The following is a 115,343-nucleotide window of genomic DNA, read 5'->3' on the forward strand; positions in this document are numbered from 1 at the left end:
ATGTTGGGCAGTGCTTCTCGGCGCGCCTCCTCAGCGAGCACTCGCAGGCCGGCGTCCGGACCGACGACGGCACCCTGCAGTTCCTGGGTGACGATTGCGGTATGGCCGGGTGCGACCAGGTCGGCCAGGTCGATCCTCATCTCGCGGACACGCTTTCGTCGGTCGGCGGCACGTCGTAGAACTGGGTCGCCCATTCGCGCATCGCCATATACGGTTTCGCATCGACCCGGGACAGTGGCGGACGTTCGACGTATTCCTGATAGCGCCAGATGTCGAGGTCTTCGAACACGGTGACGAGGAACTGTCGCTCGACCTTCTCGCGAATGTCCTCGGGCGGGATCTCGGACTCGTCGCCGGGGTTTCGTGGCCACCAGATCGAATAGAACAGATCGGAGTAGCCGTCCTCCACGGGGGTGCACGCGAATATCAGCCGATAGTTGGTGGAACCTTCGAATGCGCTGATCGCGAAACCGAGCCCGGAGAAGTGGCTGTGGATGAACAAGGCCATCTTGTCGGGATCATCGCTGCGGACGTCCGGCCAGCCGGTGAGGAATCGCCATTCGTTGTCGACCATCTCCCAGTTCAGGCTCACCGGTGTCACCGTCGCGTTGTGGACGTAGCGGAAATGCGCACTGTCCGGGCCATTCTCGGCCACGATCTGCGGGTGGACCGGTTCATGCTCGGACTTACGGGAGAACTCGGGATACGGGCGGTAGTAGGCGTCGCGGTCGGTCGGGAACTGGGGGAACTTCTCGAATAGGTCGGGCAGCTCCCAGCTCGGCGCTTTGCCTTCCGGGTGGTGCCACATGAATACCAGGCCGTATTGCTCCTGCACCGGGAAGACCCGCAGTTTGAGCAACTTGTTCGGGCGGTCGGGCTCGTCGGGGCGGTACTTGTTGACACCGTCGGGTCCCCATTGCCATCCATGGAACGGGCACTCGACACAATCGCCGACGACTTTGCCGCCGTGACCGATGTGGGCGCCGAGGTGGCGACAGCGCGCGGAGGTCACGTGCATGTCACCGGATTCGCCGCGATAGGCGACTAGGTCTTCGCCGAAGTACTTCAGCGGGCGGACGTCGCCGATCTCGAACTCCTGCGACCAGCCGATCACGAACCAGCCGGTGACCTTCCAAGTGAACGGAACTTTCATGGTGTGCCTTCACATCTCGTAACTGTTGCCAGGTGTTTGCTGGATTGTCTTTGGTGAAAATCGTTGTGCGGTGGCGTGGCTGGTCAGACGCCGATGACTGCTTCGCCGAATACCTTGATGAAGTTCGTCGCCGCCTGTGGACTCGATCCGTCGACGTGGACGACGGCGGATGTCGCGCCCCGACGTTCCATGTCGGCGAGGAACGTCTGCGCCTCCGACAGTGAGGCGCGGTCGTCGAGGTCGATGTGCGGGCAGACGACCTGAACGTCGATCGACAAGGGATCTCGCCCGACAGCGAGCAACCGGCTCCGCAGCCGGCCGAGTGCGGCCTCGAACTGATCGGCATCCTCGATGGCGACGGTGCGAATGGCCGAGGCCAACCCGGCCGAGGCGATGAGCGGCATCCAGCCGCTGCCGTACTGGACCACGCGGCGCATCGCGGCATTGCCGTTGCCACCGATCCAGATCGGCGGGTGTGGCTGCTGGGTCGGGCTCTGCAACCAGAGTGGACCCTGCGCTTCGAAGTCCTTGCCGGCGACCGGGACCTGAGGTTTTGTCCAGATGGACTGCAGCGCATCGAGGGCTTCATCGAGCAGTTCAGCCCGACGGTCGAAATCGACGCCGACTGCGGCGAACTCCGATCGCAGGTAGCCCGCACCGACACCGGCGATCAACCGGCCGCCCGAGATGATGTCGACACTCGCGAGGGCTTTCGCCGACAGGTACGGGTTGCGGAACGGCAACACGTAGAGATTCGTCATCAGCGCGATGCTGTCGGTCATGGCCGCCATGAAGCTCAGTGCGGCAATCGGATCGAGGGTGTTGTGGCCGCCATTGTGACGCCACTTCATCGACGGGGCCGGGTGCTCACTGAGAGCCAGCGCCGAAAAGCCTGATGCCTCGGCCGCAGCGGAGACTTCACGGATGACTTCTGGCTGGAGGAAGTCGTCTGGTGCGCTGGGCAGCTCGCTGGGGTATTCGAGGGTGTACTTCATCGTCGGGACTCCCGGGTCTGTTCTCGCCTTTACTGTAATGCTTACCGTATCATCGCCGAGGTTCTTTGGCCCAGTTTTTGTCTGTCGCTACCGAAGTGCCTACTGTAACGTCCGATCCATGCTCACGGATTCAACTGGCCACATGCTGATATTCACTTCCGGCGGATCGATTCGAGGGGCTGCGCAATGAGCACCCTGTCGAACGGGAGTCTCAAGATCGACGGGGGTATACCGGCCGACCTCGCCAAAGTCCCGGAGGTCGCGGCCAGGCTGGAACGCCAGGGGTTCGACGGGTGCTGGTCCGGTGAGGTCGCCCACGACCCGTTCTTCCCGTTGGTTCTTGCGGCGGAACATACTTCGCGTCTCGAACTCGGCACCAGCATCGCGGTGGCCTTCGCGCGGAATCCGATGACCGTGGCGAATCTTGGCTGGGACCTGCAGGACTACTCGCAGGGGCGGTTCACCCTCGGCCTGGGCACTCAGATCCAACCGCACATCGAAAAACGATTCGGGATGCCGTGGAGCCATCCGGTCCGGCGGATGCAAGAGTTCATTGCTGCGCTGGAGGCGATCTGGGAGGCCTGGCACGAACAAGGCGAGCTTCGGTTCGAGGGGGAGTTCTACACCCACAAGCTCATGACCCCGATGTTTCGGCCCGAACCGTCGGTCCATCCGGCGCCGAAGGTATTCGTCGCGGCGGTCGGGGAGCGGATGACCGAGATGTGCGGCGAAAGCGCAGACGGAATCATCGGCCATGCGTTCACGACCCGGCTGTACTACGACGAGGTCACGTCGCCGGCGATAGCTCGCGGACTGCAGCGCTCGGGTCGCGATCGCAGCGACTTCGAGGTGACATCCCCCGTCTTCCTCGTGACCGGGGAGAACCCGGCCGAGACAGCCGCCGCCTCGGAGGCGGTCAGGCGCCAGATCGCGTTCTACGGTTCAACTCCCGCGTACGGCAAGGTTCTCGAGCTGCACGGTTGGGGCGACCTGCACACCAGGCTTCACCGGCTGTCCCGGGAAGGCGAGTGGGCACAGATGGGATCCCTCATCGACGACGAGGTCCTCGACGCGTTCGCTGTCGTCGCACCGCCCGACGGGGTGGCAGCCGCCCTGTGGGACAGGTGCGGGGGTTCGATCGACCGTGCGATGCCCATGTTTCCGAAGACCATCTCGGCGGAGACGGTCTCGGCGGTTCTCGACGACCTCCACGCTCGTTAGCCGTCACGTCGATTCGGAACTTCGTCCGGCGCAATTGGTGACGTTACTGGAAGCATTACGGTAAACTCGACCCAATCTCCGGGTTGCCCGACTGTGAGCGTAGTGCGGGCCGGTCGGGCCACTCACTCATCGAAAAGAGGCGCCATGCCGAAGGTCGACATATCCAAGGTCGGCATCATCCCCTACGTTTCGTTGGCGGACGCATCCGTGCAAGACCATTCGACCGGCGACACCCAGTTTCCCGGGGTCTACAACGACGCGCTGTTCCTGTGGGCGATGGTCGATACCGAAGACGGCAAACGCTATGAACTCATCCGTGAACTCTCGGCGAGCGCCGCCTTCGACTACAACCTCCACGAATGCTCGACAGATCTGTGGGAGCATCCGCGAAACGTCCGGTTCCCCAGTGAGAGTGACCTGTACGCCGGGCTGATCATGTGGTTCGAACGTGACGGGAAGCAGATCGTCTATCCGGCGCACGCCCAGATGCGCGCGAAGCATCGCTTGCGGATCTCACTCGGACCGGACGAATACGTGTGGAAAGAGGACGAGAACTGCATCGACGTGGTCCTGTCCCCGCTTCCGATGAACGTGACGGCGATCTACGTCCCGGGTCTCCCCGACGATGTGGGATATACGAGTTCGGGCTGCACGGTGGAGGGGACCATCGAGGGCTCGAAGATCATCGGGGGATATGGCGGCCTCGACCGCATGTACTGCCTTCCGGGTCGTAGCGCGCACGACTCCAAGATCGCTGAGCTCGAGCACTATTGGTTCGTCTGGGGTTCGATCTCGGCCGACGGAACCTGGGAGACCGGAAACGCGATGCTGGGTACCGGCAACTACGCAACGGCAACGTTCCATCGCCAGGGTGAACCGCCGATCATTGCGACGAACGACGACGTCGACTCCAAGGTTGTCTGGGAAACGCAGGGTAACCGCAGCCAACCACGTTACGCCACACTGTCTTTCGGTGGACGCACCTTCAACTTCGAGGCGACCCACAACGCAGCGGCCGCCGGGATATCGCTCGGCATCGCGTGGATGCACGGGACCATGCACGAAGAAGGCGCCCCGACTCCGGTCAAGAGCTGGTCGACGATGGAGGTCATCAAATCGCGTGCGACACCTCGCGACCAGCAGAAAGCGACCTGACCAGGCAATCGAAAGACGGCCACTCGTACAGCCAACCCCCCACGACGCGGGTGAATTCTCGCGGGCAAACGATCGAACGGAGACCGGCCAGTGGCCCTCAAGGTAATACATTGCGGCACCGGAAACATGGGCCGGATCGGGCTCCAACGCATCATCGCCGATCCCGACCTCGAACTCGTCGGGCACTACGTGTGGTCGGAACACAAGGTTGGAGTCGACTCGGGAACTCTGTGCCGCCAACCGCCGACCGGCGTCATCACGACGAACAACTGGGATGAGTTGCTCGCGCTCGACGCCGACTGCCTGGCATACTTCGGCGACGCCATCGGTCACGAGGAAGAATCGATTCGCGAATTGATCCCGTTTCTGCAGCGCGGCACCAACGTGGTGTCGTTGTCCGCGTTCGCACTGGCTCATCCGTCGTCGGCACCGGCAGAACTGCGCGAACCGATCGAGGCCGCCTGCGCCGCCGGCAACTCGACGATGTACTTCACCGGTATCGATCCGGGTTGGGCAACAACGGATCTGGCAGTCGCCGCGTTGGCGCCTGCTGGACGAGTGGATTGCGTTCGAGTACTCGAACTCGGTTGGTGGGGCGACTACACCGCAGAGTTCGTCTGCCGCGAATACTTTGGATTCGGCAAACCCCCGGGCTTCTCACCGATCCTGGTGACCGGCGGCTTCATCGAAAAGATGTGGAAGCCGACGCTGGAGCAGATCGCGGAGGCGCTGGGTGTCGAGATCGAGGACTGGGAGGTCTCGTACGAGACGGACTCGCTCGATCACGACACCGAAACCGGTTTCGGGACAGTGGAAGCCGGAACAGCGTCGGTGGTTCGCTTCGAGCTGCGCGCGATGGCGGGTGGGCAGCCGATCGCGGTTGTCGAGCACGTCGATGCCGTCGCGCGTGGCGCCGGAACGCAGTGGAAAGCACCATACGGACCGTACGAGCTGTCCCATCGCGTCGAGATCGAAGGTGATCCGAGCTTCTCTGTGGAGATCGGCTATCCGGGGTGGTCCGCCGGACCGGCGACCGTGCTGCCGGTGGTCAACAGTATCCACGCCGTGTGCGCAGCACCCGCCGGACTTCTCGGCCCGCTGGACCTGCCGCGGTATTGGAGCCGAAATGTCAGGCCGAGCGCCAAGCGGATCAGCTCGGGCGTGCGATAGCGCGCCCGAGCCGGGAGAAGTCTCTCGATCAGCCTGGAAAGTGGATGACTCCGCGGATGTTTCGGCCTTCGCGCATGTCGTCGAACCCCTCGTTGATCTGATCGAGCGAATAGGTCCGGGTCACCAACTCGTCCAGCTTGAGCTTCTTCACGCGGTACATCTCCAAGAGCATCGGAGTGGCCTCGCGGGGAGACTTCATTCCGTACAGGGCGCCCTGGATCCGTTTCTGGAACATGGCCAGTCCGAACGCGTTGAGACCGGGAATCGGTCCCTCTTCGTCCATCGCGGACATGCCGGTGACAACGAGGGTGCCGGCCTTGCGGATCGCTTGATATCCCGCACCGAGCAGCTCGTTGTGGACCAGACCGGCGGTGAGGATCGCGACGTCGGCGCCCTGGCCGTTGGTCAGGTGCCGCACCCGGTCCATCGCGGCCTCGATCGATTCGTACGATTCGGTGGCTCCGAAGTCGAGCGCCCACTTGCGTTTGTCCTCAACGGGATCCACGGCGATCACATGCGCCGCGCCACTTTCGCGCGCGCCCTGCAACGCGTTCATTCCGACACCGCCGACTCCGGCGACGATGACGACGTCACCGGGTTGCACGTTGCCGGCGGTGGTCGCCGAACCGAAACCGGTCTGCACTCCGCAGGCGACGAGACACGCCAACTCGAGCGGGATGTCTTTGGCGATCTTGACGACCGACAGCTGGTCGTAGACCTGCCACTCGGCAAAGCATCCGAGCATCCCCATCGTGGCGATGTCCGCGCCATCGGCACCGTGCATGCGGAAGGTGCCGTCGAACTGGTCGCCGAGCATCAGCTTGATCCCGTTGTCGCACAGGTTCTGCATTCCCATCGCGCACCACCGGCACGTGCCGCATCCCGGGATGAACGAGGTGACGATGTGGTCGCCGACCTCGAGTCCGGTTACCCCTGGCCCGACCTTGCGGACCACACCGGCTCCTTCGTGACCGCCGGCCATCGGGAGGTGGAAGACGGGGATGTCTCCGGCAGCCATGTGGTCGTCGCTGTGGCACAGGCCGGTGGCGACCATCTGCACGAGAACTTCGCCAACCTGGGGGTCGTCGAGTTCGACCTCTTCGACCGACCAGCGACCGGGTGCCTCACGCAGTACTGCTGCTCGTGTCTTCATATGATCTCGCTTTCATTCCGGCCGCCCCGACGCGAGTGTATAGTACTACTGTAAGACTTGCGGTTGAGCAATCAATAGCGGCTGATCGGCCGAGATGCAGGACGACCATCTGGACGGGAACGCCGAGCGTTCCTTCTTCAACGGAGGTGAATGACATGACGATCGAGTCGGAAAAACGTCAGAGCGAGAAGGTTGAATACACGCTGCCGGTCGACTGCGACAACCACTACTACGAAAAGATCGATGCCTTCACCCGGTACCTCGATCCGGAGTTCCGGTCGCGCGGGATCGAGGTCATCAAACGCGGGACGCACACCGAATTGCTCGCTGGCGGAGTGCTTTTCGAGTTCGTGCCGAACCCGACCTTCGATCCGGTGATCGTCCCCGGCTCGCTGGATGCATTGTTTCGCGGACAGATCCCCGAGGGGGTTGACCCGCGGTCGCTGGCGAAGGTCGCGCCGCTCAACCCGGCCTATCAGGATCACGACATCCGGCTGGAGATGATCGCGGAGCAGGAGATGTCCGCCGCTATCCTTCTCCCCACCCTTGCCTGTGGTGTGGAGGAAGCGCTCAAGGACGACATCCCGGCGACGATGGCCAGCGTGACCGCGTTCAACAAATGGCTGGACGAGGACTGGGGCTTTTCGTACAAGGACCGCATCTTTGCCGCCCCGATGCTCTCGTTCGCCGACCCGGACGAGGCCGTCCGCGAGATCGATCGCCTGATCGAGCGGAATGTCCGCATCGTCTCCGTTCGACCGGCTCCGGTGCCGGCCCCGTACGGGAGGTCGAACTCGTTCGGCAACCCGATTTACGACAAGGTCTGGGCGAAACTCGAAGCCGAAGACATTCCGGTCGCATTCCACCTCAGCGACAGCGGGTACAACCGATACCTGGCCTCGGCCTGGGGCGCTCCGGATCGGTTCGTCCCGTTCAAGACCAAGAACACTCTGGCCTCTTTGGTCGTTGCCGACCGGGCGATCCACGACACCTACGCCAGCCTGATCGTCGACGGCGTCTTCACCCGTTTCCCGAAACTGCGCACGGCGAGCATCGAAAACGGGTCGGATTGGGTGGCCCTGCTCCTCAAGCGTCTCCGGAAACAGGCAAACCAGACACCATGGGTGTTCGCCGAAGATCCGGCCGACACGATCCGCCGGCACCTGTGGGTATCCCCGTACTACGAGGAAGACGTCCGCAAACTGGCCGACACCGTCGGGTCCGACAAGGTGTTGTTCGGATCGGACTGGCCTCACGGTGAGGGCCTCGAGAAGCCGACCGATTTCATCAACGAACTCGATGACTTCACCGCCGCCGAACGAGATCAAATCATGCGAACCAACACTCTCGATCTGCTCGGCATCCGATACTGAGCTGCCAGATCCGCCTCCGCCGCACGCGGTCACCTACCACGCCTATCTGCACAGAATCGAGCTCAGATTGTCTCTCACGGTAACCAGGGATCAACAGGACCTGGCGGCGTCAATTGGATCCTGGGGCGACCGCTGCGGGCTTCGCCCGGCGGCGCGGGCGGAGGTCAACACACCACCCGGTGATCGTTCGACGACGCGTCCGCCCTGGTGGACCGAGGCAATCGAGCTGGGCCTTCCGGCGCTGGCGATACCGGAATCGGCCGGCGGAGTGGGAGCAACGGTCGAGGAGTCCTCGATTGCGATCGCCGAACTGGGGTTTCGGATCGCCACCGGACCGCTGGCACCGGGCACCGTCGGTGCGCTGGTACTGGCCACGCAGAAGGCCGACACCGGTCCGCACGCGGAGGTACTCCGCGGGGTGGCCGACGGATCGGAGATCGTGGTTGTCGCCCTGGATGGTGACGCCGAAGCGACCCGAACACCGGATGGCTGGTTGGTCTCCGGCGACGTCGGTTACGTCATCGGTGCACAGCAGGCGACGCGGATCGTGGTGTCGGTCCGGACCGCGGACGGCATCCGCTGGCTCGTTGTTCCGACGGGTGAGGCGGTCACGGTGACGCCCATCGACAGCGTCGATGTCACCCGCCCGTCGGCGCGGGTCAGGATCTCTGATGCGCTGGTGTCCGACGACGGTGTTCTCGCCGGCGTCGACTCGGAACTCGTACGTGACCTCTGGGTCACCACCGCAGGCGCGGAAGCGGCCGGGATCGCCCGGTGGGCACAGGAAACCGCAACGGAGTACGCCAAGGTGCGTGTCCAGTTCGGGCGTGCCATCGGTTCGTTCCAGTCGATCAAACACCTCTGCGCGGACATGCTGGCGCGGTCGGAGATGGCCGGCGCGGCGGCGTGGGATGCCGCCGGGGCCGCGACGGCGTATCTGCGTCTCGGAGACAGCGAATCACGCCAACAGCTCGCGGTAGCGGCGGGTGCCGCAGGAGTGGTGGCCCTGGAGAACGCGGTCCTCAACTCCAAGGACTGCATCCAGGTGCTGGGCGGTATCGGGATGACGTGGGAACACGACGCGCACCTGTCCTTGCGTCGGGCGCTCACACTCAAAGAGATCTCCGGCGGCTCCGATCACTGGCGTGCCCGCATGACCGCGGTCGTCCGGACGGGGGCGCGCCGGCAATGGGCGGTGTCGTTCGGAGCAGAGACAGACCGACTCCACGACGAGATCAGACAACTGATCGCCGGGCTGCCGGCCGAGGAATCCAAACTCCGGATCGCACTTGCCGACGAGGGTCTGATCGCGCCGCACTGGCCGCAGCCGTACGGGCGGGCGGCGACGGCGATCGAGCAGATCCTGATCGCGGAGGAGCTCGACCGGGCCGGGATTCGTGTTCCCGACATCGTGGTGGGTAACTGGGCGCTGCCCACCATCATCGAATTCGGTACGGACGAACAGCGAGAGCAGTTCGTCTCACCGACGTTGCGTGGTGAGATCACTTGGTGCCAGATGTTTTCCGAGCCTGGGGCCGGTTCGGATCTCGCGTCTCTGCGGACGAAGGCAGAGCGCGTCGATGGCGGCTGGGTCCTGAATGGTCAGAAGGTATGGACATCGAATGCGATGCAGGCGGACTGGGCCATCTGTCTGGCCCGCACGGATCCGGATTCGAAGAACCACCGGGGGATCACCTACTTCATCGTGGATGTGAAGGGCTCCGGTGTCGAGGTCAGGCCGCTGCGGGAGATCACGGGTGACGCCGTGTTCAACGAGGTCTTCCTCGATGACGTCTTCGTTCCGGACGACCTGGTGGTCGGACAGATCAATGACGGATGGAAGCTGGCGCGGGCCACGCTCGCGAGCGAAAGGGTTGCCATCGCAGCCAATTCCACACTCGGACACGGCCTTGACGAACTGGTCTCCGAGACCCCGGGCAGCCCGCTGTTCGACGATCGCCTCGGCGAGCTGCTGGCGACCGGCCAGGTCGTCAAAGCCGTGGGGCAGCAGATCGCGCTCCGGCAGATCGAGGGTCTCGATCCCGGCCCGTCGGCCAGCATCCGGAAGCTCGTGTCGGCTCACTTCTCACAAGCTGTCAGTGAACTCGCGATCAGTGTCCTCGGCCCCGCGGGACTCGATATGACGGACAAGCAAGCAGCACAACGGGTATCGCTCTTCATGCTGACGCGGTCCGGCACGATCGCGGGTGGCAGCAGTCAGATCATGCGCAACATCATCGCCGAACGTCTTCTCGGACTACCTCGCGACTGACGATCATCACCAATGTGCGACAACATACTTCAAGGAGCCAATCGTGACGCTCGGCCCAGCTACTGATCGCCTGACCTTCTCCAGTGACTACGCCACCGATCCACGGCTGGCGGGTATGTTCGGCCCAGATGGTCCCTTCGCGGTCGAAGAGGTTCTCATCGACGGAGTCCGAGTGCGTTCGTTCGTGAGTATCCCGGGATCGCTGGTGGATGTCTTCGCGATGTCGCAGGCGCATCAGGATCTCGTTCACCTGGTTTTCGAGAACGACCGTCTGACCTTTGGCGACATCCGGGCGCAGGCGCTCAGCTTGGCGCTGCGCTTGAGGTCCGATTTCGGTGTGGAACAGGGTGATCGGGTTGCCATCGCAATGCGGAACTACCCCGAATTCGTCCCCGCGTTCTGGGCCGCGGTGATCCTCGGGGCGATCGTGGTCCCGCTGAACTCGTGGTGGCAGGGTGCGGAGTTGCACAATGCCCTCGAAGAGTCGGGCGCCAAGGTGGTGTTCGCCGATGCCGAGCGAATCGAACGGCTCGCGAGCGTCGAGGGTGGGCAGTCGGCGCTGACCATCGTCGGGGTACGTACGGCCGGAAGCAGTCACGTCGGGGACGCGGCCTACGACGACCTGGCATTCGGTCCGGGACTCGACGTGACCGAATTGGCAACAGCCGCAGCCGATGACGTGGTCGCGATCTCGTACACGTCCGGAACCACCGGCCGGCCCAAAGGGGTGGTCATCACCCATCGGGGCATCCTCTGCAGTGTCATGAACATGGGTTTTGCGACCATCCGCGACGTCATGATCAGTGGGAATCAGCCGTCGGGCCAACCGGTTCAGTCGAGCGGCATCCAGGCCGCTCCGCTCTTTCACATCGGTGGCATCAACGGGATCACCGGCGCCGCGATGGGCGGCGCGAAGATCACGCTGTTGCGTAAGTGGGACATCGACGAGGCGATGAAACTCGCTGAACAGGAGAGTGTCACGAGCCTGGGAGGTCCCCCCACGATCGCCCGGGAGATGCTCGAACACCCTGACATCGTCAAGTTCCGCCCGCAGGTCACCGGTTTCTCGATGGGTGCGGCCAGCGTGCCACCGGATCTGGTGGGTCTGACCGGAGAGGTCTTCGGGGATTCGGTCCGCGTGTACAACGGCTACGGACTCACCGAGACGACGTCGGCGGTGGTCAACAACATCGGGGTCGAATACTTCGAGCACCCGGACAGCGTCGGCAGGCTCAACATCACTGCCGACCTGTTGGTCGAAGGCCCGTCAGGCGAGTCGCTGGGCCCAGGGGAGATCGGCCAGCTGTGCTTTCGCTCACCGCAGAATGCCAAGGGGTACTGGAACAATCAGGCCGCCACTGACGAATCCTTCGTCGACGGCTGGTTCCGCAGCGGGGACCTCGGGTATATCGACGACGAGGGTTACATCTACGTGGTGGACCGGCTCAAGGACGTCGTCATCCGCGGCGGCGAGAACATCTACTGCGCCGAGGTCGAGGCCGTTCTCTTCGAGCACCCCGATGTCCAGGACGTGGTGTTGATCGGACTGCCGGAACGCATCATGGGGGAACGGGCCTGCGCGGTCATCGTGGCGCGTCCCGGCACCCAGCCGACACCGGCGGACCTCCGGGAGTTCGCGGGACGACGCCTGGCCGCATTCAAGTGCCCGGAAGCGTTCTACATGACCGACGAGATCCCCAAGACCGCAACCGGCAAAACCGTCAAGAAGGCCGTGCGTCAACACGTCCTCGACGACGATCAGCGCATCCTCGCCACATGGTGACGCCGGTGGTGAGAACTTCGATCGGTGCGAAACTCGATCACCTGGCCATCGGCGTCGTTCAGTGGGCGGATTCGTATCCACGGTTCGTGTCCGAACTCGGTGGCAAGTGGGGCTATGGCGGACCCAACGGCGACTTCGCGCCGTACCAGCTCGATTTCGGCGAAGGGCTGCGCCTGGAGTTCATCGCACCTCATACGCCCGGTGGATTCATGGAGCGATTCATCGAGCGGCGTGGGCCTTCTCCGCACCACTTCACATTCAAAGTGCCCTCTCTCGACGACACCATCGCAGACCTCACCCGGCTCGGATTTGAGATCGGCGGTGAGAGCCGTGAACAGCCGGTGTGGCTGGAGGCCTTCATCCATCCCAAGGAGACGGGTGTGGGTACCCTGGTCCAGATCGTCGAGTCGGACGATCAGTTCATTGACAGCCAAGCCTCTAAGATGCCTGCACCGCAAGACTTTCCGGAGCCGAGTGGTCACGCGCAAGGCATCGCACTGGTCGGTGTGACCACGTCGGATCTGGGCCGGGCCCACGATCTTCTTGTCAGGGCGCTGCTCGGCGATGTTCTGGACAACGGTGATGGCTGGTTCCTCGTCAGCTGGGGTGATCATCGCTCGTTACTCGTCCGGGATCACACGGTTTCCCCCTGGGCCCCGCCACTCTGGGACACGGCAACCGGCGACGGTGTTGCGTTTGTACTCTTCGGTTCCGAGAATCAGACGGCAGCGTCGCTGCACGAGTCCACGCAGCTGCTGACCAGGCTCCCGCATGAGGCTGCGACCGGAATCCCGGTGTGGCTGCTGGAACCGAACCGAACCAATTCGAAATCCATGCCGATATCCTTACCGTAGCGATGCGGAAGGTATCTCCTCACGCCACTCACCGAAGGAATCCCGATGAAATCTGCTGTGAAGTACCGATATTTGACCCGTTTCCCGCTGACGCAGTCGGTGGCACGGTGAGTACGGCGTTGTCGATTCCGCGGCATCCGTCCGACGTCACCAGCGCGTGGCTGTCGTCGGTGCTCAGCGCGAAAGGCGCCGGCGTCGATGTCGCGGACGTGGATGTCAGTCCGATCGGAACCGGTCAGACCGGCGCCACCTATCGGATCCGGGTGGACTACGCCACGCCCCGGCCGGAGCTACCGGCCACGTACGTGTTGAAGCTGCCCGCGCAAGACGACTCCACCCGTGACCGCGTCATCCTCGGCTACCGGAGTGAGTGTGCCTTCTACGAGACGGTGGCGGACAAGGTTCAGATACCGAAGCCGGACTGCTATCACTCCGACATCGACGACAACACAGGGGATTTCGCTCTGTTGCTCGCCGATCAGGCCACCGCGGTGCAGGGCGATCAGATCGGTGGTTGTGGCGCCGACCAGGCGGCGGCGGCGTCCCGCGCCCTGGCTGGGCTGCACGGCCCGACGTGGTGCGATCCTGTCTGGCACGACTTCCATGCGTTGTCGATGACGATGAAGGACGACGCATCGATGAAGATGCTCGGCGATGTCGCGGTCATGAGTGCCGGCATGGTGATCGAGAAGATCGGTTCGCGGTTGAGTGAGGAGGATCGCGAGACACTCACCGCTGCAATGGGTCTCGTCGAGCCGTGGCTACGGGATTCGCCAGAGCGATTTGCACTGATGCACGGGGACTACCGGCTCGACAACATGCTCTTCGACACCGAGAGCGACCGGCTCACGGTAGTCGATTGGCAGACCTTGGGTGTCGGCCTGCCGGCCCGCGACCTGGCCTACTTCATCGGCACCAGTCTGGTTCCGGAACTGCGCGCCGAGCTCGAAGGACAACTCGTCGACGAGTATCACGAGGAACTCCTGAAGTATGGGATCACCGACTATTCCCGTGAAACCTGTTGGCGCGATTACCGGATCGGGATGTTGCAGGCGTTGCTGATCCCGTCGCTGGGTTGTGCATTCGCTAGTGACACCGCGCGCGGAGACGACATGTTCATCGTGATGCTGCAACGTGGATGCCGGGCCATCCGGGAACTGAACAGCCTCGAACTCATCGAAGTGCCCGCAACAGATTCGTGAATCGCAGGGAGGTACCACCCGGCTTGATCGAGAACGGCCGGGTGGCTGCAGGCGGTGTCGCCTGCGTGATCAGAACTGGGTCGAACCCTGATCGACCGAGATCTGGGCGGCGGTGACCATGCGAGACTCGTTGCTCGCCAACCACAGCACGGCGTCGGCGATGTCGCTGGGCTCGGCGATGTAGTCGGGCAAGAACGGCGTCAGCATGTTGTTCAGGTTCGGATTGGTCTCGGCGGCCCTCATCAGGTTGTTCACCATCTCTCCGGTTCCCATGTCGGTGTTGACAGGTCCGGGGTGCACGCTGTTCACCCTGATCGAGTGCTTGCCGAGCTCAGCGGCGAAGGCGCGGGCCAATCCGGTCACCGCGTGTTTGCTGGCGGTGTAATGAACCATGAAGGGCTGCATCTTGACTCCGGCAGCAGAGCTGATCAGGATGATCGAGCCACCGTTGCCACCGTCGATGATCTTCTGGGCGCCCGCCATCACCGTGTTCCAGGTTCCGGTGGCGTTGATGTCCATGACATCGCGAAAGGATTCGGGCGTGATCTCGTTCCAGGCCTCCGGCACGGAGATGCCCGCATTGGCGACGATGATGTCGAGTCGCCCCAGCGCCGCGACACCGTTTTCGACCGCCTTGCCGAGTCCTTCGAAATCGCGGACGTCGACGACGGAGGCCTCGATGCGCTGCCCGGTCGCTTCGACCAGGCGGACCGTTTCCTTGAGGTCTGCCTCACTTGCGGAGTTGTACGGCACGCAGCGGGGGAGTTCCGCGGCGATGTCGACGGCGATGATGTCGGCGCCCTCAGTGGCCATGCGAACTGCGTGCGCACGTCCCTGACCGCGAGCCGCGCCCGTGATGAAAGCTACTTTGCCACTGAGCCGATCGCCCATGTCCTTGTCTCCGTCGTGGTCTGTCGCGATGTCCGGTTGCCATTGTCGTAATACTCACTGTAATACTTACCATAGTGACTCCGGCCAGTTCAGGGCCGATCGGCGCAAGAGCAGAGCCGTCCGCTGGTGCAGTATGGAGTCGAAGCATGTGCATCGGCGATGGCCCAGGGCCTGGCCGCGGTGTTCGAACGAATCGGCTCGTGAGCCGGACCTGGAAAGGCAACGCATGACACGACTGGCGCAGACCATCGGTCTCACCGAGTTCCAGACCGAGATCGTCGAAGCTGTCCGAGGGTTCGTCGACAAGGAGATCATCCCCAACGCAACCGAACTCGAGCGCAACGACACCTACCCACAGGCGATCGTCGACCAGATGCGGAGCATGGGTCTGTTCGGCCTGATGATCCCGGAAGAGTACGGCGGGCTCGGGGAGTCACTGCTGACGTATGCGCTGTGCGTGGAGGAACTGGCGCGGGGGTGGATGAGCGTTTCGGGGGTCATCAACACCCATTTCATCGTCGCCTACATGGTGCGCCAGCACGGAACACCTGCACAGAAGCAGAACCTGTTGCCCCGCATGGCAACCGGTGAGGTTCGGGGCGCCTTTTCGATGTCGGAGCCGGATCTCGGGTCCGATGTCGCGGCGATTCGGACCAAGGCGGTGCGTAATCCCGACGAGACATACACGATCGACGGCCAGAAGATGTGGCTGACGAACGGCGGTAGTTCGACGCTGGTCGCCGCATTGGTCCGAACGGACGAAGGCGCGGATAAGCCACACCGCAATCTGACCACGTTCCTGATCGAGAAGCCGGCCGGATTCGGTGAGGTCAAACCGGGCTTGGTGATACCAGGCAAGCTGGACAAGCTGGGCTACAAGGGAATTGACACCACGGAGCTGCTCTTCGACGGGTATGTGGCATCCGCGGACGACATCCTGGGCGGAGTACCGGGGCAGGGCTTCTTCCACATGATGGACGGAGTCGAGGTCGGTCGTGTCAACGTGTCGGCGCGGGCCTGCGGAGTGGGGATCCGCGCATTCGAACTAGCGATCCGGTATGCCCAACAGCGCCGGACGTTCGGCAAGCCGATCGCCGAGCATCAGGCGATCGCCTTCCAGCTCGCGGAGATGGCAACGAAAGTCGAGTCGGCACACCTGATGATGGTCAACGCGGCCCGTCTGAAGGACTCCGGCGAACGCAACGATTTCGCCGCCGGGATGGCCAAGTACCTGACGAGCGAGCTGTGCAACGAGGTCACCACACAGAGTTTCAGAATCCACGGCGGCTACGGATACTCGAAAGAATACGAGATCGAGCGGCTCATGCGTGACGCACCATTTCTGCTCATCGGCGAGGGAACCAGCGAGATCCAGAAACAGATCATCAGCAGGCGCCTTCTCGACGAGTATCAGCTCTGAATCTTGCCGGCCGAGAATTCGCTCCGCAGGTGGAGCGAATTCGGCCGTTGGTGTGTGCGTGACAGGATTGCCATCAGTATTATTGCGGCGCACAGGAATAGACCGACGAAGCCGACGATGCCGGCCCACCCGGCGACGGTGAACGCGATCCCACCGAACGCACCGACGAACGCGCTGCCCAGGTAGTAGCAGAGCATGTACAGCGATGACGCGCCGGCGCGATTGTGGGTTGCACGGGCTCCGACCCAACCACTGGACACCGAGTGGGCCGCGAAAAAGCCTGCGGTGAAAAGAAGTATTCCGATGAGCACGGTCGGGAGCCAGTCGGGCAGACTCAGGACGAGTCCGACGATCATCACGGCGAGCGCGGCCACCAGCACCCGGTCGCGACCCCACGCATCCGACATGCGGCCCGCGGCGGCCGACGAGATGGTGCCGGCGAGGTACAGCGTGAACACCAGGCCGGCCAACGTGACCGGGAGATCGAACGGGGCGTTGATCAATCGGTAGCCGAGGAAGTTGTAGACGGTGACGAATCCGCCCATCAGCACAAATGCCAGACCGAAGAGGCACAGCAGGGGGACGTCGCGTAGATGGCCGGCGAGGTTGCGGAGCGTAACACCGGCCGTCATGCGCGCAGGCGTGAAGTTGTTGGAGGGTGGGATCATCCGGACGAACAGGATCGCGAAGCCGAGCGCAACCAGCGAGGCCAGTTCGAGTGCCCACTGCCATGCGATGAGATCGACTGCGAGGGTCGGGATCATCCGTCCGACGAGCCCGCCGATCGTCGTGCCGGCAACGTAGGTGCCCATGGCGGTCCCGAGTGACCGGCCGTCGATCTCCTCGGCGAGGTACGCCATGGCGACCGCGGGCACTCCGGCGCACAGCAGACCCTGCAGGGCGCGTCCGGCGAGCAGCACCTCGAAGGTCGGACTCCATGGCAGCACCAAGCCCAGCACGGATGCCGATACCGCGGCGACGCACATCACCCGGACCCGGCCGAAGCGTTCGGACAGCAGACTGGCGGGCACGATCGCGAACGCGAGCAGTCCGGTGGCAACCGATACCGCCAGTGCCGCCATGGCGGGGGACACCCCGTAGTGGTCGGAGAAGATCGGCAGCAGGCCCTGCACGCAATACAGCGTCATGAAGGTGCCCATGCCGGCGGCGAACAGCGTCAGGGTCGTGCGCCGGTAGCCTGGACCGCCGACTCGACGGCCCGACGGACGCGGGGCTGTCTCGGTGTTAACAGTGAGGGTCTGCATCGATGTCCAGGGTTGCAGCCGATCCGGCACGAGGGAAATGATTGATTTCGCGGTTCCTTATACGCTCAGGACATAAGGAGGTGCAGATGAACCACGAATGGTTTGTCACGCTGGCGGAGGTGGAGAACGTGTCCACGGCGGCCGAGAGGTTGCATGTGACCCAACCCACGCTGTCGCGTCAATTGGCGCGTCTCGAACGTGATCTCGGGGTCCTGCTGTTCGACCGGAGGGGAAAGCGGTTGAACCTGAACGCAGCCGGACAGATCTACCTGCGCCACGCACGGCGGGCGGTCGCCGAGATCGAGACAGCCAAGTACGAGCTCGCGGAGCTGGTGAACCCTGTCGAGGGCAGGATCGAGCTGGGCTTCCTGCATTCGTTCGGGATCTGGTTGGTGCCCACACTGATTCGCGAGTTTCGCGGTCAGTCTTCGCACGTCGCATTCGGTTTGGCGCAGGGTGCTGCCGAGGACATGCTCGGGCTGGTGCTCTCCGGTGATACGGATCTGGCGATTGTGTCGCCGCGGCCGAAGAGCATCGAGGTCGGATGGACGCCGATCATGCGTCAGCACCTCGGCGTGGCCGTCGCCGACACGCATCCGCTCGCGCAGCGGGATCAGGTGACGATCAACGATGTGCGTGACGAGAGTTTTGTCGCTATGGAGACCGGGTTCGGCATGCGGCGGATTCTGGAAGAGCTGTGCGCCGCAGCGGATTTCCGTCCGAATATCACCTTCGAATCCGCCGAGTTGGCAACGGTGGGTGGTTTGGTGGCCGCCGGACTCGGGGTCGCGTTGCTCCCGGTGGAGCACGATTCCCAGCTTCCGCCAGGGATTTCCCTGGTGACACTCGGTGGTTCGCAGAACACTCGTGAGGTCGGGCTCATCTGGAAACGTGAGACCGCGATGAATCCGGCGGCCGCACGATTTCGCGAGTTCGTCACGGGCTGGTCGAGCGAGCGGTCAGGTCGCCGAGCCCTCTGACCTGTCGACGATCGCCTGCACAGTGTGTGCGAACCACGTGCCGACGTTCTGCACGCTGGTGTCTCCGTCCGGCATCAGGGGGAGCTGCCTGGAACAGAGAACCAAACCCATGCCCATCATGACGATCTCAAATGCGCGCTGCGGTCCGTCCGGTTGACCGAGCCAGTCTGCGAGTGGTTCCAGGACATGGACTTTCGACGACTGCGCCGCGATGTCACGGGCATCGGTGTGACCGATTGCCAATGCCACGATCGACGGCCCCAGCAGGTTGGAGTCGGGGTCCAGGAGGACTGACGCGAGGAGTTCGCCGAAAGTGTCCCGGGGGGCGTCGAAGAGACCTCCGATGTCGATCGTCTCGGCCAGCGCGGCTTCGAAAAGACTCGCCTTCGTACCGAAGTACCTGTGCAGCATCGGTGACGTCACGTCGGCCCTCGCGGCGATCTCACGAATGCCCGTCTCCGCATAGCCCTCTTCGGCAAAGGCCTGCTGGGCGGCGGCGAGAATCTGCGCCTTGGTGCGTGGCGCGTTACGTCGCTTCGGGGTCTGCGCGGTCATTCACGCACTCTAATGCGGAGAAAACGCTGCGGTGGCGGCTTCGAGTCGTTAAGTTATCAACTGATTACTTAAAGTCCGGCGTGATACCGGGCTACTGAACAGGGTCGGAGAACTCCTATGGCTACGTTTGTCCTGGTACATGGCGGCGGACACGGTGGTTGGTGTTACCAATCGGTCGCACGCCAACTTCGGTCGGCCGGCCACGACGTCTACACGCCGACACTGACCGGCCTGGGCGAGCGGTCGCATCTGGTGTCGAAAGACGTGAACCTCGACGTCCAGATCACCGACGTCGTCAACGTGTTGGAGTTCGAAGATCTCCACGACGTGGTCCTGGTGGGCCACAGCTACGGCGGAATGGTCATCACCGGAGTAGCGGATCGGGCCACCGACCGGATCGGGCACCTCGTCTTCCTCGATGCCGCCAACCCGGAGGACGGTCAGTCGCTGGTCGATGTCGCGGGGCCGATGATGGAAGCTGCCCGGTCGGCGAGTCGGGTCGTCGACGGAGTGGAACTCGTGCTGTTCCCGGGCAATGACCCGATGGGGTTCTACGGCGTCACCGACCCCGACCAGATCGCCTGGATGAAGCCCAAGCTGACCCCACACCCGTGGGCTTGCTTCGAGCAGAAGCTGGTGCTGCACAACGAGTCCGAGATGCGTAAGCTCCCGCAGTCGCACATCGTATGTTCCGAGACTCTGCCATTCCGTGACGTGGAGAAGCTCACGGCAGAATCCGACGGCCGCGTCTGGGACATCGACACCGGTCACGACCTGATGATCTCCGAACCCATGGCGGTCACCGAGTTGCTCCTGCGGGTGGTTTAGTCCCCAACTTCATCCCCTGGAGCGGGGTCGGAGGGAAATATGCCCTCCGAGACCCGCTCCGGGGATGAACTTGGTGCGATGTGCGGACGCCCGTCGCGCTGCGCGTCAACTGCTGTGGTCGCCACCTATACTCGATCCGAATCGCGTGGGCTGGGGGGTCTGGCCTGCAGAGGGGGGATTGACATGGGCACGTTTCAGACGGATGTCGACGAGTTGGAAAGGCTCGGCGGGGTCCTGCACGGATTGGCAGCGGAAGCCGGTGCGCTGCGGGTCGGCCCGGCTGCCGGTCCGTTCTTGTCGGTTCAAGGGGGAATCTTGGCGTCCGTCGCCGAAGCTTCCTCAATTTCGGGGGACCTTGTCGATGAAGCGCTGGTGCCTGCTCTCGACGAGCGCTTGGGTGAAACCGGCGACGTGATGATCAACGTCGCCAAAGAGTTTCGGACCTCGGACGAACAGTCGGCAGCCGATCTGGCGGCAACGTTCACAGCGGCTACCGGCGATTGGAATCCGGAAGAACCCGTCTGATGGTGACCAGAACGCAATTGGTGGCGTTCAACCCGGCAACGCTGACCAGTATCGCTGATGCCTGGACCGCGCTGGGTGCCAGCGCTGAAGGCCTGTTCGACAGGTATCAATCCAGCGTCACCAGAGCCGGCGAAATCTACTGGGAAGGTACGACTGCCGACGCCGTTCAGGCTCGCGCGACTGCCGACAAGGCGGCCGTCGGCACGGTCGTAGACGCCCTCGATGCGGTGGCGACAACGGCTAGGCAGGGCTTTTATGAAATCGATGCGCCGCTTCAGCGCGCCAAGGCTGCCATTGTGGCCGCTGAGTCCGATGGTTTCACTGTCTCCGAGTCCTTGGTGATCACCGACAGCGATTCCGATCCTGATGATGCGAGAGTTGCCCTGCTCGCTGAGCGGGTACGTGAGTTGGACGATGCGGTCACCGCGACAATCGCCGCCGACGAGTTGGTCAAGGGGCAACTGGCCGCTGCACGGGTGGGCCTGACGGCCACGTTCACCTCGGCCGCTACTTCGGGAGGGGACCAGGGCCGAACCGATGGAGCGGCACTGGCCAAAGACCCGTCCTCGCTGACACCCGAGCAGATACGTCGTATTCAAGAGAGTGCCCACCTGACGGACGCACAGCTCGACGCACTTGCTCGCGGGGAAACTGCTGCCATCCCGGCGTCGCAGATGGAGTACCTCAATCAGTTGAGTACGGCGTTGGACGGAAAGTCGCCGCAGGAAATAGCGGCCCTGCTGTCCAATCTCTCGCCGGATAACCAAGCAGCAGTGGCGAATTCGTTGCAGATTCTATCGAACGAAAAGGTCACCGCCTCTGTACGTGGCGATGCCGAGATTCCGACCAATGGCGGACTCGACTGGCTGCCGACCGGGATGAAAGAATCCTTGACCCGGGACGATCTGACGGTCATCGGCTACGAACAAGCCGGCAATACGATGCTGCCCAGCATTGCGCTCAACGGTGTTGCGGACAACAAGGCCATCGCAAGCATTGTTTCCAAGGGCGACGACCGATACCAGAACGGCACTGCGCTGGACAGTGCATTGCTGGACGTTGGGCGCCAGTACCTCGACGCGCAGGTTGCGCACGAACAGAATCCGGACAGCAAGTTCGAGTTCTTCACCGTGGATGGCCGAGGAACGCAGGACATGGCGATCACCGAGGACATCTTCAGCGCGGTCGGTGTGGACAAGATCGCCGTCGAAGCGGCGGTCGACGATCCGGATCACGGCGATGATTTTGTGAAAGACGTGCTTGCACACAACTGGACTGACGACGGCAAGGCTGCGTCGACCCTCTTCCAGTTCGCCGACGGTGATGCCACGATCTCGGACCCGAACAACGCGAATGATGTTGCGACAGCGACTCGTACGGGAAACATCATGGAATCCGTGGCACGCGCGGCCAGTACCGACGACGCCTGGGAATACCTACGGAATATCCCTGGGACAGACGAACAGTCCGTCGGGCAGCTCAATCCGGAACTGCTGCGGACAGTTTCAAGCAGCATGAGTCCATACGTGGGGATCCTCGCGGGTGGTGGCAGCGACGACGTTGCCGGCTTCGGGATCGGAGACTGGGCAGACCCGGCAGATAACCTGAACTACGCTGGTTCATCCAACATATTTGCATTGATGAATACGGATGATGCTGCGGGAACTACCTTCACCCAGGCCGCAATCGCCGAGGAGCTGGCACTGGAGGGACGATTCGTCGCCAATCCGTCTGCGCCCTTTGCTGAAAGCAACCTGCTTACCACAGGCGCTCTACTCGGCCTGACAGACAAAGGCATGACCATGGCGCTGCAAGATCAATACGATGACGAAGCAGCGCACGCGCAGGATGTGTATGCGCGAAAAGAAGCTGCGTACACCGCATTGACTACCCTGGGCTCCTTCGGCATTGACCAACTGAAGGGTGGCGAATACATCAACCTGATGATCGATGCGTCGGGTGACTCATTGCAGGAGTCGATGATAGGGGAGGAACCCGGTGAGGCAAAGAATGCAGCCGTCGATGCTCCCAACTTTTACTTACCTGCTTACAACATTCTTAGCATGTCCGAGTTGCCTCCCGAGTTCGAAGTCGATTACAAGGTCGTTTTTGACCAACAGGGAAACTTGATGGACTGGGATGCAGCGAAGGACGCAGGTGTGTCGCAATCTGACATCGCGGCGGCTTATAGCGGGATGCTGAAGCAGTTGGCTGGCAGTGAGGATGACGCACAACTGGTCAGAAACGGCTACGACGATGCGATGCGCGATCACTCAGAAGGTGATGATGAAGGGTAGTGCGCAATCATTAAGTCCCAGATTACGTCTCTGCATCGTCGGCGCGTGCGCCTCTTTGGTCGCGGCATGTGGTGGGGCGGGTGCAGAACAAGAATCCGGCGCGAATGAGGAGTTTACAAACTTCACTCCTCACGTTTGGTCGGCGGAACCCGGCGTCGATTTGTTTGACCGTGGTTCCGAATTGATTCGTGCGGCGAGTGAGGCAGGATTCTACTGGCCTGCAATTGAAGAGATTGACGACTACTTCCCAGGTTTCACCGATGCTTTGTCGCCTTCCGAGCGTGACGGGTTTGTGCGGACCCGGTGGGGGAACGATCGGGCGGACTATCTCAAGCCGGTTGAGGAGACCATGTTTATGCATATTGCCGACTACTCGGAATCTCCGACAATGATCGCGGCGACGGTATGCAACTACAAGCTGTTTTCAGTCGAGGGTTTCAATCCGGCGAACCCGCCGGGTGGTACATACCGGATCGTGTTGGAGAACACCGGCCAGGGCAAAGGTGTGGCGGGCATCGCTGATGGTGACCCTCAGCACGGTACTGATGAACAGCGAACACCGTCGTGGAATGTGTTCGGGTCGTGGAAGATCAAGCTGGGGAAGACGTTTTTCGGAGGGACGGAGAAGTCGCCGAGAGACGATGGCTATTTCGTCCCGCAGGAGTGCCGGGATTGGTGGCTGCAGCAGTTTCCTGGGTTGATGCAGCCGGATCCTGATTCGCCTTATCAACAACAGCCGCCTGGGTTCGTGGCGCCGGTGATCCCGGTGGGGGTTCAGTTTCCGGGCTGGATTGGGCCTTCGAACGTGGCGTAGGGGCCGACGTACCCATCTTCGTCCCCTGGAGCGGGGTCGGAGGGGAATATGCCCTCGGACGGTGCTGTCGGGGGTGAAGTTGGGGCAAATGTGTGGCCAGACGGTGAGTTGCGCCGGTGGAAGGTGCGAAGAGCGAGGGGTGAGTCCGGTGGTGGGGAGTCGTGCCTTGCGGTTCGTGAGTTTCGTTGCGTGTGTGGTCGTAGGTCTGGTGGCATGTGCTGGTGGAACCGACTCAGCCCCAGCGTCATCGACACCCGAGGTGTTCACCAACTTCACTCCGCATGTGTGGTCGGCGGAATCTGGTGTCGATTTGTTTGGTCGTGGATCAGAGTTGGTGCGGGTTGCCAGTGAAGCTGGGTTCTACTCGCCGGCGATCGAGGAGATCGATAACTATTTCCCAGGTTTCACGACGGCTCTCGGGACCGGGCATGAGCCCTTTGCGGTAGCCCGCTGGAACCATCGATCGGAGTATCTCGAACCCCTGACCGAGACGGTGTTTCTTCACATCGCCGACTATTCGGAAACAGACTCTGCGATATCGGCGTCGGTGTGTAGTTACATGCTGCATGCGGAACCGGGTGTTGATGATGCAAATCCGCCGACCAGTGTGTATCGGATTGTGTTGGAGAAGGAAGGTGGTCCGGTAGGTGTGCCTGGTGTGGTCGATCGTGATCCCGAGCATGGCTCGCCAGAGCATCGGTCGCCGTCGTGGAACGTATTTGGTTCGTGGAAGATTCGAACTGGCCGGTATATCTTCGGTGGCACTGAGAAGTCGCCGAGAGACGATGGCTATTTCGTGCCACAGGAGTGCCGGGATTGGTGGTTGCAGCAGTTTCCTGGTTTGATGCAGCCGGATCCTGATTCGCCGTATCAACAACAGCCGCCTGGTTTCGTTGCTCCGGTGATGCCGGTGGGGGTTCAGTTTCCGGGCTGGATCGGTCCTTCGAACGTGGCGTAGGGCCGGACCTCCCCAACTTCGTCCCCTGGAGCGGGGTCGGAGGGAAATATGCCCTCGGAGGGTGCTGTCGGGGATGAAGTTGGGGCAAATGTGTGGCCAGACGGTGAGTTGCGCCGGTGGAAGGTGCGAAGAGCGAGGGGGACGGCGGTGGTGGTTGGTCGTGCTTTGCGGTTCGTGAGTTTCGTTGCGTGTGTGGTCGTAGACCTGACTGCATGCGGTGGCGGAGGTTAGGAAGTGTCGAACCACCTTCCGAAGGTCTCGAAACACTGACCGATTTTGCGCCTCATATTTGGTCGGCCGAGTCCGGTGTCGACCGGTTCGGTCGCGGACCGGAATTGTTACGTGCTGCGAGTGAGGGTGGGTTCTACTGGCCGACGATCGTAGATGTCGACGAGTACTTCCCCGGCTTCACAGACTCATTGGCGACTCGGGGAGAACCCTTCGGTGACTATCAATTTTCGAGCCGAGCCGAATATCTGGAACCCGTCGACGCGACGTTCTTCTCGCATATCGCGGACTACTCCGAAACAGATACGACAGTGTCAGGAACGATTTGTGGCTTCGCCCTGGCATCTGTGGCAGGGCCCAACGGAAGCGTCGATCCTCCGACGAGTGTGTATCGGATTGTGTTGGAGAACAGGGGCGGACCGAAAGGTATGCCCGGTGTGATCGATCGTGATCCTGGGCACGGCACCGATGATCAGCGGACACCGTCATGGGATGTGTTCGGCTCGTGGGAGATTCGATCGGGCACGATCATCAGGGGTGGCTCGGGCAACTACGCGAGGGAGGAAGGCGCCGTCCCACAGGAGTGCCGGGATTGGTGGCTGGAGAACTTCCCTGGCCTGACGCATCCCGACCCGGATCGGCCGTTCCAGACACAGCCGCCCGGGTTCGTGGCCCCAGTGATCCCGGTGGGGGTTCAGTTTCCGGGCTGGATTGGGCCTTCGAACGTGGCGTAGGGGCCGACGTACCCATCTTCGTCCCCTGGAGCGGGGTCGGAGGGAGATATGCCCTCGGACGGTGCTGTCGGGGATGAAGTTGGGACAAATGTGTGGCCAGACGGTGAGTTGCGCCGGTGGAAGGTGCGAAGAGCGAGGGGGAGTCCGGTGGTGGGGAGTCGTGCTGTGCGGTACGCGAGCCTGGTTGTGTTTGTGGGCGTAAGTCTGACGGCGTGTGGTGGTGGGGCTGACTCCGCACCGACGTCATCAGGGCCGGAGGTGTTCACGAGCTTCACTCCGCATGTGTGGTCGGCGGAGGAAGGCGTTGACTTGTTCGGACGTGGCCCGGAGTTGGTACGGGCGACGACCGAGGCAGGGTTCTACTGGCCCGCAGTCGCGGAAATCGACGACTACTTCCCCGGTTTCACCGCCGCGCTGGAGACGGAACATGAGCCTTTCGCGCTCGCACGTTGGGATCACCGGGCAGAGTATCTCCGGCCGCTGAACGAGACGTTCTTCTTACATATTGCCGACTACTCCGAAGCTGGATCGGTGGTATCGGCAACGGTATGCAGCTACATGCTGCATTCAACTCCGGGACTTGATGATGCAGATCCTCCGGCGAGCGTCGATCGAATTGTGCTGGAGAATGCAGGCGAGACCGCGGGTCTGCCCGGTGTGGTCGATCGCGACCCCGATCATGGGTCGGAAGTGCACCGGTCACCATCGTGGAATGTGTTCGGGTCGTGGAAGATACGGCTTGGCAGGAGTGTCTTCGGCGGCACTGAGAGGTCCCCGCGTGAGGATGGTCTTTTCGTCCCGCAGGAGTGCCGGGATTGGTGGTTGCAGCAGTTTCCTGGGTTGATGCAGCCGGATCCTGATTCGCCGTATCAACAACAGCCGCCAGGGTTCGTGGCTCCGGTGATGCCGGTGGGGGTTCAGTATCCGGGCTGGATCGGTCCTTCGAACGTGGCGTAGGGCCGGACCTCCCCAACTTCGTCCCCTGGAGCGGGGTCGGAGGGAGATATGCCCTCGGCGGGTGCTGTCGGGGATGAAGTTGGGCAGGTGTCTGGCCAGGATGAAGTCGGGTTGGCAGCAGAAGCGACCGGTTCGGTACTCGGCGACCGTCCCCAGTGGGTAGGTTCGATCGAGTAGAAATATCGTCCCCATGAGACCGGAGATCCGAAGATGTCATTGACCGCACTTCTCGAGCTGAAGTTCAAAGAAGAATCCCTCGACGATGCGAAGACCGTGATGCAGCGTGTGCTGGCAGAGACCCGGGCTTTTGACGGATGCGACGGCGTCGAGGTGCTCATCGATAAGGCGGACCCGACGAGGTTCCTCGCCGTCGAGCGTTGGGCCTCTGCAGAGGCTGACGCGAAGTACCGCGAATGGCGCGCCGGCGATGGTGCGATCCAGGACCTGGGCCCGTTGCTGGCCGGCCGGCCGAGCCTGACCGTCTATGACGTCGCGGCAGACATCTGACGACCATCAGCTGAACGAAAACTCGCGCCCGGGGTCCTGACCCCGGGCGCGAGTTTTTGCTATCGACACATCGAAGATCTCTAGTCGAGTGCCCCGATCCGGCATGCACGGACTTGTGATCTAGGCAATAGTGGGGGCATCCGGAGCAGCGAGAATCGTCCGGGGGGACATGACGGGGTGGCTTTTTACCGGGCGCGATTTCAATCCGGCGTGGGTGCCGTGAGAAAATAGCTCGATGTTTGTTGGCGGGGAGATCCTCCGTGCAATGATCAGCGATCATCTGTGGTCAGCAACGGCGCTGGCTGGAAGTATGGGGGACTGGTCCGCGAGGCACGTAAGTGCAGGTGGAAGTAGTCTTTAGGTTTACCTTATCTGGTTGGCCGTGTCCCCGTGTACGTAACCACTGCTGAACCTGTGCGCTCGATGCGAGCGCGGTGTTAAGGGCGAAAAGTATGAAGCACGCTCCCGGCCCGATTGGGCTCTACGACCCGCAGAACGAGCACGACTCTTGCGGTGTCGCTTTTGTTGTCGACATGCATGGCCGTCGTAGCCGCGACATCGTCGACAAGGCGATTTCGGCTCTGGTGAACCTCGAGCACCGCGGTGCTGCCGGTGCCGAGCCGAACACCGGCGACGGTGCCGGAATCATGATTCAGGTTCCCGACCGCTTCTTCCGCGGCATCGTCGACTTCGAACTGCCTGCCGAGGGTTCGTATGCCACCGGCATCGCCTTCCTGCCGCAGGGTTCAGCAGACGCCAAGACCGCATGCGACGGTGTCGAGAAGATCGTCCAGTCCGAGGGCCTGACCGTCCTGGGCTGGCGCGACGTCCCCATCGAAGAGGCTTCGCTGGGCGCACTGGCGCGCGATGCCATGCCGACCTTCCGCCAGATCTTCATCGCGGGAGAAAGCGGCGACAACCTGGAACGACGCGCCTACGTGGTTCGCAAGCGGGTTGAGACCGAACTCGGCAGCAAGGGCGCCGGCCAGGACGGCCCCGGCCGCGAGACCGTCTACTTCCCGAGCCTTTCCGGTCGCACCTTTGTCTACAAGGGCATGCTGACGACCCCGCAGTTGCGTGGTTTCTACATCGACCTGCAGGACGATCGCGTCGAGAGCGCACTGGGCCTGGTCCACTCGCGCTTCTCCACCAACACGTTCCCGAGCTGGCCGCTGGCCCACCCGTTCCGTCGCATTGCCCACAACGGTGAGATCAACACCGCAACGGGTAACGAGAACTGGATGCGGGCCCGCGAGGCGCTCATCGACACCAGTGTCTTCGGCGAAGGCACTGCAGAGAAGATCTTCCCCGTGGTCACCGAGGGTGCTTCCGACACCGCACGCTTCGACGAGGTGCTCGAGCTCCTGCATCTCGGTGGGCGCAGCCTGCCGCATGCGGTCCTGATGATGATCCCGGAAGCCTGGGAGCGTCACGAGTCGATGAAGCCTGAGCACCGGGCTTTCTACGAGTACCACTCCACCCTGATGGAGGCCTGGGACGGACCGGCATCGGTCTGCTTCACCGACGGCACCCTGATCGGTGCGGTCCTCGACCGCAACGGCCTGCGCCCGAGCCGCATCTGGGTCACCAAGGACGGCCTGGTCGTGATGGCTTCCGAGGTCGGTGTCCTCGACATCGATCACGGCGACGTGGTCCAGAAGCTGCGCCTGCAGCCCGGCCGCATGTTCCTGGTGGACACCGCCGCCGGCCGGATCGTTGACGACGCCGAGATCAAGGACGAACTCGCCGCCGCACATCCGTACCAGCAGTGGCTCGACGAGGGCATGAAGCACCTCGACGACCTGCCCGGTGAACCGCACACCCACATGCCCCACGACCGGGTGAAGCTGCGTCAGCAGGTTTTCGGATACACCACCGAAGACATCAGCGTGCTCGTCGAGCCGATGGCCCGTACCGGCGCCGAGGCGATCGGATCGATGGGCACCGACACGCCCATCGCCGTGCTGTCGAAGCGTTCACGGATGCTGTTCGACTACTTCCAGCAGATGTTCGCGCAGGTCACGAACCCGCCGCTGGACGCGATCCGCGAAGAGGTCGTCACCAGCATCGGCGTCACGATCGGCCGTGAGGCCGACCTGCTGAACCCGGGTCCCGAATCCTGCAAGCAGATCGTGCTGCCGCAGCCGATCCTCGACAACGACAACCTGGCCAAGCTGGTGCGTCTTGGTGAGGACGAGCGTTTCGCCGACTACCGCAGCGTTCAGATCCGTGGTCTGTACCCGGTCGCCGAAGGTGGCGCCGGACTGCGAAAGGCCATCGACGACGTTCGCAACCAGGTCTCCGAGGCCATCGCCGACGGAGCCCGCCTGGTCGTTCTCTCGGACCGTGAGTCCGACGAGAACCTGGCGCCGATCCCGTCGCTGCTGCTGACCTCCGCCGTGCACCACCACCTGGTCCGGGAGAAGACCCGTACCCAGGTCGGTCTGCTGGTCGAGGCCGGTGACGCCCGCGAGGTGCACCACATGGCCGCACTGGTCGGCTTCGGTGCTGCCGCGATCAACCCGTACATGGCGCTGGAGACGATCGAGGACCTCGCCCTGCGCGGCGTGCTGGGTGGTCTGGACTACAAGAAGGCCCAGCAGAACTACATCAAGGCCGCCGGCAAGGGCGTCCTCAAGGTGATGTCGAAGATGGGCATCTCCACGTTGGCGTCGTACACCGGAGCCCAGCTGTTCCAGGTCATCGGCATCAACCAGGAAACCGTCGACGAGTACTTCACCGGCCTGCGGTCCCACCTCGGTGGCATCGGGCTCGATGAGATCGCCGCCGAGGTCGCCGCCCGCCACGCTGTGGCCTTCACCGACCGTCCCGAGGAGCGCGCACACCGCGAGCTCGAGGTCGGCGGCGAATACCAGTGGCGCCGCGAGGGTGAGTACCACCTGTTCAACCCGGACACGGTGTTCAAGCTGCAGCACGCCACCCGCACCGGCCAGTACTCGGTGTTCAAGGAGTACACGAAGCTCGTCGACGATCAGTCCAGGCAGATCGCGTCGCTGCGTGGCCTCTTCGACTTCAACTTCGGTGACCGTGATCCGATCCCGATCGATCGGGTCGAGCCGGCCAGCGAGATCGTCAAGCGTTTCTCGACCGGTGCGATGAGCTTCGGCTCCATCTCGGCCGAGGCACACGAGACCCTCGCCATCGCGATGAACCGTCTCGGCGGTCGCTCGAACTCCGGTGAGGGCGGCGAGAACGTCAATCGTTTCGATCGCGACGCGAACGGCGACTGGCGTCGCAGTGCCATCAAGCAGGTCGCGTCGGGGCGTTTCGGCGTCAACTCGCACTACCTGACCAACTGCACCGACATCCAGATCAAGATGGCTCAGGGCGCCAAGCCCGGCGAGGGCGGACAGCTCCCGCCGCACAAGGTGTACCCGTGGGTCGCCGAGGTCCGTGGTTCGACGCCAGGCGTCGGCCTGATCTCGCCGCCTCCGCACCACGACATCTACTCGATCGAGGATCTCGCTCAGCTGATCCACGACCTGAAGAACGCGAACCCGGAAGCCCGGATTCACGTGAAACTCGTGTCCGAGGTGGGTGTCGGAACGGTTGCCGCGGGTGTGTCGAAGGCACACGCCGACGTGGTGCTGATCTCCGGCCACGACGGCGGTACCGGTGCCACGCCGCTGACGTCCGAGAAGCATGCCGGCGGACCCTGGGAGCTCGGCCTCGCCGAGACCCAGCAGACGTTGCTGCTCAACGGACTTCGCGATCGCATCGTGGTGCAGGTCGACGGCCAGCTCAAGACGGGCCGCGATGTTGTTGTCGCAGCGCTGCTCGGTGGCGAGGAGTTCGGTTTCGCCACAGCACCTTTGGTGGTCGCGGGCTGCGTGATGATGCGTGTCTGCCACCTCGATACCTGCCCCGTGGGTGTTGCGACGCAGAACCCGTTGCTGCGTGAGCGGTTCACCGGCAAGCCCGAGTTCGTCGAGAACTTCTTCATGTACATCGCCGAAGAGGTCCGGGAACTGCTGGCACGCTTGGGCTTCCGCACCTTGCAGGACGCTGTCGGCCAGGTACAGATGCTCGACACCGCCAAGGCACTGAGCCACTGGAAGTCGGAGAAGGCGGGCAAGCTCGACCTGTCGGCAATCCTGGTGCAGCCGGATTCACCGTTCATGAACCAGGACCTGTACTGCTCCGGCAGCCAGGACCACGCACTGGACAAGGCCCTCGATCAGCAGCTGATCGCCCAGGCCCGTCCCGCGATCGAGAAGGGCGAGCGGGTGGCCTTCACGTCGAAGATCGCCAACGTCAACCGCACGGTCGGCACGATGCTCGGTCACGAGATCACCAAGAACTACGGTGCCAACGGGCTGCCCGACGGCACCGTGATCATCGACTTCGCGGGTTCTGCCGGTAACAGCTTCGGCGCGTTTGTGCCCAAGGGTGTGACGCTGCGGCTCAAGGGTGACGCGAACGACTTCGTCGGCAAGGGTCTGTCGGGTGGCCGCATCGTGGTCGCGCCCGCAGACAATGCCCCCGAAGGCTTTGTGGCCGAAGAGAACATCATCGCCGGCAACGTGATCGGATTCGGCGCCACCGGCGGCGAGATCCTGCTCCGCGGTGTGGTGGGCGAACGCTTCTGCGTACGTAACTCCGGCGTCACCGCGGTGGTCGAGGGTGTCGGCGACCACGGTTGTGAGTACATGACCGGTGGACGTGTGGTGGTCCTCGGATCGACCGGACGTAACTTCGCGGCCGGTATGTCCGGTGGCATCGCGTATGTCTACGACCCGGCGGGCGAGCTGGACGCGAACCTGAACACCGAGTTGGTTCAGCCCGAACCGCTCGAAGCTGATGACCTCGAGTTCCTCGAAGGCATCGTGAACAAGCATCGCAACGAGACCGGTTCGCCGGTGGCGCGGGCGATCCTGGACGACTGGGCGAACACCGCACAGAACTTCGTCAAGGTGATGCCGCGTGATTACAAGCGCGTACTGCTGGCCATCGCGTCGGCAGAGAAGGACGGACGCAACGTGGACGAGGCAGTTATGGAGGCCGCACGTGGCTGATCAGCGAGGTTTCATCAAGCACACCGAACGCGAACTGCCGCAGCGTCGTCCGGTGCCGCTGCGCCTGATGGACTGGAAAGAGGTCTACGAGGACTTCGACAAGTCCACGCTCAAGACCCAGGCCAGCCGTTGCATGGACTGCGGTATCCCGTTCTGCCACAACGGTTGCCCGCTGGGCAACCTCATTCCCGAGTGGAATGACCTGGTGTACAAGGATCGTTGGGCCGACGGCATCGACCGTCTGCACGCCACCAACAACTTCCCGGAGTTCACCGGTCGGCTGTGCCCGGCGCCCTGCGAGGCGTCGTGCGTATTGGGGATCAACCAGCCCGCGGTGACCATCAAGCAGGTCGAGGTCGAGCTGATCAACAATGCCTTCGACGAAGGCTGGGTCACCCCGGTGCTGCCCACCGTCAAGACCGGTAAGTCGGTTGCTGTGGTCGGATCGGGTCCGGCCGGACTCGCTGCTGCCCAGCAGCTGACCCGCGCGGGCCATGACGTCACCGTCTTCGAGCGGGCCGACCGCATCGGTGGACTGCTGCGTTACGGCATCCCCGAGTTCAAGATGGAGAAGTGGCACATCGACCGCCGTCTCGAGCAGATGGAGGCCGAAGGGACCATCTTCCGGGCCGGCGTCAACGTCGGTGTCGACCTGACCGTCGATCAGCTGCGCGCCGACTTCGACTCGGTGATCCTCTGCAACGGTTCCACATTGGGCCGTGACCTGCCGATCCCCGGGCGCGAGCTCGACGGCATCCATCAGGCGATGGAGTTCCTGCCCTGGGCCAACAAGGTGCAGCAGGGCGACGACGTCCTCGACGCCGACGGCCAGCCGCCGATCACGGCCAAGGGCAAGAAGGTCATCATCATCGGTGGCGGCGACACCGGTGCCGACTGCCTCGGCACCTCGCTCCGGCAGGGCGCCGAGATCGTGCATCAGTTCGAGATCATGCCGCGGCCTCCGGAGGAGCGCGCAGAGTCGACTCCGTGGCCGACCTACCCGCTGATGTTCCGCGTCTCGTCGGCACATGAAGAGGGTGGCGAGCGTGTCTTCTCCGTGAACACCGAGGAATTCGTCGGTGAAGACGGACGGGTCACCGGGTTGCGGGCTCATGAGGTCGTCATGAACGCCGGACGTTTCGACAAGGTCGAAGGCAGCGAGTTCGAACTCGAGGCCGACCTGGTGCTGCTGGCGATGGGCTTTGTCGGCCCCGAGCGCGAAGACTTCCTCGACAAGCTTGGCGTTGCTTACAACGAGCGTGGAAACGTCAAGCGTGGGAACAACTTCGAGTCGACCGTGCCAGGCGTGTTCGTGGCCGGAGATGCCGGTCGTGGCCAGTCGCTGATCGTCTGGGCGATCGCTGAAGGCCGTTCCGCAGCAGCTGCAGCGGACGCGTACCTGACCGGTTCGTCGTTGCTCCCGACACCCATCGAACCCACGCAGGCACCTCAGCGGTAGAGCATGCCGATTCCTCTCGGACCTGAGAGGATGTGCACGGGGGTAGGCGCGAGATCTTATCGTTACTATTGCCTGGGCATCGGATCGGTGGAGGGAAGCGGCATGCGGTTGCGGCGATGGGTCAGTGCGTTGGCAGCGGGGGTCGTGGCGGCGGGGACGCTGACTGCCCTCACGTCTCCTGTTGCCGGAGCTGATCCGCAGGACTGCCCCGAGCTCTATGTTCTGGCGATCCCCGGCACCTGGGAGAAGTCCGCTGACGCCCAGATCCGGGGGATGCTCGCCTATCCGACCACGGGTCTCGGTTCGGAAACGCAGACCCAACTGGTCGGCTACAACGCCACCGCCTTCCCCTGGGAAGACGGCGGCAGTATCTACGGAGAGTCCAAGGCGCAGGCCGTTGCCAACACCGAGGGCCTGGCGATCGCGATGACCAAGCGCTGCCCGGGCACCAAGATCGCGCTCATCGGCTACAGCCAGGGCGCGGACGCAGCGGGTGACGTCGCCGCCGACATCGGTACCGGACACGGCGCGATCGCCCCGGCCAAGTTCGCCGGCGCCGTCCTGATCTCCGACCCCCGTCGGTCGAAGAGTGACGCGCTGATCGGCCCGAGCCTCAGTGGTGAGGGCAACGGCGGTCCGCGGCAGGGTGGATTCGGCTGGGTGAAGAACCGCACCTTCACCATCTGCGAGCCCGATGATCAGTACTGCAATGTGCCCCGCGACTACTACGTCTCCAGGATCGCCGGATATCTGGCGGAAACCAGTGACCCGAACCCGGACCAGGTGGCCCAGTACCAGCTCGAAGCCGTGGCGATCGTCGGCGAATTGATCACCCAGGGTGGTCCGGGCGCACTCGTGGATGAGCTGAGCAACGAAAAGGCGCGGGCGCAGATCGTCGCCTTCAACAGGTTCCTGCAGTCGGGCTCGCACGGTAGCTACGCCGACTTCGAGGTTCAGCCCGGCGTGACCGCGCTGCAGTGGGCGCAGAACTATCTCGCCGGTCTTGCCTAACCTCGATTCCGCCGTTCGTCGGTGTCTCGCTGAGCGCGGCGATGTGACTGCTGGGACAGTTGTGACTTACCCGCGTGTTCTCCCAGGGATCGGAAGTTTGCCGGCGTAATGTGATCAACGCAACATCGCGAGCACTCACCACGGTGCTGACCTGCGGAGAGTAACAACGCATTTGGTCAACACGACACACTGCACAGGTATCCGAAGACGAATCCGATGACCGCCGGCCACCGGGCTCGTTTACAGTATTAAAAGTACTATCCGCTGTAGCAAACAGGATGTGATCAGTCGTGAAACTGGCGAACTCCCGCACCCGCCGCCGGACTCAACTGCTTGGAATGACGCCGCACATCTTCGGGTCGAACGGACTGATTGCCCATCGTCGCCTCGCTCGTATGCTCCCCGAGGACGGCGAGCGCCTGGCGACGACAGCAGACCTGCGCCAGTTCAACCTCTGATCGCGCGATCGGCGAACTCGTCGATCAGCATTGCGGTGACGTCCGGTTGCTGAACCACGAAATAGTGTCGCGCCGGCCTCAGCGCCCGGTAATCGGCACCCAGAAGCGCCGCATATCGGCGTTGCTTCCAGTCCCAGAACCTCCCGAACGGGGTACGACGCCCCGAGAGCGCAGACACGACCAGCGTCGGAGTCGGAAGCGCAGCGGTCCGTCGCAATCCGACCAGTTCCGCATTCAGGACCGCGAACGCGGTTTGCTCCACGAGGAGTGCGCGCGGGTAGGTCGCTGAGTTGAAGACCTCGGCGATCCACTCTTTCTGGACGTTGTCGAAACCGGCCGGTGCGCCGGGATACGTGGCGGCCCGGTGGGCGAAGACGCCGGCAGCGCGGGGCAACGGCAACTTGTTGATGGCCGTGGCCGCTACATGCGCGAACCGGTTACTCCAGCTCGGCGGCACCAATTGCAGTGGCATCGTCACGTACGAGCCGTCGAGCATGATCAGTCCGGCAACACGCTCGGGCCGGCTCCGGGCATACGCTTCGGCGTAGAGCGAGGCGAGCGAATGCCCGACCACGACCACCGGCTCGACGATGCCGAGGGCGTCGAGGATGTGATCGATGCGGTCGACTTCGGTGAAGATCGACGGAATCTCACCGGCCTGCAGCGGATCGGAGAATCCGTATCCGGGTCGGTCATATCGGATGATCGTCCATCGATCTTCGAGCAGCGCGGTTGCCTGATCGAAGTCGAACCAACTGCCGCCCAGAGCTGCCAGGTACAGAAGCGGCGGTCCCTGGCCATCGACCACCACATGCGTGTGCAGGCCTTTGATGATCGGTAAGAGTCCGGGTGGCTGCACCCCGGCCAGTCTAGGCCGCGACGGCCTCGTGGATCGGTGGCATCGGTGCGAGCTTGGTCGACTCCGGGTCCATCGCCAGCGAGACGAGCGCGGCGCTCAGGTCATTCCCGATCGAGGTCAGGACACCAGCGAGTGCCGAGTTCGGCGGTGCCGATGGAGTCGAAGATCTGGCCGTCGCTCGCGGTCACCGGGCTGATGCCCGACGAGGAACTGGTCGTCGTGCTGGACAGGAAACCGAAGAGCAGCTGTGCCTCCTGCAGCGGCGTCCGAGCCGATTCGACACTCTCCGAGTCGGGTTCGGTTGGCCCGGTGTTCAATTCCGGGGTGTACGTGATCGCGAACAACAAGGTGCCGACGCATATGCCGCTCAGAATGACGGTCATGAACAGAGGCGCTGATCCGAAAAACCTGGTGCTCCAGCGCGATCCGATTCGCCACAGTGGGACAAGGGAGTGAGAGAGTTTCAACTGTCATCCTCGCCGTCGGCCTGGTGGAAGCGACACTGATCGTTTCGCGGTACAGGGCAGCACACCATGCCAACCTCGTCGTCACCCACCGCCGAACCTGACGATCAGCTGACGGTTTCCCTCTCGGCCGGGAGAACGACTGTCACTACGGTGCCCACCCCTCGCTCGGATGTGACCGTGGTCTGTCCGCCATGCGCTTCGACGATGGCGTTGACAATCGCCAAACCCAGGCCGGAGTGTCGTTGGGTCCGGGATCCGCCGGGTTCTGCGCGCCAGAATCGGTCGAACAAGTGCACCAGCTGCTCGGGAGGTATCCCATCTCCGTGGTCGCGTATCTCTACTCGAATATCGGCCCCTGCCGATACGCGGACATCGATCGGCCGGCCGGCCGGGGTGTGCTCCTGGGCGTTGCCGACGATGTTGCCGAATACCTGGCGAAGTCGATGCGGATCACCCAGAACCCGGGCCGGACCGCAGCAGTGGAACGAAATCTCTCGTTCCGGCGTGACCACGCGGGCGTCGGACACCACTTCGTCGACCAGGTCGCCCACGTCCATCCCGGCCAGCTCGAACGGCACCCCGGCGTCGGTTCGGGCCAAGAGAGTCATCTCGTCGAGCAGATGCCGCATCTGCCCGGTCTCCGCCTCGAGGCGGGCGACCATCCGATCGATATCGTCCGTACTTGTGAGTGCGCCCTGGAGGTAGTGATCGATCCACGAACTCATCGTGGTGACCGGCGCCCGGAGTTCATGGGATGCGTCCGCGACGAAGTTGCGCATGCGTGTTTCCGCGTCCTGGCGGGCCGCGAATGCAGACTCGAATGCTGCTGCCAGAGCGATGATCTCGGCGCCGGAGTGGGAGTGTGCCACCTGGGAGACCACAGTCAGCAGGTCGTCGCCGGTCTCGGTGGTTGTCGCGCCTGCCATCAGCTCCAACGGCCGCAGACCGCGCCGCAACAGGTACGCGCCGACACCGCCCACCACGATCATCGACGCGCAGGCGCCCGCAACGGTGTACCAGAGCAGGCGCTGCACAAGCAGGTCGTTGTCGCTCTGATCGAGCCCGATGATCAGATCGGTGACCTCCACGGTCGACTCGCTGTCGACGATGACGATCCCGGGAGCAGGGATACGGGTGACCGCGTAGTGCGCCGAACCCACGGAAATGCGGTCGGCCTGACCGGGGCTGAGGCCCTCCGTCTCGCGGACAAAGGTCGCGAGCTGGTCTGGCGTCAGATCACTGCCGGCAGATCCGATCATGTGTCCCTGTCCGGCGGAATCGACTACGACAAACACCGCCAGCGACGGGAGTAGGGCTGTGACCTGCTGTGCCGGAACCTGAAAGGGTCCCACCGCGGACAGGGCGGCCTCGATCCGATCTGAGGTGCTGATCAGTTGCTCGGCGGCGCGATCCTCGAGGTGATCGCGGACCAGGAGCACACTGAGCAGCGGTGCGACGAGCGTGACGACGACAGTCAGCAATCCCAGGGTCACGCCGAGGCGGAAGCGGAGCGTGCGGGGTGATCGACGACTTCTCACCGCGATGCGTCCATCGTGTAACCGAATCCGCGAACCGTGTGCAGGAGTCGCGGCTGCCCGGTGGTGTCGACCTTGCGCCTGATGCTGGAGACGAAGCGTTCGACGACGTTCCCGTCTCCACCGAAGTCGTAACCCCACACCTGATCCATGATCTGGGATTTGGACATCACATGTCCCGCATTGACCATCAGATACTCCACCAGGCGGAACTCAGTGGGCGACAGCGAAATCGGATCTTCACCACGAGTGAGCCGTCGGGCGCTCCGGTCCAGTCGGAGATCGCCCACCTGCACCACGTCTTGCGGTGGACCGCCTGAACCGGCACGGCGGATCAGAGCGTCTATCCGCGCCAGCAGTTCGGCCATGCTGAACGGCTTCGTCAGATAGTCGTCACCGCCGAGTCGAAGGCCGCGGACCCGGTCCTCGACTGCGTTCCGGGCGGTCAGGAACAACACCGGCGTGTGTTCGTCGCGGCTGCGGATCAGCTGCACAACTTCGAAACCGTCCAGTCCGGGCAGCATGACGTCGAGGATCACCGCATCAAATGACTCCGCCAGTACCTTCATCGCGTCGGTTCCGGTCGGTGCCGACGTCACCTGGTAACCGCTGAATTCGAGCGATGCGGTGACGATCTCGGTGAGCTCCGGGTCGTCATCGATCATCAAGACCCGAGGTGAGGGCTTGCGATCGTCATGTGTCGCTTCGGTGTGGACCATCGAATCGGAAGCCTACTCGCGTCGGTTGTCCGGACCGGGCATGCTTCGCGCCGGCTGACCGTTACTTCGGCTTCGCCAGCGGGAATGCGAGTGTTTCGCGGATCGATTGCCCGGTGAGGAGCATGACGATCCGGTCGACACCGATGCCGAGTCCCCCGGTGGGCAACATCCCGTGTTCGAGGGCCTGCAAGAAGTCCTCGTCGAGTTCCATCGCCTCCGGATCGCCGCCGGCCGCGAGCAGCGACTGCTCGGTGAGTCGTTTGCGCTGCTCCACCGGATCGGTGAGTTCGGTGTAGGCCGTGCCCAATTCGACGCCCCAGGCCACCAGGTCCCAGCGTTCGGCGACGCCCGGGATGGTTCGGTGCTGCCGGGTCAGAGGCGACACCGACGTCGGGAAGTCCTTGTAGAACGTCGGGAACGTCGTCTGGTCCTCCACGAGGTGCTCGTACATCTCGAGCGCGACCTGGCCGGCGTCCCAGTCGTTGCGGTAAGGGATCTCGCGGCGGTCACACAACTCCATGAGGTAGTCGACCTCTGAGTACGGGGTGATCTCTTCGCCGATGGCCTCGGACACCGCGCCGTGCAGCGTCTTCACCGGCCATTCCCCGGAGATGTCGACCCTTTCGACCTGCCCGTCCTTGCCTTCGATGTAGACCACCTGCTCGCCGTGGGCGGCGACCGCGGCGTTCTGGATCATCTCCCGGGTCAGATGCAGCATCCGGTCGTAATCACTGTGCGCCTCATAGGCTTCCAGGCTCGTGAACTCCGGGTTGTGCTTGAAGTCGACACCCTCGTTGCGGAAGTTGCGGCCAATCTCGAACACCCGCTCCATACCGCCGACACACAACCGCTTGAGGTAGAGCTCCGGTGCGATACGCAAGTAGAGATCGAGGTCGTAGGCGTTGATGTGGGTGCGGAACGGTGCCGCGTTGGCGCCGCCGTGGATCTGCTGGAGAATCGGCGTCTCGACCTCCAGGTAGTCGCGGCCGGCGAGGAAGTCGCGCATCGACTTCACGATCGCACTGTGGACGCGCATCAACTCACGGGCGCGAGGGTTGACGGTGAGGTCCACATACCGTTGGCGGACACGGGCTTCGGGATCGGTGAGCCCACTCCACTTGTCCGGCAACGGGTGCAGGCACTTGCCGAGCATCCGCCAATCCTTGGCCAGCAGCGACAGCTCACCTTTGCGGCTGCGTCCCACGGTGCCGCTCACCTCGATCAGATCGCCGAGATCGACAATCGAGGCGAGGTCCATCGCGGTGGGTTTGAGTGCACTCGAATCCACGAGCACCTGCATGTCGCCACTCCAGTCGCGCACATCGCAGAACACGACCTTGCCGAAGTCGCGCATCCGGATCACTCGTCCGGCGATGCGACCGGTCGTGCCCTCGGGAGCGGACACGGCCTGGGCGACGGTGTGGGTGGGGGGATATGCCGGCGGATACGGATCGACACCGGCGGCGGCGAGCTGTTCCAGCTTGGCCAATCGCACCCGGACCTGCTCGGGGCGCCGCGGACCGAGATGCTCCTTCTCGCCTTCGGACTCGATCTGTGCGGCGATCTGGTCGACGTCGACGCCCGGTGGGATCGACGACGAGTCACCCGTGAAGTCGCGGCCTTTGCCGAACTTGGGCAGCTTCACAAAACCCTCGTTGACCACCGCCGCCAGACCGACACGCGGCACCATGCGTGCTTCTTCGAAGCAGAGGAAACGGGCCACCCATTCGGGCTGATACTTGGCGTTCGACTTGTACAGCGACTCCATCTGCACGTATCTCGAGGCGAAGGTCAGTGCGCCGTACATCGCCCTCATGACCGGGCCGGCCCCGATCGTGTCGCCTTCTTCGAAGACCGAACGGAAGGCCGCGAAGTTCATCGAGATGTAGAGGATCCCGAATGCTTCTGCGTTCTCGGCGAACTCGGTCACCATCGTCTCGGTGAGGCCGTTGATCGAATCGTGGTCGCGGCGCATCACGTCGAGCGATGCACCTGTGGTTCCCCACGGTACGAACGACAACATGCCGACGACCTTCTCGTCGTCGGTTCCGCCATCCTGGACGGCCTCGACCAGTATCGAACGCCCATCCTTGGGGTCGCCGAGGCGGCCGAGCGCCATCGAGAAGCCGCGCTCGTCTTCGGTGTCCCGCCAGGCGTCGGCTCGAGCGATCATGGCGGACATCTGTTCTGGCGAAAGGTCCTCGTGCCGGGTGATCCGGACGGTGATCCCGGCGCGCTTGGTGCGTGCCACCGACTGCCGGACCGCCTTCATGTCGGGCCCGTTGAGGTTGTAGCCGCGGGTGTGGACGATCGCCTCGTCACCGATGTTCAAGGTCTTGAGCCCGGCGGCATCCCAGTACTCGGCGCCGGTGACACTGACGCCGATCGCGCCGGCATGCCAGCCGTAGCGGTCGCAGGTCTTCAGGAACTCGGCGATCGCGTCCGGCCAGTACTTCTTGTCGCCGACCGGATCTCCACCGGCCATCGCGGTACCGACCTCGACGCGATAGGTGATGGCCGCCAAACCGTTGGGGGCGAACACCACTGCCTTGTCGTGGCGGGTCGAGAAGAAGGCCAGGGAATCGTCGCCGCTGTACCCGTCGATCAGCAGGCGGATCAACCGTTCGTCGTCGGGCGTCATCGAATTGTTGGAGCGCTGCGAGCGGAACAGGATCAGCGCCGCTGCCAGAAGTGCGAGCGCTCCGAGAACACCGAGCAGAGAATCGACAGCCTCATACGAGTGGTACTGGTCGTAGTCGGTGGAGACGTCGACAGACCCAAATGTCACAACATGATTGATCGCGTACGGCAGTCGATGGGACTGCGGGAGTGTGTTCGGCCAGATCTCGACAAGGGCCCAGCCGATCAGCGATGCGGCAACCAAACCGGCGACGAGAACACCGAGAGCGCGCCAGATCGCGCCTCTGCGGACCTTTGTATAGAACTGCCGGTAGCTGCCGACGAGATATGCCAGTGCCAGCAACTGGATCGCGAGGCCGATGAAGATATTGACCCGGACCACCGTGTCGACACCGTTCTCGGACGCCAACGGTTCGAACAGGTAGATGACGTTCGCCGTTCCGAACAACAGAATGTAGCCAACGGTCAGCCACCACGCGATCCGTTTGCGGGCTGCGAGCGCAAAAGCCAAGAGCCCCAGCACAAGTGCCCACGCCAAGCTGGTGTCGGGAGCTGAGATTATGTAGTTGTCGATGTAATCGCGCGGCACCTCGGTGATACGCCGGAACTGATAGGAAAGGCAGGTGAGCAGCGAGATCCCGGCCAGGACGCCGACCACCCAGCTGGTGTGGCGGGGCGCATTCCTGAACCATCCTGCAGGAGGGGGCATTCGGGACGGTCGTGGTGTGGGTGAGGTTGCCTCGGAGGTGGTTTCGGGGGAGTCGACGCTCACAGTCGGGTGCCTTTCCGCAGCGGGTCCCCAACCACGTTAACGTGCGGATGAGAGGATTGGACCGTGAGCCGACAAACAGTTCCGATCCGCGATGACTCGATCCGTCTGGGCCAATTCCTGAAACTGGCCAATCTCATCGAATCCGGTGCCGAGGCGAAAGAGGTGATCGCCGACGGCCTGGTGAGTGTCAATGGTGAGGTCGATACGCGGCGCGGGCGGCAGCTCGTTGTCGGCGACGTGGTGGAGATCGGTGGCTTCGAAGCCGTCGTGGGTCCGCCGGAATGACCGCACCTTTATTACCCGCCAGTAGGCTATGTCGTTAGGCTGAAGGCCATGAGCGAAACGACCTTTGTAGCAACCGCTGACCTCGTCGACGAGATCGGCCCGGATGTCCGCAGCTGTGATGTCCAGTTCACCCAATTCGGTGGCACCCGCGAGTTCGTCGGACCGGTCACCACGGTCAAGTGCTTCCAGGACAACGCACTCCTGAAGTCGATCCTCTCCGAGCCCGGCAACGGTGGCGTCCTGGTGATCGACGGGGCCGCCTCGCTGCACACCGCGCTGGTCGGCGACCTGATCGCCGAGCTCGGTCGCAGCAACGGATGGTCGGGAATCATCATCAACGGGGCCATCCGCGATTCGAAGATGATCGGTGACATGGCCATCGGCGTCAAGGCGCTCGGAACCAATCCGCGTAAGTCGACCAAGAGCGGCGTCGGCGAGCGTGACATCCCGATCGAGCTCGGTGGCGTCACATTCAATCCAGGCGACCTCGCCTACAGCGATGACGACGGCATCGTCCTCGTCGCGCCGGCGGAGTAAAGGGCGGACACCATGGCAAAACCCGATCAGGCAACTTTCGACCGGCTCCGTGGGCTGATCGCGATCGACGATGTCGACGCGCGATCGACCCGTCCGGTACTCGAGGCGTTCAGCGGCAGCGAGATGACCACGGTCCCGGTGGGTACGGCCGACGATGTGACCGCCGCTTTCGGTAAGGCGCGGGCCGCTCAGACGGCCTGGTCGAAGCTCTGGCCGCGCGAGCGCGCCCAGGTCCTGACCGACTTCGCCGCCCTGGTGCTGAAGAATCGCGACGCCTTGGCCGACATGGCGCAGGCCGAGACCGGCAAGGCCCGCGGCTACGCCCAGGAAGAAGTGCTGGACGTGGCGATGACCGCCCGGCACTACGCCAAGACCGGGCCCAAGCTGCTGGCTGCGGGCAGGGTCAAGGGCATGCTCCCGGTCGCCACCGATACCCGCGTTCGGTATCAGGCAAAAGGTGTGGTCGGGGTGATCTCGCCGTGGAACTATCCGATGACACTGGCGGTGTCCGACGGACTCGCGGCGCTGATGGCCGGCAACGGCGTGGTCCTCAAGCCCGACAGCCAGACGCCCTACTGCGCGCTCGCCGTGGTCGAACTGCTGTATCGGGCCGGTCTCCCGCGTGAGCTGTTCGCTGTGGTGCCCGGACCGGGTTCGGTGGTCGGTCAGGCGATCGTGGCTCAGGCCGACTACCTGATGTTCACCGGATCCTCGGCCACCGGAGCCCGGCTCGCCGAACAGGCCGGCCGCCGGCTGATCGGATTCTCGGCCGAACTCGGTGGCAAGAACCCGATGATCATCACCAAATCCGCCGATGTCGACAAAGCGGTCGAGGGTGCGGTGCGCGCGTCGTACTCCAATTCGGGGCAGCTCTGCATCTCGATCGAACGCATCTATGTCGAGAATCCGGTGGCCGCCGACTTCTCCGCGAAGTTCGCAAAACGGGTTGCGGCGATGACCCTCGGCGGCGCGTACGACTTCTCCACCGAGATGGGATCGCTGGCCTCGGCCGCCCAGGTCGACGCCATCGAGGCGCACGTCGAAGACGCGAAGGCCAAGGGGGCCGTCGTCCTGGCCGGCGGCAAGCGGCGAGGAGACCTAGGTCCGTTTTTCTACGAGCCGACGGTTCTCGCGGGTGTCGAAGACGGTATGGACTGCTATGCCGCCGAGACATTCGGTCCGTTGGTGTCGATCTACCCCGTCGACTCGGTGGACGAGGCGATCAAACGCGCAAATGACACCGAATACGGTTTGAACGCAAGCGTTTTTGCGGGATCGTCGGAGGAGGCTCGAAAGATTGCCTCCGAACTTCGCGCCGGAACCGTCAACATCAACGAGGGTTACGCAGCTGCGTGGGGATCGACGGCCGCGCCGATGGGTGGCATGGGGATGTCCGGGGTCGGACGCCGCCACGGTGTCGAGGGGCTCCTCAAATACACCGAACCGCAGACGGTTGCCGAGCAACGCATCATCGGCCTCGGTGGCATCAAGGGCGTGCCGCGTTCGGTGTTCATGCGGATCGTCCCGATGTTCATCAAGTCACTGAAGTTCCTGCCCGGCCGCTGACCAACCACCGTCGACCGTGCCGAACCGGCCGTTGACCGTGCCGAACCGGCCGTTGACCGTGCCGAACCGGCCGTTGACCGTGCCGAACCGGCCGTTGACCGTGCCGAACCGGCCGTTGACCGTGCCGAACCGGCCGTTGACCGTGCGAACCGGCCGTCGACCGTGCCGAACCGGCCGTTGACCGTGCCGAACCGGCCGTCGACCGTGCCGAACCAGCCGTTGATGACCGGGCCGTTATGACCGTCGACCGGGCCGAAACATGGACGAGTCCCGATCGACGCGTGCATCTTTGGCCCGGTCGGCGGTAACGAGGGCCCGCTCGGCGGTGATTGAGGCCCGCTGGGCGGTCGGTTTGGCACGGTCGGCGGTAACGAAGGCACGCTCGGCGGTGATTGAGGCACGCTGGGCGGTCGGTTCGGCCCGCTCGGCGGTGCTGGGCGGTCGGTTTGGCACGGTCGGCGGTCAGGAGTTGCCGCGGCGGCGACGGATCACGACGACAACTGCCAAGACGGCGGCGACCAACCACACCAGCCACTTGCCCGGCGACGAGCGGTTGGCAGCCGGAAGTGGGGTCGGTTCGGTCTGTTTGAGTGCGGTGAACCGCGATGGTTGATCCGCCGGAACAGTGACCGGAGTCGTCACCGGGGTCTCGGTCTGCGGGACTGTTGCGGGGGGTTCGGCCGGCCCGTTGGCGGCCACGGCCTGGGCCGGGGTCGACTTCGGTGGGGCAGTGTTGCGGGGCTTGTCGGGGCCGCGCCTGACGGGAGGCTTCTGGGGCGCGGCCTTCTGGGATGAAGCCTTTTTTGCTGCCACCTTCTTGGCCGGAACCTTTTTCGCCGGAGCTTTCTTGGCGGCGGCTTTCTTCGCCGGCGCCTTCCGCGGAGCAGCCTTTTTGGCGGGAGTCTTCTTGGCTTCCGGCGGGGTCTCCGGCGGACCGTTCGGTGACTCGGGGACACCGCCCGGCTGCTGCTCGGATGCGGGCTGTGGATCCGGGTCGGCCATGCGGCGTCGCTCCTTCGCAGGATCAGGCGGACGGGGGGTTTCAGCGGTGGCTGGGGCCTCCGCGCCGTCGGCGGGTGCGTGCCGACAATCATGCCTGTCCGGCGCACGCTCGGCTCAGTTGGGTGCGGTGGCACCCAGTCCGGAGGCCAGTCCGATCACCACGGCCATGAGTAGCACCTCCGCGACAGCGAAACGGAGAGAAGAGGTTTCAGGGAACCGGTGGCTCGTGGCGACCGGCAGCCAACGTCGACGGAGATAGATGGCCGAGGTCAGCAGGATCACCAATCCGATCGATTTCGCGACCAGGATTCGTCCGTAGCCGGTTGTCCAGAGTGCGGAGAACGGATCGAGCTCCAGGACCGCGGCCACCACACCGCTGAGCAACAGGGCGAGCACACACCACTGCGCCTGACGAGAGAACCTGGGTAGACCGAGCGCCCAGGCCTTCCGGCCACGGGCGGTCAGTGCCAGCGCGATCAGGGCACCACACCACCACGCTGCGGCCAGCACATGGATGGCCACCGCGACCACCCCGCCGTTCTGTTGTCGGAGGTGTCCGGTGATCGGCTCGATGACCAGACCGAGGGCGGCCACTGCCGCCGCGGCCTCGGGTGCGACGAGTTGCGGCCGTCGGATCCAGATGAGCGCCGCAACACAGATTCCGAGCCCGCAGCCGACGCCGATGATCGCCGGAGCGGTGCCGCCGGCCCGAACAAAATCGTCGACCCCGATGGTCGTCGCGGACTGCCCCACGCGCTCGGCGGCGGCCAGCCACGACGAGATCAGCGACGTGATGGTCCACACCCCGGCCGCGATGGCCATGAGTCGCAGCACGCCGGGATCGGCGGGATCCGCGCCGAGCAGACGAAGCCCGGCCAGTCCGAGGACGGTCATCGCGGACAGCAGTGCGACGGCGTGCGTGAACGCGCCCGGGCCCGGTCCGGCCGGGTGGGCCAACACCCACGTGATCAGCACCCCGATGCAGGCTGCGGGTACGGCGCCGAGCAACCACTCGCGTCGCGCCGTACCCGCAGTCACATTTCCTACTTCTTGCGCAGCGGCCGAAGCGCGAACGCCAGACCGCCGATGAACAGGACCACCGCGCCGACGATGAACGGCCACACGGGGAGCCCCGAGGATGACGAATCGTTGTCGTCGACCGCGGCGCCGGGCGTGCCCTGACCCTCGGCGGTCAGGGTGAAGGTCAGCCGACCCTCCACCGGATGGCCGTCAGCCGACGTCACGCGGTAGTTGATCGCGTATTCGCCGACGGGCCCGAGTTCCGAAACCGGTGCACTCATCGTGCGTCCGGTGACCGTGGGTGCCCCGGACTGCCAGTAGTGACCGTCCGGACCCACCACGGTCAACGCGGGGAAGCTCTCCTGCATCGGTTCGTTGAAGGTGAGGGTCACCGCCACCGGTCCGACCGCCAGCGATGCACCGTCGGCGGGATCCGAGCTGACCAAGCTGGCGTGCGCCGATGCGACCGGTGCGGTGGCGAAACCGGCCAGCACCGCGAGGAGCAGTGCACTGAGGGCGAGTGCGATCCGCCTCATCGTCGCGCGCGCAGTAATGCGCCGGTGCCGATGCCGACACCCAACGCGCCCAATGCGACTCCGATGCCACCGAGCCACAGTGCGGTGTTGTCGTCGTCGGAATCGTCGGATTGCGCGCTGCCGTCCTCGGCAGCGGTCGAACCGTCGTGTCCATGGCCGTCGGCGGATTCGGCGCCGAGGGTCACCGTCGGTGCCGGCTTGTCGGGCTCGGGTTCACCTTCGACGGTGGCCTGATCCCAGGCCGCGACCTCGCCATCCGAATAGGTTTGGATGGTGGGGAATTCGACGGTTTCCTGCTCGGGAAGCGGACCCACCGACAATGGGAACTGGACGAATTCGCCGGGCTTGATGCCCGGATTGCCGTCCGCTGCCCGCCAGGTCACCGACGTGGCCTCTTCGGTGGTGGCGTCCTTGGTGATCTCGGCGGTCCATCCCGGAATCGGCTCGGTGCGGGCAGATTTCAGGTTGGGCAGGGTCACGCTCACCGAGACGGTGTTGGCGGTGTCGGATTCGTTCGGGACCCGGAACGTGACGACGCCGTAGCCGCCCTGGGTCAGGTCGGGGCCGACCGCGGTCACGTGGGCCGACGCGGATCCGACGCCGAGCAGAGTGCCGGTGCCGACGAGAGCTGTTGCAGCGATACCGGTACCGATGAGACGGGCGCGCCGGGAAAATGAAGACATGCGTGATTCCTTCGAAAGAAAATGAGGTGTGACCACCCGACTCGGGCGACGGGTGGTGAAACGGCGAATGGAATCAGTTCGCCGGTGGACCTCGAACCCCGGTACCGCCGAGGGCGATCAGGGTGATCAGTGGTTCAGGAGCCGGAGTGTGTTGTGTGCCGGGCCGATTGCGGTCCGTGACCGGTGCACCGATCAGGACCTGCAGTGCCCGCAGCACCGAAGTGATCACCTCGTAGAGGCGGCCGGCACCGGATATCAGCAAGGCGCACAACGGTATTGCAATGAGGTGCGTGATGAGCATGATGCTGGTGTTGCTCTGATGTGGCATCGCCATCGGCGCTGCGGTCACGGTCAGCGACACGTGTGCGACGACCTGCGTGCCGGTGAGCAACGTCAGGAACCCGGCTGCAGTGGTCAGTTGCCTGCCCAAGGCGCCGGCGGCGACGCCGAGCAGCATCAGCAGAAGCAGTCCGGTGGTGTCCGGGAGATGGCCCGACGCCACACCGTGGGCGGCAACCGCCAACGCCGGTGCGGTGAGAGCGACTGCCAGACCGGTCAGGGGCGTACTCCGAGTCGTGCCAGTAGATCGGCGTCGATCGCCTCGAGTTCACGAGAGATGGCCGTGTGCGCCCGACGCCGGCGTGAGGCGGGCATGGTCTCGGCAGCGGAGACGGCGGTCGAGAGGTCGGACAGACGCTGGTTCATGATCGTCGTGAATGTCTTGGTTTCGGCGTCCGCGGGGTGCTTGGCGGTCAGCGTCTGCAGCGATTCGTTGGCACCGGCGATCCGGGCCGACAGTGCCGCGCCATGGCCGCTGTACTTGTTGAGTTCGGTGACCGGTACCCCGAAACGGTCTGCCTGGATGCGGTTGATCTGTTCTCGGGCCGCAGTGCTCGCCCGGTAGGCCAACGGCACGAGGACGGGCGACAGGATCTTGGCGACCGACAGGTAGCGCTTGACTCGCACAGGCGACAGCAGTTTGCCGTCGGCTACTGCCTTTGCGTTCGCCTTGGCGATCTTCAGGTTGGTCGAATTGGTCTCTTTGGCCAGCTTGGCCGCGTTCTTCTCAGACTTCGACCGGGACTTCAGTGATTTCTCGGCGAGCTTGCGCTGTTGCTTGAGCTCGTCCTTGACGAACTTCCGTCCGGACTTGTCCTCGAGGCGCGCTTCGAGTTTGGCTTTCGCCTTGAGGGCCTTGGCCTGAGCTTTGCGCTGTGCCCGACTGGTGCGTCCGGACTTGAACAGACCCATACGGTGAGACCCTCTCGTAGTGACCACCCGCCTCGTCGCCATCGAAGCGGCCTGCACAATTGTCGTGCAGGTGCGGTACAAGCATTACATAGCGTGGGTCCGGCGGACACACGGCTGACGCGCACGGGAGGATGATGTGGATGGCAATTCGTTCATCGGTGCCATCTGGCCCGAAAAGACCCCCGCTGCTCAGTCCCCGCGATCTGAGTGGGTGCGAGCATCGGCTCGCCCGCGATTCCCTTTATCCGAAGGTGGCGCCGGTCCCTGACGACCCGTCGGTCGCTCTGCGTAAAGAAGCGGCCAACGACCATCGAGAACGCGTCCGGGACATGTTGCACGGCCTCCACTCTGATGAGCTGAATCGCTGGGCCGATGTCAGTCAAGGCCGGACGACGCGTGCGCGGGCGAAGGCCACTGTCTCTGCGATGAATGCGGGCGCCAAGTGGATCTGGGGCGCCACCCTGCCCGACGACCCCGAAGCGGGCCGCCGCGGCTGGGCAGAGCTGCTGATCAAGCTGGATTCGGGCTTTGTGCCGGTCATCGTGGTCAATCACAAATCGTTCGATCCGGGTTCGGGTGCAGTGACCAGCCCGGTCTGGACCTGGCAGCCGTCACTGGACGAGACCCGCAAGGTGCGCAGCAATGCGCGGGACACCACCCGCCTGGCGCACCTGTACCGGATGTTGCAGACCCTCGGCGCGGCGGCGGCCACACCGGCCGGTGGTGTGATCGGCCTCGACCCGACCGCGATGGTTGTGCACGATCTCACCGACGCGCTCGTCCGCTACGACGACCTGCTGACCCGCCGGCTGGGAATCGCCCGCGGCCGGGTGCCCACCGCGCCGTCGAGGATCGGGGAGTGCCGAGGCTGCTCGTGGTGGAGCGCCTGCGGCCCCGAGCTCGAGCAGGCCCACGACGTGAGTCTGGTGGTCAACGGGAATCTCACACAGATGCTCGCGACGGTCGGGGTGCGGACCATCGACGAACTCGCGGGATACGACGGTCCGTTGCCCGAGGGGTTGTCGAATCTGGACGATCCCATCCTCCTGGCCCGGGCGTACCTCGCGAACGTGAAGCTGATTCGCCGGGTGCGTGATGTCGAGGTGGCGCGGGCCGATGTCGAGGTCGACATCGACATGGAGAGCTATCAGGACGACGGTGCGTACCTGTGGGGCACGCTCCTCACCGACAACACCGATCCACAACGCCCGGTGCGCTACATCCCGTTCGTCACCTGGACGCCGTTGCCGACGGAGGACGAGGCGCGATCCTTCGCGGAGTTCTGGGGCTGGCTGATGTCGGAAAAGAATTCGGCTATTGCCGATGGTAAAACATTCGCTGCATATTGTTATTCGCAACAAGCGGAAAACAGATGGCTCCTGGGCTCTGCCGACCGGTTCGCCGGATATCCGGGCATACCCACCGGCGACGAGGTGAACGAGTTCATCAATTCCGGGCATTGGGTGGATATCTACGAGGCGGTCAGCCGGAATTTCCTCAGTCCTGAGGGAAAAGGCCTCAAAAAGGTCGCACCGCACGCGGGCTTCGGGTGGCGCGATGACGAAGCCGGCGGTGAGGCGTCGATGCAGTGGTATCGGCGGGCGGTCGGGCTCGACGGCGACGACATCGATCACACCCAGCGCGTGCGGTTGCTGGAATACAACGAGGACGACGTGCGTGCCACCAAGGCGCTGCGTGAGTGGATGGACGGAGGGGCTCAGCACATTCCGCTGGGCTCGGACCTCCCGGTGCCGTTGCATCAGACCGGCAGCTGACCCTGACCCGCCGGCTCACCCGTAAGCGGCCGGTCAGCTCCGTAGCGAACCGCGCAGTGATTCGAGGAACGAGCCACTTCCCAGGAGGGCCAACGCACCGAGGACGAGCAGTCCGCCCGGCGCGAGATCCCGGGCGGTATCAGCACCGAAGCATCCACCGGTATCGCCGGAGCCCAGGAGGCATTGCGAGGGGTTCGACACCGGATCGATGGCGATGACTGCGGGTGCGATGTTTACTACGGGCGGCTGCTGATTCTGACGGGCCTCCGCGGCAGGCGCAGGGTTGCTCGTCGCCGGCTCGACCGTCGGCACCGATTCGACCGCAGCGCCGCCGCCTCCGGTGGAACCGCCGCCTGTCCCGCTGTCTGACGGCGGGAGGACCGGAGCGAGTCCCGCATCGTCGGGAGTGTCCGACGTGGTCGGTGTCTTCTGCGTCGGGAGATCGCCCGGTGGCCGGGTCGCGGTTTTCGGCGAGCTCTCACCGGATGACGTGCCTCCGGTGCCGCCGGCGGGTGCCGGGTTGTAGGTGGGAGCCGGGACCCTCGTCCGCGTTGTCGTCGACGGGGTTGTCGGGGTCTCGGGATCTTCGGTGTCGTCCGGGTCCCCGTAGTCGTACTGCCCGGTTTTGGTGGTCTGGGTCGGTGAGCTGTGATGCCCGCACTGCACCGACGCCGAAGAACAGTGCGCCGAAGCCGATGTGTTGGTCAGCAACAGTGCAATTCCGCCGATTGTCAGAACAATTGCGCCGACAAACGCCGACCACCGCGGGGTCCTCACGCGGGGCGCGCGGTGCTTCGACATCAATCCTCCGGGTAGGCAACAACAGAACAGCTATTGAATTTTTCTTCTGTTCACGGTTTATTCAGGTGGGCAAGTCAACGGCGACTCCGCCCACCGGGAAAAATTATGCGCCACCCGGAGCGCCTGAACGTGATCGGTAGCAATTTTGCAGTAAGCTACCATATGGCAAACAGGCCGTACGGCGTAGTGAATTTCCCCGTCTGCTAGCCGTTCGTGCTGCGCGACCGGCCTCACTGAGAGACACCTTTGATGCGTGTGGAGCATGGAATGACTGACAACTTGGAACCGATTGATCCCGAGACGACGTTCGATCCGGGACTGTTCGCTCGGCGCCTCGAAGAGCTGTTCCGGACGGTGCCTGGTCCCAACGGTCGCGCGTACAGCGCCAAGGCCATCGCGAATCGATCCACTGAACTCGGATTCCGCCTGGGCGAGTCGTACTTGAGCCAGCTGCGGTCGGGCAAGGCCAAGTCGCCGTCTTTCCGCACGGTCGAGGGCATCTCGGCAGCATTTGGCGTGGACGTCCACTACTTCCTCGAAGACCGTGCCGCACAGCGCACCCGCGACCAGATCGACCTCATGCGCCTGCAGGCCGACACCAACGTGCAGCTGGCGGCCTTCCGTCTCGCCGGGTTGTCGAGCGACTCGGTCACCGTGGTCAACGAGCTGATCAAGGTGCTGCGTGTTCAGCAGGGCCTGCCCGCCGATCCCCCGGATCTCCTCAAGTCCTCGGAACCTGAACTCGGACACGGGCATTCCGGACTTCGTGTGGTCGAGAGGCACGAAGCCGCCGACTAGTTCCGGGCGGTAGCGTCACTGCGCATGCAGTCCGAAAGAGCCCTGCGGGCGTTGTGTCGTCGCGAACTCGCTGATCTCGACCTTGACCTGCCCCTTGATGCAGAACAGCTGTGCCGGCTGTACGGCGAGAAGCGCGGACGCGCGATCAAGATCATCGCGCACCCGCTGCCGGCCGGTATGCCCAACGGGGTCTGGCTGATGGCGGAGGACGCCGACTACTTCTTCTATCAGGCCAGTACCACCAGGCTCCACCGCGACCAGATCGTCATCCACGAGTTCGGTCATCTGATCGCCGGTCACCAGATCCTGGGTTCCGATCCCTCGATGCTGGCCGGTGGGCCGACCGACGGCGACGAGCAACCCATGCAAGAAGCACTGAGTCGAACCTGCTACTCGGATGACCGTGAGTGGGAAGCAGAGATGTTGGCCACGATCATCAGGGAATGGGCGGCCAAAGCTGTGCAGGGTGTTGGACGATCGGCTGAACATGGTGGGTTGCGAGGTATTCAGAGCGTGCTCGGAGGGCATTCGGGATGGTTGTAGGTGTGGTCAACGCCGCTGCGATGGTGTTCTTTGCCGTTGCACTGTGCTGGCGTGTCGATCGCATCCGACGTGAGCGTGCCGGTCTGCAACCACTTGCGATGACCGTGGCCGTCGCCACCATGACCCTCGCGTTCGTCGTCACCAATCCGCATGTCCGCGAGCGGCTCGACACGACCCTCTTCACCGGCGCCGGCCGAGTGTTCTTCTACTGCCTGCTGGCGATCGGCGTCGCCGCCCTGGTCGTCGTCTTTTTCTTCGGATCCGCTGAGGAAGGCCGTCAGCGCCGGGCCGGGATGGAAGCGATACCGCTGGTGATCGCGATGATCGGGCTCAATGTGGCCATGTTGGCGACCCCGACTCCGCTGCGGACCAGGAGTGTGTCGGAGTGGACCGTCCAGCACGTCGGTTTCGCATTGTTCTTTGTCATCGCCGGCACCTATCTCATCTACGCGCTGGGTGCCTGCGTCCTGTCGATCGGCCGCTACGTCGGTCTGGCCGACGGCTATCTGCGGCACTCGCTGATCACCTTGCAGGCCGGGCTGGCGATGGTGGGCATCGGCTCACTCATCCAGACGCTATTCGTGGTGTCTGCCGGGCTGAATCTGTTCAGCCTTCCGATCTTGCTGAAGATCGCCACCGTCGTCTCGTCGATCGGCGCTGTGCTCTTCCTGTTGGGGATCTCCTACCCGATGCTGCGGGCCCGCTGGCGAAAGCTCCGCCACGACATCCGCCATCGTCGCCACTATCGGGAACTGGAACCACTGTGGGAGCTGACCACCTCGGCGCTTCCCGAGGTTGTTCTGCCCCCACGCAGCGGTGACAGCGTGGAGGGGTCGGTCAATCTCATGTATCAGCGCCGTGTCATCGAGGTCCGGGACGCCGTTCTGCAGCTGAGTCCGTATCTGCCGGACGACTTCGACAGCCGGCCTCTCGCCGAACAGGCCGGCCTCATGCGCGAGGCCGTCGACACCTACCGGGAGACCGGTGGTTCGTCCGGTGCCGTCCGGGCGGTGCTCAGCGGTGTCGCCGACGACCTCGACGCGGACGCCGAGCCGCTCCTCCGCCTCTCGCGGGAATTGGGCCGCGGACTGCCCGTCCCGTCCACGCTGCGGCGCAGCGCGGCCTCGAGCCGAGAAAGCCGGGCCCTCTGAAGGACCCGGCTTTCTGGTTGGTGCGGAAATACTGGTTGGTGCGGGGGATACTCGCTAGCGCGGAGCCATCCGCAGCGCGCCGTCCATCCGGATGGTCTCGCCGTTGAGGTAATCGTGGTCGACGATGAACGCCGCGAGCTTGGCGTAGTCCTGCGGGTCGCCGAGACGCTTCGGGAACGGGATCCCGGCTTCCAGCGTCTTCTTGAACTCCGGCGTGATGCCGTCGAGCATCGGGGTGTTGATGGTGCCGGGGGCAATGGTGCACACACGCACGCCGACCTGGGCGAGGTCACGTGCTGCGGTGATGGTCATCGCGTGCACGCCACCCTTGGAAGCGGTGTAGGCGATCTGTCCGATCTGACCTTCGAAGGCAGCCACGGACGCGGTGTTGATGATGACGCCGCGCTGATCGTTCTCGTCGACCGCGTCCTGGGACTGCATGCGGTTGGCGGCCAGGCGCATCACGTTGAACGTGCCGACCAGGTTGATCTCGATGACCTTGCGGAAGAGATCGAGCTCGTGTGCACCCTTCTTGGTCAGGATGCGGCTGGCCCAGCCGACTCCGGCGCAGTTCACGGCAACGCGCAGCGGGGCACCGGACTCCTTGATGGTGTCGAGAGCGGCTTCGACATCGGCCTCGCTGGTCACATCGGCGGCCAGGAGGGTGACACCCTCGACCGGCTCGGCCTTGTCAATCGACGGCTGCAGATCCAGCCCGAAGACGACTGCGCCCGCATCGGCGAAATACTTGGCGGTGGCCGCACCCAGACCTGAGGCTCCACCGGTGACCAATACTGCTGATCCTGAGATCTCCACGACTTGATGCCGTCCCTTCTTAAAGTGTCCGCGGGGAACGTCAGAGACCCCGCACGGGCTACACCCTAGTCAGCGACTTTCGCGATAGTTAAATCGGCTACATCCTCGGCCTCGAGGGCCATTGCCCGGGCCTCCTCGCGGCGGGCCCTGATCAACCAGGTCCCGACCACGGTGATGACAGCGACAACACTGATCGTTGCGACGGTGGTGACGAGGTCATCGGCGGCGACCAGGCCATCGATGGTCAGCCAGGCGGCGAAGAAGAAGAACAGACCGGCTGCGCCGTAGGCGATGGTTTTCTCCGGCAGTCGCTTGCCCAGCATTGCACCCACGCCGATGGCGAGGGCGTCGGCGGCGACCATACCGATTGTCGAACCGATCCACACAGCGAGCCAGTTGTTGTCGGTCGCGAGGGTGATGGTCGCGAGCATCGTCTTGTCGCCGAGTTCGGCGAGGAAGAACGACGCGATGACCGCGAACAACACCGATTTGTTGACGCGGTCTGCCTTGGACGACTCATCGTCGTCGAGACTGTCGCCGCGGATGGTCCAGAATCCGAAGACCAGCATCGCGAGGCCGCCCACGATCGTGAGAAGGTCGGACGGGATGGACAGGCCGAGGAAATGGCCGACTGCCACGGACACGGCATGCACCAGGGTCGTCGCGATGGTGATACCGAGCAGAACGGTCCACCAGCGGTACTTGAGTGCGTAGGTCATCGCCATCAGTTGTGACTTGTCGCCGAGTTCGGCCACGAAGATCACGCCGAAGCTGACCAGGAATGCGGTTATCACTTAGCCAAGGTAAACGACATTCCAACTTTAATGCAACTGATTGCATCGCCGTATTTGTGCAGGTAGGGGACCCTTTTTTAAAAGTTAGGTCACCCGAATCTTAGGTTTCCCTAACCCGTCGTCCCGGGTGTCGGCGATCCTCGGGCGCCTGACGTGCACGGACCCGGTGATCGGGCCCGGTTCAGGCCGCCAGCAACATCGCCAGAACCGCCGTGTCGGGGTCGGTGCCGAGGTCCACGCCGATCTGATTTCGCATCGTCACCACGGTCCCGTCGGCCTCCGCCTCGGCCCAGCCGGCGCGATGTTCGAGGCCGAGTTCGGGGAGTCCGGGCAAGAGGACACAACCCGACGCGACGTCCGAGCATTCCGGCAGCGACGGGGTGGTCTCCGACGGGGGATGCAGCATGAACAGCGCCGGCGGCGGTGTCGTGAAATGCCGGGTTTCGGCGAAGTTGTTGTCGAACACACTGCCCACCGCGAGCATCAAACCGACGGTGTCGGGATCGCAGGCTTCGGGCCGGTCCTCGATCACGCTGAAAACGGTTGTCGTCCGCAGAAATCCGGGCCGGCACGCGATACGGACCGACGCGACCAGGGTCTGGGTCCATTCCAGGGTGGTGTCGGGCCAGCGCCCGGAGATCAGGATGCCGCGCAGTTCCCCGTCGTGGTGAAAGGGTGTGAGCCCTATCGGTTTCAGTCCGGACCGCGGTGAATCGTGGCCGGTGGCGTCCTCGTTCATTGGTGACCTCCTGTTGCCGGAAGTGACTGTCACTGTGGTTGGGTCGCCGATGACCGGACCGTGTCGCCGACCCCGAACTGGGGGCGGCGTGGCGGGCTTTTTCCACTGTCATCGCAGCATGCCTGGTAAACGGTTGGCACACAAGCCGACTCGAGTGCTAAACGCAAGGGTTAACACGAAGTTTCGGGTCATGGGTGCACAAACGGCGACCATCCCCTGGGTGAGGAGGCCGCCGTTCGGATAGGACTGGCCGGCAGGTACTGCCGGATCGTTGGGTTAAGCCGTCGCCTTGGCGAAACGCTCAGCGGCGTCTGCCCAGTTGACGATGTTCCACCAGGCCTTGACGTAATCGGGCTTGACGTTCTGGTAGTCGAGGTAGAAGGCGTGCTCCCACATGTCGAGCAGCACGATCGGGACCTGTGACGGTGGGATGTTCCCGCTCTGGTCCGTGAGCTGCAGGATCACGAGCTGGCCGATGACCGCGTCGTACGCCAGGATGGCCCACCCACTGCCCTGAAGTGTGACGGCGGCAGCACTGAAATGAGCGTGGAACTTGTCGAAGCTGCCGAACTGGTCGTCGATGGCTGCCGCCAGCTCACCTTCGGGCTTGTCGCCACCGTTGGGCGACAGGTTCTTCCAGAAGATGGAGTGGTTGGTGTGGCCACCGAGGTGGAAAGCCAGCGTCTTCGACAGGCCGGCGACCTTGTCTGCGATGGTGCCGTCTTCGCGGGCCTCGGCCAGCTTCTCGAGGGTGGTGTTGAGTCCCTTTACGTAGGTCGCATGGTGCTTGCTGTGATGCAGCTCCATGATCCTGCCGGAGATGTGCGGCTCGAGAGCCGCGTAGTCGTAGTCCAGTTCCGGCAAGGTGTATTCAGACACGATGTTCCTCTCACTATGTGGGGACCGATCGCCCCCGCTATTTGTCCTTGTGCGCTGGGCATTTTGGGGATTACCCAAATGGGCGCCCTTCTACCCTTACGTAGGCGGTGGGGATGTGCAATACCGCACCCCGAATGCACCTCAAGCCGAGTTGAGGTTCGAGGCGTTCGATTCGGGTGCTGTGCGGGCTCTCGACCGGCAGCTAGGCGAAAAAGATCACGACGAGCAAAATTGCCAGAAGTGCGACGATGCTGATGCTGGTGGTGATGCATCTCGTCGCGACATTGATGGGTTCCGATCCCGGCCATGACTTGCGGCGGCGCTCGAAGATCCTGGCGTCGCTGCCTGTTCTGGTCGAGGATGCCACCCAGACTCCTGCCTTGAACGATCTGCGAATACACCCGGCGTGACTGCGATCACAGGGTGCTTGTGTCGTCAGCCAACCACGTCTGACCCCGCGACTCAACCCCAACCGGGAATTCGCCATCCATGTTGTTATCCGGGGATGCCCGGAGCGTGGGTGGTTAGGATTGCCCGATGATCAGCTCCATCGCGTTGCCGCGAGAGATCCGTATCGGGGCCGGGGCGATCGATCAACTGCCCGATGTGGTCATCGGGCTCGGGTCTGCCCGGCCTCTGCTCATCACGGACGGTTTCCTGGCTTCGGGGGGTGCGCCCGAACGGTTGGTGCAGTCGCTGGCGGCGGCCGGCCTCGACGCCGATTACTTCGACGGGACCGTTCCCGATCCGACCACCGCATCGCTCGAGTCGGGTTTGCGGGCGGTCCGTGACCACGGTGCCGACCTGCTGATCGGTTTCGGCGGTGGCAGTCCGATGGACACGGCGAAGGCGCTGGCGTTGCTGGCGGTCCGCGGCGGCACGATGCGCGACTACAAGGCGCCGCTGCGCAACGATGCGCCCGGACTTCCGGTGGTCGCGGTGCCGACCACCGCGGGTAGCGGTTCGGAGGCCACCCAGTTCACGATCATCACCGACAGCGAAAGCGACGAGAAGATGCTCTGCATCGGGCGCGCGTTCCTGCCGGTCGCCGCGATCGTCGACTATGAACTGACGCTGTCGATGCCGGCCCGGCTCACCGCCGATACGGGCATCGATGCGCTCACCCATGCGGTGGAGGCCTACGTCAGCCGCAAGAACAACACCTTCTCCGACGATTTCTGCCTGCGCGCGATCTCGGCGATCGGTGGACACCTCCGGCGGGTGTACGCCGACGGCACGGATCACGACGCCCGGTCGGCGATGATGCAGGCGGCACTGCATGCCGGCATCGCCTTCTCCAACTCGAGTGTGGCGCTGGTCCATGGCATGAGCCGGCCGATCGGTGCCCACTTCCACCTCGCCCATGGCTTGTCGAACGCGATGTTGTTCCCCGCGGTGACCCGGTTCTCGCTGGATTCGGCCACGCAACGGTATGCAGACTGCGCCCGGGCCCTCGGCTGTGCCGCCGCGACCGACTCCGATCAGCGCGCGGCGGGTCTGCTGGTCGACGAGCTGACCAGGTTGTCGGTGGAACTGGCTGTTCCGACACCGGCGCTGAGCGGTATCGCACCGCAGCGGTGGGACGAGCTGATCCCGCTGATGGCGCGGCAGGCGATCGAATCGGGTTCCCCGGCCAATAATCCGCGGGTTCCGTCGGTCGGTGAGATCGAAAAGCTCTATTCGGAGATCTACCGATGAAGGCGGCGGAGACGAAGCGAAGCGGAGCTCGACCAGGTGGGGAGACGAAGCGAAGCGGAGCTCGACCGTAGTTGCGTCCGCCGACATGCGCGGTATTCGGTGTACCGCGCTGCCAACTATCATCGCCTGCGGGCAACCGGAGCGGGTAGCCGCACGTCCAAGACGTGGGCAACCGACTCACATGACGTGACCGAACCGAGGGGGACACATGGCACGGCCGACTGCCGCACAGCTGTATGCCGCCTACGGTGACAACGCCGACAGTGACGTCGCACTGCGGCTCCTGCGTTCCCGCAATGCGGTGCCCTATCTGGCGATCATGGCGGCGCGACTGGCCGACGGCCAGGTCGACGGTGACCATCTCGCGGCCGGTATGGAGAAGGACCTCGACGACCTGGCCGGTCACTGGACCGATCGGGGCTGGGAACTGCCGACGCCGGAGGATCTCCTCGACCGGTGGGTGCGGGCCGGCTATCTGGCGCGCACGCTGCACAGCGACTCGACGATCGAGCGCTATCAACTCACCCGGGGTGCGACCCAGGCGATCGCGCAGGTGCAGGCCGTCCGGCAGAACCGCACGGTGGCAACCGAGACCGTCCTCGAACTCGTGATGTCGCGGTTGTCGAACATCGCGGTCGCGATCGACCCCGACCCGGGCGAACACATTCGCGACATCGACCAGAAGATTGCCGAATTATCCAGGCGGCGTGACGAATTGGCGGCCGGCGCGATACCGGCTGTGGATACGCGCCGGGTACTCGACGATATCCGGATGGTCAGTTCGCTCGCCGAGCGGATGCCCGCCGACATCATCGGTTACGGAGAGAAGATGCGCGAGAACTCGAGGGCGCTCCTCACCACCGGTGTCGACACCGAGCAGGGGTCGCACGCGGACGTCCTCAACCGCATGTTCGACGGGCACGATGCCCTGGCCGATTCCGACGAGGGCAAGGCATTCGACACCTTCTACACGCTGATCGCCGATCATCGTCTGCGGGAGGATCTCGAGTCCAGCATCGCGCGGATCGCGACCGGCCTGCCGCACCTGCCGCCCGACCTTCTCGACACCCTGACCGGTTTCATCGACCGGATGTGGGACGAGGTCCAGACAGTCGACGAGGTGCGGGGGCAGGTGTACCGGCGGATCAACACCTTCGTCAAGGACGGCGACTTCCTACACTACCGTGCGCTCCGCGCCCAGATCGCCGATGCCCAGCGGGCCGCCATGGCCGCATTTGCCGAGGCCGGTCCCGGCCGGGACATGGGTATGGAGGTCCCGATGAGTGCGGCGTTCACCAATTCTGTTGGCGCACTGATCTTTCACGACGGCATCGTGGAGTCGCCGGATACGGTGGCCGACACCGCCGGTGAGATCAGCATCAACCCGGCGGATCTGGTGGGAGTGGAGTCGATCGATTGGCATTCTCTGACCGACGCCGTGAACGTGGCTCTAGGTGGCGGTCCGGCCGGGATCGACGAGGTTCTGGCCCGGCTGCCCGAAGCCCGGACCGGCGACGTCGTCGGCATCTGGTCACTGGCCCAGCGTCACGGTGCCACCGACAACACCAGCACCGTCACCGTACTGGCGCACACCGCCCGCGGTCTGCGTGAAATCCACTTGCCCGCAGTCCGGTTCACCAGTCCGCTGCCCGATCCGATCACGGCGTTGCCGCATGAGGTGATGCACTTGCTCGACGAACCCACCGATGCCGCTCCTGCCCCGACTGCATCCGCTCCCAGTTCAACCAGGAGAGGTCGATGACCACACCGGAAGATCAAGCCCCCGAACAAGATGGCGACGACCTGTTCGTCGACTCACCCGAAGCGCTCGAAACACCTTCGGTTGACCTGTCCCACTTCGCATTCGACGGCTCCGAGCCCGTGGGCAGCATCAGTGAGGCCAGGATCGACGCACGCTTCGACGGCGACACGTCGGCACTGCCGGCTCCGGTGTGTTACGCGTTGCAGGAACTTGTTGCCGCAGCACATGTTTCGGTGCGCTCGCGCAACTGGAAGACCATCGAGATCAACGAGGAGATCATCCGGTCGAGGCTGTCGGAGCTGAACCTGCAGCTGGAGATCAATCGCGAACACAAGTATGCGTTCACCAGGCAGGTCTCGGAGAACGATCCGCGGCAGCGCAACATCCTGCGGTCGCAGACGCTGACGCTGGCGGCATCAGTGCTGGCATTGTTCCTGCGTCAGAAGTACCTGACCAGTGCCGACGAGTCGGTGGTCGTCGAACGTGGCGAGATCATCGACCACATGCTCACGTACAAGCCGGTGTCCGACACCGACGAGGCCGGGTTCGTCAAACGTATCGACGCCGCGATCAACCAACTCGAATCCCGCAAGATCATCCGGGCGCTGCCGGGCACCGACCGGTATGTGGTGCTGGGTGTGATCGCGTCGCTGCTCGGCCCCGAACAGGTGGCCGCGTATACCGAGGCGTATCGACGTCTGGCCGGCGACTATGAGGAGGCCGGTACCGATCTGACCGAACTCGATGACCAGGAGCGCACATCATGACCGAGATCCTGGAGAAAGACGACACCGCTGGCGGAGCTCGTCCGGTCGATCGCGACGAGACCGGAGCCCGAACAGCTCCACTCGTCGGAGACGAAGCCGAAGGCGGAGCTCGACCAGAACGCGCCGGCAAGCGCACGCTCAACATCGGCCAATTCCGTTTGACCAGAATCCAATTGGTCAATTGGGGCACCTTCGACGGGTACAAGGACTACGCGATCGATGAGCGTGGTGTGATGCTCACCGGGCCGTCGGGATCGGGTAAGTCGTCGATGATGGACGGCCACTCGGTGGTCCTGCTGCCCACCTACGATCAGGTGTTCAACGCCTCGGCCGACCTCACCGCCAAGGGCGCGAAGAAGGCGGCCCGTTCGATGGCCGACTACGTGCGCGGCGCGTGGGCGGAGAACGACGATCGCTACAACCAGTCGCAGGTCCAGTACCTCCGGGCCGATGGTGCCACCTGGTCGGCCATCGCGGCCACCTACGACAACGGCGCCGGATCCGCGACCACCGCGGTGGCGATCAAATGGTTCCCCGGATCGGGTACCGACGGCAGCTCTCTGCGGTCCTGGTACCAACTGCATGACGGACACTGGGATCTGCTGGCGCTCAACGCCTGGGCCCAGAGCGGGTTCGACATCAGGCGTTTCCGGACGGCCAACCCGACTGTCGAATGCTTCGACGTGCAGAGCGCCTATCAGGAGGCCCTGCGTCGACGCGTGGGCATCGGGCAGTCGTCGGCGGCGCTGTCGCTGATGGGCAAGGCCAAGGCGATGAAAAACGTCGGCGACCTCAACCTGTTCATCCGTACCTACATGCTCGATCGGCCGGAGACCTACGCCAAGGCCGAGCGGTTGGTGGAGAACTTCACCCAACTCGACGAGGCGTATCAGGCCGCGGCGCGGGCGAATGCGCAGGAACAGGTACTGCGCCCGATTCCGGACGCGTGGAAAACCTATTGCAGCGCTGAGGAATCCACCACCCGGGCCGGGGTGTTGCTGGGTCCACCGATGCGCGGTTTCATGCGCGAACATCGGATGACGTTGTTGCAAGAGCGCCTCGACCGGATCGACGCCGACCGGATGCGCCTGGACAACGAGGTGGCCAATTGGGAGAACCTGGCCGACGAACGAGAAGAACGCCACGGATCGCTGCGTGATCAGCTGACCTCCGAAAAGGGCGAGCTGACCACGCTGGAATCCGAGCTGAAGTCGTTCGAGCAGCAAGTGACCGCGCGCAACCGGGCGTACGAGCGCTACGCCACGCTGGTGGGTGGGCTCGGCGAGAAGACACCGGAGAACCAGGACGAGTTCGCGGCGCTGAGGTTGCGGTCTCCGGAAATAGCAAGGGCAGCAATGGAATCGGCAGATCGCCTGGCCACGTCAGCGCATTCGTTCTTTACTGCCGAGACCGATGCGCGCCGTGCGTTCGAGGCTGTGGTCGAAGAACTGGCCAGTCTCAACACCCGCCGGTCACTGCTGCCGCGCGAGGTGCTGGCACAGCGGGACGGGATCGCACAGGCCACCGGTGTGCCGGCCGAAGACCTGCCCTTTGCGGCCGAACTCATCGACGTGGACCCCGACGAGAAGGACCGCTGGGCCGGCGCCGCCGAACGCGTGCTGCGGGGCCTGGGTATGACGATGCTCGTCCCGGAGACCCATCGCCGTACCATCGGCGACTTCGTAAACCGGACCAACATCGGTGGTGTCCTCGAATACCGTGTGTACCAAGAGAATGCGTCGTCGCCGAGTACGCCGGTTCCGGGATCGCTGGCGGAGAAGCTCCTGGTCGACCGGCGGCATCGGGCCGGTTCGTGGCTGGCGAATGTGGTGGCGCACAGTGCCGAACACATCTGTGTCGACCTGCCCGCCCAGCTCGAGAACCACCTGCTGGCGGTGACGCCGCAGGGGCTGGTGAAGTCCGGTCGCGACCGCTTCCGCAAAGACGACCGCAGATCGGTGTCGGACCGTACCCAGTGGATCCTCGGATCGAACACCGATGGCAAGCGCGCCGCGCTCGAAGAGTCCCGCGACCACCTCGAAGCCGTGTACCGCGAGGCGCGCCAGGCCGCCCAGGACAAGCGAGATCTGTTGGAGCAGAACCGGGAACGCGCGAAGAACGCCGACGCGTTGGCCGGTTATGCGTCGTGGGCCGAGCTCAACTGGTGGTCGTCGCGCCGGGACGCCGACGAGTTGAATGCCCGTATCGACCGGGTTCGCGAGAACCGGGTCGACCTCGCCGAACTCGAAGAGCAGGTCGAGATCGCGCGCGCCGACTGGCGTGAGGCCGTCGCCCGAGTCGGTGCGCTGGGTGATCAGCTGGGGCACATCGGATCTGACTGGGATCGCTGGTTCGCGGAGTTCGAGCAGGTCAAGGCCGAGAGCTACAAACTCGACGATGCCGACCGTGAATACCTCGCGGGTGTGCTCGCCGGGACCCTGTCTGCGGGCGGAAAGACGTTGACCCTCGACAACTACGGCGAGGTGCGTTCGGATCTGCGCAACGAACTCGAAGCCATTGTCGGCAAGGCGAATGCCGAGCGTGACGGCGCGGAGAACAAGATCGTGCGGGCCGCCGAGGGCTTCCTGCGGGAATGGCCGGAGGCGTCGGCGAACCTGAGTGCCACCGTCGACTACGCGGCCGACCTGGTGTCCATCCACACCAGCCTCGTTGAGCACGGTCTGGCATCCACACAGCAGCGCTTCCGGCAGCTGATCACCACGGACATCAGCCATTCCGTGTCGAATCTGTACAAGGAGATCACCGACACCAACAAGCGGATCACCCGCGGTATCGCGGAGGTCAACCAGGGATTGCACCGGGTGGACTTCAACGAGGGCACCTATCTGCAGATCGCCCAGCTGCACAACCCGACCGACGAGTCGCGCGAGTTCGCGAAGATCGTGGACCAGATGATCCGGGATGCCCCCGCTGCCAAGGGCGGGGAGGGTGCGGTGCTGGCCCGCCAGTTCTACCGCATCCGTGATCTGGTGGCCCGGCTCACCGGTACCGACGCCGAGAGCCGCCGTTGGTGCGACAACGTCCTCGACGTCCGCAACAGCTACATGTTCTACGGCAAGGAGCTCGCGGCCGGCGCCGCAGCCGATGAACCGCCGGTGCACACCTACCGCAACACCGCGTCGAACTCCGGTGGCGAGCAGGAGAAGCTCGTCGCATTCTGTCTGGCTGCGGCGCTGAGCTTCTCGCTCTCGCATGGCGAGGACCACCGTCCGGGCTTTGCGCCGCTGATGCTCGACGAGGCGTTCAGCAAGTCCGACGAGACCTTCAGTTCGCAGTCGTTGCGGGCATTCGAGCAGTTCGGATTCCAGCTCATCATCGCCGCCCCGATCCGTATGGTCGGTATCGTCGAACCCTTCATCGGGCAGGTGATCCTGGTGGACAAGCAGATCGGTGAGACCGGTGCGCGCTCCGATGCCCGGGTCGCCACCTTCGGCGAGCTGGCCGATGCCCGGGCCTCCGGTACAGCCAAATAGGGACGGACACAAGAACATGGCCGGACCGATCAGTTTGCGGCAGTGGAACCGCACGCTCCTGCAGCGGCAGCATCTTCTGGAGCGCGTTGACGAGGATGTGCTCGACGTACTCGATCGCTGTGTGGGGCTGCAGTCCCAGGATCCCAAGGTCGCGTTCTTCGGGTTGTGGTCGCGGATAGCCGATTTCGACCCGGCCGACCTCGATGAGCTGATGATCGGTCGCGAGGTGGTGCGGATGGCACTGTTGCGCAGCACCGTATTCCTGATGGACGCCGAGGATGCTCGCTGGGTGCGCCCGCTGGCCCAGGCGGCCATGGACGCCGAGATGCGGGGCCATCACGTCAAGCAGCTGGCCGGTGTCGATCCCGACGAGGTCGCCCGGTATGGCCGGGAATTACTCAGTGGTACAGAGCTTTCCGTGAAGGCTCTGACGGCGGGTCTGGCGCAGCGCTGGCCGGATGCCACCGCCGGATCACTCACCAGCGTGGTCCGCTGCCTGGTGCCGCTGGTCCAGGTGCCGCCGCGCGGGACGTGGCAGGGTTCGGCCACCACCACCTACAGCCTCTACGACGACTGGTGCGGCCCTGGCGAGTCGGCGGTGACCGGGGACGAGGCGATAAAGGATCTCATCAGGCTCTACCTGCGCGGGTTCGGCCCGTCGACGATCAAGGGGTTGCAGAGCTGGGCCGGGATGACGCGTCTACGTCCCGTCGTCGAGGCGATGGAGGCCGACTGGGAGCTGGGCAAGCTGACCGGTCCCGACGGCGAGGAACTGTTCGACCTCGAGGGGATGGCACTGGCCGATGATGATCTCTCCTCCCCGGCCCGGCTGGTGGCCCCCTTCGACAACATCGTTGTCTCACAAGGTCCGGACCGTCGGCGCGTGGTTGATGACGACGTCTTCCCGAAATTGGCGACGCCCAATGGAAGGTCACCCGGTTTCGTGTTGGTCGACGGCCGGGTCGCCGGGACGTGGAAGCCGGTGAAGGACGGCAAGAACACCGCCATCGAGGTCGACTACCTGGTCGAGGTGCCGGCGTCCGGCAAACGTGAGGTCGAAGCCGAGCGCGAACAACTCACCACGTTCTGCAACAGCTGACGCGCCGTGCCGAAGGGCTGATCGACGATGTGGGGCCCACGCCCCAGCGTTCAGAATCTGTTCTGCTCCCACAGCCGTGCGACGTGAGCGTCATCCGGAGAGGTTCCCCGACCGCGGATTCCGGTGGGTGATGCAGTATCGGCGTCCGATCGGATCTGCCATCACCGTCCAGAAGCGGTGGTGTTCGACGACAGTCGCGCCCCAGCCTTCGTGGCGGGCGACCTCCTCTTCCGGGTGAGTGCTCGCCAGATCCAGATGGCCGCCGATGTGATCGGAACCGACCCGCTGCAACAGGACTCGCAACGGCATCTCGGGAGGCCGGCGCAGGTTGCGGAATTCAGGCGATATCCCTTGCCGCCACGGCCACGTGGTCAGCGCAGCCCAGAAATCGCATTCGGTATCGAAGCCGGCGGCCGGGACATCGATACAGAGCTGATCGATGATGCTGATCGTGTCGCCCGGCCAGCGGATCGGGCGGGAGCGTTCACTTTCTCCGTGCCAGGGGACCAGACAGAAACTGAAACCGCCGGGCGAGTGCAGGACCACGACTTCGGGGTTCTTCGAGACGATGGTGGCGCCGAGTGTGGTCGCGTGGGACACCGATTCGGACACGTCGTCCACGTGCAGGTCGAGGTGGACGCCGCCGTCGCCGGAGTCGACCCGCTGCACCCGTAAGTGGGGGTCGCCGTTGAACGGTTCGAGCGAGGCGAACTCGCGGTGGGCACCTCGGGCGGGTGAGACCGTGCTGCCGGCGATTGCGCGCCAGAACGTCACCTCATTGCTGAAGTCCTCGTGGGAGAAGTCTAGGAAGGCGGAGAGCCAGCGGACTGCCATAGAAGCCAGTGTGGCGGGTTCTGGGCGGCGTTGCTCGCTCATTGCGCCCGATGAGTCCGCATATTGTGGACTGATGGGTCCGTTCAAGAAGCTCGCACGCAAGATGGCCAAGGCGCACGCCGACAAGGTTGCCGTTGTGCGCCTCGAAGGGCCGATCGGTGGCGTCGGACCCGGCCGCAGCGGTCTGACCGCGGACAATCTCGAATCCAACCTGAAGCGGGCCTTCGACACAGAGCGACTCAAAGCAGTTGTACTGGTCATCAATTCGCCGGGTGGATCGCCGACCCAGTCGGAGTACATCGCCGAGCGGATCCGGCAGTTGTCGTCGGAGAAGGGCGTGCGCGTTCTGGCGTTCTGCGAGGACATCGCGGCCTCGGGTGGATATTGGATCGCCTGCGCCGCCGACGAGATCTATGCCGCGCACACGTCGATGGTCGGGTCGATCGGAGTGGTCTCGAGTGGATTCGGTTGGCAGGAGCTGATCGGCCGCGTGGGTGTGGAGCGCCGTGTCCACACCGCCGGTGAGAACAAGTCCCGGCTCGATCCCTTCACTCCCGAGAAGGCCGAGGACGTCGCCTGGTTGCGAAGTCTGCAAGAAGACCTCCACGGCGCCTTCATCACGTGGGTGCGGCAGCGGCGCGGCACCAAGCTCGTCGGAACGGACGCCGAACTGTTCAATGGTGACGTCTGGGTGGGCCGTGGGGCGGTCGACGTCGGACTGGTCGACGGGATCGGCGTCCTCCGGTCGGTCATGGCCGAACGCTTCCCGGATGCCGAACTGGACATCATCGCCTCGCCCAAGCCGCTGCTGGCACGACTGACCGGAGGCGTCGCGTCGGACAGCGCGTTGGCGCATGCGAGCGCGGAGGCCGTCGACGGCTTGGTCGGCGGTGCGATCGCAGCGGTCGAGCGCCGGGCTCAATGGATGCGGTTCGGGCTATAGAGCGCCAGATCGCGACCCGGGTCCGGCGGCCGAAAACGCACTTCGGCTTCGTTGCTGGTGTGACGGATGGGATGTGGATAAACGATCCACGTCGGCTATTACCTGTGAGTAGCCAACTGCCGTAAACCGAAAGTTATCCACAGGCATGTCCTAATGTGCTGGTTCAGACGGTGTCGACCAACACTCAACCTGTGGATGAGGCTGTGGAAACTGTGGAGAAGTCTCCAACAAAGGTGGCCGGAAAGTGAAGCGGGTCACAATTTGAGTTGAAGCTGGACGCATAACATGTCAAATGCTCAATCGTCGACCCGGATCCGGCACGGAATTGAAAAAACTGAAGGGCCTGTGGATAACTTGTTGATAAGTCTCAGCCTGTGCCGCGCGGACGCGGTGCGTGCCAACATGGACGGGTGAGTATGTCGGAAATCCCCTCTGTACCTGTGTCCGAGCTGCCGGCCAATTTTGTCGGTGAGACCACTCGGGTTCTGCTCGACGTTCGTGAACCCGATGAGTGGGCCAACGGTCATGTGCCCGGTGCGCTGCACATCCCCCTCGGGGACGTGCCCGGCCGCATCGACGAAATCGACATGGATGCCGATCTCTATGTCATCTGTCATGCGGGTGGTCGGTCGGAACGAGTACTCGGCTATCTGATGCAGCGCGGGTACGAGGGCGTCAACGTCGCCGGGGGCATGATGTCCTGGGCTCAGACCGGCCGGCCGATGGAGTACGGATCGGGGGCAGGGGGAGCGATTCCCGACCCGGGGAACTCCCCGTGAGCAGACCCAGCGGAGCGCCACCGGCGCGGGACTACTGCCCGAACTGCCGTATCGCCGGACCCCACGATCGAAACCGGCCCCGGTGTCCCCGGTGCAACGGTCCGCTGACACCGCTGGACGCGTACGGCCGGATCGCGCGTCAGGAAGCGACTCCGCGCGCGCAGATGGCCCCTGGCGCCCCGATGACGCAGGCCGAGCGCAATCACACCTACGTGCCTCCCCGGACATCTGCCGGCGGGGCACTGCGCCCGGGGCCCCGGCTGAGCCGGCATGTGAAATGGGTGGCGACGCGCCCCGCGGATTCGCGAACCCGTCGCCGGCGGGTTGCCGCCGAGCCCACACCGACGCCGCATTACGACCACAACCCCGGCTGGGGGCTGGTCGATCTCCCGCCGGCCGAACCGGTCGCACCCCAGAAGACCTACATCGAACGGATGGCGGCGAGATTGCCGCGACTCCTCATCGCCTCCGCAATCGTGTTGGGCCTCGCGGCGATTGCCCAGACCTGGTTGTACGTGCTGCTCGTGATCAACCTGGATGCTCCGATCGGCTATTCGATGGCCGTGTCGGCCCGGGCCACGGTGGTCGCCACCGGGGTGGCCGCCGTCGGCTTGATGGTGGCGTGCCTGGTCGGTCTCGCGGGTTGGCTGATGGACGAGCGGCGATCGGCCTATGCCCGGCACGATCAGCGCGATCCCCGCTCACCGGAGCAGATCATGCTGGGATGCTGGATCCCGATCCTGAACCTGGTCAAGCCGCTGGCATTCTTCCGTGAGCTCCTCGATCGCCGCGAAGACCTGCTGCCCGACTACACCCGGAAACGGCTGTGGTGGTTGTGGGCGGGCTGGCTGCTGGTCAATGCGCTCGTGATCAGCGGCGTCGGTATCCGGATCTTCGCCGACACACTGGTGTGGCAGTCGAATGCCCTTGTGCTGGTGATCGTTTCCAACCTGCTCAGTGCGGTGTTCGCGGTGGCGCTGTGGTGGACGATCACCCGGCTTTTCGCGCGAGAGGCACCGAGCGCGGCTCCGAGGCGATTCCTGGTCGCGGCATGAGTGACTCGTCGAGGGTGATCCGTCAGGAGAAGCCTGCGGTGGTCGCGCACCGGGGTGCTTCGGGACACCTGCCCGAACACACCGTGGCGGCGTACGAACTAGCGCTGGAGCAGGGTGCCGACGGACTCGAATGCGACGTGCGGCTGACGGCCGATCACGAATTGGTCTGCGTGCACGACCGCACGATCGACCGCACCTCCGACGGTTCCGGTGTGGTCAGCGAACTCACCCTGGCCCAGCTCCGGGAGTTCAACTTCGGCGCGAGGCACAGCTCGGGTCAGAAGGCCGAGATCCTCACCCTGCCCCAGCTGCTGGAGCTGACGCTCGACTGGAAGCGGCCGGTGCGGCTGTTCATCGAGACCAAGCATCCGGTGCGCTTCGGTGGGCTGGTCGAGCAGTTGCTCCTGGCAGAGCTCCATCGGTTCGGCGTGGCCAGTCCGGCATCGGCCGATCACAGCCGGGCCGTGGTGATCTCGTTCTCCACTGCCGGGGTGTGGCGGATCCGCCGCAACGCCCCGATGCTGCCCACGGTCCTGCTGGGCGACACCGCCCGCTTCCTCGGCGGCAGCGCGGCCACCGCGGTCGGTGCCACCGCCATCGGGCCGTCGATCTCCACGCTGCGGGAACACCCCGATGCCGTCGATCGGGCGGCTGCCGCGGGCCGGGCCACGTACTGCTGGACCGTCGACGAACGGCGGGACGCCACATTCTGCGCCGACCTCGGCGTCGGCTGGATCGCAACCAACTACCCCGACCGGGTCCGGGGTTGGCTCGCTGCGTAAGTTCGGGGCGTGGCAAAGAAGAGTAAACGTGGCAGTGGTCCACGCCCGGGAAGTAATCGCGCCGAGCGGGTAGCAGCCCGGAAAGAGCGGCAATCGCAGACGACCGCGCCGGTGCAACGTCCGTTCGCCGGCCTCGCCGCCGAGTGCGACCTGGTGGCGCTGCGTTCCTTCGTGGCCTCGGCGACCGCCGACCTGCCGCTGATCGCTGCGGGCCCCAATCCGGTGCGGCTGGTGACGGTTCTGCCCGGTGCCGGTCCCGCACTGGTCCGTGAAGAGGATTCGGCGACGATCGGCCTGGTCGCGTTGCAGACCCAGCCCGAACCCGAAGAACCGGGCGATGCGCTCGCCGCGGCAATCCAGTGGGCGACGGAAAGTGCTGCGGGCGACTCGCTTTCGCAGGTCGACACCGCCGATTCGAAATCGCTGGTCGAGGTGCTCGATCCGGCCAAGTCGCTGACGGTCACCGTCCACGACGACTTCAACTGGTGGATCGAGGGGCAGACCGACCCGGCTCCCCAGATCAAGGCGATGATCGAGCAGGCCAACGCCGCGATCATGCCGACCGCACGTCTGGAAGGCGATTTCGTCGGTGCCCCGTGGTGGGTTGATGCCGGTGAACGCGCCCATCTGCGGTGGGTTCGCCCCGAGGACGAAGACGAGATGATGGCCGCACTCGCGCGGGTTCACGCTGCCGGTGGCCTCACCCTGGGTGAAGGATCGCGCTTCGCCGGTTCGTTCCGTACCCACGGGCTGCTGGTCCCGGTGTTCGACCTCGACCGCGAACTGCACGCCCAGGAGTGGACCGCAGGCGCGGAGAAGTTCAACGAGCTGCTCAACGAGGCGCTGGCCTCGGACGCAGAGCTGACCAGCGAACAACGCCGGTCCCGTGACGGCATCCGGGCACGTCAGGTCACCCTGCGCTAGCCGGACCCGACACAAACAGCGGGCTCGACCGGATCAGATCCGGTCGAGCCCGCTGTGTGTGGTGGAACTACAGGCTGCCACCAGCAACCGCCGGAGCCGTCACATCGGCCATTGCGGCCGTGCCGATCTCCCTGGCGATGAAGTCCTCGAGGTCGAACAGGTTGCCGTCGCAGCGCTGGGCGACGGTCTGCAGGGTGCGAACGGTGGCGACCTCTTCGAGCTGTTCCTTGAGGAACCACTGCATGAACTGCTCACCGAGGTAGTCGCCCTCGTCACGGGCTGCCTTGGCCAGTTCGATGATCTGGTCGGTCACCCGCTGTTCCTGCGTCAGTGCCAGCTTGATCGGCGCCAGGTAGTCGGCGAAGCCGTTCTCCGGCTCATCGATGCCCGGGGTGTGGACGACCATGTTCCGGTCGAGGAAGTACTGCATGATCATCATCGCGTGGTTGCGCTCTTCGACGGCCTGGCTGTAGAAGTGCTTGGCCAGCTGCGGCAGGTCTTCGTTGTCGTAGTACGTGGCCACGGCGATGTACTGCTGCGCGGCGGAGAACTCCTGGCGGATCTGGTCGTGGAGGAGGTCATGGAAATGCGTACGTTTGGTGCTCATGTCGACAAGCGTAGGTGCGGGTCAGAGCCCCTGTCATCCAAGCTCGTCCTTACTTAGGATGCCTTGCCCAAAGGGCTTTCAGGCAAGGATTACCTTGGCAGGCAGCGCATTACGTACCTGATGTTGGCCAAGGCTGCCCAAACTTCTCGCCTGTCGACTGGCCGGTGCAGGTATCTGTCGGTTTGGATCTTCCGGTGAAATATGTTGGCCGGGAATGACTTACAAGAACTCGGCGTCAGGCCGGGGGTGGGCAAGAAACAGCGCCGCGACGAGAATGGCATTCTCATTGCGGCGCCGCCGCATCTGGAACATGTTTCCGGTGCGAGCCGAATCCCGTTGCAGTGTGGCGGGAATCTCAGAGTGGTTCAGCCGGTCTGGAGTAGTTCCGGCGGTACCGGGTCGCCGTCGGCGATTGCCTTGAAGAACTGGGTTGTGTTGTCGCCCCAGTCCAGTGAGTCCCCGTCGTCGGTGATCACCGGGCCGGCGTTGGGAGTGGTGACGGTGATCGGATCACTGCGCAACGCCCAGGCGAGCCGGGCCAGATGCCAGATGTGATCACCGTTGTCGACGGTCAGCGAGTTCACGACGCCGTTGACGAGCGGCCACAGACGGAACGGATTGAGAATCGTCGAGAAGCTTGTCGACTTCTTCATCAACGCCGCCATGAAGTTTCGCTGATTGACGACACGGGCGAGGTCGGCGTTGGCAAAGGCGCGGGTGCGGACGAAACCGAGTGCCTCACGGCCGTTGAGCGTTTGGCAGCCGGCCTCCAGATCGATGCCCGCCAGTGGGTCATTGATCGGTGCGTCCAAACACATTTCGATGCCACCCACGGCATCGACCATCTTGTCGAAGCCGCCGAATCCGATCTCCGCGTAGTGATCGATCCGCAATCCGGTATTGGTTTCGATGGTCTGCACCAACAGCTGTGGCCCACCGATGGCGAAGGCCGCGTTGATCTTGTGCGCGCCGTTGTCCGGGATGTCGACGTAGAGATCGCGCGGGATCGAGATGATCATCGGTTTACCACCGGACCCGTAGTGCACCAGCATGATCGTGTCGGTCCGCGAGCCCTCGCTGTCGCCGGTCGAGAGCTCCGCGCGTTCCTCGTCGCTCAAACCCTCGCGGGAATCGGACCCCACGAGCAGCCAGGTGGTCCCGGCGCTGTCGGCCACGCGTCCGGCGTAGTTCGAGAGCGCGTCGACCCGGTTCAGTTTGGTATCGAAGTAGACGATCAGACCGACCGTGCCGAGAACCATCACGAGCAGCAGGATCAGCAGCGTCCGAATGATCGGAATTCGACGACGAGTGCGGCCGCGCTCCGGTGGACGCTGCGGTGCGGGCCCGACCTGGCGAGGTGGTCCCTGCGGTGGCTGCCTGGGTGGCTGCCGGTTGTAACCCATGACCGGTGGCGCCGGGCGCTGCGCCGGTCGGGCCGTTTGTGTTTCGGGGCTCGGTGATTGGGACCATGCACGCTGCGGCTGGTAGCGGGCGTCGGCCGGCGGCGGCCCGTATTGGATATTCGGAGGTGGCGCCTGCTGCGGCCGCGGTGGATTTTGCTGCCGGCCCGGTCCCGGCTGCGGCAGACGTTGTGTCGGTGGTGGCCGCTGCCCCCGCTGCGGAGGTGGTCCGGCCGGTCCGGGCACGATGCGACGGGTCGGGCCGGCGGGAGGTGGTGAAGCGGACGGGGGTGATGCCGGCGGGGGAACCGAACCCTGATCGGGACGCCTCGCACCGCCGGGGCGGTGGATGATCGGCTCGTCCTGGTCAGTCATCCCGACAACTCTAGTCAAGCCAGCTGAGATGATCTCTCAGGAGCGCATATCCGACAAAGGCGACGGTGTCGATGAGCGCGTGCCCGATGATCAGTGGCCACACCCGTTCGGTGCGTTGAAAGACCCGACCGTAGACCAGGCCCATCGCGAAATTTCCGAGCCCGCCGCCGATGCCCTGGTACAGGTGGTAGCCGCCGCGCAGGACCGCGGAAAACAAAAGGCTGCGGTTCTCGGACCAGCCCAGCTGGCGCAGCCGGGTGATGAGGTAGGCCACCACGAGCAGTTCCTCGGCCGCGGCGTTCCCGATGGCCGCGAACACCAGCATCGGCAGGCGCCAAAAGGTTTCGTTCAGATCCGATGGCACCACCTGGACATTGAGGTCCATGGCGCGGGCGGCGAGGTAGAAGCCGAGACCGGGGATACCGATGAGCGCCGCGAGCCCGATGCCGAGGGGGATGTCGAACTTTGCGCGGATCGCGGGTAATCCGATGCGCGCCAACGGAACACCGGCGCGCCAGATCAAATAGACGGCCAGCGCGGCGATACCGAACAGCTTGGTGGCCGAGAGCAGTTGCCGGAAGAAGTCGATGACGTCGAGGTCGGACGAACTGACGTTCAGGGCGACGGAGCTGCCGCTGATGCCGCGCTCGGACATGGCTTTCTCGATCAGAGAAAGTATCGACGACATCGCCGACAGCCCGAACGTCAGAACCAGGACGATGGTGATCTCGATCCCGATCGCGCGTCGCTCGACCGGGTCGGTGACAACGGCCGGCTGCGCCGGACGTGTCGGTTGCAGCCACGGGCGCAGGTTCACCCGGTTGAGATTACTGACAGTGGTGCAGGACTGGGCCCAAGGCCCGTCAGGCCTGGCCGGGCAGGCTGCTGCGGAATGGGCAGCCGGCGAGGGTGCGGATCGCGCGGGATAGTTCCGCGACGTCGCTGACCGGTCGTGGGAATGACAGTCGAACGTCCGAGTCGTTGTCGGAACCCTCGACACGGAATCGGATCCCGAAGCGGTCGATACCGAGCGGACGCACCCGGCCGTCGCGTAGTTCGGCCGGGAGCCGGCTGCTCAGCGCGGCGATCATGTCGGCGTGTTCGGCGTCCATGTGGGCGAGCCAGTCGGCTTCGAACTCCCAGAACGGGTCCGGGTTTGCCTGGGCGAGATCAGTGGAGGTCACCGAGGCCGCACCGGAACTGTTGGCCAGCACCGCGGACGACAGACCCAGGCGAAGCAGGGAGTATCCGTGGCCGATGTCGAGAAGACCGGGCGACGGGTGGTCGGTGGCGATCTCGCAGGCCAGATCGCGTTCGAGATCGGACGGCACCGAATGCAGGGTGCCGTTGAGCCAGATGAGCGATCGGACCTGCTCGCGCAGCGCGATGGGGGCCATGTCGGTGACCTCGACCATTGCGGGGAGTCCGGCGCTACCGGCCTGCCAGGCCAGTGCGCAGGCAGTGCTGCCGGAGGGGACCAGGACAAAAGCCTGTGAGTCGTACAGATGCACCATGGTGACCGGCGTGGGTTCGCTCCCCTCGATCGCGAGCATCGCGTCCGTCACGTGCATACATGCGGTACGGATGAACTCGGAGTCGGTGGGGCGGTCGATCACTGTGTTTGTCATCTGCGGTCCTCGGTGATTCGGTTCGCACTCTGTAGGTAAAGCTACCCTAATCAAATTGGTCGATCTATGGCAAGCCTCAATTCGCTTCACCTCCTGCCGTAATCTCGGGAGGTGCCTGCGATCGCTTACTTCGGCCCATCCGGAACGTTCACCGAGATGGCGCTTGACCGGCTGTTGGTCGAGAACCCGTGGCTCAGTGCGGACGGCGAACTCCACCGGATCAGCGCGAACAGTCCAGGTGCCGCCCTGACTCTGGTCCGCGAGGGTCAGGCCAGGTACGGGTGTGTGCCCATCGAGAGTTCGATCGAGGGTTCGGTGCCGGCCACACTCGATGCCCTCATCAAGGGCACCCGGATGCAGATCTTCGCCGAGACAGTGCTCGACATCGCGTTCACGCTGGCCGCGCGTGAAGCGATGGCACCCGAGGACATCAAGACGATCGGGGCATATCCGGTGGCGGCGGCGCAGGTGCGCGACACGCTCGCCGCACGTTTCCCCGATGCCCAGGTGGTGACGAGTGCATCAAACGCGGCGGCGGCCAAGGATGTGGCGGACGGTGTGGTGGATGCCGCGGTGACCACGCCGGTGGCCGCGCGTCTGCACGACCTTCACGACATCGCGACCGGGATCGCGGACTCCGAGGAGGCCAACACCCGCTTTGTGCTGGTCGGCAGGCCCGGGCCGGTCCCGAAGCGGACAGGCCAGGACCGCACGTCGGTGACGCTGGACCTGCCGAACGTCCCGGGTTCGCTGATGTCGGCGATGTACGAGTTCGCCAGCCGGGGTATCGATCTGACCAGGATCGAATCACGTCCCCGGAGCAACGGAGGCTTCTACTTCAACCTCGATTTTGTCGGCCATCTCGATGATCCGCCGATCGCAGAAGCGCTCGGCGCGCTGTACCGCCGCGTGACCACTCTGCACTTCCTCGGTTCGTGGCCGTCCGCGCGTCCCAACGGCACGCCGCCACCCCGTCACGCCGCGAGTGACCGCTGGCTGGAATCGATCCGACTGGGTCTGGAGCGATGAGCCGGCTGTATCTGGTCCGCCACGGCGAGACCACCTCGAATGTGTTGCAGCGCCTCGATACTGCGCTGCCCGGTGCCACCTTGACCGACTTCGGTGCCAGGCAGGCCGTCCGGTACGCGCTGGAACATCCGGAACCCGGTGTGCCGGTTCTCATTTCGTCGGAGGCATCTCGCGCGCAGCAGACGGCAGAGCTGATGGGCTCGGTGTGGTCGGTGCCGAATCAGGTGCGGGACGGGCTCTTCGAAATACAGGTGGGCGACCTCGAAGACCAAACGTCCGAGGAATCGCATCAGGTCTTCGCGAAGACCGTTCGGACGTGGTTCGAGGGCCAGAGCTCGGAAAGAATGCCGGGCGGAGAGTCTCTCGACGACCTCTATGCCCGCTACCTGCCGGTCATCGACGAGATCGCCGACGAGCATCTCGCCGGGCCGGACAGCTCCGACGTTCACCTGGTCAGCCACGGTGCGGCGATCCGCCTCATCGCCGCGCGGCTGGTGAACATGCCCGCTGAGTTCGCACTCAAGCATCACTTGAAGAACACAGGTTCAATTGTGTTGGAACGCAACACCGAGGGCTGGACGTGTACCCGGTGGGGTCTGGAGCTGCCGCCGTTCCACACGACCGATCCGGCCGAACTCGCCCGCGATCCGATGGGCTGAGCCCGGCGGCTGCTCCGGAACACCTAGCCCCAGCCGTTGGCGTGGAGCCAATCGTCGGAAATGCCGAAGTGGTGGGCGATTTCGTGGACGACCGTGATCGCGACCTCCGAGATCACCTGTTCCTCGCTGTCACACATGTCGAGGATCGGTTCGCGGTAGATCGTGATGGTGTCCGGCAGTGTGCCGCCGTAGTGGCTGTCCCGTTCGGTCAGCGCGATCCCGAAGTACAAGCCGAGAATGTCGGGATCCTCGGGGTTGAATGGCTCCACGAGGATCACCACATTGTTCATGGCGGCTGCGAGATCTTCGGGAATGGTGTCGAGGGCGTCGGAGACAAGGTTGTCGAAATCCTTGTCGGTCATCGCAACCGGCATCGGTTCAGCCACCACCGCCGCCGGCCGGGGCCGGGGTCTCGATCGGATTGGGCTCGACGCCCGGAGGTAGCGGCACCGGTGACGGAATGATCCGGCCGGGGGGTTCGGCAGGTGGCGGTACGGGGACCTGGCCATTGATCAACAGGTCACCCTTGGCGTCCCCGACGAGGGTCGCGAATCCGGCTTCATCAGGTAACCCGATGTAGCACACCGACGTTCGGCTGCCCGCCATCCAACTTGTCTCCGCCAGAGTCGACCATTGCAGGTTGAGTGTGCTCTGGGCGAGTTTGTCGGAGCCGCCGAGGAATTGGTCGGTGACCCCCGGACAGGTCGTCTTCAGGTACTCGTTCTGCGCATCGACGTTCGGCCACGGCTGCCCGGTACCGGCCGCCCCGAACTTGACACCCAGGTCGATCACACCGGTGACCTGGAATGCGTGGGGCTCGGAGCAATCCACCGGGTCGGTGGGTTTGCGGGTCGCGGGATCGATACCGATGCAGGTCCCCACCGGCCACTGCTGGGCCTGATCGAGGTCGCGGACGAATCCGGTGAACGGCTGAAGGGTGCCGGTGGTGCCGGACTGCTGCAAACCACACCGCAGGCTGCGCTCGCCGTCGATCCACTGCTCTTCCGCGGGGAACATCAGGTTGACCGTGAACCGTCCGGCCGGGTCGAGCATGCCGGCGAGGTATGTGTTGACGACGGTGGGGCAGTACTCGTCACGGATCGTGGCGAACTGGTCCGCTCCGGGCCACGGGGCGTCCTCCCCGAACTGCACACCCGGGTACACCGCGGTGTCGACGGCGCCGGCGACCTCGAACATGTGCTCGGTGTTGCAGTCGACCAGGGATTGCTGTGTCGGATCCGCCGCGGGCCAGGTCAGGCAATCCCCGGCCTGCGATTTGGAGAACGGTGTGGCCGCCGCAGTCGGCTCTGCGTCGCCGACCTCATCGCCCTGGACCTTGCCGGCGTCGTCGAAACCACCGAACAGACCCACGACTCCGGCGCAGACCACCGCGCCCACCAGTATCGCTGCGAGCAGTACCCGGACCGGATGCTCGTGCATCAGGTGCCCCAGCCGACCCCGTCGGCTTTCCACGGTGGAACCGTCACCTTTCGCCACGGTGGCGTCGTCGCCCTTCTCAGTCTCAACCATCGCTGTCCATCATGCCCTTGAGCGCGGCCGCCGCGACCGAACGGGCCACAATCTCGAGTGGTGCGTGCGATGAAGGGCGATATCGTCGGACCATGGAAGCGCATGCGCACGGCGACCCGGCCGATCCGAAGAATCCCGACAACACCGAGCCGTCCGCCGATGTGGCAGAACTCGCCGGACGCATGTTTGCGATGGCGCGATCCGGCGACCTGGCGATGCTGGAGTACATCGACGCGGGTGTACCGGTGAACCTGACCAACCAGGCCGGTGACACGGTGCTGATGCTGGCCGCCTATCACGGCAACTCGGCGCTGGTGAAAGGCCTGCTGGAACGGGGTGCCGAGGTCGATCGCGCCAACGACAAGAACCAGACGCCGCTCGCCGGTGCGGTGTTCAAATCACACGACGACGTGGTCCGGGCGCTCATCGATGCGGGGGCCGATCCGGATGCGGGAACCCCGACCGCCCGAGACGCGGCCCACATGTTCGGGCGCGAAGATTACCTCGGTCTGCTCGGCAAGTAGGGTTCACAACGTGATCGACCTGAAGATTCTGCGTGAGCATCCCGATGTGGTCCGAGCTTCTCAGCGCACCCGCGGGCAGGACCCGGCGTTGGTCGATGTGCTGCTCGCCGCCGATACCGAACGCCGCAGCGCCATCGTGGAGGCCGACCAACTGCGATCCGAGCAAAAAGACCTCGGAAAGCTGATCGGCAAGGCACCGGCCGAGGAGAAGCAGGAACTGCTCGCCAAGGGTAAGGAACTGGCCGAGAAGGTCAAGGCCGCGCACGCCCTCGAATCCGGTGCCAACGACCGCATGGTCGCCGCTCACCGCGCGATCAACAACATCGTCGCCCCGCAGGCCCCTGCCGGTGGCGAAGAAGACTTTGTCCTGCTGGAGACGGTCGGCGAGATCCCGGAGATCGAGAACCCGAAGGATCACCTCGAACTCGGTGAGAGCCTCGGACTGATCGACATGGAGCGCGGCGCAAAGGTCTCCGGATCGCGTTTCTACTTCCTCACCGGTGCCGGTGCCATGCTCCAGCTGGGCCTGCTCCAGCTCGCCGCCCAGAAGGCGACCGCAAACGGTTTCACGATGTTGATCCCGCCGGTCCTGGTGCGGCCCGAGGTCATGGAGGGCACCGGGTTCCTGGGCGAGCATTCGGCCGAGGTCTACCACCTCCAGGACGACGATCTGTACCTCGTCGGAACCTCCGAGGTGCCGATGGCCGGCTATCACATGGACGAGATCCTGGACCTGTCCGACGGACCGAAGCGGTACGCCGGCTGGTCGAGCTGCTTCCGTCGGGAGGCCGGCAGCTACGGCAAGGACACTCGCGGAATCATCCGTGTACATCAGTTCGACAAGGTCGAGGGCTTCGTCTACTGCCGTCCCGAAGACGCCGAGGCCGAACATGACAAGCTCCTGAACTGGCAGAAGGAAATGCTGGCGGCCATCGACGTCCCGTATCGGGTTATCGATGTCGCCGGTGGTGACCTCGGATCGTCTGCGGCCCGCAAGTTCGACTGCGAGGCCTGGGTTCCGACTCAGAACACCTATCGCGAGCTGACCTCGAGCTCGAACTGCACCACGTACCAGGCCCGCCGCCTCCATGTGCGTTACCGCGGCGAGAACGGCAAACCGCAGATTGCCGCCACCCTCAACGGCACACTGGCCACCACGCGCTGGATCGTGGCGATCCTCGAGAACCATCAGCAGCCCGACGGAAGTGTGCGTGTGCCGGCGGCATTGGTGCCTTTTGTCGGCACCGATGTGCTGACCCCGAAGTAGGCAGAAATCCCGTTCGGAACCGTCCGACGACCGCCGCGTCGGCGCAGTTCAGACGCGCAATACCGTTGGCACCGCCATACTTTGTGAATGGTCATCGGAGTTCTGGCGGCACTGTTCGCGTGTCTCGCATACGGCGTCTCGTCGGTATTGCAGGCCTACGGCGCACGGCAGTCCAAACGGGAGGCAGCGGCTGCCGGACTCGAGGGTTTCGAAACCGAAACCGGCGCGCCCTCGATGAAATCGACCATCGCCGCAGCACTGACGGTGGCGTTCATCGTCGGAACCTGTTTGGACGTCTTCGGTTTCGTCGGCGGCGCGATCTCGGCCCGGTTGATCCCGTTGTTCCTGTCGCAGACGATCATCAGCGCCAACCTGGTGGTCACCGCGATCCTCGGTATCTTCGTGTTGGGCATCAACCTTCATCGCCGCGACTGGATCGCGATTGCCGTGGTGATCCTGTCTCTGCTCGCGCTGGGGTTCTCGGCTGAGCCCGAGGGCACTGGTCACGACTCCGCATGGTTCCACTGGGGTCTGCTGGCGATCACGGTGGTCCTGATGGCGGGTTCGGTCGGATTGATCGGTTGGCTCGGATCCCGGGCGGCGATCGCCGCGGGGCTCTGTGCCGGAACGATGTTCGGCGTGGTGGCGATCTCGGTGCGGATCATGAACGGCATCTCCGACTTCGACGTCGCCGAGATCCTCGCAGACCCGGCGGCCTATTCGCTGATGATCGCCGGCATCGGCGGCTTCTATCTGCATACCGTTGCGTTGCAATTGGGTTCGGTGAACGGTGCCACCGCGGCCCTGGTGGTCGGTGAGACCGTGATTCCCGGCCTGGTCGGCATCATCTGGCTCGGCGATAATGCGCTTCCGGGAAGAACCTGGTTGGCTGTACTCGGATTCACCTTTGCTGTGGTCGGGGCGATTGCGGTCGCCTGGTCCGGCGCAGTGGAGGCCGGCGCGCAAGCGCAACGAGGCGGGGAGAAAGCATCAGCATGAGTGCAGAGTTGTATGAGCGGTCCACAAAGATGGTGCGGTTCAACGAATTATCCATGGAGATGACAGGAGCGCTGGCCAGGCATGCCGAAAGTCAGCAGCTGGTGATCGCCGACGACATGCCCGCGTGGCTCACCCACAGCATCAACCTGCCGTCGCAGTCGCTGCTGGGAAAGTTGTTCGGGCGCAGAGCCAACAGAGCTGACAAAGACCGCGAACACGACGTGCTGGTGGTCCTGCACACCACCCATCTCCTGCTGGTGACGGCCGGTGAAAATCGGGGCACCGCAGCACTTTCCGTGCCACTGTCGCAGGCTTCGGTGCGGGTCGGCAGCGCCCTGGAGACCTCCTTCACCGCCATCGAGGATTCCGGCATCACCGTCGGCGGCTTCCCCGGCGACCACGGCCAGGCCGGCACGTTCTACATCGGGCTGGGCCCCGAACCCGCCGGCGCAGAATGTGCGGAGGCGATTCGAGCGGCGATCACCGACGCCAAGAACCCGTAGTGCACAGGTCGCCGGACTTTGACGGGTCAAGACCTACGATGATCTGGTGCCGGTCAATCGGAGCCGTAAGGCCAAGTATGCGCGTCGGCGTAAGCGCCGGATGGACGCCGTCGAGCACGACCTGAGTCCCGAGCAGTGGTCGGAGCTCAAGTCCGCCTGGGGTGGCTGCGCCTATTGCGGTGCGACCGACAAACCGCTGCAACGCGATTGTGTCCTGCCGATCTCCAGAGGTGGTCGCTACACGATCGACAACATCGCACCCGCGTGTGGCTCGTGCAATGCCAGTAAATGCAACGACGAGGTCACCGGGTGGTTGCGCCGAAAGAAGCTCGACGAACGCGCATTCCTGGTGCGGCACATGGAGATCGCGGCGGTGATGCGGAACCTTACGGATGCAGCAGGATCTTGACCGCGCCGTCCAGCTTCTTCTGGAAGATCTCGTAGGCGTGCGGCGCCTCTTCCAGCGGGAGCTCGTGGGTGGCGAAGGTGTCGACACCCAGGGGATCGTCGTCGGTGAGCAGCGGCATGATGTCGTCGACCCACCGTTTCACGTTGGCCTGCCCCATCTTCACGGTGAGCTGTTTGTCGAACATCGTGCCCAGAGGCAGCGGATCCATGTCGCCGCCGTAGACACCGATCAATGAGACGGTGCCGCCGCGCCGGACCGCGTCCAGCGCGGTGTAGACGGCACTGAGCCGGTCCACTCCGGCGGCCTTGAACAGCGGCTGCGCGATGACATCGGGCAACAGACCGGTCATCGCCTGCGCCACCTTGGCACCGATGGCGCCGTGGGCCTCCGTGCCGACAGCATCGATGACCGAATCCGTTCCGCGCCCGTCGGTTCGGTCCCGGATGATCTCGGCGATGTCCTTGTGCTGCGACAGGTCGATGGTGTCGATCCCGCGGGCCTTCGCCCGTTCGAGACGCTCGGGCACCAGATCGACCGCGGTCACCTGATAACCCTTGTGCGCGGCGATCCGTGCCGCCATGTCACCGATCGGTCCGAGACCCAGGACCGTCACCGACCCGCCGTCGGGGATGTTGGCGTATTCGACCGACTGCCACGCCGTCGGCAACACGTCGGAGAGGTACACGAAGCGAGCATCGGGAGGGCCCTCCGGAACTTTGATGTGAGTGAAGTCGGCGTGCGGCACCCGTAGATACTCGGCCTGGCCGCCCGGCACCTGACCATAGAGTTTCGAGAAGCCGAACAGCGCGGCGCCGCGGCCCTGGGATTTCACCTGCGTGGTCTCACACTGGGTCGGCAACTGATGAGTGCACATATGACAACTGCCGCAAGCGATCTGGAACGGGATCACCACCCGGTCACCGATCGCCAGATTCTTGACCGCTGATCCGACCTCGACGACTCTGCCCATGGGTTCGTGACCGAGGATGTCACCCGGGCTCATGAACGGGCCGAACACCTCGTACAGGTGAAGGTCCGATCCGCAGATGTTGGTTGTCGTCAGTTGGATGATCACGTCCGTCGGTTCTTCGATCTTCGGGTCCGGAACGGTTTCCACCCGCACATCCCGTTTGCCCTGCCAAGTCACGGCTCTCATGTCAGCTCCCCTGTCCATTTCGACTGTCGGGTCATTTCGATGTCCGCAAACCAGGTACCCGTGACAGGCGGGGCGCAATCACATGGTGGATGTGGGCCCCGCAACATGGCACGGTGGGGTTTGAGAACACCTACGGTGGGTAAGCCAGCCGAAGTGCCGACACATTCACGAAGATGGGACCGTCTTGGACCGACCTGACCAGAAGGGCCGCGTCTCGGACGATTATTCCGACGTTGTCGGCCTGATCGAGCGGGTACGTGCCGGCGATCCTGATGCCGCCGAGACAGAACGTCTTCGCGAGGACGTGATCACTCGCTGTCTACCCCTGGCCGAGAACATCGCGCGCCGTTTCGGTGGGCGTGGTGAAAACCATGACGACCTGGTTCAGGTGGCCCGTCTGGGCCTCGTGAACGCGGTGGACCGCTTCAATCCCGAGCACGGCTCAGAGTTCGTCTCGTTCGCGGTACCGACGATCATGGGTGAGGTGCGCAGGCACTTCCGCGATGCCGCCTGGGCAACCCGAGTTCCCCGGCGGCTCAAAGAACTTCACAAGTCGATCAATGACGCCTCGGAGGATCTGTCACATCGGCTCGGCCGATCTCCGTCGGCCAGTGAGATCGCTGCCGAACTCGACCTGGATGTGTCGGAGGTGACCGAGGGATTGCTGGCGAGGGGGGCGTATCAAGCGCTCTCGACCGATTCCGGTGCCGCGGACGACGAGCTCGGGGCGCCGCTACTCGAGACGATCGGCGAAGAGGATCCGGAGTACGAACACGTCGAGAGTTACGTCATGATCCGGCCGGCCCTGGCCAAACTCAGTGAACGGGAACGCCGGATCCTGGTGCTGCGATTCTTCGGGTCACAAACACAGACCGAGATCGCCAAACAACTGGGGATTTCACAAATGCATGTCTCCCGGATCCTGTCGAGCACATTGAAAAAGCTCCGCGAGGAACTCGGACCGGACGATGAAACCGACGTGAGTGAGCTACTGGGATGACCCGCCTGATTGACGATCGATGCGGTGGGTACACGAGAAGTGGATCTAGGAAAGGGTTGTCGCAGTGATGCAAGGGGAACAACAACCCAGGCGTAGTAGCCTGCCGTGTAAAGGAGTGCGACATAGTGGGTGAGGTCAAGGACATCGACGGGATCGCCGTCGCGCCGGTGACTATTCGGGTGAGAGCCGAAAAGTCACAGGTGCCGATGGTGCGCGCCATCGCCGAGACGTTGGCGGTGCTCGCGGACTTCTCGCTCGACGAGGTGGCCGACATCAAGCTGGCGGTTGACGAGGCCGCGACGTCGATCATCGTCCGCGCCGCACCCGAAGCCGAACTCGTCGTCGGATTCACCACGTCCTTTCGCGAGTTCCGTGCCGTTGTCCAGACGTGGATCCCTGCCTCGAAATCATTGTCGCAGACAGGATTTGGCTGGCATGTCCTTCAGACGCTGACCGATGTCGTCATCGTGCACGAGGGCGCCGTCGAGAACGGCGGCCGCCTCGTGGCCATCGAACTGTCGAAGTAGCCACGGGGACTGATAACTACCGGGGACTAGGATTCGATTTTGGTGCTGCGGAGTTCGTGACCCTTGGAGGTCAGGCAGCGCCCACTGCTCAGATCCCACGACCAGCCGTGCAGGTTGCAGGTCAGCTTCTCACCCTCGATGACACCGAACTTACTCAGATCGGCCTTCAGGTGGGGACACCGCCGCTGGATCTCCCAACCATCTTTTTCGATCGAAGACGAATCGTCGTGTGCTTCGGCAAACCATCCGTCCGCGTACGCGATTCGCTCATCGGTGAGGCACTTGAAGAAGGTGTAGAGGAATTCGTTGTAGCCGCCGATACGCCACGCGGTGAACCGGGTCGACAGGAAGATCGTGTTCACCCAGTCGGGTTCGTTGTCCCGCAGAACAGTTCGCACCAACTCGGGCGCGATACGGAAGCCGTACCGGTACTTGCCCTCGTTCTCCTTGGGTTCGCGCACCGTGCGGTTGGGGAAGTCGAGGACAACGGTCTCCTCGCCCATCACCAGGCCGACGGGGTAGCCGATGCCGTCGCAGATCTGATCGCTCAGCGCCATGATCGGCTCGAACAGTGATTTGAGGGGTGCGAGCAGCGGGTCGCCCGCGGCCGGAGCCCACGACGCCTTCTGCGCGGCGATCACCGGGGCGAACTTCGCCGCCATCTTGTCGAGGTAGGCGGCCTTGTTCTCTCCGAAGACCTGCTCGGGCGGGTACGGATGGCTGATCTCTTCGAGCTGTGAACCGGTGAACACCGCGGCCGAACCCGAGACCATCATCAGTCCGCGGTGTTTGACGCCGTCGTCGGTGCCGTGTTCCTTCATCTGATCGAGGAAGGTTTCCTGATCGGGGAAAATGCTCGTCGGGTCGTTCTCGATGTCGTTGAGATAGCGCAGCTCCTCGTCGAGGAACATCGGGGGACCGGCCGACGGCACCACCCAGGTGGCACCGACCTGCTCGATGTACGACCGGGCACGGTCCATCCCGCGTTGCCGCTTCTGCGACGCGAAATTGGCCTTCGAACGCTTGGGGATGTCGTACACCATCGGGTACCAGATCGCGCCCGAGTACTGCAGCAGGTGGACATCGATGTGCCCGAACTGCTCGGCGATGACATCGAGATCGACCGGCCGGGCATCGTTCATGTTGAACAGGGTGGTCTGCCCGTCGTCGACGACGATTCCGCTGTCTCCGATCGGGCCGTCGGCCGGCGCGCGCAACGCCACGATCATGATGTCGAGACTGCCTTTGTCACCGGTGACGGTGGTCTTGACCGAATCCTCGGTCTCCACGAACTTGTGGAATCCGAGGTCCTCCAGTGCGCGCTTGAGGTCGGGGACCGGGTAGTCGGGCAGCAGGACGGTGGCGTCTTTGTTGACGTGGTCGCGCAGGTGCTGCGCGTCGAAGTGGTCGCGGTGCAGGTGGCTGACGTAGAGGTAGTCGCAATCGCCGAGAGACGTCCAGTCCAGCTCACTGTTGTCCGGGAACGGGACCCAGGATGCGAAGTACGCGGGATTGACCCAGGGGTCACACAGGATGGAACCTGCCGCCGTCCGGATGTGGAATCCCGCATGTCCAACGCTCGTGACCTGCACGTACTGCCTCCGTATTCGTGGTGTCGTACTGCGACCACCAGAGTATCGACCGCGTAGGGCGTACCGCGTGTCAGCCAACGCTAAGCTCGCGGGATGGAACCGGTCTACGACACAGTCATCACTCTGGCCCGTTCGCTGTGGGCGGTCGAAGGGCTCAAGTTCACGATCTCCGGCGTCGAGAATGTACCGAAGTCCGGCGGCGCGGTGATCGCTGTCAACCACACCGGGTATCTCGACTTCACCTACGCCGGCCTACCCGCATTCCTGCAGGGCAAACGCAAGGTCCGGTTCATGGCCAAGAAAGAGGTCTTCGACAACAAGATCAGCGGGCCGATCATGCGCAGCCTCCGGCACATTCCCGTTGATCGTGGGGCCGGAGCCGACAGCTACCGGGCCGCGGTCGACTACCTGCGGGACGGTGAGCTCGTTGGTGTCTATCCCGAGGCCACCATCAGTCGCAGCTTCGAGGTCAAGGCGTTCAAGTCAGGTGCGGCCCGGATGGCGCAGGAAGCCGGCGTGCCGATCGTGCCGACCGTGATCTGGGGCGCGCAGCGGGTGTGGACCAAAGGCCATCCCAAGCGGCTGGGTCGCACCAACATCCCCATTTCGATCGGTGTGGGCAAGCCCATCGACGCATCGGGCGACCCGGCCGAGGTCACCGCAGAACTGCACACCGTGATGAGCGGGCTACTGCTCGATCTCCAGGCGACCTACGGCCCCTATCCACCGGGCGAGTTCTGGGTCCCCGCCCGGCTCGGTGGGGGTGCGCCCACGCTGGACGAAGCGAATCGGATGGACGCCGAGGAACAGGCGGAGAAGGCCGCGAAACGGGCCGCCAAAGAGGCCGAGGGTCACAGCAGCTGACCCTCACCACGGGCCTCTGGGGCACCATCGCCATCGATCCACGCACTGAAGGTCGTGATCAGTCCGAGCTGATCACCATCGGGTCGTCAGTCTCCGTCCGGCTGCGGATCGCGACCGAGGTTCCATTCCAGGATGACGGTGGTGCCGAACGCCGTCGGGTTGATGCGGGGGTGGTCGGACAGCGCCTGCATCAGCGGAATCCCCCGGCCGCGTAGCCCCGCGGCGGAGGTCGCCTTGACCTCCTGCCAACGGCCGTGGTCCTGAACCGTGACGCTGAGCAGGTTAGCGTGCCGGTGGTACACGGCACTCACGTTCATGGTCCCGGGTCCGGCGAGGTGGACGTAGGCATGTTCCACCGCGTTGGCCAGGGCTTCATACACCGCGAGGGTGATCCCGTCGGCGCGGTCGTGTGCCTCTGGAACGTCGTCCTCGAGCCAGGTCGCCAGGTGTTTGCGGAGCCTTGTTGCCGACTCTGGATCGGCAGTCACGTCGGCGTACGCGAACTGCGGATTCTTGGTCGGCGAGTTTGTCATGATTCGCTCGGCATCCACCCTTCGGTGTTACCCAAGGCGGGTGGGTTCTAAGCGGAGTACGGGTCGGCGCGTCGTTCTTCACCAAATCGGGCTACGGCCTCGTCCACGCTCGAGTACACGGTGATGGTCTTGTCCAGACCGACCAGGTGCATGGGACGGGCCGTTGCCGGGCCTTCGGCCACCACCGCCAGGCGTCCGTGGGGTGCGATGTTCTCGTGCGCGGTGACCAGTGCCATCATTCCCGCCGACGACAAGAAGTCGACCTCTGAGATGTCGATGATGAGGCTGACCGGGGTCCGGATGATTGCTTCCTGCACCGCGTCGGACAACTGCGGTGCGGTCAGGACGTCGATACTGCCGCGCACGGTCAGGACCGCGAGCTCGCCGGTACGGTCGGTGGCGATGGTGAGGCCCGTGCCGGCCGGCAGATCGGAGTCTTCGCGGGCGTGGTTCGCCTGCCCGTCGATCGGATCCATCGAAACCCCTTGTGCCGTGTGCCAGATGTGCGCGGCGGCTACTCGCTGAACCGGCCTCGTTCATATTTGCACAGTTGGTGTGAGCGATGCGGAATCTATCAGCATTGGGCCGTCGTCGGCGGACCGGCCGAGGTTTGCTCGTTGTTCGAACTTGCTGTGCGAGTGCGGGACTGGATGAAAATCTCCCCGAAAACGCTCTTGGCACTCTACCGGGGAGAGTGCTAAAAAGTAAGTGCACAGTGATTTTTGGTCGCCCGCCAGGGTGGCGGGCCTGAGTGAAGATGGAGGTGGGTTGCTGTGCTTCGTTTTGACCCATTTGGTGACGTGGATGCGATTGCCCGGGGACTGCTGGCCGGCCAGCAGATGGGATCATCTCGAACTCCGAGGTTCATGCCGATGGATCTCTACAAGGTCGACGATCACTACGTCCTGACGGCCGACCTGCCCGGTGTGGACCCGGGCTCGATCGATGTCAGCGTTGACAACGGAACCCTCACACTTTCCGCGCAGCGCTCCACCCGCTCGGACGACTCGGTCGAATGGCTCTCCAGTGAACGCTTCTATGGAAGCTACCGTCGTCAACTGACGCTCGGAGAAGGCATCGACAGCGCCGGGATCAGCGCCAGTTATGAGAACGGCGTGCTCTCGGTCACGATTCCGATGGCTGAGCGGGCAAAGCCTCGGCGTATTTCGATTTCACACTCCGACACGGTGCAGGAGATCGAGAAATGATCCCCATCGATGACGTGACGGCCGTGATCTGGCCCGATCCGAGCCCATTCGATGACTGGTGGGCCACCGTGATGTCCGTCGCGACCTGACCAACCGAAGTGGTGCGTGCCGCCCGCTGCCCGGCCGGGCGGCACGGCCGTGTCAGCTAGTGCGAACAGCGTTGCCCTGCCGGACTCTGAATTAGGCTGACCGCCATGGAACCGGTATTTCGAGCGCTTGAGATGACGGCAAAGGCGCTGGTCAAGGTTCAGGGACTGAAGCTCGATTTTGCCGGGCTGGACAAGTTGCCCGCGCACGGTGGAGTGGTGCTGGCGATCAACCACACGGGCTATCTCGACTTCTTGCCGGCGGCGTTGGGCGTCTATCACCGGGGCCGGCGCGTGCGGTTCATGATCAAGTCGGAGCTGCAGAAGATCGCCATCATGCGTTTCCTGATCAAACACACCAAGACGGTGCCGGTGGACCGGGCGGCCGGCGCCGAGGCCTACGAACTCGCTGTGCAGAGTCTCCGGACCGGGGAAGTGGTCGGCGTGTATCCGGAGGCGACCATCAGCCGGAGTTTCGAGATCAAGGCGTTCAAATCGGGTGCGGCGCGGATGTCGATCGACGCACAGGTCCCGATCGTGCCCGTCATCGTCTGGGGATCACAGCGCATTGCGACGAAGGGTGGTCCGCGCAATCTGGGACGCACCAAGACCCCCGTCTTCGTCGAGTTCGGTGACCCGATCCCGCCGCCTTCGGCCGACACCGTGACGACCGACATGCTGGTTGACGAGCTGAAACAGACGATGCAGCGCATGCTGCTCGAGGTTCAGAAACGGTACGACGATCAGCCCGCCGGGGCGTATTGGGTGCCGGCGCGACTGGGTGGCGGGGCCCCGACGCTGGAGGAGGCCGATGCGATGGACATGGCCGACGCTGCCGCTCGGGCGGCGAAAAGGCAAGATGGATAAATGCCCCAACCGGAGTTCGTAGGCCCGCCCACACTGATCGCCAGCGATGTCGACGGCACGCTCATCGACGACAACAACCTGGTGCCCGAACTGGTGCGCACGATGATCAGCAAGGCCACCTCGGCCGGTGCCACGTTCGTGATCGCCACGGGTCGTCCGCCGCGATGGATCGCGGAGATCACCGACCAACTCGACTTCGAACCGTATGCCGTCTGCGCCAACGGCGCGATCGTCTACGACGCCGCGACCGACCGGATCCTGCATTCGGAAACCCTCGCCGCGTCGGTGCTGGAGAAGCTCGCCGAGTTCGCATATCAGCAGATCCCCGGGTGCGGCCTCGCGGTCGAGCGGGTCGGCAACAGCGCCCACGACGCCGCGACGCCACCGTTTGTGGCCACGTCGGGCTACAAGCACGCCTGGCTCAACCCTGATCACATCGAGATGAGTGAAGCCGACGTGCTGTCGCGGGACGCGGTGAAGATGCTGGTGCGCCGGCCGGAGATGACCAGCGACGAGATGGCCCGGCGGATGGCCGCGGTGGTCGGCGACCTCGCGGACGTCACCTACTCCACCGACAACGGACTGATCGAACTCGCGGCCCCCGGGGTCAGCAAGGCCAGTGGCCTCAAAGTGCTCGCGCGACTACGTGACCTGCCGGTCGACGCCTCGATCGCCTTCGGTGACATGCCCAACGACATCGAGATGTTGCGCTGGGCGACACGAGGTTTCGCGATGGCCGACGGACATCAGGCCGCTATCGATGCGGCCGACGAGATCGCCCCGGACAACAATTCCGGCGGCGTGGGCCAGGTTCTGGCCCGCTGGTTCTGACCGGCTGGTCCGGATCCCAAAATTCGCTCCACCTACCTGCGTCCGCTCCTGTTGCAACAGGAGCGAACGCAAGTACGTGGAGCGAAATTTCCGAGCGTAAGGCGGGTCAGGCCGGCGGTGCGGTGGTCGGCACCTCCGTGGTGGGCAATCCGGTGGTTGCCGGCGCCGGTGTACCGCGCTGTTCGTTGTAGCTGTTGGTGTACTCGTCGACGTAGGTGCGCAGAACCTCGACGATGCCGGTGATCAGGTTGAAGATCAACGTCCCACCCTGGAACGACTGGCTGATGCCCGCCGGTGTGGTGGTCTCACCCGAGGTCGGCAGTCCCAGGGACCCGGTCTCGAATCCCAGTGCTGCCCATGCCTTCTCGATGGCGCCCTGGACAATCTGTGCGCCGGTGGCCTCGGACCAGTAGATCTTGCCGTTCTCGAAGTCGACGTATTTGGCCGAGCCGTCAGGCGTGGTCTGCTCGAGGGTCGTCGCATTTCCGAGCTCGCCGGTGGGCCCGCCGGTTTCCTGCCACTGCTGGGCGATGGCACCGGTGTCGGTGGTGGAGAGGACCTGCGGATTCGCGGTCGGCAACTGGGTGCCACCGGCAGCGATCGCCCGGATCTGCGGTAGTGCGTCGTATCCGAACTGCCCGGGGCAGTCGGTGTTGTAGAAGTCGCGGTGACCGCTGATCATCGGCACGGTGGCAGTCTCACCCGCGGCATACAGACCACCCGGGAAACCGATCGAGGTGACGGAGCCCTGACCGTTCGGGTCGAGCCCGGCCAGCCGTAGTCGCCATCCGAGGAAGGTCCCGGCCGCATTGAGCATCTCCGGTGTCGGGGCGACCTCGTTGAGGTTGCCCAGCAACGCCAGACCCATTGTGTCCTGGTTGAATCCGCCCGTGTGGGTGGCCTGGACGTTTCTGTCGAGACCGCCCGAGGCGCCTTCGAAGATCTGTCCGTACTTGTCGACGAGCACGTTGTAGCCGATGTCGCACCAGCCGAGTGTTTGGGCGTGGTAGGCGTAGATGCCCCGGACGATCTCGGCGGACTGCTCGCGGGTGTAGTCGTTGGAACCGGCGGAGTGGTGAACGATCGTCTCCTTGAGTTCCGGATCGTACGTCGGGTCGGAGCAGCGCATCGACTCGTCGGCGCCCCACTGGGCGCGGTAGATCACCTGCGGGTCACCGGGGGGTGCCGGCGTTGCCGGGGCGATGGGGACGGCGTTCTCGGCCGGGGTTTGACCGTCGGTGGTCGGTGCCGTCGATCCGGGTGAGATCAGGGCCGCACTGATCGACGACAAGGCCTGCTGCAGCAGATCCTGCTCGGGTGCCCCGGTGGTGGTCAGCATCGGCTGCTTTTTGGGCGTGAACACCCGGGGAGCGATCTGGCCGGGAGTGACCGTCGACGTCGGGATCGACGTGTCGGTGCGCTTGGGTACCGGGGGTGTGGTGAACGTCGGGGTGGTCGACGATTCGGTTGTGGACGTTGTGGTTGTCGATGATGCGGCGGCGGGTTCTTCCGTCCCCGCACCCGGCGCTGCGACACCGTCATTGGTGACCGCGATCTGCACGACGTTCGCATCGCCGACCCACACCGGTTCGGTGCCCTGCTTCTCCGGGTTCTTGTCGCTGACGCCGTCGACCTTGTCGGCCGAGATCCACGGGCCCCACGATCCGTCGGGCTTCTTGGCGCGGATGTAGGCGGTGGTATTGGCAACGCCGTCCCAGGTCAATCCGACCATTGAGAACGGCTTGTCCTGACTGACCTCTTTGACCAGTGCGCCCTCGGGAGTGCCGGGTTCGGCAGGGGTGCTGCTCGACGGTGTGGTGGTCGACGGTGAGACGGATTCCAGTGGTGCCGTGGTGGAGGGGAGGAGTTCGGTCGGGATCACCCCGCTCGGGATCTCCAACGGTATGTCGGGCAGGTCGATTCCGGAGATGTCGACCGGCGGGAGCGTCACGCCCACATCTGCCAGGCCCGATTTCACGAGGTTGAGAACAAGTGTCGGTACGTCGTTGAGGCTGACCTGGTTGATGGTTGTCGGCGTGATCGACTGGGCGGTGGGAGCCTCGCTCGGATCGACGGCGAGGTTCGGTGCACTACCTCCGACCAGGATGGCGACCGGGCTGGCAACGACAACGGCCGCGACCGTGCCCAGGACGATCGACGGTTTGGGGCGGCGATAGCGCACGTAGGTCTCCTTGTAGGTCGAACTGTCGGGCTGGTCATCACCGACGTGGGCAGGCATGCCAAAGCAGGCGTCCTGCGCAACGTCGACTTCCCCATCGACTTTGTTAGACCGGCAAATCGTGTCTTCTGCATCCCGTGAAGTCCACGACCTGACTCGGCGTGGCGTGAAACTCGTGATGCTGTTGTTATGTCCTGTGACTTTTGTGGTTACCGAATAGCAACTACTGTCACTCTAGTCCCACTAGTCACACCGCGGCGATGATGCGTGCTCGTGACAGCCGAGGTGGGCGGAACAGTTGCGAAGGGACCCCCATGCCGCGTATTCCAGGCCTGTACACCACTCGACCCATTGGGGGCCGGGCTGCGTACGGTGCTCGGCTGCGGCGACCGGCAGCGGCTGGGGTAGCCCTGCTGGTGGCCGTCGGAGCTGCGGGATGGGTCATCCCGCGGGTGGTCGAAGCAGATGTTTCGCTTGCCGTCGGCAGCGAGGTGACGCTGATCGGGCACGGCAACGGGCACGGTCGCGGTATGGGCCAGTGGGGCGCGTTTGGCTATGCCAAACAAGGTTGGACCTCGACTCAGATCTTGAGTCACTACTACGGCGGCACCACCGCGGGGAAGGTGGACAACGTCGACGTCTCGGTAATTCTCACAGGCGAGTCGTCGGTCAATGTCTTCGCGGACGCCGGAATGAAGGTTGGTGATGTGGCGGTGGCACCCGGACAGGCCGTGAGTCTGTCGGGTTCCACCGCCACCATCAGCGACGGCTGCGGGGGCGGGGTTCTCCAATCCGTCGAATTGCCGCGGCCGCTCGTCTCACCGATCACGCCGGGGCCCGGACGCCCGGACCCCGAACTCCTCAAGATGTGCGGTTCGAATCAGACCTTCCGCGGCTCGCTGGGATTCGACGGTGGCCGCGTCATCAACGTGGTGCCTCTCGACGACTACGTCAAAGGTGTTGTACCCAAGGAAAGCATCGTGACCTGGGCCGACGAGGGTGGCGCCGAGGCGCTCAAGGCCCAGGCCGTCGCGGCACGCACATACGCACTCGCGTCGATGGACATCAGCAAGCCCATCGACGACACCCAGAACTCCCAGGTCTACGGCGGATACGACGCCGAGGACCCACGCTCCAACGCGGCGGTCGACGCGACCGCCGGCGTCATTCTGCTGAAGGACGGAAAAGCGGCGTTCACCGAGTTCTCCTCGTCCACCGGCGGCGCCACCGATGGCCGCGACTTCCCGGCTGTGATCGACGACGGCGACGCGATCTCCCCGCACCACGAATGGACAGCCTCGGTGAGCTCGTCGAGCATCGCCGCCCAGTTCGGCGTCGGATCCCTGACCGGATTCGAGGTGATCGAGGCCTACGGCGTGGGCGCCGAGAACGGCCGGGCAGCCACCGTCCGCATCAGTGGAACCGGCGGCAGCGTCGACGTTCCGGCGCAGGAGGTCCGCACCAGGCTGCAGCTGAAGTCGTCGTACTTCTCTGTTCAGGGTCAACCGAATCCGCCGGCGATCATCGCGCCGCCCTCGGGTGTCGGCGCAGCGACGGCCGCACCGGGGGCGATTACCGTCCCGGGGATTCCGGCCGTACCCGGCACCCCGGAAGGTTCCGGGGCCGAGGAACTGATCAATTCGTTGCTGGCGCTGGCCGAGGCCGCCATCGGGATGAAGTTCACCGAATTGGGCGGTAGTGCCGGACTTCTCGGCAGTGCCATCGGGCCGGTCATCACCACGGTCACCGGAGCCGGTGCAGCGCAACAATTCCAGAACGGCACAGTCTTCTTCAGCCCCGAGACCGGCGCCCACGCGCTGGCCGGTGCCGCCCTGCTCGATTACATACTCAAAGGCGGCGAAACCGTCCTGGGATTCCCGCTCGAGGACCTGATCGCCCCAACTTCTGCCCCCTGAGTGAACGCCGAGGGAACTATTCCCTCGGCGGGTCGTCTCGGGGATGATCCCGGCGTGGACCCGTGGATACTGGGCGCGTGAGCGAACCAGGTCCGGCCGGCGCCGGACAACTCCATCGCCGACTCGGTGTATTCGACGCCGTGACAATCGGACTCGGGTCGATGATCGGCGCCGGTATCTTTGCCGCACTCTCGCCCGCGGCGGCCGCGGCCGGCGCCGGACTGCTCATCGGTCTGGCGATCGCCGCGGTCATCGCCTACTGCAATGCGATGTCGTCCGCACGACTGGCCGCGCTCTACCCGGTATCGGGTGGGACGTACGTGTACGGCCGCGAAAGGCTCGGCGAATTCTGGGGTTACCTCGCGGGCTGGGGATTTGTTATCGGGAAGACTGCATCCTGTGCCGCGATGGCGCTGACCGTCGGGCTGTATCTCTGGCCGGACCACGCCCATGCGGTTGCCGTCGCGGCGGTGGTGCTGCTGACTGCCGTGAACTGCCTGGGGGTGACGAAGTCGGCCCTGGTCACCCGCCTAATCGTGGCCGTGGTGCTGGCGGTTCTGGCAGCGGTCGTCGTCACCACGCTCACCTCGGAGGCGTCGCAGGCGAGCCGGCTCGATCCGCTCACCGACGTCACGGTCACCGGAGTGCTCCAGGCCGCTGGACTGCTGTTCTTCGCATTTGCCGGATACGCGCGGATCGCGACATTGGGCGAGGAGGTGCGCGATCCGGCCCGGACCATTCCGCGGGCGATCCCGCTTGCTCTGGGCATCACGCTGGTCGTCTATCTGGTGGTCGCGGTGTCGGTATTGAGCGTGCTGGGCGGCGACGCGGTGGCCGAGTCGGCCGCACCCTTGGTCGATGCGGTGGGCGCCGCCGGGGTCCCCGGGCTCGAACCGGTGGTGCGGACCGGAGCGGTCGTGGCCGCGGTCGGATCGATGCTCGCGGTGCTGCTCGGTGTGTCCCGGACGACGCTCGCCATGGCTCGCGACCGGCACCTGCCGCACCCGCTCGCCGCGGTACATCGGACAACCGGTGTGCCCTACCGTGCCGAACTGGTCATCGGCCTGGTGGTGGCGATTCTGGCCGCGACCGCGGATCTGCGTGAGGCGATCGGCTTTTCGTCGTTTGCGGTTCTCATCTACTACGCGATCGCCAACGTCTCCGCGGCGACTCTCGGCGACGACGAAGGCAGACCGCGGCGCCTGATCCCGGTGGTCGGGCTGGTCGGATGTGTTGTCCTGGCGGTGTCACTGCCGGTTGCGTCGGTGATCGCCGGGCTGGTGGTCCTGGCCTGTGGTGCCCTGATTTATGGATTGCGGCGGGTGATTCGTCGATAGACGAGTCATCAACGCAGGCAGCAAGATCCCGAAGAACAACGCGATTGCGATGCCCAGCGCGGTCTCGTTGATCCGCTCGAACAGCCGGGAAGGTGCGTTGTCGGGGTTGGAGTATCCCAGCAGCATGATGACAAAGAACGTGGTGAACGCAGGCAGGATGTAGAACCGCGAGCCTCTCGTGGCGGATGCCAGAGTGAGGGCCAGCCCGAATATGGCCGCGAAAACCGCTGCCGGCGGGGAGATTTCGATGAGAAGTACGGCTACGGTGGCACCGGCGATGACCGAGGCCAGGCGGCCTGCCATCCGTGAGATCTGCACTTCACGGACGGGGCGCATCACCATCAGTGCTGCCGCACACGCCCATCCGACATGATCGAAGTCGAATGCGAAACCGATGGCCGCTGCCAGGGCTCCGGCAGCGCCCAGCCTCAGGCCATAGCTCAGGCCCGGTGCCTGCGCCGGCTCGTCCCGAGGTTCGGATTCACGTTCCGGAAGCGTCAGCGAGAGGAGCCAGACCAGGGCGGATCCACCGATGAACAGCAGCGTCAACCGTGCGGATTCGCCGACACTGTCGTAACTGAGACCAACTCCGACCATAGGGACCGCGAGGGTCATCATCAGTTGACCTGCCCGGGCGAACCGGGCGACGCCGGCCAGCAGCACCGCACCCAGCGCCAGGGCGAAAATCACCGGCACCGCGACCACCGGGAACGGGGCCACCAGGGAACCGGCCATCATCGGGACACCGATGAGAAACCCGGCCATCAACAGGATGATCCGAGCTCTGCGTTGCGGCGGGATTCCGACCACCGCTGCCGGCAGAACACCGACACCGAGTGCTGCGGCCGCCGCGATGTTCCAGAAGGCAACAATCACGGCGGGTATCGCTGCCGCCGCGCCGATGATTGCGTTGGTACGACTCCAGGCGAACAGCCGTGCCGGGGGCATGGGCCACAACACCTTTCGCCGTTCGACCAGGTCAGAGACTTTCGGGGAGCGGCCCGATGTGCCTTGCCGAAACGCTAGCAGCAACCCGTCCTGCATGCGTGCAGATCGACCACCCGTTGATGCGGGCTCAACGCAGCATGCGGTTGCTGGGACAATGGTCCTCGCGCCGATGAGAAGGAGATGAGGACATGCATCGAGACACTGATGGGGCAGCGCCGCATATTTCGTACGTGATAGCGGGGTCCGAGGCCACTGGTGGCGCCGGACTCCAGGTCGATCTCAGGACATTTCAGCAGCTCGGTGTGTACGGCGTCGGGACCATCACCTGCATCGTCTCCTTCGACCCGAAAGCTGACTGGGCACATCGGTTCGTTCCTGTCGCCCCCGAGGTCATCGCGGATCAGATCGAAGCCGCCACCAGTGCGCACGATCTCGACGTGGTGAAGATCGGCATGCTCGGTACGCCGGAAACCATTGCGGTGGTGGCGAATGCACTGTCGGCGCAGACCTGGCGGCACATCGTCGTCGATCCGGTGCTGATCTGCAAAGGGCAGGAACCGGGTGCTGCCCTCGACACCGACAACGGGTTACGGACCGAGATTCTGCCGTTGGCCACGGTGGTCACGCCGAATCTGTTCGAGGCCCGCACGCTTGCCGGCATGGAGACCATCGAGAACGCCGATGATCTGAAGGAAGCCGCACGGCGTATTGCCGATCTCGGACCCCGGTACGTCGTGGTCAAGGGCGGAATGGATCTACCGGGCGACGACGCTGTCGACATCGTCTACGACGGAAGCGAGTTCACCGAACTCCGATCACCGAAGATCGGTGATCAGCGAGTGGCCGGCGCCGGCTGTACCTTCGCCGCCGCCATCACGGCAGAACTCACGAGGGGAACAAACGTCCTCGACGCGGTTCGGGTGGCCAAAGAGTTCACCAGGGCCGGGATCACGGCTTCGATCGCGACCCGGGCTCCGCAACCATCGATCGGACTCGCCGGAAGCCTGAGCTGACAACCTGCTCAGGGGTTCAGCAGAGGCAGATCTGGGCCGACCGCAACCACGCGGCGAATGCTTCCTGGTCGGTACTGTCGGTGACCCACCAGGTGATGGTGCTGTTCTTCTCCGAGTAGATGATGTACGCCACGGTGTTGTCGTCGAAGGTGTCGAAGTACGCGTACACCGGTTTGCCATCGATCGTCTGGGTGAACAACTGGGATGTGTTGCTCTCGGCGTACTCCGCGTCGGCGATGGCCTTGATATCGGACGTACCGGCGTCGAACAGGGCGATGGCGCTCGGTGGGGCACCCGTGGTGCCCTCGGTCAGCACCGAGTCGGCCGGCGCGCAGATGATCGCGGCGACGGCGTAGTCGGGCCGGTCGACCGGCTGGCATGTTTCGGCGTCGAACAGGTCCGGGTTGGCGTCGACCAGGCCCTGGTCGTCGGCGTCCAGCGTGCCGGCGGCCGTCGAAACGTCAGGGGTGGGCTCGGTGGGTTTGGTGGTTGCCGACTTCGAGGTGGACGTTGTGGTCGACGACGTGGTCGAGGAACTCGACGGTCCGGCTTTCGGGTCGCTGCTACCGGAACTGATGATCGCGACACCGAGTATGGCCGCGACCAGCACCACAACCACCGCGGCGATCGCACCGATCGTGAGATTGCGCTTGCGGTTGGGGTTCGGGCCGGGCTGTTGCGGGGGCGCGCCGTAGGCCGAGGCGTAGCTCGGCTGCGGATCCGTGCCGTACGGGGGATTCGTTCCGTACTGGGCCGTCGACGCATAGCCGGCGGGGGGTGCGGTGGTGAATGGTGGTGGCGTCGTGGCAGGTGGGGGCGTGTCCTGGGCATCCGGTGTGCCCCAGCCGGGAGTGCCCCAGCCGGGTGGGCTCGGCGGCGGGGGACCCACGGGTGTCATCGGCGGCGCGGAGGGGGCGTCCCCGCGAGGCGGCTTCGACAACGGAATCCCCGCGACGGGCGGCACCGGGAATGGTGCGGGCGCAGATCCGGCCGATTCCGACTCCGCGACGATGGCTTCGAGGGCACCGAGCGCGACCACGGTCTTCGGGTTGTCGAGTGTTGCGATGGTGCCGAGTTCGCCGAGGCGCTGATGCACCAGCGGCACCCGGGAGGAACCGCCGGTCAGGTAGATCTGGACGTCGCTGCCGGCACCGGCGCGGGCGAGTGTCCGCCGGGTGAGATCGACAACCGAGTCGACGTTGGCGGCGATGAGCTGCTCGAACTCGCCGCGGGTCAGTTCGAGGATGGCCTCGTGCCCGCCGGCGCTGATGTTGATGACCGCGCGCGGTGACTCCGACAGCAACTCCTTGGCACGCCGGATGTTGTCGTCGACGGCACGCTTGGTGGAGAGATTGGCATCTGTCCGCAGGTATTCCAGCAGCCCGGGCGCACGCGAGGTGAGTTGCTTGTCGACCCATCGGCGGATCATGGCGTCGAGGTTCTTGCCCCCGAGACCGTTGCTGCCGTCGTGCGCGATCAAGTCGATCGAACCGGGGGCGGACTTCGCGTCGGCGATCTTCACCACCGCGACATCGCAGGTGCCGCCGCCGTAGTCGACGACGGCGACGGTCTGGCCGGGCGCCGTTCGGATGGTGGAGTTTCCGTTGTCGGCGTCACCGACGGCACGGGTGTAGTGGGCGATCGCGGCACGAGGTTCGGAGATCAGCGTGATGGCCCGGCGGTCGAAACCGATCAACTCGGCGGCCCGGGTCAGAACATCGATCTCCTCCGGCGACCAGGCGACCGGATGTGTGAGGATCAACCGGCTGGGCCGGAGTCCGCCGCGTCGTTCGGCGGCCCGGGTCATCGCCGAATTGAGCACGGCGGCAATGAGATTCTCCAACGGCAGGTCGAGATTGCCGACCGGCACCGTGCCGGCGTTGATGTGCCGTTTCGGGTGGGTGATGAATGCGGCCGGATTGCCGGCCGCCTGGTTGACCGCGGCCTCACCGACCACCACGTTGCGGTACGAATCCGCGTATACCGATGACGACATGATGTCGCTGTTGTGCGAGAGCGGCACCACAGACGGTGCGCCGGAACCGGGTTCGTATGCGGCCGCGGCGGTGTTCGATGTACCGAAGTCGATCGCCAGCCACCATTGGTTCGACATCGGTGGGGGTTCCTTTCGAGTTGGGTTGGGCCATCGGAGTCGGCCACCGCCAACGTAAAGCATCTACGCGTTGGCGGCAGCCGATTGTCCTGTGGGTGAATGTCCTACTGCCAGATGACGGTTGAGGATGTGGCTAGAGGATGCTGAAGTCGTCCGGGATACCGTTCTGGTCCAGATCGGAGACCGCAATATCGTGCACACCGTCCTCGTCGACATCGGTGAAGTAGGTGTCGACGGTTCCGTCCTGGTCGAGGTCGGATGCGCTGGTCTCGCTGAACCCGTCACCATCGAGGTCGTAGGCGATGGTGTCGATGACCCCGTCCTCCGTGAAGTCCTGAACGATGGTGTCGTCGATGCCGTCACCGTCGGTGTCGACAAGCGCCGACTCCTCGTAGCCGTCGCCGTCGAAGTCGGCGTATCCGACGATCTGTGGCTCGTCCTGCGGGTATTCGGTGTTGTCACGCTCGCTCTGGGGCGAGGTCTGAGGCGGATCAGACTTGGTGGAATCGGACACGGAGTTCCCCTGGTGCTGGTTGTCGCCGGCTCAGAGGGCGCTGGTGTCGGGGGTGTCGAGGCTGTCGGGATCGACCTCGGTCCACTCGTCGGTGCCGGTTTCGTGGACGTAGGCGGTGTCGACCTCACCGTCCTGATCTTCGTCGACGAAGGCGATGTCGTGCTCGCCGTCGGCGTTCTCGTCGACGAAGATGGTGTCGGCGATGCCGTCCTGATCGGAGTCCGAGATCGCGGTCTCGAAGTGCTGGTCGCCGTCGGTGTCGAAGGCCAGGGTTTCTGCGGTGCCGTCCTGGTCGTAGTCCTGGACCATGACGTCGCCGACGCCGTCGGCGTCCACGTCGACCAGGGCGGATTCGACGATGCCGTCGTTGTCGACGTCGAAGACCTCCAGAACGGTGGCGTCGTCGCTGATCTCGGGCATGCTGTTGTCGGACATTTGGTTCTCCTTGTTGGTGTGTGTCTGGCTTGCGGTGTTGTAGATAGGAGACTCCGCATGTGCCGAATGTTCCGGCGAATATGGAAATAGTTTTCCGAACCTGATCAGGCCGCGCAGCGGCCCACTTACGTCACCGAATGACGACGCCGCTCGACCGGGTCAGAAGGCGGTGCGTTCGAGCCAGGTTTCCCAGATCGGCTGGTCGCCGAGGACTTCGACGCCGGCTTCGGCCGCGGACTGTCGACGGGTCAGTGCGAGGAGGAGGTCGACCGCGCGGCCCCGGACCGCCGCCGCAGCCTTGGTGTGGCTGTTGTCCCAGATGATCGCGTCGTCGCCGTGGCTGATCGACCATTCACCGGCACTGCCGAGAGTGTCTTCGGAGGCGTGCAGGTGCAGTGTTGCCCCGGCATCCAGGGGTGAAGGCCGGCCCGAACCGGGGTGGGCGAGGAGATCGAGAAACTCGGAGATCCCATCGGCGGCCAGTGCCGGGCTCAGCTCATACGGGAGACCCAGTGCCAGTGCGGCATCGGCTCGGTGGACAGTTGCCTCATGGAGCCGGCGGCGGATCCACCATGCCGACGGCCGGGGTCCGATGAACGTCCAGATCGGGCTGTCAGGGCCGGTCTCTGCCACCGCATCGATCACCAACTGCGCACCTTCGTGCAGCCAGTCGATTGCCTGCTCCGGATCGGCGGGCGGCTTTCCGCCGCTGACCGACCGCGGATCGATCGCGTGCTCGCTACGTTCGGCGACCATCTGCGCGGCCCAGCGATCCCCACGACCGACATGCCGAAACAGCTGCTGGACTGTCCATCCCGGACAGGTCGGCACCGGTAGGGCCGGATCGGCCCCGCGGATCAGCTCACCGAACAGACGATTTTCTTCCACGAACGCCACGGAGTAGTCCACGTCCGGACACTACCGCTTCAGTCGGACGCGGTCACCGAATACCGCACGCCGGACCCGATGCCCTCAGGTCCGGCGGCGGTATATCCAGTGCGGCAACGCATCAGTGTCCGATGACCGGTTCGGCATCCGGGTCGATCTCGGGGATCTTGTTGGGGTAGACGACACCGGCGACCAGTGCGCCGAGTGCGAAGAACCCGGCGGCCCACCAGAAGGCCGCGTGGTAGCCGGCCATGGCCGCGCCGTCCACGATGGCCTGTATACCGTCAGGTCCCGCCGGGCCGTGGTCGCTGACGTAGTTCGCGCCGGCGGTGGCGGCAAAGCTGCTGAGCAGTGCCACACCGATGGATCCACCCACCTGCTGTGCGGTGTTGACCGTGGCGGAGGCGACTCCGGCGTCACTGGCCTGGACGCCGTAGGTCGACAGGCTCATGGCATTGGCAAAGACGGTACCGAGACCGATGCCGATCATGATCAGGCCCGGAACGACGCCGGTGACGTACGAGCTGTCGGTCTCGATGGTGGTCAGGAACACCATGCCCAGCGCGGAGACGGTCAGACCGGCTGCCACCATCACCTTGGGGCTCAACCGGGTGACCAGCACCGACCCCGCGATCGCTGCGGTGATCGCGATGGACCCGACCATCGGGAGGAATGCCAGACCGGTCTCGACGGGGCTGAATCCCAGGGTCTGCTGTAGATAGAAGGTCAAGAACAGGAAGACCGCAAACATGCCGATCGCGGCGATGAGCATGACGAGGTAGGACGCACCGCGCATCCGGTCGAGCAGGATGTGCAGGGGCAGCAGCGGATGGGACACCTGGGTCTGGACCCAGAGAAACGCGGCCAGCAGGACAATTCCGATGACAAGCGGGAGCACCGTCACCGCATCGGTCCAGCCGTTGGTTTCGGAATTGGCGAATCCGTAGACGATGAGGAACAGGCCCGCGGTCACCAAAATGGTTCCGGCCCAGTCGATGGGTGTGCGGGCGCCGTCCTTGATGTGCTTGGGCAGCAGCATGATTGCGCCGACCATCGCGATGATCGCGAAGATGACGTTGACGTACAGGCACCAATTCCACGAGACGTATTCGGTGAGAACGCCTCCCAGGAGGAGTCCGATCGCGCCGCCGGCACCGGCCACTGCGCCGAAGATGCCGAAGGCCTTGCCGCGATCTTCCGATCCGGCGAAGGTCACGGCGAGCAGTGACAGGGCGGCCGGTGCGAGAAGCGCGCCGAAGACACCCTGGAGCGCGCGGGCGGTGACCAGGACCTCGAAGGTCGGGCTCCAGCCGCCGAGTGCGGACGCCGCGGCAAAGCCGATCAGGCCGACGATGAACGAGTTCTTTCGCCCGAACAGGTCGTTGATCCGGCCGCCGATGAGCAGCAGGCTGCCGAATGCGAGTGAGTACGCCGTGATCACCCATTGCCGCTGACCATCGCTGAAGCCCAGGGCCTGCTGCGCCTCGGGGAGCGCGATGTTCACGATCGTGGCGTCGAGGACGACCATCAGCTGGGCGATCGCGAGCACGGCCAGGATCAGCCAACGGTGGTTGGAACCGACAGATGCTCGTGACGGCGACGTTTGGGTAATAGACATGTTCTCTCTCGGCAACGTAGCGGAAGCGGAATAAGTAATTCCGTTTGACGATAGCAGAGCGGAATGGATGATTCCACTTAGCGGCTATGATGGAGTCATGACTGAGACGGAAAACACGGTTGACGTCCTACGGGCCGACGCCCGCGAGAACCGCGATCGCATCATCGTGTCGGCGCGAGAGGTGTTTGCGACTGCGGGGCTCGACGCGACGCTCGCGGATGTGGCCAAACATGCCGGGGTCGGGGTCGGGACGATCTATCGCCGATTCGAGAACAAGGAAGGCCTCATCGAGGCGTTGTTCGCCTCCCGCCTCGAGGATGTCGCGGCGATGGCGCGTGCCGCCGATGCCATGGCGGACCCGTGGGAAGGCCTGCTCCATTTCCTGAATGAAGGCGCCGTGATGATGGCGCGTGATCGTGCTCTGCGGGAGCTCATGTTCACCGGTCCCCCGAAGGCCGTGCAATCGACGGCTTCTCGAGACGATCTGGCGGCCGACATCGCCGAGACCCACAAGGTCATCGACGGCGCTGCGGAGAGTCTGGTGTCCAGGGCGATCGACGACGGCCGGTTGCGGGCGGACTTTACTGCGACAGACCTTCCGGTGCTTGCCTTTTCGATCCAGGCGACCGCCCAGTTGGCCCACGGATACAACCCCGAATTGTGGCGACGGACGATGGGGATCATCGTCGACGGCATGCGCGCCTCACGGACCGGTGTGACTCCACTCGATGCGGAGCCGCTGACCACTGAACAGATGGCCGAGGTGTTTGTCGTCAACCAGACCGGTAGGTCGATCAGGGAGCGCTAGATCGACCGCCGCATCATCGAATAGGTATGCAGCAGAACGGCAACGGCATCCTCTTCGGCGGCCGAACCGCCCAGCAGGCCGGCCTCGTGGACTCGCCGCAGCCGCCGGTCCAGCTCCGCGGCAACCGCGTCGCGGTGGGCATGCGGTGGCAGACCGATGCGACCGGTGATTCCGGAACCGACCAGCACCGCTCGAAGCTCGCTGACCCAGGGTGATTCCGGATCGGTCTGGGTCAGTGAACTCAGCGCTTTGAACTCGGCCATCGTGTGGGCCTGGGGGCTCTGGCGCACCTGACGAAGGATCGACCGGATCTGAGCGCCGGCGGGATGGGTCAGGGCGAGATGCTCGATCTGCGTGCAGGCGGCGATCGCGCGGGTGATCAGAACTGATCGGGTCAGGTTGACGTCGATGTTGGCGCGGAGTTCGTCCACTCGCGAATGTTGTTGCAGCCAGGCGTTGACGGCGTGGGCGCCGCGTAGAGCCACGCCACGTGCGTGCCGGAGTCCGTACTCGCCCAACAGGTCCAGCAGTCGATCGCGTTGTGCGTCGGTGCCGATCGATGGCGTCTGCGCCTCGAGCCACATCTCCAGCTGTAGATCGGACAGGCCCGCCAACGCGGCCAGGGCGTCGGCGTCGGACTCGGTGAACTGGCCGGTCTGCGCGGTCTGGGCCAGAAGGCCCGCCACCGGCTGCACGGTGAGCAGACCCGCCGACATCGACGCCGCGATGGCCTCCGATTGCTTCTGCGCCTCTTCGATCGGGTCGGAGTCACCAAAAGCGCCCTCGCCGAGCGTATCCGCCTTGGCCAGCACCCCGATGGTGTTGACCGACGAGAAGCCGAGGTCGTGGAGGAACTGCACCTCGTCGGACCGTGGAGTCGCGTCGAACAGAAAGATCGCAGCGTCGGCATTGACCGAGGCGTCGCGCGTCTGTCCGAAGCCATCGATCAGCGCCCGCCGGGTGGCCTGTTCGTTGCCGGCGGTGATGGTCGCGAGGCCGGGGGTGTCGATCAGGATCATTCTCCGCAGCAGCAGGCTCGGCAGGTAGCGGTTGAGGTAGGCGACCTCTTCTGCCGGGCAACCGAGTTCAGTGACCCGCCCATCGGTCAGCGGCGCGCTCCGGCGGGCCCCTCCGATGGTGATGATCTCGGCCCGGGACGGTGCTCCATCCTGATATACCGCAACAACTTTGGTGCATTCGGTGGCAGCGGTATCGGCGACGCGATCACCGATCAATGCGTTCACAAGCGTCGATTTCCCGGCCTTCACCCGCCCGACGACCACCACCCGCGGCGGTGCCCACAGATCGTCTCGGATGCGGGCGGTGGCCTGGGCCAGGGGGCGGTCTATCTGTGCGATGTGCGCCAAGGCTCCGGTCAGCTGGTCGCGGAGGGCATGTGGCCGGGTGCGGCGGATGGGTGGCTGGGTCACAGTGCTGTGCCCGCCTTCTTGAGTCCGGCGATTGCGGCGTCGAGTTGTTCGATGAGAGAGACGATCTCGGTCTGCCGACGTGTCAGCCCGCGGACCCGCTTGTCGCGCGTCAGCTTGTCTTCCTTGGCGGCCTCGGCCCCGGCATTGATCTGATCGGTGATCTCCTCGGTCTGCGCGCGAAGGTGTCGCCGATATGCCACGATGATCTCCGGGCGTGCGGTCGCAACGGTGCGATCGATCACGCGCAGCGTCGATTTGCTGGTGAGCTGCAAGGTTTCCCGGAGCCAGGTGATCAGATGCTGACGGCCGTTGCGCATCGCCCGGTAGCCGAGATTGACCGACAACCAGACGCCGCCGGCGACCAGTCCGACCGGCAACACCACCGCCATCGCGAGACTTCCGAAGATGGCGCCACCGACCATGCCTCCGGTCAGCAGATTGGCGCCCATGAACCCCATCATCATCGCGCTGGGATCCACGACATCCTTCCATTTCTTTTGCACCTCAGGGGAATTGATGTCCTCGGCGACCAGGGTGGCGGCCACCGAGTTCATGATGTCCTCCCACTGTTCGTCGTTGCCGAACAGTTGCGTCACCACGTCGTGCAAACCCGAGGCGAAGGTGTCGAAGGATCTGGCACTGGCGGCCTGCAGATCTGAGGTGATGGCAGCGGTGAAGACCTGGGGTTGCTTGCGCAGCATCCGCCAGCCCTCACTGTTGATGCGGCCTGTCCAATCTTCCTTGAGCCGGGCCAGATCGCTCTCGAGTTGCGCTGTGGCGCGCTGGCGGTTGAGTGTGACGTCGCGGGACAGGTGCTGGTCCCATTCGGTGCCGTGGTCGCGCAGTTCCTTGAGTCTGGCCTTCTTCTCGTTGAGGTCGTCCAGCGCGGACGAGTCGCCCTGCACCACTGCGATCTCGGTGTCGAGGCGGGTCTTCATCCGGTGCATCCCGCTGCGGCACACCTGCAAGCCGTCGAGCATGGGGGAGATCTCGCCATGTTCGAGGAGTTCGTTGATCGCATCACGCAGCGCCGGGATCCCCGATGCGGCGAGGATTTCCTCTCGCTCAGCCGGGCTCTGCTCGAGTGCGGCCAGTGCTCTCGACCCCGACACCCCGATCACCGTGGCCGTCCGTCCTAGCTGGCTACGCACGATCGACCGGTTCTCCTCGGCGATCGTCCGCCAATTCCGCCGGTTCTTGTCGATCTTGGTCATCGCGACGACGACCGATCCGGATGTCTCGGTGGCTGTGCGCAAGAACTCGATCTCGGGTGCGGTGAGGGGCGCCGCACTGTCACAGACCATCACGATGGCCCCGGCCCGGCGGGCCGCGGTCAGTGCCAGGCGCGCGTGCCGGGGATCAAGACCGCCTGCGCCAGGAGTGTCGACGAGCGTCAGTCCGGGCAGATGCAGGGGATCGGTGGCCACCACCGCTTCGGTGGGCAGTGCGTCGATCGTGGGGTCCTGGACGTGGCGGCCTGCCATCGTGACCCAGTCGGGCAGTTCGGCCAGCGGGATGATCCGGTTGGAGTCGGGGAAGTCGAGCCGCGCCGATCCGGTCGGGAGGGTCGCATCCGGCGGCGTGAACCAGACGCTGGCACTGGTGGTGATGTCCACCCCGACCGGTGCCAGAGATCGTCCGAGAAGGGCATTGACCAGGGTGCTCTTGCCGCGCTTGACCTCACCCACGAACACCACCGCACCGCCGGAGTCTGCGGAGTGAAACCGCGACTCGGCGAGGTCCGCACCCTTCTTCTGTCCGTATTTGCGCAGCGCCTCGGTGGCAGCACCCAGCGCTTCGACTGCTTCGGCGTTGGCGCCAGTGGTCACGATCACTCCCGGATCATCGTTGGACGGTTTCATCAGTGCGTCGGGGTCGTTCGAAGGGACGGTTTCTCCCCCGATTACTCTGCCGCATCCATCATGGTCTGCGACATTGATCATGTGACTGACATGAGCGAGCGCGACCTGGTTTTGCGCAGCCAAGATGGCGATCAAGCGGCCTTTGGCGAGCTGGTCACCCGCAACCGGGATCAGATCTGGGCGGTCTGTCTTCGAATCACCGCCAACAAGTACGACGCCGAGGATGCGCTGCAGGACGCGTTGATCGCCGGCTGGCAGAACATCGGCAAATTCCGTGGCGATTCGAAGTTCACGAGCTGGATGTACCGGATCGCGGCCAATGCGGCTCTCGCGGTTGTCCGCAAGCGACTCGACACCTCTGCCGACGGACCTCCGGAATTCGAGTCGACTGCGCCCCGCGTCGATGCCCAGGTCGCCGATGTCGACCGCGTCCGTGCCGCGTTGGCGCTGTTGCCACTGGAGTTCCGCGAGGCCATCGTCCTGCGAGAATTCGGTGATCTGTCCTATCAGGAGATCGCTGATCAGCAGGGTGTCGGTGTGCAGACCGTCAAGAGCCGTATCAACCGGGCCCGCGCGAAACTCCTGGAAACCCTCTCCTGACGCACCCCGATGATGTGCCCTTTTGGTGGCGCTCACCTGGGGTTTTGTTCGCCAAAAGGGCACATCATCGGGGGTTGGGGTGGGCTCAGCTGAGCAGGTCGTCTCCGGCCGAGTGGTCTGTGTAGTCCGAGTGGTCGGTGTAGTCGGTGTGGTCGGGGGAGTCAGGCTGGGTGTCGGCCTCGTCTGCGTCGTCGTGGTAGTCCCCGCCGAGGTCGTCGGTGAGATCTCCGGCAAAGACGTCGTCGCCTGTGTCGTCGGTATCGTCCGCGAATGTGGTGTCGGTCTCCGGGATCAGTTCGTCGAAGCCGGCACCGGTGTAGTCGAACGCGGCTTCAAGGGTCTGATCGAAGACCGCCGGATCAACCTGGTCCTGCGCGGCGATCTGGGAAAAGATCCCGTCGAGCTGGTCATCTGGGCTGGTCACGGTACTTCTCCTGGGTTGAGGATGCGTCCCTGGTGGTGATGGGTCGCCGGTTTGTCAGTAATAGGAGTGTCCTCGACCCCTAAATGTTCCCGCATGGTCGCGATGTGTTTGCGGGTGTACGTGCCCGGCGAATCGGAGTAGTTCTCCCGTTCGGTTACCCTGAACACCCGTGACCCCCGACAAATCCAGCCCTGATGCCGTGTCCGGCTACGACCTCTTTGTGGTCGGATCGGGCTTTTACGGACTGACTGTTGCAGAACGGGTGGCCACCGAGCTCGGTAAGCGCGTCCTGGTCATCGACCGGCGCAACCATCTCGGCGGCAATGCGTACTCCGAACCCGAACCCACCACCGGGATCGAGGTCCACAAGTACGGCGCACATCTGTTCCACACGTCCAACAAGAAGGTCTGGGACTACGTCAACAGGTTCACCGACTTCACCGGGTATCAGCACCGCGTCTTTGCGATGTACCAGGGACAGGCCTACCAGTTCCCGATGGGACTCGGACTGGTCTCGCAGTTCTTCGGCCGCTACTTCACGCCGGACGAGGCCCGCGCGCTGATCAAGGAGCAATCCAGCGAGATCGACACGGCCGAGGCCGCGAACCTCGAAGAGAAGGCCATCAGCCTGATCGGCCGCCCGCTGTACGAGGCGTTCGTGAAGCACTACACGGCCAAGCAGTGGCAGACCGACCCCAAGGAGCTGCCGGCGGCGAACATCGCCCGGCTCCCGGTGCGCTACAACTTCGACAACCGCTACTTCAACGACACCTACGAGGGTCTGCCGACCGGCGGGTACACCGCCTGGCTCGAGAACATGGCGGCCGGCGACCTGATCGACGTGCGCCTGGACACCGATTGGTTCGACGTCCGTGACGAGTTGCGGGCAGCGAGCCCGGACGCGCCCGTGGTCTACACCGGACCACTCGACCGCTACTTCGACTACGCCGACGGTGAACTCGGCTGGCGGACACTGGATTTCGAGACCGAGGTCCTCGAGACCGGCGATTTCCAGGGAACCCCGGTGATGAACTACAACGATGCGGACGTGCCGTACACCCGCATCCACGAGTTCCGGCACTTCCATCCCGAGCGGGAGTACCCGACCGACAAGACGGTCATCATGCGTGAATACAGCCGTTTCGCCGAGAACGGCGATGAGCCGTACTACCCGATCAACACACCCGAGGACCGCGAGAAGCTCAATGCTTATCGGGCGCGCGCCAAGGCCGAGACCGCCTCGGCGAAGGTGCTGTTCGGTGGCCGGCTGGGGACCTATCAGTATCTGGACATGCACATGGCCATCGCCAGTGCCCTGACGATGTACGAGAACACGCTGGCGCCGCACCTGCAGTCCGGGGCGGCGCTGGCCACAGAGGTGGAACAGTGACAGTGACGACCGAGGCGCAACAGTCGCAGAGTCCGCAAGCCTTCGGCGCGGCAAAAACCCTGCTGCAGCGTGTGATCCTGCCGCGTCAGGGCGAACCGCTGGACGTCCGGGCCCTGTACCTGGTGGAGTCCGACAACAACGCCCGACGTGCGCATGCGCCGTCGCGGACCTCGGTGCTGCTCGGTGCCGAGTCCGAGGTGAGCTTCCTGACCTACTTCAATGCCTTCGCCGCGTCGTATTGGCGGCGTTGGAGCATCTTGAAGTCCGTTGTCCTGAGAATTGAAGTCACCGGCGCCTGCCGCGTGGACGTCTACCGCTCGAAGATCGACGGTTCGCGAATCGCCGTCGACGGCAATCTCGTACCGATCGACGACAACGGCAACGGGCTCATCGAGTTCGAGGTCGGCCTCGAGCCGTTCGAAGACGGTGGCTGGATCTGGTTCGACATCACCACCGACACCGACGTCGAGGTGCGTTCGGCAGGGTGGTACGCCCCGATCGACGCGCCGACCGGTCCCGAGACCAAGCGGGTGACCGTCGGCATCCCGACGTTCAACCGTCCCACCGATGCGGTGAATGCGCTGCGCGCCTTGACTTCCGACCCGCTCGTCGACGAGGTCATCGACGCGGTGATGATGCCCGATCAGGGCACCAAGCTCGTCAAGGAAGAGCCCGGCTACGCCGAGGCCGCGGCCGCACTGGGCGACCGGTTGCACATGTTCAAGCAGGGCAACCTCGGTGGCTCGGGCGGCTATTCGCGAATCATGTACGAAGCGCTCAAGCAGACCGACAGCCCGTACGTCCTCTACATGGACGACGACATCAGCATCGAGCCGGATTCGATCCTGCGCGCGCTGGCGCTGTCGCGATTTGCCAAGTCGCCCATGCTCGTCGGCGGACAGATGCTCAATCTGCAGGACCGCAGTCACCTGCATTGCATGGGTGAGGTCATCGACCGCGCAAACTTCATGTGGACCAGTGCGCCCTACGTCGAATACGACCACGACTTCGCCGAATACCCGCTGCGGGACCGCGAGAACTCGCAGAACCTGCATCGCCGGATCGACGTCGACGGCAACGGCTGGTGGATGTGCATGATCCCGCGGGAGGCCGCGGAAAAGATCGGCCTGCCGATGCCGCTGTTCATCAAGTGGGACGACTGGGAGTACGCGCTGCGTGCCGGCAAGGCCGGCTATCCGACCGCGACGATCCCGGGCATCGCGATCTGGCACATGGCCTGGAGCGACAAGGACGACGCCATCGACTGGCAGGCGTACTTCCACCTCCGGAACCGGCTGGTGGTCGCTTCGATCCACCACGACGGATCGATCTCCGGAATCTTGAAGTCGATGGTCAAGGCCACCGCCAAACACCTTCTCTGCCTTGAATATTCGACGGTGGCGATCCAGAACGAAGCCATCCGCGACTTCCTGGCCGGACCGGACCACGTGCGCGACCTGCTGCCCACGGCGCTGCCGAAGATCGCGGCCATGCGTAAGCAGTACCCGGATGCGGTGGTCCTGCCATCTGCCACCGAGCTGCCCCGGACCACCGGTGAGGCAACAGGTTTCGGGATGAATGTCCCCTCGAACCCCATCTCGAAGATTCGGATCCTCGGCGCGAGCATCGTCAACAACATCAAGCCGGCAGATCCGCGTCATCACGAGGTTCCGCAGGCCAACTACCCGCCACTGCAGGCACGTTGGTTCAGCCTGGGCCGGGTCGACGGGGTCACGGTGACCACCGCCGACGGCCGCGGAGTTGTCTACCGGCAACGGGATCGCGACAAGATGATCGAGCTGGCCAAGGAATCGGCCGCCCTGATCAAGGAACTGCGCGCCCGCTTCCCGGAGATGCGAGAAACCTACCGATCCGCGCATGCGGACCTGACCAGTACAGAAAGCTGGGAGCGTGTCTTCGGAATCGATTGAGGGTGCCCAGATTTCCATCGGACCGTTGCGTGGCGAGACCAAGATCCTGGTCGATATCCAGAGTGTGCTGACCGGCAAACCGGGAGCGTTGTCCGCTGCCCGGGGATTGTCGCATTTCGGTGAACACTCTCTGGGCTGGCTCGGTCTCGCCGCCGTCGGCGGAGCGATCGCGCAGGCCCGGGGTGACAAGCCGAACCGGGACATGTGGATTGCCGCCGGGGTCGGGGCGTTCGGTGCCCACGCCGCCTCGGTGATCATCAAACGAGTGGTCCGGCGTCGCCGCCCGAACGACCCCCGGGTGAAAGTCGGAGTCGGCACACCCAGCAAGCTGAGCTTCCCGTCGAGTCACGCGACATCGACGACCGCGGCCGCGATTCTGCTCGGCCGGGCCGCGGGTCTGCCGGTCGCGGCGCTACCGGCGGTCATCGTGCCGCCGATGCTGTTGTCACGATTGGTCCTGGGCGTTCACTACCCGACCGACGTGATCGGTGGGGCGCTGATCGGTGCCACCTGTGCGGCCGTGATGACCACGGGTGAAAGACTGATCCGAACCGAGAACCGAGGAGTGCAGTGAGCGAGGAGCCGATCGAGCACGGCGCGTTGCGTGGTCCGCCGAAGAATTTGGCAACGGGCCTGGTCAAGGCGGTCAGGCCACGGCAGTGGGTCAAGAACCTCCTGGTGCTGGCGGCACCGCTCGCCGCGGGGGCGGTCGACGAAGGCGACGTCCTGGTACGGACCGGGATTGCTTTTGTCGCGTTCTGCCTGATCGCGTCGAGCGTCTACCTGATCAACGACGCGCTCGATGTCGAGGCCGATCGCAATCACCCGACCAAGCGGTTCCGTCCGATCGCGGCCGGTGTGGTCCCGGTTCCGATGGCGTTTGCGCTGGCAGCTGTGCTGGCTGTGGCATCCATCGGGATCTCGTTCCTCGCGAACTGGCAGCTGGCGGTCGTCATCGGCGTCTACTTCGTGATCCAGCTCGGCTATTGCTTCGGACTCAAGCACGAGCCAGTCATCGACATCTGCATCGTGTCGTCCGGCTTCCTTCTGCGCGCCATCGCCGGTGGCGTGGCGGCCGAACTGCCGGACGGTCTGTCGAAGTGGTTCCTGCTGGTGATGACCTTCGGGTCGCTGTTCATGGCGGCCGGCAAGCGATACGCCGAGCTCCAGCTGGTCGAGCGCACCGGTGCCAAGATCCGCAAGAGCCTCGAGTACTACACGACGACCTACCTGCGGTTCGTCTGGACGTTGTCGGCAACTGCCGTGGTGCTCTGCTACGGCATGTGGGCCTTCGACACCGACGGCGGACACAGTGACAACGTTTGGTATGCCCTGTCGATGGTGCCGTTCACCATCGCAATCCTTCGCTACGCCGTGGATGTTGACGGTGGTCAAGCGGGCGAACCCGAAGAAATCGCGCTCGGTGACCGTGTTCTCCAGCTGCTGGCCATTGCCTGGTTAGTATGCGTGGGTGTCGCGGTCTATGCCATCAGTTGAACAGCGGCCAATCGTTGAACAGCGACCATCAGCGCGGCCACAGGTATTCGGTCGCAGGATAGATCCGGCAACGACCTCGCTGGCGATCAGCGCGGTCGTTGTCGCCGTGATGTTCGGCTACGGAGCCTGGCAACGACGCTGGATCGCCGACGACGGACTGATCGTTCTGCGGACGGTTCGCAACCTCCTGGCCGGGAACGGGCCGGTGTTCAACAAGGGGGAGCGGGTCGAGGCGAACACCTCGACCGTGTGGACCTACCTGATCTGGTTCTGGAGTTGGGTCACCGGCGGCCAGACCGAGTACGTCGTGTTGTGGATTGCGCTCGTCTTGTCGATCGCGGCGGTCCCGCTGGCCATGTACGGCACCGGACGCCTGTACCGCATCGACAAGGGAGTCGGCCCGGTCAACCGGGGCGCGATGTTGCTGCTCCCGCTCGGTGCACTCGTCTACATCGCCCTGCCCCCGGCCCGCGACTTCGCCACCAGCGGTCTGGAGGTGTCGCTCTGCATCTTCTGGGCGGCACTGCTCTGGTGCCAGCTGGTCGCGTGGAGTCAGCGCGAGACGTCGACCGGACGCCTCGACCGCACACAGACCATCACCACACTGTTGCTCGGATTCACGGCCGGACTCGCGCCGCTGATCCGTCCCGAACTGACACTCGTCGGTGGCTGCGCCCTGCTTCTGGTGGTGTGCGCACCGATGACGTGGCGGATGCGGCTCGCGTTTGCGGCGGCGGCCGGCACCGTCCCGGTGCTCTACCAGATCTTCCGGATGGGCTACTACGGTCTGCTGGTCCCCAACACCGCCGTGGCCAAAGACGCCAGCGGGTCCAAGTTCGAGCAGGGCTTCCGCTACCTCGGCAACATGTTCAGCCCTTATCTCCTGCTGCTTCCGCTCATCGTTGCGGTGGTCGCCGCCGCCGTCACCTGGTACCTGCGCCGTCGCCAGATCGCCACCGCCGCCGACGCTGCGGCCACCGGGCCCATCGACTTGCGCAAAGGCTCCGGCCTCGGTGCGCGCGCCGGCGCGTTCAGCCGCCGGCTGCAGACGCCGTCCGCCGTGGTCGCGCTGATCGTCGTCACCGGACTGATCGAGGCGTTCTACTGGGTCCGGCAAGGTGGCGACTTCATGCACGCCCGCGTCCTGCTGGTGCCGCTGTTCCTGCTGATGCTGCCGGTGATGGTCATACCGATCACCATCCCGACCGGGCCGGCCCGCGACCAGCTCGCCGGCTGGATCGGTGCCGGTGTGATGACCGGGCTCTGGGTGACCACGGTGGTGTGGGC

General features: G+C 64.3%; 107 protein-coding genes and 1 pseudogene (2 of these 108 cut by a window edge). 62 read left to right on the forward strand and 46 right to left on the reverse strand.

The window, feature by feature from the left end; translation table 11 throughout:
• The 3 genes from H290_RS0108705 to H290_RS0108715 all read right to left on the reverse strand — a co-directional run.
• Positions 1 to 140 carry the beginning of a cysteine hydrolase gene (locus H290_RS0108705; protein WP_020106407.1) on the reverse strand. It extends 490 nt beyond the left edge of the window, so only the first 140 of its 630 coding nucleotides appear in the window; the start codon lies at positions 138 to 140; its stop codon lies beyond the left edge, outside the window.
• Positions 137 to 1,153, reverse strand: coding sequence for an aromatic ring-hydroxylating dioxygenase subunit alpha (locus tag H290_RS0108710; protein ID WP_020106408.1), 1,017 nt, complete (start codon positions 1,151 to 1,153; stop codon positions 137 to 139). The genes H290_RS0108705 and H290_RS0108710 overlap by 4 nt, the downstream gene beginning before the upstream one ends.
• Before the next feature lie 83 nt (positions 1,154 to 1,236).
• Positions 1,237 to 2,148, reverse strand: coding sequence for a TIGR03619 family F420-dependent LLM class oxidoreductase (locus H290_RS0108715; RefSeq protein WP_020106409.1), 912 nt, complete (start codon positions 2,146 to 2,148; stop codon positions 1,237 to 1,239).
• Between the two features lie 186 nt (positions 2,149 to 2,334).
• On the opposite strand from H290_RS0108715, the gene H290_RS0108720 reads away from it, so the two are divergent.
• The 3 genes from H290_RS0108720 (at position 2,335) to H290_RS0108730 (ending at position 5,694) form a co-directional block, all read left to right on the forward strand.
• Positions 2,335 to 3,369 carry an LLM class F420-dependent oxidoreductase gene (locus tag H290_RS0108720; protein WP_020106410.1) on the forward strand — a complete coding sequence of 345 codons (1,035 nt, stop codon included), beginning with the start codon at positions 2,335 to 2,337 and terminating at the stop codon, positions 3,367 to 3,369.
• 144 nt (positions 3,370 to 3,513) lie between these two features.
• Positions 3,514 to 4,524, forward strand: a complete 1,011-nt coding sequence (locus H290_RS0108725; protein ID WP_020106411.1) for a hypothetical protein — start codon at positions 3,514 to 3,516, stop codon at positions 4,522 to 4,524.
• 90 nt (positions 4,525 to 4,614) lie between these two features.
• Positions 4,615 to 5,694, forward strand: coding sequence for a hypothetical protein (locus tag H290_RS0108730; RefSeq protein WP_020106412.1), 1,080 nt, complete (start codon positions 4,615 to 4,617; stop codon positions 5,692 to 5,694).
• Positions 5,695 to 5,722: 28 nt separating this feature from the next.
• On the opposite strand, the gene H290_RS0108735 is transcribed toward H290_RS0108730, so the two are convergent.
• Positions 5,723 to 6,847: an NDMA-dependent alcohol dehydrogenase gene (locus H290_RS0108735; RefSeq protein WP_020106413.1), complete on the reverse strand. Its 1,125-nt coding sequence runs from the start codon at positions 6,845 to 6,847 to the stop codon at positions 5,723 to 5,725.
• Positions 6,848 to 7,002: 155 nt separating this feature from the next.
• Here H290_RS0108735 and H290_RS0108740 point away from each other — a divergent pair, with 155 nt between their 5' ends.
• The 5 genes from H290_RS0108740 (at position 7,003) to H290_RS0108760 (ending at position 14,331) form a co-directional block, all read left to right on the forward strand.
• The gene (locus H290_RS0108740) at positions 7,003 to 8,220 is read left to right on the forward strand and encodes an amidohydrolase family protein (protein ID WP_051121941.1); all 1,218 of its coding nucleotides are present in this window, start codon (positions 7,003 to 7,005) and stop codon (positions 8,218 to 8,220) included.
• Between the two features lie 67 nt (positions 8,221 to 8,287).
• Positions 8,288 to 10,492, forward strand: a complete 2,205-nt coding sequence (locus H290_RS0108745) for an acyl-CoA dehydrogenase (RefSeq protein WP_028462960.1) — start codon at positions 8,288 to 8,290, stop codon at positions 10,490 to 10,492.
• 43 nt (positions 10,493 to 10,535) lie between these two features.
• Positions 10,536 to 12,275 (forward strand): class I adenylate-forming enzyme family protein, encoded by a 1,740-nt coding sequence (locus H290_RS28145; RefSeq protein WP_231373544.1) that lies wholly within the window; start codon positions 10,536 to 10,538, stop codon positions 12,273 to 12,275.
• An 8-nt stretch (positions 12,276 to 12,283) separates the two neighbouring features.
• Positions 12,284 to 13,129: a VOC family protein gene (locus tag H290_RS0108755; protein WP_155976771.1), complete on the forward strand. Its 846-nt coding sequence runs from the start codon at positions 12,284 to 12,286 to the stop codon at positions 13,127 to 13,129.
• A 107-nt stretch (positions 13,130 to 13,236) separates the two neighbouring features.
• Positions 13,237 to 14,331, forward strand: coding sequence for a phosphotransferase family protein (locus H290_RS0108760; RefSeq protein WP_020106418.1), 1,095 nt, complete (start codon positions 13,237 to 13,239; stop codon positions 14,329 to 14,331).
• 69 nt (positions 14,332 to 14,400) lie between these two features.
• On the opposite strand, the gene H290_RS0108765 is transcribed toward H290_RS0108760, so the two are convergent.
• Complete coding sequence (locus tag H290_RS0108765) at positions 14,401 to 15,222, reverse strand: mycofactocin-coupled SDR family oxidoreductase (protein ID WP_020106419.1); 822 nt, start codon at positions 15,220 to 15,222, stop codon at positions 14,401 to 14,403.
• Positions 15,223 to 15,448: 226 nt separating this feature from the next.
• Here H290_RS0108765 and H290_RS0108770 point away from each other — a divergent pair, with 226 nt between their 5' ends.
• Entirely contained in the window at positions 15,449 to 16,642 is a 1,194-nt protein-coding gene (locus H290_RS0108770; RefSeq protein ID WP_020106420.1) for an acyl-CoA dehydrogenase family protein, read from the forward strand.
• Here the strand turns inward: H290_RS0108770 and H290_RS0108775 are convergent.
• Positions 16,633 to 17,907: an MFS transporter gene (locus H290_RS0108775; protein ID WP_020106421.1), complete on the reverse strand. Its 1,275-nt coding sequence runs from the start codon at positions 17,905 to 17,907 to the stop codon at positions 16,633 to 16,635. The genes H290_RS0108770 and H290_RS0108775 overlap by 10 nt on opposite strands.
• An 86-nt stretch (positions 17,908 to 17,993) precedes the next feature.
• Between H290_RS0108775 and H290_RS0108780 the strand changes: the two genes are divergently transcribed.
• On the forward strand, positions 17,994 to 18,887 hold the full coding sequence (locus tag H290_RS0108780; RefSeq protein ID WP_036518497.1) for a LysR family transcriptional regulator: 894 nt from the start codon (positions 17,994 to 17,996) through the stop codon (positions 18,885 to 18,887).
• Here the strand turns inward: H290_RS0108780 and H290_RS30150 are convergent.
• Positions 18,867 to 19,442, reverse strand: coding sequence for a TetR/AcrR family transcriptional regulator (locus H290_RS30150; protein ID WP_020106423.1), 576 nt, complete (start codon positions 19,440 to 19,442; stop codon positions 18,867 to 18,869). The genes H290_RS0108780 and H290_RS30150 overlap by 21 nt on opposite strands.
• Positions 19,443 to 19,559: 117 nt before the next feature.
• On the opposite strand from H290_RS30150, the gene H290_RS0108790 reads away from it, so the two are divergent.
• The 11 genes from H290_RS0108790 to H290_RS31100 all read left to right on the forward strand — a co-directional run bounded on the left by H290_RS0108790 (position 19,560) and on the right by H290_RS31100 (position 35,254).
• Positions 19,560 to 20,270, forward strand: coding sequence for an alpha/beta hydrolase (locus H290_RS0108790; protein ID WP_020106424.1), 711 nt, complete (start codon positions 19,560 to 19,562; stop codon positions 20,268 to 20,270).
• 183 nt (positions 20,271 to 20,453) lie between these two features.
• A complete protein-coding gene (locus tag H290_RS0108795; protein ID WP_020106425.1) occupies positions 20,454 to 20,795 on the forward strand; it encodes a hypothetical protein in 342 nt (113 codons plus the stop codon).
• Positions 20,795 to 23,092, forward strand: coding sequence for a hypothetical protein (locus H290_RS0108800; protein ID WP_020106426.1), 2,298 nt, complete (start codon positions 20,795 to 20,797; stop codon positions 23,090 to 23,092). Before H290_RS0108795 ends, H290_RS0108800 begins: the two co-directional genes overlap by 1 nt.
• Positions 23,079 to 23,906, forward strand: coding sequence for a hypothetical protein (locus H290_RS0108805; RefSeq protein WP_231373545.1), 828 nt, complete (start codon positions 23,079 to 23,081; stop codon positions 23,904 to 23,906). The genes H290_RS0108800 and H290_RS0108805 overlap by 14 nt, the downstream gene beginning before the upstream one ends.
• A gap of 259 nt (positions 23,907 to 24,165) precedes the next feature.
• Positions 24,166 to 24,864: a hypothetical protein gene (locus H290_RS0108810; protein WP_020106428.1), complete on the forward strand. Its 699-nt coding sequence runs from the start codon at positions 24,166 to 24,168 to the stop codon at positions 24,862 to 24,864.
• Positions 24,865 to 26,084: 1,220 nt separating this feature from the next.
• The gene (locus tag H290_RS0108820; RefSeq protein ID WP_020106430.1) at positions 26,085 to 26,783 is read left to right on the forward strand and encodes a hypothetical protein; all 699 of its coding nucleotides are present in this window, start codon (positions 26,085 to 26,087) and stop codon (positions 26,781 to 26,783) included.
• A gap of 210 nt (positions 26,784 to 26,993) precedes the next feature.
• Entirely contained in the window at positions 26,994 to 27,290 is a 297-nt protein-coding gene (locus tag H290_RS0108825; protein ID WP_020106431.1) for a putative quinol monooxygenase, read from the forward strand.
• Positions 27,291 to 27,742: 452 nt separating this feature from the next.
• Positions 27,743 to 32,326, forward strand: coding sequence for a glutamate synthase large subunit (gene gltB / locus H290_RS0108830; protein ID WP_020106432.1), 4,584 nt, complete (start codon positions 27,743 to 27,745; stop codon positions 32,324 to 32,326).
• On the forward strand, positions 32,319 to 33,785 hold the full coding sequence (locus H290_RS0108835; protein ID WP_020106433.1) for a glutamate synthase subunit beta: 1,467 nt from the start codon (positions 32,319 to 32,321) through the stop codon (positions 33,783 to 33,785). Before gltB ends, H290_RS0108835 begins: the two co-directional genes overlap by 8 nt.
• Before the next feature lie 102 nt (positions 33,786 to 33,887).
• A complete protein-coding gene (locus tag H290_RS0108840; protein ID WP_020106434.1) occupies positions 33,888 to 34,796 on the forward strand; it encodes a cutinase family protein in 909 nt (302 codons plus the stop codon).
• Between the two features lie 290 nt (positions 34,797 to 35,086).
• On the forward strand, positions 35,087 to 35,254 hold the full coding sequence (locus H290_RS31100; RefSeq protein ID WP_155976772.1) for a hypothetical protein: 168 nt from the start codon (positions 35,087 to 35,089) through the stop codon (positions 35,252 to 35,254).
• Here the strand turns inward: H290_RS31100 and H290_RS0108850 are convergent.
• From H290_RS0108850 to lysX, 5 genes are all read right to left on the reverse strand, one after another.
• Positions 35,244 to 36,113: an alpha/beta fold hydrolase gene (locus H290_RS0108850; RefSeq protein WP_020106436.1), complete on the reverse strand. Its 870-nt coding sequence runs from the start codon at positions 36,111 to 36,113 to the stop codon at positions 35,244 to 35,246. The genes H290_RS31100 and H290_RS0108850 overlap by 11 nt on opposite strands.
• Before the next feature lie 101 nt (positions 36,114 to 36,214).
• Complete coding sequence (locus H290_RS0108855) at positions 36,215 to 36,496, reverse strand: hypothetical protein (protein ID WP_020106437.1); 282 nt, start codon at positions 36,494 to 36,496, stop codon at positions 36,215 to 36,217.
• 188 nt (positions 36,497 to 36,684) lie between these two features.
• The gene (locus H290_RS30155; RefSeq protein WP_155976773.1) at positions 36,685 to 38,118 is read right to left on the reverse strand and encodes a cell wall metabolism sensor histidine kinase WalK; all 1,434 of its coding nucleotides are present in this window, start codon (positions 38,116 to 38,118) and stop codon (positions 36,685 to 36,687) included.
• The gene (locus H290_RS0108865) at positions 38,115 to 38,834 is read right to left on the reverse strand and encodes a response regulator transcription factor (RefSeq protein ID WP_020106439.1); all 720 of its coding nucleotides are present in this window, start codon (positions 38,832 to 38,834) and stop codon (positions 38,115 to 38,117) included. The genes H290_RS30155 and H290_RS0108865 overlap by 4 nt, the downstream gene beginning before the upstream one ends.
• 61 nt (positions 38,835 to 38,895) lie before the next feature.
• A complete protein-coding gene (gene lysX / locus H290_RS0108870; RefSeq protein ID WP_081631530.1) occupies positions 38,896 to 42,183 on the reverse strand; it encodes a bifunctional lysylphosphatidylglycerol synthetase/lysine--tRNA ligase LysX in 3,288 nt (1,095 codons plus the stop codon).
• A gap of 126 nt (positions 42,184 to 42,309) precedes the next feature.
• On the opposite strand from lysX, the gene H290_RS0108875 reads away from it, so the two are divergent.
• Genes H290_RS0108875 through H290_RS0108885 form a run of 3 tightly spaced genes read left to right on the forward strand, consistent with a single transcriptional unit; the run spans position 42,310 to position 44,634 of the window.
• Positions 42,310 to 42,531, forward strand: a complete 222-nt coding sequence (locus tag H290_RS0108875; RefSeq protein WP_020106441.1) for an RNA-binding S4 domain-containing protein — start codon at positions 42,310 to 42,312, stop codon at positions 42,529 to 42,531.
• A 48-nt stretch (positions 42,532 to 42,579) separates the two neighbouring features.
• The gene (gene rraA, locus H290_RS0108880; protein WP_020106442.1) at positions 42,580 to 43,068 is read left to right on the forward strand and encodes a ribonuclease E activity regulator RraA; all 489 of its coding nucleotides are present in this window, start codon (positions 42,580 to 42,582) and stop codon (positions 43,066 to 43,068) included.
• A 12-nt stretch (positions 43,069 to 43,080) separates the two neighbouring features.
• The gene (locus H290_RS0108885; protein WP_020106443.1) at positions 43,081 to 44,634 is read left to right on the forward strand and encodes a succinic semialdehyde dehydrogenase; all 1,554 of its coding nucleotides are present in this window, start codon (positions 43,081 to 43,083) and stop codon (positions 44,632 to 44,634) included.
• 71 nt (positions 44,635 to 44,705) lie between these two features.
• Here the strand turns inward: H290_RS0108885 and H290_RS32010 are convergent.
• The 8 genes and pseudogenes from H290_RS32010 to H290_RS0108925 all read right to left on the reverse strand — a co-directional run.
• Positions 44,706 to 44,921 (reverse strand): annotated as a pseudogene (locus H290_RS32010) (hypothetical protein); the annotation flags it as partial.
• Positions 44,869 to 45,087, reverse strand: coding sequence for an alanine-zipper protein (locus tag H290_RS31430; RefSeq protein WP_020106445.1), 219 nt, complete (start codon positions 45,085 to 45,087; stop codon positions 44,869 to 44,871). The gene H290_RS31430 and the pseudogene H290_RS32010, both read right to left, overlap by 53 nt.
• 9 nt (positions 45,088 to 45,096) lie before the next feature.
• A complete protein-coding gene (locus H290_RS31435) occupies positions 45,097 to 45,636 on the reverse strand; it encodes a hypothetical protein (RefSeq protein ID WP_020106446.1) in 540 nt (179 codons plus the stop codon).
• Positions 45,637 to 45,750: 114 nt separating this feature from the next.
• Positions 45,751 to 46,674, reverse strand: a complete 924-nt coding sequence (locus tag H290_RS0108905) for a copper resistance D family protein (RefSeq protein ID WP_020106447.1) — start codon at positions 46,672 to 46,674, stop codon at positions 45,751 to 45,753.
• 5 nt (positions 46,675 to 46,679) lie between these two features.
• On the reverse strand, positions 46,680 to 47,192 hold the full coding sequence (locus H290_RS0108910) for a copper resistance CopC family protein (protein ID WP_020106448.1): 513 nt from the start codon (positions 47,190 to 47,192) through the stop codon (positions 46,680 to 46,682).
• Positions 47,189 to 47,875, reverse strand: coding sequence for a YcnI family protein (locus H290_RS0108915; protein WP_020106449.1), 687 nt, complete (start codon positions 47,873 to 47,875; stop codon positions 47,189 to 47,191). The genes H290_RS0108910 and H290_RS0108915 overlap by 4 nt, the downstream gene beginning before the upstream one ends.
• Positions 47,876 to 47,948: 73 nt before the next feature.
• Positions 47,949 to 48,398 (reverse strand): hypothetical protein, encoded by a 450-nt coding sequence (locus H290_RS28155; RefSeq protein WP_020106450.1) that lies wholly within the window; start codon positions 48,396 to 48,398, stop codon positions 47,949 to 47,951.
• A 32-nt stretch (positions 48,399 to 48,430) separates the two neighbouring features.
• Positions 48,431 to 49,126: a DUF6474 family protein gene (locus H290_RS0108925; RefSeq protein ID WP_020106451.1), complete on the reverse strand. Its 696-nt coding sequence runs from the start codon at positions 49,124 to 49,126 to the stop codon at positions 48,431 to 48,433.
• A 140-nt stretch (positions 49,127 to 49,266) separates the two neighbouring features.
• Here H290_RS0108925 and H290_RS0108930 point away from each other — a divergent pair, with 140 nt between their 5' ends.
• A complete protein-coding gene (locus tag H290_RS0108930; RefSeq protein ID WP_051121943.1) occupies positions 49,267 to 50,901 on the forward strand; it encodes a TM0106 family RecB-like putative nuclease in 1,635 nt (544 codons plus the stop codon).
• A gap of 33 nt (positions 50,902 to 50,934) precedes the next feature.
• On the opposite strand, the gene H290_RS0108935 is transcribed toward H290_RS0108930, so the two are convergent.
• Positions 50,935 to 51,702: a hypothetical protein gene (locus tag H290_RS0108935; RefSeq protein WP_155976774.1), complete on the reverse strand. Its 768-nt coding sequence runs from the start codon at positions 51,700 to 51,702 to the stop codon at positions 50,935 to 50,937.
• A gap of 267 nt (positions 51,703 to 51,969) precedes the next feature.
• On the opposite strand from H290_RS0108935, the gene H290_RS0108940 reads away from it, so the two are divergent.
• Genes H290_RS0108940 through H290_RS0108950 form a run of 3 tightly spaced genes read left to right on the forward strand, consistent with a single transcriptional unit; the run spans position 51,970 to position 54,194 of the window.
• Entirely contained in the window at positions 51,970 to 52,500 is a 531-nt protein-coding gene (locus H290_RS0108940; RefSeq protein WP_020106454.1) for a helix-turn-helix domain-containing protein, read from the forward strand.
• A gap of 24 nt (positions 52,501 to 52,524) precedes the next feature.
• Positions 52,525 to 53,043 (forward strand): hypothetical protein, encoded by a 519-nt coding sequence (locus H290_RS0108945; protein ID WP_020106455.1) that lies wholly within the window; start codon positions 52,525 to 52,527, stop codon positions 53,041 to 53,043.
• Positions 53,034 to 54,194 carry an MAB_1171c family putative transporter gene (locus H290_RS0108950; protein ID WP_020106456.1) on the forward strand — a complete coding sequence of 387 codons (1,161 nt, stop codon included), beginning with the start codon at positions 53,034 to 53,036 and terminating at the stop codon, positions 54,192 to 54,194. The genes H290_RS0108945 and H290_RS0108950 overlap by 10 nt, the downstream gene beginning before the upstream one ends.
• Positions 54,195 to 54,248: 54 nt before the next feature.
• On the opposite strand, the gene H290_RS0108955 is transcribed toward H290_RS0108950, so the two are convergent.
• The 4 genes from H290_RS0108955 to H290_RS0108970 form a co-directional block, all read right to left on the reverse strand.
• On the reverse strand, positions 54,249 to 55,010 hold the full coding sequence (locus H290_RS0108955) for an SDR family NAD(P)-dependent oxidoreductase (RefSeq protein ID WP_020106457.1): 762 nt from the start codon (positions 55,008 to 55,010) through the stop codon (positions 54,249 to 54,251).
• Between the two features lie 65 nt (positions 55,011 to 55,075).
• Positions 55,076 to 55,804 (reverse strand): TMEM165/GDT1 family protein, encoded by a 729-nt coding sequence (locus H290_RS0108960; protein ID WP_020106458.1) that lies wholly within the window; start codon positions 55,802 to 55,804, stop codon positions 55,076 to 55,078.
• Between the two features lie 181 nt (positions 55,805 to 55,985).
• The gene (locus H290_RS0108965; protein ID WP_020106459.1) at positions 55,986 to 56,543 is read right to left on the reverse strand and encodes a hypothetical protein; all 558 of its coding nucleotides are present in this window, start codon (positions 56,541 to 56,543) and stop codon (positions 55,986 to 55,988) included.
• A gap of 276 nt (positions 56,544 to 56,819) precedes the next feature.
• On the reverse strand, positions 56,820 to 57,422 hold the full coding sequence (locus H290_RS0108970; RefSeq protein ID WP_020106460.1) for a superoxide dismutase: 603 nt from the start codon (positions 57,420 to 57,422) through the stop codon (positions 56,820 to 56,822).
• 248 nt (positions 57,423 to 57,670) lie between these two features.
• Here H290_RS0108970 and H290_RS31110 point away from each other — a divergent pair, with 248 nt between their 5' ends.
• From H290_RS31110 to H290_RS0109000, 6 genes are all read left to right on the forward strand, one after another.
• Positions 57,671 to 57,832, forward strand: a complete 162-nt coding sequence (locus H290_RS31110; protein WP_020106461.1) for a hypothetical protein — start codon at positions 57,671 to 57,673, stop codon at positions 57,830 to 57,832.
• A gap of 127 nt (positions 57,833 to 57,959) precedes the next feature.
• On the forward strand, positions 57,960 to 59,120 hold the full coding sequence (locus tag H290_RS0108980) for an iron-containing alcohol dehydrogenase (protein WP_020106462.1): 1,161 nt from the start codon (positions 57,960 to 57,962) through the stop codon (positions 59,118 to 59,120).
• A gap of 208 nt (positions 59,121 to 59,328) precedes the next feature.
• A complete protein-coding gene (locus H290_RS0108985) occupies positions 59,329 to 60,882 on the forward strand; it encodes a DUF3375 domain-containing protein (RefSeq protein WP_020106463.1) in 1,554 nt (517 codons plus the stop codon).
• Positions 60,879 to 61,649 (forward strand): DUF4194 domain-containing protein, encoded by a 771-nt coding sequence (locus H290_RS0108990; RefSeq protein ID WP_020106464.1) that lies wholly within the window; start codon positions 60,879 to 60,881, stop codon positions 61,647 to 61,649. Before H290_RS0108985 ends, H290_RS0108990 begins: the two co-directional genes overlap by 4 nt.
• A complete protein-coding gene (locus tag H290_RS0108995; protein WP_020106465.1) occupies positions 61,646 to 65,143 on the forward strand; it encodes an ATP-binding protein in 3,498 nt (1,165 codons plus the stop codon). The genes H290_RS0108990 and H290_RS0108995 overlap by 4 nt, the downstream gene beginning before the upstream one ends.
• Before the next feature lie 16 nt (positions 65,144 to 65,159).
• Positions 65,160 to 66,242 (forward strand): winged helix DNA-binding domain-containing protein, encoded by a 1,083-nt coding sequence (locus H290_RS0109000; protein ID WP_020106466.1) that lies wholly within the window; start codon positions 65,160 to 65,162, stop codon positions 66,240 to 66,242.
• A gap of 90 nt (positions 66,243 to 66,332) precedes the next feature.
• Here H290_RS0109000 and H290_RS0109005 read toward each other — a convergent pair whose 3' ends face one another.
• Positions 66,333 to 67,076, reverse strand: a complete 744-nt coding sequence (locus tag H290_RS0109005) for a VOC family protein (protein WP_020106467.1) — start codon at positions 67,074 to 67,076, stop codon at positions 66,333 to 66,335.
• A 73-nt stretch (positions 67,077 to 67,149) separates the two neighbouring features.
• On the opposite strand from H290_RS0109005, the gene H290_RS0109010 reads away from it, so the two are divergent.
• From H290_RS0109010 to H290_RS0109030, 5 genes are all read left to right on the forward strand, one after another.
• Positions 67,150 to 68,019, forward strand: a complete 870-nt coding sequence (locus H290_RS0109010; RefSeq protein ID WP_020106468.1) for a S49 family peptidase — start codon at positions 67,150 to 67,152, stop codon at positions 68,017 to 68,019.
• Between the two features lie 416 nt (positions 68,020 to 68,435).
• The gene (locus tag H290_RS0109015) at positions 68,436 to 68,798 is read left to right on the forward strand and encodes a rhodanese-like domain-containing protein (RefSeq protein ID WP_028462968.1); all 363 of its coding nucleotides are present in this window, start codon (positions 68,436 to 68,438) and stop codon (positions 68,796 to 68,798) included.
• On the forward strand, positions 68,795 to 69,853 hold the full coding sequence (locus tag H290_RS0109020) for a DUF4328 domain-containing protein (RefSeq protein WP_155976775.1): 1,059 nt from the start codon (positions 68,795 to 68,797) through the stop codon (positions 69,851 to 69,853). The genes H290_RS0109015 and H290_RS0109020 overlap by 4 nt, the downstream gene beginning before the upstream one ends.
• Positions 69,850 to 70,635, forward strand: coding sequence for a glycerophosphodiester phosphodiesterase (locus H290_RS0109025; RefSeq protein ID WP_020106471.1), 786 nt, complete (start codon positions 69,850 to 69,852; stop codon positions 70,633 to 70,635). The genes H290_RS0109020 and H290_RS0109025 overlap by 4 nt, the downstream gene beginning before the upstream one ends.
• Before the next feature lie 9 nt (positions 70,636 to 70,644).
• Positions 70,645 to 71,559 carry a DUF5926 family protein gene (locus tag H290_RS0109030; protein WP_028462969.1) on the forward strand — a complete coding sequence of 305 codons (915 nt, stop codon included), beginning with the start codon at positions 70,645 to 70,647 and terminating at the stop codon, positions 71,557 to 71,559.
• A 67-nt stretch (positions 71,560 to 71,626) separates the two neighbouring features.
• Here H290_RS0109030 and H290_RS0109035 read toward each other — a convergent pair whose 3' ends face one another.
• The 4 genes from H290_RS0109035 to H290_RS0109055 form a co-directional block, all read right to left on the reverse strand.
• Positions 71,627 to 72,166 carry a ferritin gene (locus H290_RS0109035; protein WP_020106473.1) on the reverse strand — a complete coding sequence of 180 codons (540 nt, stop codon included), beginning with the start codon at positions 72,164 to 72,166 and terminating at the stop codon, positions 71,627 to 71,629.
• Between the two features lie 365 nt (positions 72,167 to 72,531).
• A complete protein-coding gene (locus H290_RS0109045; RefSeq protein ID WP_231373546.1) occupies positions 72,532 to 73,941 on the reverse strand; it encodes an LCP family protein in 1,410 nt (469 codons plus the stop codon).
• Positions 73,942 to 73,951: 10 nt separating this feature from the next.
• Positions 73,952 to 74,758 carry a CPBP family intramembrane glutamic endopeptidase gene (locus H290_RS0109050; RefSeq protein WP_020106476.1) on the reverse strand — a complete coding sequence of 269 codons (807 nt, stop codon included), beginning with the start codon at positions 74,756 to 74,758 and terminating at the stop codon, positions 73,952 to 73,954.
• 46 nt (positions 74,759 to 74,804) lie between these two features.
• Positions 74,805 to 75,569 carry a DUF2470 domain-containing protein gene (locus H290_RS0109055; RefSeq protein WP_020106477.1) on the reverse strand — a complete coding sequence of 255 codons (765 nt, stop codon included), beginning with the start codon at positions 75,567 to 75,569 and terminating at the stop codon, positions 74,805 to 74,807.
• 111 nt (positions 75,570 to 75,680) lie between these two features.
• Between H290_RS0109055 and pheA the strand changes: the two genes are divergently transcribed.
• Together pheA and H290_RS0109065 are read left to right on the forward strand one after the other, a co-directional pair.
• Entirely contained in the window at positions 75,681 to 76,598 is a 918-nt protein-coding gene (gene pheA / locus H290_RS0109060) for a prephenate dehydratase (RefSeq protein WP_020106478.1), read from the forward strand.
• The gene (locus H290_RS0109065) at positions 76,595 to 77,257 is read left to right on the forward strand and encodes a histidine phosphatase family protein (RefSeq protein WP_020106479.1); all 663 of its coding nucleotides are present in this window, start codon (positions 76,595 to 76,597) and stop codon (positions 77,255 to 77,257) included. Before pheA ends, H290_RS0109065 begins: the two co-directional genes overlap by 4 nt.
• 23 nt (positions 77,258 to 77,280) lie before the next feature.
• On the opposite strand, the gene H290_RS0109070 is transcribed toward H290_RS0109065, so the two are convergent.
• Positions 77,281 to 77,631 (reverse strand): metallopeptidase family protein, encoded by a 351-nt coding sequence (locus H290_RS0109070; RefSeq protein WP_028462970.1) that lies wholly within the window; start codon positions 77,629 to 77,631, stop codon positions 77,281 to 77,283.
• Between the two features lie 4 nt (positions 77,632 to 77,635).
• Entirely contained in the window at positions 77,636 to 78,787 is a 1,152-nt protein-coding gene (locus H290_RS0109075) for a septum formation family protein (RefSeq protein ID WP_020106481.1), read from the reverse strand.
• Between the two features lie 92 nt (positions 78,788 to 78,879).
• Between H290_RS0109075 and H290_RS0109085 the strand changes: the two genes are divergently transcribed.
• The 5 genes from H290_RS0109085 to H290_RS0109105 all read left to right on the forward strand — a co-directional run bounded on the left by H290_RS0109085 (position 78,880) and on the right by H290_RS0109105 (position 82,489).
• Positions 78,880 to 79,311: an ankyrin repeat domain-containing protein gene (locus tag H290_RS0109085; RefSeq protein ID WP_020106483.1), complete on the forward strand. Its 432-nt coding sequence runs from the start codon at positions 78,880 to 78,882 to the stop codon at positions 79,309 to 79,311.
• A 10-nt stretch (positions 79,312 to 79,321) separates the two neighbouring features.
• Positions 79,322 to 80,578 (forward strand): serine--tRNA ligase, encoded by a 1,257-nt coding sequence (gene serS / locus H290_RS0109090; RefSeq protein ID WP_020106484.1) that lies wholly within the window; start codon positions 79,322 to 79,324, stop codon positions 80,576 to 80,578.
• Between the two features lie 87 nt (positions 80,579 to 80,665).
• The gene (locus H290_RS0109095; RefSeq protein WP_020106485.1) at positions 80,666 to 81,577 is read left to right on the forward strand and encodes a hypothetical protein; all 912 of its coding nucleotides are present in this window, start codon (positions 80,666 to 80,668) and stop codon (positions 81,575 to 81,577) included.
• Entirely contained in the window at positions 81,574 to 82,080 is a 507-nt protein-coding gene (locus H290_RS0109100; RefSeq protein WP_036518460.1) for a hypothetical protein, read from the forward strand. The genes H290_RS0109095 and H290_RS0109100 overlap by 4 nt, the downstream gene beginning before the upstream one ends.
• 100 nt (positions 82,081 to 82,180) lie before the next feature.
• Entirely contained in the window at positions 82,181 to 82,489 is a 309-nt protein-coding gene (locus H290_RS0109105) for an HNH endonuclease (RefSeq protein WP_020106487.1), read from the forward strand.
• On the opposite strand, the gene H290_RS0109110 is transcribed toward H290_RS0109105, so the two are convergent.
• Positions 82,467 to 83,645: a zinc-dependent alcohol dehydrogenase gene (locus tag H290_RS0109110; RefSeq protein ID WP_028462973.1), complete on the reverse strand. Its 1,179-nt coding sequence runs from the start codon at positions 83,643 to 83,645 to the stop codon at positions 82,467 to 82,469. The two genes, H290_RS0109105 and H290_RS0109110, sit on opposite strands and share 23 nt — an antisense overlap.
• Before the next feature lie 184 nt (positions 83,646 to 83,829).
• Here H290_RS0109110 and H290_RS28160 point away from each other — a divergent pair, with 184 nt between their 5' ends.
• Both H290_RS28160 and H290_RS0109120 read left to right on the forward strand, forming a co-directional pair.
• Positions 83,830 to 84,645, forward strand: a complete 816-nt coding sequence (locus H290_RS28160; protein ID WP_020106489.1) for a SigB/SigF/SigG family RNA polymerase sigma factor — start codon at positions 83,830 to 83,832, stop codon at positions 84,643 to 84,645.
• A 125-nt stretch (positions 84,646 to 84,770) separates the two neighbouring features.
• Entirely contained in the window at positions 84,771 to 85,172 is a 402-nt protein-coding gene (locus H290_RS0109120) for an ATP-binding protein (protein WP_020106490.1), read from the forward strand.
• Positions 85,173 to 85,198: 26 nt separating this feature from the next.
• Here the strand turns inward: H290_RS0109120 and H290_RS0109125 are convergent, their stop codons facing one another.
• Positions 85,199 to 86,764 carry an MBL fold metallo-hydrolase gene (locus H290_RS0109125; protein ID WP_020106491.1) on the reverse strand — a complete coding sequence of 522 codons (1,566 nt, stop codon included), beginning with the start codon at positions 86,762 to 86,764 and terminating at the stop codon, positions 85,199 to 85,201.
• Positions 86,765 to 86,857: 93 nt separating this feature from the next.
• Here H290_RS0109125 and H290_RS0109130 point away from each other — a divergent pair, with 93 nt between their 5' ends.
• Positions 86,858 to 87,628, forward strand: coding sequence for a 1-acyl-sn-glycerol-3-phosphate acyltransferase (locus H290_RS0109130; RefSeq protein ID WP_020106492.1), 771 nt, complete (start codon positions 86,858 to 86,860; stop codon positions 87,626 to 87,628).
• An 86-nt stretch (positions 87,629 to 87,714) separates the two neighbouring features.
• On the opposite strand, the gene H290_RS0109135 is transcribed toward H290_RS0109130, so the two are convergent.
• Entirely contained in the window at positions 87,715 to 88,161 is a 447-nt protein-coding gene (locus H290_RS0109135; RefSeq protein WP_036518515.1) for an ATP-binding protein, read from the reverse strand.
• A gap of 47 nt (positions 88,162 to 88,208) precedes the next feature.
• Positions 88,209 to 88,637 (reverse strand): STAS domain-containing protein, encoded by a 429-nt coding sequence (locus H290_RS28165; protein ID WP_020106494.1) that lies wholly within the window; start codon positions 88,635 to 88,637, stop codon positions 88,209 to 88,211.
• A gap of 297 nt (positions 88,638 to 88,934) precedes the next feature.
• Between H290_RS28165 and H290_RS0109145 the strand changes: the two genes are divergently transcribed.
• From H290_RS0109145 to H290_RS0109160, 3 genes are all read left to right on the forward strand, one after another.
• Entirely contained in the window at positions 88,935 to 89,369 is a 435-nt protein-coding gene (locus tag H290_RS0109145) for an Hsp20/alpha crystallin family protein (protein ID WP_028462976.1), read from the forward strand.
• A 194-nt stretch (positions 89,370 to 89,563) separates the two neighbouring features.
• Entirely contained in the window at positions 89,564 to 90,322 is a 759-nt protein-coding gene (locus H290_RS0109155; RefSeq protein ID WP_020106497.1) for a 1-acyl-sn-glycerol-3-phosphate acyltransferase, read from the forward strand.
• On the forward strand, positions 90,323 to 91,153 hold the full coding sequence (locus H290_RS0109160) for a Cof-type HAD-IIB family hydrolase (protein WP_020106498.1): 831 nt from the start codon (positions 90,323 to 90,325) through the stop codon (positions 91,151 to 91,153).
• A 106-nt stretch (positions 91,154 to 91,259) separates the two neighbouring features.
• Here the strand turns inward: H290_RS0109160 and H290_RS0109165 are convergent, their stop codons facing one another.
• Positions 91,260 to 93,392: an N-acetylmuramoyl-L-alanine amidase gene (locus H290_RS0109165; protein ID WP_020106499.1), complete on the reverse strand. Its 2,133-nt coding sequence runs from the start codon at positions 93,390 to 93,392 to the stop codon at positions 91,260 to 91,262.
• Positions 93,393 to 93,646: 254 nt separating this feature from the next.
• Here H290_RS0109165 and H290_RS0109170 point away from each other — a divergent pair, with 254 nt between their 5' ends.
• Both H290_RS0109170 and H290_RS0109175 read left to right on the forward strand, forming a co-directional pair.
• The gene (locus H290_RS0109170; RefSeq protein ID WP_081631533.1) at positions 93,647 to 95,248 is read left to right on the forward strand and encodes a SpoIID/LytB domain-containing protein; all 1,602 of its coding nucleotides are present in this window, start codon (positions 93,647 to 93,649) and stop codon (positions 95,246 to 95,248) included.
• A 77-nt stretch (positions 95,249 to 95,325) separates the two neighbouring features.
• Complete coding sequence (locus H290_RS0109175) at positions 95,326 to 96,585, forward strand: APC family permease (protein WP_020106501.1); 1,260 nt, start codon at positions 95,326 to 95,328, stop codon at positions 96,583 to 96,585.
• Here the strand turns inward: H290_RS0109175 and H290_RS28170 are convergent.
• Complete coding sequence (locus H290_RS28170) at positions 96,496 to 97,533, reverse strand: FUSC family protein (protein WP_020106502.1); 1,038 nt, start codon at positions 97,531 to 97,533, stop codon at positions 96,496 to 96,498. The genes H290_RS0109175 and H290_RS28170 overlap by 90 nt on opposite strands.
• Before the next feature lie 188 nt (positions 97,534 to 97,721).
• On the opposite strand from H290_RS28170, the gene thiD reads away from it, so the two are divergent.
• Positions 97,722 to 98,546 carry a bifunctional hydroxymethylpyrimidine kinase/phosphomethylpyrimidine kinase gene (thiD, locus tag H290_RS0109185; protein ID WP_036518463.1) on the forward strand — a complete coding sequence of 275 codons (825 nt, stop codon included), beginning with the start codon at positions 97,722 to 97,724 and terminating at the stop codon, positions 98,544 to 98,546.
• Positions 98,547 to 98,562: 16 nt separating this feature from the next.
• On the opposite strand, the gene H290_RS30160 is transcribed toward thiD, so the two are convergent.
• From H290_RS30160 to H290_RS0109210, 5 genes are all read right to left on the reverse strand, one after another.
• Positions 98,563 to 100,659 carry an Hsp70 family protein gene (locus tag H290_RS30160; RefSeq protein WP_020106504.1) on the reverse strand — a complete coding sequence of 699 codons (2,097 nt, stop codon included), beginning with the start codon at positions 100,657 to 100,659 and terminating at the stop codon, positions 98,563 to 98,565.
• A gap of 133 nt (positions 100,660 to 100,792) precedes the next feature.
• The gene (locus tag H290_RS30165; RefSeq protein WP_020106505.1) at positions 100,793 to 101,173 is read right to left on the reverse strand and encodes a hypothetical protein; all 381 of its coding nucleotides are present in this window, start codon (positions 101,171 to 101,173) and stop codon (positions 100,793 to 100,795) included.
• 30 nt (positions 101,174 to 101,203) lie between these two features.
• Entirely contained in the window at positions 101,204 to 101,608 is a 405-nt protein-coding gene (locus tag H290_RS28185) for a hypothetical protein (RefSeq protein ID WP_020106506.1), read from the reverse strand.
• A 159-nt stretch (positions 101,609 to 101,767) separates the two neighbouring features.
• Positions 101,768 to 102,517, reverse strand: a complete 750-nt coding sequence (locus tag H290_RS0109205) for a maleylpyruvate isomerase family mycothiol-dependent enzyme (protein ID WP_020106507.1) — start codon at positions 102,515 to 102,517, stop codon at positions 101,768 to 101,770.
• Positions 102,518 to 102,617: 100 nt separating this feature from the next.
• Positions 102,618 to 104,114 (reverse strand): MFS transporter, encoded by a 1,497-nt coding sequence (locus H290_RS0109210; RefSeq protein ID WP_028462977.1) that lies wholly within the window; start codon positions 104,112 to 104,114, stop codon positions 102,618 to 102,620.
• 97 nt (positions 104,115 to 104,211) lie between these two features.
• Here H290_RS0109210 and H290_RS28190 point away from each other — a divergent pair, with 97 nt between their 5' ends.
• On the forward strand, positions 104,212 to 104,922 hold the full coding sequence (locus tag H290_RS28190; RefSeq protein ID WP_020106509.1) for a TetR/AcrR family transcriptional regulator: 711 nt from the start codon (positions 104,212 to 104,214) through the stop codon (positions 104,920 to 104,922).
• On the opposite strand, the gene H290_RS28195 is transcribed toward H290_RS28190, so the two are convergent.
• Both H290_RS28195 and H290_RS0109225 read right to left on the reverse strand, forming a co-directional pair.
• Entirely contained in the window at positions 104,919 to 106,352 is a 1,434-nt protein-coding gene (locus tag H290_RS28195; protein WP_020106510.1) for a dynamin family protein, read from the reverse strand. The genes H290_RS28190 and H290_RS28195 overlap by 4 nt on opposite strands.
• Positions 106,349 to 108,181 (reverse strand): dynamin family protein, encoded by a 1,833-nt coding sequence (locus H290_RS0109225; RefSeq protein ID WP_196809526.1) that lies wholly within the window; start codon positions 108,179 to 108,181, stop codon positions 106,349 to 106,351. Before H290_RS0109225 ends, H290_RS28195 begins: the two co-directional genes overlap by 4 nt.
• 123 nt (positions 108,182 to 108,304) lie before the next feature.
• Between H290_RS0109225 and H290_RS0109230 the strand changes: the two genes are divergently transcribed.
• Entirely contained in the window at positions 108,305 to 108,814 is a 510-nt protein-coding gene (locus H290_RS0109230; RefSeq protein ID WP_020106512.1) for an RNA polymerase sigma factor, read from the forward strand.
• An 85-nt stretch (positions 108,815 to 108,899) separates the two neighbouring features.
• Here the strand turns inward: H290_RS0109230 and H290_RS28200 are convergent, their stop codons facing one another.
• Positions 108,900 to 109,238: a hypothetical protein gene (locus tag H290_RS28200; RefSeq protein ID WP_020106513.1), complete on the reverse strand. Its 339-nt coding sequence runs from the start codon at positions 109,236 to 109,238 to the stop codon at positions 108,900 to 108,902.
• A 169-nt stretch (positions 109,239 to 109,407) separates the two neighbouring features.
• Here H290_RS28200 and glf point away from each other — a divergent pair, with 169 nt between their 5' ends.
• The 5 genes in view from glf to zomB are tightly spaced (each overlapping or abutting the next) and all read left to right on the forward strand, a layout consistent with a single transcriptional unit that may run on beyond the window.
• Complete coding sequence (glf, locus tag H290_RS0109240) at positions 109,408 to 110,628, forward strand: UDP-galactopyranose mutase (protein WP_020106514.1); 1,221 nt, start codon at positions 109,408 to 109,410, stop codon at positions 110,626 to 110,628.
• The gene (locus H290_RS0109245) at positions 110,625 to 112,559 is read left to right on the forward strand and encodes a glycosyltransferase (RefSeq protein ID WP_020106515.1); all 1,935 of its coding nucleotides are present in this window, start codon (positions 110,625 to 110,627) and stop codon (positions 112,557 to 112,559) included. The genes glf and H290_RS0109245 overlap by 4 nt, the downstream gene beginning before the upstream one ends.
• Positions 112,540 to 113,133, forward strand: coding sequence for a phosphatase PAP2 family protein (locus H290_RS0109250; RefSeq protein WP_028462979.1), 594 nt, complete (start codon positions 112,540 to 112,542; stop codon positions 113,131 to 113,133). The genes H290_RS0109245 and H290_RS0109250 overlap by 20 nt, the downstream gene beginning before the upstream one ends.
• A complete protein-coding gene (locus H290_RS0109255) occupies positions 113,130 to 114,056 on the forward strand; it encodes a decaprenyl-phosphate phosphoribosyltransferase (RefSeq protein ID WP_020106517.1) in 927 nt (308 codons plus the stop codon). The genes H290_RS0109250 and H290_RS0109255 overlap by 4 nt, the downstream gene beginning before the upstream one ends.
• A protein-coding gene (gene zomB, locus H290_RS0109260) for a flagellar motor control protein ZomB (RefSeq protein ID WP_020106518.1) crosses the window boundary here: on the forward strand, positions 114,043 to 115,343 show its 5' portion. The gene runs 691 nt beyond the window's last position; only the first 1,301 of its 1,992 coding nucleotides appear in the window; it begins with the start codon at positions 114,043 to 114,045; its stop codon lies beyond the right edge, outside the window. The genes H290_RS0109255 and zomB overlap by 14 nt, the downstream gene beginning before the upstream one ends.

Origin of the sequence: Nocardia sp. 348MFTsu5.1 (assembly GCF_000383535.1) — a bacterium.
Lineage (GTDB): Bacteria > Actinomycetota > Actinomycetes > Mycobacteriales > Mycobacteriaceae > Williamsia > Williamsia faeni.

Coding starts and splice junctions, on each gene's coding strand:
- H290_RS0109105 (WP_020106487.1), top strand. CDS start 82,181: ATGGACGCCGTCGAGCACGACCTGAGTCCCGAGCAGTGGTCGGAGCTC.
- H290_RS0109070 (WP_028462970.1), bottom strand. CDS start 77,631: ATGCCGGTTGCGATGACCGACAAGGATTTCGACAACCTTGTCTCCGAC.
- H290_RS0108715 (WP_020106409.1), bottom strand. CDS start 2,148: ATGAAGTACACCCTCGAATACCCCAGCGAGCTGCCCAGCGCACCAGAC.
- H290_RS0108790 (WP_020106424.1), top strand. CDS start 19,560: ATGGCTACGTTTGTCCTGGTACATGGCGGCGGACACGGTGGTTGGTGT.
- H290_RS0109155 (WP_020106497.1), top strand. CDS start 89,564: ATGGAACCGGTATTTCGAGCGCTTGAGATGACGGCAAAGGCGCTGGTC.
- H290_RS31435 (WP_020106446.1), bottom strand. CDS start 45,636: ATGGCCGACCCGGATCCACAGCCCGCATCCGAGCAGCAGCCGGGCGGT.
- H290_RS28190 (WP_020106509.1), top strand. CDS start 104,212: ATGACTGAGACGGAAAACACGGTTGACGTCCTACGGGCCGACGCCCGC.
- rraA (WP_020106442.1), top strand. CDS start 42,580: ATGAGCGAAACGACCTTTGTAGCAACCGCTGACCTCGTCGACGAGATC.
- lysX (WP_081631530.1), bottom strand. CDS start 42,183: ATGCCCCCTCCTGCAGGATGGTTCAGGAATGCGCCCCGCCACACCAGC.
- H290_RS0109230 (WP_020106512.1), top strand. CDS start 108,305: ATGAGCGAGCGCGACCTGGTTTTGCGCAGCCAAGATGGCGATCAAGCG.
- H290_RS0108995 (WP_020106465.1), top strand. CDS start 61,646: ATGACCGAGATCCTGGAGAAAGACGACACCGCTGGCGGAGCTCGTCCG.
- H290_RS0108710 (WP_020106408.1), bottom strand. CDS start 1,153: ATGAAAGTTCCGTTCACTTGGAAGGTCACCGGCTGGTTCGTGATCGGC.
- H290_RS0108800 (WP_020106426.1), top strand. CDS start 20,795: ATGGTGACCAGAACGCAATTGGTGGCGTTCAACCCGGCAACGCTGACC.
- H290_RS0108950 (WP_020106456.1), top strand. CDS start 53,034: ATGGTTGTAGGTGTGGTCAACGCCGCTGCGATGGTGTTCTTTGCCGTT.
- H290_RS0108855 (WP_020106437.1), bottom strand. CDS start 36,496: ATGACCGTCATTCTGAGCGGCATATGCGTCGGCACCTTGTTGTTCGCG.
- H290_RS0108965 (WP_020106459.1), bottom strand. CDS start 56,543: ATGAACGAGGACGCCACCGGCCACGATTCACCGCGGTCCGGACTGAAA.
- H290_RS0109065 (WP_020106479.1), top strand. CDS start 76,595: ATGAGCCGGCTGTATCTGGTCCGCCACGGCGAGACCACCTCGAATGTG.
- H290_RS0108720 (WP_020106410.1), top strand. CDS start 2,335: ATGAGCACCCTGTCGAACGGGAGTCTCAAGATCGACGGGGGTATACCG.
- H290_RS0108940 (WP_020106454.1), top strand. CDS start 51,970: ATGACTGACAACTTGGAACCGATTGATCCCGAGACGACGTTCGATCCG.
- H290_RS0109025 (WP_020106471.1), top strand. CDS start 69,850: ATGAGTGACTCGTCGAGGGTGATCCGTCAGGAGAAGCCTGCGGTGGTC.
- H290_RS0108735 (WP_020106413.1), bottom strand. CDS start 6,847: ATGAAGACACGAGCAGCAGTACTGCGTGAGGCACCCGGTCGCTGGTCG.
- H290_RS0108885 (WP_020106443.1), top strand. CDS start 43,081: ATGGCAAAACCCGATCAGGCAACTTTCGACCGGCTCCGTGGGCTGATC.
- H290_RS0108740 (WP_051121941.1), top strand. CDS start 7,003: ATGACGATCGAGTCGGAAAAACGTCAGAGCGAGAAGGTTGAATACACG.
- H290_RS0109095 (WP_020106485.1), top strand. CDS start 80,666: ATGGTCATCGGAGTTCTGGCGGCACTGTTCGCGTGTCTCGCATACGGC.
- H290_RS0109015 (WP_028462968.1), top strand. CDS start 68,436: ATGTCGGAAATCCCCTCTGTACCTGTGTCCGAGCTGCCGGCCAATTTT.
- H290_RS0109135 (WP_036518515.1), bottom strand. CDS start 88,161: ATGACAAACTCGCCGACCAAGAATCCGCAGTTCGCGTACGCCGACGTG.
- H290_RS0108805 (WP_231373545.1), top strand. CDS start 23,079: ATGATGAAGGGTAGTGCGCAATCATTAAGTCCCAGATTACGTCTCTGC.
- H290_RS0108915 (WP_020106449.1), bottom strand. CDS start 47,875: ATGTCTTCATTTTCCCGGCGCGCCCGTCTCATCGGTACCGGTATCGCT.
- thiD (WP_036518463.1), top strand. CDS start 97,722: ATGCATCGAGACACTGATGGGGCAGCGCCGCATATTTCGTACGTGATA.
- H290_RS0109005 (WP_020106467.1), bottom strand. CDS start 67,076: ATGGCAGTCCGCTGGCTCTCCGCCTTCCTAGACTTCTCCCACGAGGAC.
- H290_RS30150 (WP_020106423.1), bottom strand. CDS start 19,442: ATGACCGCGCAGACCCCGAAGCGACGTAACGCGCCACGCACCAAGGCG.
- H290_RS0109210 (WP_028462977.1), bottom strand. CDS start 104,114: ATGTCTATTACCCAAACGTCGCCGTCACGAGCATCTGTCGGTTCCAAC.
- gltB (WP_020106432.1), top strand. CDS start 27,743: ATGAAGCACGCTCCCGGCCCGATTGGGCTCTACGACCCGCAGAACGAG.
- H290_RS0108775 (WP_020106421.1), bottom strand. CDS start 17,907: ATGCAGACCCTCACTGTTAACACCGAGACAGCCCCGCGTCCGTCGGGC.
- H290_RS0108780 (WP_036518497.1), top strand. CDS start 17,994: ATGAACCACGAATGGTTTGTCACGCTGGCGGAGGTGGAGAACGTGTCC.
- H290_RS28165 (WP_020106494.1), bottom strand. CDS start 88,637: ATGGATCCGATCGACGGGCAGGCGAACCACGCCCGCGAAGACTCCGAT.
- H290_RS28185 (WP_020106506.1), bottom strand. CDS start 101,608: ATGTCCGACAACAGCATGCCCGAGATCAGCGACGACGCCACCGTTCTG.
- H290_RS0109010 (WP_020106468.1), top strand. CDS start 67,150: ATGGGTCCGTTCAAGAAGCTCGCACGCAAGATGGCCAAGGCGCACGCC.
- H290_RS0108985 (WP_020106463.1), top strand. CDS start 59,329: ATGGCACGGCCGACTGCCGCACAGCTGTATGCCGCCTACGGTGACAAC.
- H290_RS0109035 (WP_020106473.1), bottom strand. CDS start 72,166: ATGAGCACCAAACGTACGCATTTCCATGACCTCCTCCACGACCAGATC.
- H290_RS0109130 (WP_020106492.1), top strand. CDS start 86,858: ATGGAACCGGTCTACGACACAGTCATCACTCTGGCCCGTTCGCTGTGG.
- H290_RS0108925 (WP_020106451.1), bottom strand. CDS start 49,126: ATGGGTCTGTTCAAGTCCGGACGCACCAGTCGGGCACAGCGCAAAGCT.
- H290_RS0108945 (WP_020106455.1), top strand. CDS start 52,525: ATGCAGTCCGAAAGAGCCCTGCGGGCGTTGTGTCGTCGCGAACTCGCT.
- H290_RS0108865 (WP_020106439.1), bottom strand. CDS start 38,834: ATGGTCCACACCGAAGCGACACATGACGATCGCAAGCCCTCACCTCGG.
- H290_RS30160 (WP_020106504.1), bottom strand. CDS start 100,659: ATGTCGAACCAATGGTGGCTGGCGATCGACTTCGGTACATCGAACACC.
- H290_RS0108840 (WP_020106434.1), top strand. CDS start 33,888: ATGCGGTTGCGGCGATGGGTCAGTGCGTTGGCAGCGGGGGTCGTGGCG.
- H290_RS0108770 (WP_020106420.1), top strand. CDS start 15,449: ATGACACGACTGGCGCAGACCATCGGTCTCACCGAGTTCCAGACCGAG.
- H290_RS31110 (WP_020106461.1), top strand. CDS start 57,671: ATGCTGATGCTGGTGGTGATGCATCTCGTCGCGACATTGATGGGTTCC.
- H290_RS0109170 (WP_081631533.1), top strand. CDS start 93,647: ATGCCGCGTATTCCAGGCCTGTACACCACTCGACCCATTGGGGGCCGG.
- H290_RS0109055 (WP_020106477.1), bottom strand. CDS start 75,569: ATGACAAACACAGTGATCGACCGCCCCACCGACTCCGAGTTCATCCGT.
- H290_RS0108935 (WP_155976774.1), bottom strand. CDS start 51,702: ATGTCGAAGCACCGCGCGCCCCGCGTGAGGACCCCGCGGTGGTCGGCG.
- H290_RS0108990 (WP_020106464.1), top strand. CDS start 60,879: ATGACCACACCGGAAGATCAAGCCCCCGAACAAGATGGCGACGACCTG.
- H290_RS0108795 (WP_020106425.1), top strand. CDS start 20,454: ATGGGCACGTTTCAGACGGATGTCGACGAGTTGGAAAGGCTCGGCGGG.
- H290_RS0108980 (WP_020106462.1), top strand. CDS start 57,960: ATGATCAGCTCCATCGCGTTGCCGCGAGAGATCCGTATCGGGGCCGGG.
- H290_RS0109100 (WP_036518460.1), top strand. CDS start 81,574: ATGAGTGCAGAGTTGTATGAGCGGTCCACAAAGATGGTGCGGTTCAAC.
- H290_RS0108725 (WP_020106411.1), top strand. CDS start 3,514: ATGCCGAAGGTCGACATATCCAAGGTCGGCATCATCCCCTACGTTTCG.
- H290_RS0109045 (WP_231373546.1), bottom strand. CDS start 73,941: ATGACTGACCAGGACGAGCCGATCATCCACCGCCCCGGCGGTGCGAGG.
- H290_RS0108910 (WP_020106448.1), bottom strand. CDS start 47,192: ATGAGGCGGATCGCACTCGCCCTCAGTGCACTGCTCCTCGCGGTGCTG.
- H290_RS0109000 (WP_020106466.1), top strand. CDS start 65,160: ATGGCCGGACCGATCAGTTTGCGGCAGTGGAACCGCACGCTCCTGCAG.
- H290_RS0109085 (WP_020106483.1), top strand. CDS start 78,880: ATGGAAGCGCATGCGCACGGCGACCCGGCCGATCCGAAGAATCCCGAC.
- H290_RS0109075 (WP_020106481.1), bottom strand. CDS start 78,787: ATGGTTGAGACTGAGAAGGGCGACGACGCCACCGTGGCGAAAGGTGAC.
- H290_RS0109160 (WP_020106498.1), top strand. CDS start 90,323: ATGCCCCAACCGGAGTTCGTAGGCCCGCCCACACTGATCGCCAGCGAT.
- H290_RS0108825 (WP_020106431.1), top strand. CDS start 26,994: ATGTCATTGACCGCACTTCTCGAGCTGAAGTTCAAAGAAGAATCCCTC.
- H290_RS28170 (WP_020106502.1), bottom strand. CDS start 97,533: ATGCCCCCGGCACGGCTGTTCGCCTGGAGTCGTACCAACGCAATCATC.
- H290_RS0108765 (WP_020106419.1), bottom strand. CDS start 15,222: ATGGGCGATCGGCTCAGTGGCAAAGTAGCTTTCATCACGGGCGCGGCT.
- H290_RS0109165 (WP_020106499.1), bottom strand. CDS start 93,392: ATGCCTGCCCACGTCGGTGATGACCAGCCCGACAGTTCGACCTACAAG.
- H290_RS0109110 (WP_028462973.1), bottom strand. CDS start 83,645: ATGAGAGCCGTGACTTGGCAGGGCAAACGGGATGTGCGGGTGGAAACC.
- H290_RS0108930 (WP_051121943.1), top strand. CDS start 49,267: ATGGCAATTCGTTCATCGGTGCCATCTGGCCCGAAAAGACCCCCGCTG.